We start from the raw sequence: 112812 nt of genomic DNA, 5'->3' as shown, positions 1-112812 counted from the left end.
ACGTACGAAGTTCCAAGACGCGACCGGATTCTCCGGTCGCGTTTTGCATGCCCCTAGGTACCGACGGAGAGTGGGCCGCCCTCGATCCGGCGCAGCGCTTCCTGGTACGGGAGTTGGGGCGGGACGTATTCGACGAACCAGTCCGTGCCGGCCGAGCGGAGCCCGTCGAGATAGCGCAGGTCGGCCGCCCGGTCATCGGCCCGCGGCCGGCCGCCGACCGCGATCGTGAACCCCGGCTTGCCCAGGGCCTCGGCGTCCGAGCGAAGCGCCTCGACGTCGGCCGGGGTCACGTCCTCCCAGCCCGAACCCGGCGGGATGCGGTAGAGGCAGGACCCGTCCCAGCGCAGTGCCCGGGCCCGCGGACCCGGCCGGGTGATCGCGCCGCCGACCCAGACCGGGATCCGGGGTCGCTGCACCGGCGGCGGGCGGAGCGCCGGGCCGTCGGCACCGGCCGACCAGAGCCGGTCGATCTGGTCCAGCCCACGGTCCAGCTGCTGCGCGCGTTCCTTCGCGGTCGGCGCGGGCTCGACCAGGGCGGCGTCCAGGTCGTCGTCGCTGCCGATCCCGACGCCCAGCACGGCCCGGCCGCCGGACAGGTGGTCGAGCGTCGCCGCCTGGCCGGCCACGGTCGCGGCCCGGCGCCAGGGGAGTGGCGTCACCATCGTGCCGAGCGTGACCCGCTCCGTGGCCTGCGCGACCAGGGCCAGGGTCAGCCAGACGTCGTGGCAGTCGAGCCCGTCGTAGAACACCAGGTAGTCCTCGCAGAAGACGCCGTCCCAGCCGCTCCGCTCGGCCAGCGCCGCCAGCTCGGCGATCCGGCCCGGCTGCCCCCACGGCCCGGCCGGTGAGATCGCGAGCCCGTACCTCATCGTGTCGGTCATGCCGACATCAGAACAGCCGGCACCGACAGCCGGTCTCGGAACGGCTCAGAGGACGACCTGGAGCAGGTTCCGTCCGGTGATCGTGTACAGGCTGTGGTTGGTCTCGTCGAAGGCGAGCATCGGGAAGCTGGTCGGGTCGGTGGCCAGCCCGTCGACCACGGTCTCGGCCTCGAGGGTGGTCCGGGAGACCCGCAGCAACCGCTGGTGACTGACGGCGTACAGCCGGTCCCGCGCCGCCACCAGATCGACCCGGCCGGTGCCCAGGGCGGCCTGCCGGAGCACCTTGCCGGTGGGCACGTCGAGGGCGAAGATCACGCCGGCGTTCGTGGTGCCGTACAGGACGTCGCCGAGCACCAGCAGGTGCGGGATCGCCGCGGCGCCCGGCACCGGCACCACCGTGCCGACCACCCGCCGGTCGGCCAGGTCGAAGATCGCCACCGTCGCCGAGTCGGCGGCCGTCGGACGCTCGCTGCCGGCGAAGGCGAGTCCCAGTCCGCCGTGCACGGCGGTGCCGACGATCGGGTGTCCCTCGACGACGTTGCGATGGACCTCCAGCCGGGCCGACCCGAGGTCGAAGATCGACAACGCGCCGCCGACCTTGCCGTAGTCCGGGCTGGAGCCGATCAGGATGAGCCCGCGGCGGGGCTCGACGGTGAGATCGTTGGGCCGGTTCTGTTCGTTGCCGATCTCCGCAACCGTCCGGAACGCACCGGTGCCCGGGTCCAGCCGGACCAGGGTCGCCGACGGATACATCGCCAGATAGAGGTGCCGGCCATGCGCCTGGATCGACTTGGCCTCGCCGCTGAGCTTGAGCCGGTGGGTGGTGCCGGGCTCGGCCAGGTCGTGCACCTCGACCCCGCCGTGGCCACCGACATAGACCCGGCTGCCGCCCCGTCCGCAGACCGACTGCGGCAGCTCCGGTGCCGGCGGCATCCCGGCCGCCCGGAAGTCGAACTCGGTCAGTTGCTCCGTGACGAGGTCGTACGTCGAGAGGGTGGCGGCGTTGCTGAACATCGCGACGGTGTCGCCGCGGACGTGCACCGAGGCGGCGAAGTTGCCGGCCATGTGCTGCGTGAGCTGCACCAGTGCGCCGCTGGACACCGTCAGCCGCCACAACCCCGTGCCGCCGGCGAAGTACACCTCGTCGGCGTTCCGGGCGGCGAGCTTGCCGATCGTGATCACGCCCTCCGGATGGACGACGCGACAGTCGGCCGGATCGCTCTTGGCGATGATCGCGAGCTTGCCGTTGCCGTGGGTGCCGGCGATCACGTGGGTCTCGGTCTGGGTCAGCTGATAGACGAAGGACTCGCCGGCGAACTCGGCCGGGGTCAGGTCGCGGCGTTCGCCGGTGGCCCGGTCGATCGCGATCAGCCCGGCGTGGTTGCCGATGCCGGCGTACACGGTGGTGTCGTCGGCGACGATGCTGCGGACGTACTTCTCACCGTCCTTGGCCACGCCGAGATCCCGCAGCGCCCCGGTCGCGGGGTCGTACTCCCAGACCTTGCCGTCCGGATAGGTGCCCAGGAAGAGCTTCCCGTCGGCGGTCCGGCTGATGTCCCAGATGTACGTCGCGCCGGGCACGGAGTGCAGCCGGGTCAGCGCGCCGGACGCCGTGTCCCAGCGGTACAGGTCGGCCACCGTGTGGGTGCCGATGTAGATCACGTCGCCGTCGGTGACGCTGGACCAGGCGCCGCCGCCGGTGGGCAGGTCGACCAGGGCGGCCAGCTGGGTGACCCCGGCATCGAACAGCCCGACCCGGGCCGGCTGCAGCAGATGGGACACCAGGTACGGCCGGTCGCCGACGAAGCCGCCGCTCAGTGTGTTGCAGGCCATCGACGCCGGGCCCAGGTCGACCGTCCTGGTCCTGGTCTCGGCAGCGGCCAGGACCGGGCCGCTCAGCCAACCGGCACCGAGGGCGGGCACGGTGATGGCGGCGGTTCGAAGCAGGGTACGGCGGTCCATGCAGGGCTCCTTTGCGGCACGTGCTCGATGCGAACGTGGGACTTTCGCCTGTCCGGAACCTAGGTACTGGCGTGTCCGTATGTCAACGCTGCTGTCCGGCTGGTGATCGGCCTGTCCGTTCGCCCATCCCGGGGCCGGGGCGTTACGCTGGGCCCTGCCGCAACAGCAGTGCGGGAGAGTCCGTCGGGATCAAGGCCGGCCCGGCGGCGCCGAAGGGGCAACCTCCCCGGAACCTCTCAGGCACCCAGAACCGCACTGTGCTGGCAACTCTGAAGCCGGAGGGGCGACAGAGGGGGAGTGCACCGGACGAGTCCGGGCACCACCCGACGGAAGAGAGCCCCATCCATGGCCGTCATGACCGATCACAGCACCGCCGCCGGCACCGCCGACCCGGACCGTCCGTTCCGGGACCGGCACATCGGACCCGACCAGGCGGAGAGCGACGTGATGCTCGCCGCGGTCGGGCAGCCCAGCCTGGACGCACTGGTCGCCGCCTCGCTGCCGGAATCGATCCGGGAGCCCGCGCCGCTGAACCTCCCGCCGGCGCTCAGCGAGTCCGAGGCAGCGGTACGACTGCGTGCCCTCGCCGAGCAGAACCGGCCGCTGACCGCGATGATCGGGCTCGGCTACCACGGCACCGTCACCCCGCCGGTGATCCGCCGCAATGTGCTCGAGGACCCGGCCTGGTACACCGCCTACACGCCGTACCAGCCGGAGATCAGCCAGGGCCGGCTGGAGGCCTTGATCAACTTCCAGACGGCCGTCGCCGACCTGACCGGGCTGGCGACCGCCGGGGCCAGCCTGCTGGACGAGGGCACCGCCGTCGCCGAGGCGATCACGCTGGCCCGCCGCACGAACAAGTCCGGCTCCGTGGTGATCTTGGACGCCGACACGCTGCCGCAGACCGTCGCCGTGGTACAGACCCGGGCCGAGGCTGCCGGGATCGCCGTGGTCGTGGCCGAAGATGATCTTGCCGCGGCGATCGCCGCGCACGACCCGTTCGCCGTGGTGGTGCAGACTCCGGGGGCCTCCGGTCGGCTCGCGGGCACCGACGAGCTGCGTGCCCTGGCCGAGACCGCGCACGCCGCGGGGGCTCAGGTGATCGCCGCCTGTGACCTGCTCGCGCTGACCTTGATCACACCGCCCGGCGAGTGGGGTGCGGACATCGCGGTCGGCTCCAGCCAGCGGTTCGGGGTCCCGCTGTTCTACGGCGGCCCGCACGCCGGTTTCATGGCGGTCCGGTCCGGGCTGGAGCGGCAGCTGCCCGGCCGGCTGGTCGGTCTGTCCAAGGACGCCGCCGGTACGTCGGCGTACCGCCTCGCGCTGCAGACCCGGGAGCAGCACATCCGCCGGGAGAAGGCCACCTCCAACATCTGCACCGCGCAGGTGCTGCTGGCCGTCGTGGCCGGCATGTACGCGGTCTATCACGGTCCGGACGGACTCCGGTCGATCGCCGGCACGGTGCACCGCAACGCCGCCGCGCTGGCCGACGACCTCGGCCGGGCCGGCTTCGAGGTGGTGCACGGAACCTTCTTCGACACCGTCCTGGTCCGGGTCCCCGGCCACGCCGCCCGCGTCGTCGAGGCGGCCCGCGAGCACGGCGTGCACCTGCGGCTGGTCGACTCCGATCAGGTCGGGATCTCGATCGGTGAGGACGCGGACAGCGGAGCGCTGGCGGCGGTGCGGAAGGCGTTCGACCTTGACACCGCGCCGGGCCAGACCGGCCCGGACCGGCTGGCCGGCAGCCGGCGGACCAGCGACTTCCTCACCCACCCGGTGTTCCACAACTCGCACAGCGAGACCGCGATGCTGCGCTACCTGCGGGCGCTCTCCGATCGTGACTTCGCACTGGACCGGGGCATGATCCCGCTCGGCTCCTGCACCATGAAGCTCAACGCGACGGCCGAGATGGAGCCGATCTCGCTGCCCGGCTTCGCCAACCTGCACCCGTTCGCGCCGGTCGCCGATGCCCAGGGCTACGCGACCATGATCAACGAGCTGGAGACGTGGTTGGCCGAGATCACCGGCTACGCGAAGGTCTCGGTGCAGCCGAACGCCGGCAGCCAGGGCGAGCTGGCCGGCCTGCTCACCATCCGGGCCTACCACGACGCCCGCGGTGATCATGATCGCCGGGTCTGCCTGATCCCGTCCTCCGCGCACGGCACCAACGCCGCCTCGGCCGCGATGGCCGGACTCAAGGTGGTCGTCGTCGGTGCCACCGAGGACGGGTCGGTGGATCTGGACGATCTGCGGACCAAGATCGACAAGCATCGTGATCAGCTCGCCGCGATCATGGTCACCTACCCGTCCACCCATGGGGTGTTCGAGGAGGGCATCGCCGAGCTGTGCGCGTTGGTGCACGACGCCGGCGGCCAGGTGTACGTCGACGGCGCCAACCTCAACGCGCTGCTCGGCCTGGCCCGGCCCGGCCGCTTCGGCGCCGACGTCAGCCATCTCAACCTGCACAAGACGTTCTGCATCCCGCACGGTGGCGGCGGCCCGGGGGTCGGCCCGATCGGCGTCGGCGCCCACCTGGTGCCCTACCTGCCGACCCATCCGCTGGGCGAGGTCGGCGGTGACCGGGGCATCGGCCCGATCTCCGCCGCCCCGTACGGCTCGGCGGGGATCCTGCCGATCAGCTACGCCTACATCGCCATGATGGGGGCCGACGGCCTGACCTCGGCCACCCAGCACGCACTGCTGGCGGCGAATTACGTTGCGGCCCGGCTCCATGATCATTACCCGGTGCTCTACACGGGGCGTGGCGGGCTGGTCGCGCACGAGTGCATCATCGACCTGCGGCCGCTGACCAAGGCGAGCAAGATCACCGTCGACGACGTGGCGAAGCGTCTGGTCGACTACGGCTTCCACGCGCCGACGATGAGCTTCCCGGTCGCCGGCACGCTGATGGTCGAGCCGTCCGAGTCCGAGGACCTGGCCGAACTGGACCGGTTCTGCCAGGCCATGATCGACATCCGGGCCGAGATCGCCCGGGTCGAGGCGGGGGAGTGGCCGGCGGAGGACAACCCGCTGGTGAACGCCCCGCACACGCAGGCCGCCGTGATCGACGACGCGTGGGAGCATCCGTACTCGCGGAAGGTGGCGGCGTTCCCGGCCGGCCTGCACGGCGGTCCGATCGGCGGCGGAGCCCGGGACAAGTACTGGCCGCCGGTCGCCCGGATCGACGGCGGCTACGGTGACCGGAACCTGGTCTGCTCCTGCCCGCCGCCGGAGGCGTACGAGGACTGAGGTCCGGTCAGAGGCCGGCGAGCTGGTGGGCCAGCTCGATGTCGGCCTGGGTGAGGCCGCCCTCGGAATGGGTGGACAGGGTCAGCGTGACCTTGTTCCAGCGGATGTCGATGTCAGGGTGGTGGTTCGCGGCCTCGGCCAGGTCGCCCACCCGGTTCACGTACGCCAGCGCCGCCACGAAGTCGGCCAGCTCGGTGGTGCTGCGGATCGCCGGCTCGCCCTCGACCCTGGACCAGCCGTCCAGGTCGGCGAGCTGGGTGTCCACTTCGTCGTCGGTGAGAAGTCGGGTCATGTCTGCCAGCCTTGACCGGCTGCCCTGACCTGTCAAGGATGCCGACCCGGCGGCAGGGCTGTCGGCGGCGAAGCTTACGGTCTGCGGGTGGACCTGATCGGATTGGCGGAGCGGGTCGTCCCGATCCTGGTCTTCCTGGTCGCGATGACGGTGCTCGCGGAGTTGTCGGACCGGACCGGTGTGTTCGCCCGGATCGCCCACGTCGCGGCCCGGCTCGGCCGCGGCTCGGTGGTGGCTCTGTGGCTGTTGATCACCGTCGCCGCGGTGCTAGTCACGGCGGTGCTGTCGCTGGACACGACGGCGGTCCTGGTCACGCCGGTGGCCCTTGCGCTGGCCCGGCGGCTCGGGGTGGACCGGCTGCTGTTCGCGTACACGACGGTGTGGATCGCCAACACCGCCTCGATGTTCCTGCCGTCGTCCAACCTGACCAACCTGCTGGCGCTGCAGCGGCTGGACGTGCCGGCGCGGGAGTTCGCCGGCTTCGTCTGGCCGGTCGCCCTCGGCTGTGTCCTGGTCACCGTCGTCCTGCTGATGATCATGTTCCGCGGCTCGCTGCGCGGCCATTACCGGAGACCGACGCTGGAGCCGGCACCGGACCGGCCGCTGCTGATCATCGCTTTCGTCGTCGCGGGGGCGCTCGGTCCGATGATCATCGCCGGCGTACCGGTGGAGGTGGCCGCGGTGGTCGCCGCGTGCGTCCTGCTGGTGGCGACGACGGTCCGGCGGCCGGATCTGCTGACGGCGGCGTGGCGGTCCGGGCACCTGGTGCCGTGGCGGCTGGTGGTCGGCGTGTCGATCCTGTTCCTGCTGGTCCAGCTCGCCCATGATCACGGCCTGCCCGCCCTGCTGGTCCGGATCAGTGGCGCCGGCGACGGCAGGCCGGAGCTGGCCCGGCTGGCCGTGCTCGGCGCCGGTGCGGCCAATCTGATCAACAACCTGCCGGCCTACCTGGCCCTGGAGCCGGTGGCCAACGGGCTGGCCCGGACCGTCGCGCTGCTGGTCGGCGTCAACGCCGGCCCGCTGATCACGCCGTGGGCGAGCCTGGCGACGCTGCTCTGGGCCGGCCGCTGCCGTGCGGCGGGTCTCACCGTGTCGTGGCCGGGCTTCGCCGCCCGCGGTGCGGTGCTGGTTGTGCTGCAGTTGCTGGTCGCCGTCGTGTTGCTCGCCGTCACCGGTGGGTCGCAGTCGCTACCCTGACCGGGTGAAGGAGCTGATCGAACGTATCAAGGCACGCCCGGGGATCGCCCATCTGATCCGGACCGGTGAGCGGTACACGACCCGGCTCGGCGACCAGTTCGGCGCGGCGATCACGTACTTCTCCGTGCTCGCGCTGGTGCCGATCCTCATGTTCGCTTTCTCGATCACCGGCTTCGTGCTGACGTACAGCCGCCCCGACCTGATGCAGACGGTCGTGGAGGCGGCGACCGGCGCGGTGGGCGGCTCCGGCAACAGCGGGCAGCAGATCGCCAAACTGATCGAGAACTTTCTGAAGGGCTGGGCGACGGTCGGCATCGTCGGTCTGGTCTCGGCCATGTATTCCGGCTCCGGCTGGATCGGCAACCTGAAGCAGGCCGTGCAGGGCCAGATGCGGGAGAACTTCGACTACGCGGAGAAGAAGGAGAACTTCCTGATCAAGATCGGCGTCAACCTGCTGATCCTGGTCGGACTGTTGATCTTGGTCGCGCTGACCTTCTCGCTGGCGGGACTGTCCACCGCACTGAGCGGCACCGTGATCGGCTGGCTCGGGCTGGACGACCTGCCGTGGCTCAGGCCGGTGCTGTCGCTGGTTCCGGTGATCATCTCCGTCGGCGCCGGCTGGGTCCTGTTCATGTACCTCTACACCGTGCTGCCCGAATACCGATTCCCCTGGCGGACCGTCCGGCGCGGCGCCCTGATCGGTTCGATCGGTCTCGGCGTTCTCCAATATCTGACCAGCTTCCTGGTCGGCATCTTCGCGGGTAACGCGGCCGCCGCCGTGTTCGGCCCGGTGATCGCCCTGATGCTCTTCTTCAACCTGTTCGCCCGCCTGATCCTCTTCGTCGCCGCCTGGATCGCGACCGCACACCAGCCGGCGGTCGCGCCGGTCCAGGTGGAGGAGCGGGTACGGTTCGCGCTGCACCCCGAGCCCGCCGAGCCGGAACCGGTCCTGGTCCCGCAGGAGGTCGCAGTCCGCTCGGTCCGGGTCGGCATGGGCGCCGGCTACGTCACCGGCGCCGCAACCGGCGTCGGCCTCGGCGCCGTGATCGCCGCCTTCGCCGCCCGCCTCGCCCGCCGCCGAGCCGACAAGAACTCGTAACCCCGCCCGACCCGTCGGCTCGGTTCATGACGCCGAGTGGACGGCTTGACCCCGATCCCGGCGGTTCTGCCGGTCAAAGCGTCCACTCGGCGTGCTGGGGTGCTGGTCGGGGGAGGGCGCGGGTGTGGCTGAGCAGGAGGACGGGCGGCGGGTCGGTCGAAGCTGATCGTGCCGGCCGACGGCTGATCCCTCGATTCAGCCGAACCGGGCCAGATCGAGGTCTGGCGTGCGGGCGGGCCGTGTGGCGACAGCGCCGAGACCTCTGTCAACGGCGAAGTGCAGGATTCCCCGTTCCGGGCGACTTCCCGAGTGGCGTGGCGCCGTTCGGTTCGGCGTGCAGCTGATCTTGGAACGGGGCGCCGGTGCGAGTGGCACAGATTTGTCGTTTGCGGCCGCGCCGACGTCGAAATCGGGCCTGGCGAGGCCCTTGAAGTGCAATCCAGTGACATTCGCGCGGCGCTGCCGAGGGTCAACGTTCTGATCGACCGAGGGCCGTGCGTGTTGGCCGGCAGATGATCATCGACTCAACGGAGCCAGGCCGGATCGGGGGCGGCCGTTCGGGCGGGACACGTCGTGGCAGTGTCCAGACCAGCGGCACCGCGACCGGCCGGTTCGTCGGCGCGGAGGGAGCTTCCCGAGCGGCATGGGATTGCGCGGATCGGCGCCCCTTACCGATCCGGAACGGAGTGGCACAGATTTGTCGTTTGCGGCTGCGCCGAAGCCGAAATCGGGCCCGGCGAGGTCCTTGAAGTGCAATCCGGTGACATTCGCGCCGCCGTACGGCCGAAGGCGCCGTTCTGGCAGTCGACCGAGGGCTGATCATGCTGATCATCGGACTTCATGGCGCCGAGTGGACGGGTTGACCTCGATTTCGGCGGATCTGCCGGTCAACGCGTCCACTCGACGACCGGTCGAGTAGAGGCTAGTGCGCTGCGGCGGGTTGCGGGGTGGCCTGGCCGATGCCGGCAAGCAGGTCGGCAAACCAGGGCTGGGTGATGTCGAACGGCTTGCCGCCCTTGATCCGCTCGAACTCGATCGCGCGGAGTTCGTCGCCGCGCTCCTCGTCCTGGCCGATCACGCCCGGCTCGCCGCGCAGGGCGGAGTCGACGGCGAGGTCGGTCATCGACTTGATCAGGTCGAGGTCGCGCTGGTTGGCGGCGGCGGAGCGGGAGAAGTAGCCGGACTTCTGCACCATCACCTTCTCGGCGCCGATCCGCTCGGCGAACTTCGAGGCGAACCAGGCGCCCGGGTTGATCGTGTCGATCTTGACGTGGCCGAAGGGGTCGCGCTCGACCTCTTCGCCGGAGCGTTCCAGTTCGGCGACGATCGTGTCCAGGCCGGCGCCCTCGGAGAGGAAGATCGTCACGTTGCCGACCTCGTCCATGATCGACTTCAGCCGGACCGACTCCGCGTCGAGGTCGATCACGGCCTCGGGGACGTACACGCCGTGAACGTCCCAGGCCGCCCGGCTGAGTCCGATCTCGGGCAGCCAGTCGCGGGTGTCCAGCCAGTCCCGGTACGCCTGCGCGGTGGCCGCGGTGAGCCAGCCGCAGTGCCGGCCCATGACCTCGTGCACGATCAGCATCCGGGAGGCGGAGTTGTGCTCGCCGACGATGTTCTCGGCGAACCGGGCGCCCTGCTCGGCGGCGGTCCACGCGCCCAGCGACTGCCGGATCGGCACCACGTCGTTGTCGATCGTCTTCGGCAGCCCGACGACGGTCAGCGGGTAGTCGTGCTCGGCCAGGTAGGCGGCCAGGTCGGCCGCGGTGGTGTTGGTGTCGTCGCCGCCGATGGTGTGCAGCACGTCGACGCCGTCGGTGGTCAGCCGCTCGGCCGCGGCCTGCAGCGGATCGACGCCCTCGGCCACCAGACCGCGCTTCACGAGGTCCTTCGCGTTGGTCAGCTTGACCCGCGAGTTGCCGATGGGGGAGCCGCCGTACTCGTGCAGCAGGCCGGCTTTCGCCCGTACCTCGGGCGTGACCACGAGGGAGTCGCCGGAGAGCAGGCCCTGGTAGCCGTGCCGGTAGGCGATGATCTCGACCTCGGGGGCGAGTTCGGTGTAGCGCTGGATCAGCCCGCCGATGGCGGAGGAGAGGCACGGGGCGAACCCGCCGGCGGTGAGCAGTGCGACCTTCTTGACCATGGCGGTCATCCTAGGGTCCCCGGTCGACGGGGCGATGCCGACCCCGGGGCGCAATTGGGTTCCCTCGGTGAGGCTGCCGTACTAGCGTGCTGGGCGCGACCGCATACGACCGAGGCGACGGGGGATGTCCGTGGCAGAGTTCGATTACGTCATCGTCGGGGCCGGACCGGCCGGCTGCGTTCTGGCGGACCGGTTGTCCGCCGATCCGGGCACCACGGTGCTCCTGGTCGAGGCCGGCGACCACGACAGCAATCCACTGATCGCGATGCCGGGCGGCGCCTTCACCCTGCTCGGCGATCCGAACACCGCCTGGTTCCATCCGACGCGCCCGTTCGGGCCGACCGGGCTGGTCGAGCACTGGGTCCGGGGCAAGACGCTGGGCGGCTCGAGCTCGGTCAACGGCATGGTCTACAACCGCGGCCAGGCCGCCGACTACGACGAGCTGGTCCGGCTCGGCAATCCGGGCTGGGGCTGGCCCGACCTGCTGGCCGCGTTCACCGCGATCGAAGATCACGAACTCGGCGCCGATCCGGTTCGGGGCGCCGGCGGGCCGCTCCAGGTGAGCAGTACGGAGGTGCGGGCCACCCCGCTGCTGGACGACGTGATCACCGCCGGGACCGAGCTGGGCTGGCGGTCGACCCGGGACGTCAACGAGGCCGACGGCGAACGGATCGGGTACGCGATCGCGACCATCCACGACGGCCGGCGGGTCAGCGCCTCGACGGCGTTCCTGCAGCCGGCGCTGGACCGGCCCAACCTCACCGTCGCTGTCCGTACCGTCGTCGATCGGTTGTTGTTCGACGGCGACCCGGCTGCGGAGGTACGTGCCGTCGGCGTCACCGGCCGGCACGACGGCCACAGCTTCGAGGCGACCGCGACCCGCGAGGTGATCCTGGCCGCCGGCGCCATCGGCAGCCCGAAGCTGCTCCAGCTCTCCGGTCTCGGGCCCGAGCCGGTGCTCCGGGCCGCCGGCGTCGACGTGCTCCGGGACGTACCGAAGCTCGGCCGGCGGATGCGGGAGCACCGGGCCTTCCAACTCCAGTTCCGACTGACCGAGGAGCTCGGCTACAACCCGGTGCTGAGCACGCCGGAGGGCCAGCAGGCTGCGCTGCAGGAGTATCAGGAGCACCGGCGCGGAGTCCTCGCGGCGCCTCCGTTCGAGATCGTCGGGTTCCTGAAGACGCGGCCCGGACTCGACCGGCCGGACGCCCAGCTGCAGATCGCGCCGCTGTCCATCGCGCCGCGGCGGCAGGGTGCGACGGTCGAGGTGGAGCGCGAGCCCGGCATGATGGCGATCGGGTTCGCGCTGCGGCCGGTCAGCGAGGGGAGTCTGCGGATCACGTCCGCGGATCCCGACGCACCGCTGGACATCGACGCCAACTACCTCGCCATGGAACCGGACCGGACCACCACGGTCGGCGCCTTCCGCGCGCTGCGCCGCCTGTTCGAGACCGCGCCGCTCGCCGATCGGATCGAGCGGGAGACCGAACCGGGACCGGCCGTCGGCACCGATCAGGAGATCCTCGACTACGTCCTGACCGTGGGTAGCGCCGGCTATCACGCGGTCGGCACCTGCGCCATGGGTCCGAGCGCGGAGGACGTGGTGGATTCGCGGCTGCGGGTCCGCGGGGTGGCCGGGCTGCGCGTGGTCGACGCCTCGGTGCTGCCGGTGATCGTCTCCGGCAACCTCAACGGGCCGGTCACCGCGCTGGCCTGGCGGGCGGCCGACCTCATCCGCGAGGAATGATCAGGCGGGCTCGCAGAGCCGGGACGTACCCGGCTCGAGGTAGACCGCACCCGGCCCGTCCGCGGCGACCGTGTCGTCCGGGTTCTGCAGCGAGCAACGCTTGAGGCTGAGGCAACCGCAGCCGATGCAGTTGTCCAGTTCGTCCCGGAGCTTGATCAACCGGGCGATCTGCGCGTCGATCCGGGGCCGCCAGTCCCGGGACAGCCGCGCCCAGTCGGCCCGGGTCGGCGTCCGGTTGTCCGGCAGGCTGTCCATCGCTTCGGTGATCTCCGTCAGCGACAGCCCGACCCGCTGCGCCGACCGGATGAACGCGATCCGGCGCAGCATCGCCCGTTCGTAGCGGCGTTGGTTGCCGGTGGTGCGGGTCGCGGCGATCAGACCCTGCGACTCGTAGTAGCGCAGCGCCGAGGGCGCGACACCGGACCGGGCGGCCAGATCTCCGATGGTCAGCTGATCGTTCTTGTGCAGCATGATCACCAGACTAGTTCAAGCTGAAGCAAGCTTTAAGAGTGGTACGGGATTCCGGTGGCGAGTGCGGCTTCGATCACGGCCGGGGCGGTTGCGGCCTGCACGGTGGGCAGGTCGTCGCCGGGCCAGCTGCGGCCGCGATCCACCCAGCCCGTCCGCAGGCCGACCCGCGCTGCTCCTCGTACGTCGGCGTCGGGGTGATCACCGATCATCCAGGGCTCACTCCGGTCGGGGGACCGGTCCATCGCGATCGCGAAGATCCGCGGGTCGGGCTTCTTGCAGCCGACGGCCTCGGAGATGATCACGTCGTCCACGAGGTCGGCCAGCCCGGTCAACTTGAGCTTGCGCCGCTGCTGCCACACGCTGCCGTTGCTGACGATCACCCGCCGGACGCCCTGCGAAGCCAATGACTCGAGCAGGCCCGCGACGCCGTCGACCGCCCTGATCTCCTCGACGTGCTCGCGCAGCAGCCGCGCGACCAACAGATCCGGGCTGTCCGTCAGCTCGAACCGGTCCCGCAGCGCCACCGCGACCCGGTCCCGCGGCGTATATCCGTCCGCGTCGAGCTCGAGCAACCAGTCGACATCACCAGGCCCACCGCCCACCTCGGCGACGAACCGACTCGCCCAGGCCGCGAACGCGGCCTCCCGGTCGACCAGCGTGTTGTCGAGATCCATCAGCAGCAGCACCCCCGAACCCTCCCCCCAAACCACCGACCGGGCACAACCGCAGCCGTTCTGTCGGCGTGTCGCTGCGGAGGTGCCGAGTCGGCGAGAAAGGCGGGGCGGGCGACAGGTCGCAACTGCGGGCTGGGCCGTGGCGTCCTGCTACCTGCCGAGTTGAGGGAAGACGGCCTCGGGCGTGCCCACCTCGGGGCCGGAACCGAGTTGGTGGCGGAGCCGGTCGGCGCCGTCGGGTACCAACGGGGTGAGTTCGTCGGCGAGGACGCGGCAGACCGAGAGGGCCGTGGCCAGGATGCGGTCCAGGTACGGGTCGTCGGCGGGCAGCCGCCAGGGCTCGGACTGCTGGAGATACCGATTGGCCGCGCGGGCCACGTCGATCACGGCAGCGGTTGCGGCACGCAGGTCGAAGCGGGCCAGCGCCGTGTCGACCCGGCCGGGCAGGGCGTCGGCGGCGGCCAGCAGGTCGGCTCCGGCCGGCTCCGGATCGGGGTCGAGCCGGTCGACGCGGCCCGAGCGTCGCCGGTTGATCAAGGTGACGGTGCGGTTCACCAGGTTGCCGACGCCGTTGGCCAGGTCGGAATCGTGGCGTTCGACCAGGGCGGGCTCGGTGAAGTCGGTGTCGCCGACCCGGGCCACGCCGGCGGCCAGCCACCAGCGGACCGCGTCCCGCCCGTAGCTGTCGACCACGGCCGCCGGATCGGCCGACCCGCCCGCGGACTTGGAGATCTTGGCGCCGTCGACGGTCAGGTAGTCGTGGACGAAGATCGAGGTCGGCAAGGGCAGGCCGGCGGAGAGCAGCTGGCCGAGCCAGGTCAATGCGTGGAAGCGGACGATGCCCTTGCCGATGACGTGGATCCGCTCGGCCGAGTCCTGCCACCAGGTCCGGTAGTCGGCACCGTCGTCGGCGTACCCGAGCGAGGTCAGGTAGTTGGCCAGCGCGTCCCACCAGACGTAGATCACCTGGCCGTCGTCGCCGGGCACGCCGATGCCCCAGCCGTCGGCCCGGGCGGCCGGGCGGGACACGCTGACGTCGGGCAGCCCGGCGTCGATCAGGCCGAGGATCTCGTTGCGCCGCGACTCCGGCTCGATCCGCACCTCACCGGAGTTGATCAGCTGCCGGATCGGCTCCGCGTACCGGCTCAGCGCGAAGAACCAGTTCTCCTCGGCGACCGGTTCCGGTTCGGTGCCGTGCTCGGGGCAGCGGCCGGCGACGAGTTCGTCGTCGGTGTAGAACTGCTCGCAGCCGGCGCAGTAGCGGCCGCGGTACGTCCGCCGGGTGAAGTCGCCGGCCTCGGCGCAGCGGCGCCAGATCCGCTGGACGCCCGGCGCATGGCGCGGGTCGCTGCCGGTCCGGATGAAGTCGTCCAGGCTCAGCCCGAGCGGACCGGTGAGCCGTTGGAAGGCGTCCGCGTTCTCGGCGACGAAGGTGGCCGGGTCGACGCCGGCGGCCCGGGCGGCGGTGACGTTCTTCAGGGCGTTGTCGTCGGTGCCGCTGAGCAGGCGTACCGAACGGCCGCGATGGCGGTGGTGCCGGGCCAGCACGTCGGCCTGGACGAACTCCAGGGCGTGGCCGAGATGCGGCCGTGCGTTGACGTACGGGATCGACGTGGTCAGGTAGACGGTCATGGCAGAACTCCTCGGGGAGGCGACACCTCGGAGTTCGGCCACCCCGCGATGCCGCGGGGTGGATGGGCGCAGGCCGGATTACCCCGTGGGCGGGGTCATCATGATCGGCGTGCGGAACATGCCCACCAGCCTAGCCAGGTCACACCCGAGGCCGCCCACCCTTTTCGCCAGGGCGGGAGGGCTCGCCCCGGGCCGAATCCCGGGCGAGTGCGACCATCGTCACACCGTCTTAACGCGCCGAGGCGGCGGCAGCCTCGATCCGCGCGGCCAGGCGGGTTAGTATGCCGCTCATGACGGAGGCGGACCGCTTGAGGTTCAGGTACGCCGCCCGAACCGACGTCGGTCTGGTCCGCCCGCATAACGAGGATTCCGGCTTTGCCGGCCCGTATCTGCTCCTGGTCGCCGACGGCGTGGGCGGCGCTGCAGCCGGGGAGATCGCATCGGCGAGCACGGCATTCGCTTTGAGTTCGGCTGCGATCGTTCATGATCACCCAGATCTGACCGGTTTCCTGGCCGAGGTGATCGAGGTCGCCCACCGGCAGCTGCGCGACGACGCGGAGTTGCATCCGGAGCGTCGGGGGATGTCCACGACGTTGACCGCGATCATGTCCGACGGTGACACCTGTGCGATGGCACACGTCGGGGACTCGAGGGCGTACCTGCTCCGGGACGGCTTCCTGACCCAGCTCAGTCATGATCACACGCTCGTGCAGCGGCTGATCGACACCGGCGAGCTGACCGAGGAGGAGGCGCTGAGTTATCCGTACCGCAGCGTCGTCCTGCAGGCCGTCGACGACCGGCAGCCGCCGGTGCCCGACTTGTGCCAACTCGAGCTGATGGTGGGGGACCGGCTGCTGATCTGCAGCGACGGCCTGAGCGACCTGGTCGACGACCAGCAGATCGCCGACCTGCTCTACATCCACGACCTGGACGATGCGGCCAAGGCGCTGATCGCGGCGGCCGTGGACCGGGGCGGCCGGGACAACATCACCTGTGTCATCGGGGAGGTCGAGACCGGTCCGTTGATCCGGCGGCACGGCCAGTTCGTCGGTGCGTGCGGGCCGGACAACCTGATCGACCCGACGCCGGTACGGCTCGAATCCGCTCCGGTCCGGATGGGTGCCTAGATCTCTCCACCCGGACGGCACTAGGGTCGGACGATGGCGAAGTACTTCGATGTGCACCCGGACAACCCACAGCCCCGCGCCATCGGGCAGGTCGTCGACCTGGTCCGTGACGGCGCGCTGATCGCCTATCCGACGGACTCCTGCTACGCCCTCGGCTGCCAGCTCGGCAACCGGGAGGGGCTGGAGCGGATCCGGCGGATCCGGCAGCTGGACGACAAGCACCACTTCACCCTGGTCTGCCGCGAGTTCGCCCAGTTGGGCCAGTTCGTCCACATCGACAACGCCGTGTTCCGCAGCATCAAGGCGGCCACCCCGGGCAGCTACACCTTCATCCTGCCGGCCACCAAGGAGGTGCCGCGCCAAATGCTGCACCCCAAGAAGAAGACCGTCGGGGTACGGATCCCGAACCACATCACCACCCAGGCGCTGCTCGCCGAACTCGGCGAACCGATGCTGTCCAGCACCCTGCTGCTGCCCGGCGAGGAGGACGCGCTGACCCAGGGCTGGGAGATCAAGGACCGGCTCGACTCGGATCTGGACGCGGTCCTCGACTCCGGCGACTGCGGCGCCGAGCCGACCACGGTGATCGACTTCTCCGACGGGGCGGCCGAGGTCGTCCGGGTCGGCGCGGGGGACCCGACCCCGTTCGAGTGAGGAGGCCGCGATGCGGTCCATCTGGAAGGGCGCGATCTCGTTCGGCCTGGTCAACGTCCCGGTCAAGCTGTACAGCGCGACCGAGGACCACGACCTGTCGCTGCACCAGGTGCACGACGCCGACGGTGGCCGGATCCGCTATCAGCGGCGCTGCGAGGTGTGCGGCAAGATCGTCGACTACGAGCACATCGACAAGGCCTACGACGACGGCAGCACCACCGTCGTCCTGACCGAGGACGACCTCGCCGCGCTGCCCGAGGAACGCAGCCGCAGTATCGACGGGCGTTCGTGCCGAACGACCAGCTCGACCCGATCCGGTTCGACCGCAGCTACTTCCTGGAACCGGACAAGGCGGCCGTGAAGCCGTACAAGCTGCTCCGGGACGCGCTGGCCGAGTCCGACCGGACCGCGATCGTCACCTTCGCGCTGCGGCAGAAGAGCCGGCTCGGCGCCCTCCGGGTGCGCGACAAGGTGATCATGCTGCAGACCCTGCTCTGGGACGACGAGGTACGGGAAGCGGACTTCGACGTGCTGTCGTCGACGGCCTCGGTGTCCAAGCAGGAGAAGAAGATGGCGTCGTCGTTGATCGACAGCCTGGCCGGCGACTTCCGGCCGGACGCGTTCACCGACGAGTACCAGGAGCAGTTGCGGACCCTGATCGAGGCGAAGAAGGCCGAGGGCGAGGCGCTCGACACGGCGGCGACGTTCGGCGTCGAGGAGGGCGAGGGCGAGTCCGGCGGCGAGGTGATCGATCTGGTCGAGGCCCTCCGGCGCAGCGTCGAGGAGGTCGGCGGTCGGCGTACCGGGAAGAAGGCGGCCAAGAAATCCACGGCTAAGAAGAAGGCCACCAAGAAGTCGGCGGCCAAGAAGACCACCAAGAAATCCTCCGCGAAGAAGGCCAGCTGACCACCGCGCCTTGAGCTTGTCGAAGGGCTAGGGCAGATGTGGCTTCGCCCTTCGACAGGCTCAGGGCGCGGTGATGGTTTGGCTCAGGGAGCGTCGTGGCCGCGGCGGACGAGTTCGAAGCAGGCGACGGCGGCTGCGCTGGCGACGTTGAGCGACTCGACCGCACCGGGCATCGGGATGGTGACCCAGTCGGTGATCAGTTCGCCGACCTCGGGGCCGATGCCGTCCGTCTCGCTGCCGAGGACGAGGGCGACGGCGGGCCCGAGTTCGACGGTGAAGATCGAGTGGTCGCCGGACGCGGCCAGCCCGACCAGCCGGAAGCCGGCGTCGCGGAGTTGCCGGGCCGCCTCGACGGAGGTGCCGGACCGCAGCACCGGAGCCCGGAAGGCGACGCCGGCGGAGGCCTTGATCACCAGCGGGTCGATGCTGGCCACGCCGCGGTGCGGGATGACGATGCCGTCCAGGCCGGCGGCAGTCGCGGTGCGCAGGATCATGCCGACGTTGCTCGGCGTACGGACGCCGTCCAGCAGCAACACCTGGCGCGGCCGGTCCGGTCCGTCCAGCGCGGCGGTCAGGGTCCGCATGCCGGGCGCGATCACGTCGGCCAGCACGCCGTTGTCGTGCTTGCCGTTGCCGGACAGCAGCTTGATCCGGTGTGCCGGGGCCCGCTGAACGTCGACGCCGCGGCCGCGGGCGGTGGACTCGATCTGGCGGGCGGCCGGGCCGCGCTCGCCGTCGGCGATCATCACCTTGTCGATCGCCAGGTCCGGGTCGTCCAGGGCGGCCTGAACCGGCCGGTGGCCGTACACGGTGATGAAGCGGTCCTTCGGTGAGTCGGCCCTGGGCATGGCGGAGAGCCTACGCCCGGGCTCAGGAGTACGCGGTCGGGATCCTCGCCTCGGCCCGGAAGCCCTCGAACAACGGCCCGCCGAACTGGTCCAGGATCTGCTCCGAGACTTTGGCGATCGGGCCCGGGTCGCCGGTCCAGGCGGACCGGGTCGCGCCGAGCAGGTCGTCCAGCCAGCGGCTCCCGGTCTCCTTGTCCATCCGCTCCAGCTCGGTTACCAGCGCCTTGCCGCCACCGACCCAGCGCTTCGAACCGGACAGCAGCAGGTCGGCCGACGACTCGAGCAGGCCGGAGCCGATCATCCCGATCCGGTCCTGGTCCTGGGCACCGCGCAGGTCGTCCAGCAGGTCGGTGATCCGGTAGCGGCGGGCGTCCACCTCGGCCTGGCTGAGCGGCTCGGGCCCGGTCCGCAGCCAGTCCAGGCAGCGCCGCTGCCAGGAGGCGCCGGTGCCGTCGTGGTCGGCGAGGATGATCGACTCACCGACCAGCCGGATCATCGTCGGACGCCTGGTCTCGAGGCCCTTGTCGCAGAAGTGTGACAACGACTGCTCGGTCTGGACGAACACCTCGACCGGGTACCCCTCGTACCGCAGTGATTCCCGGTACGGCGCCGGCGGACCGGGCAGCAGCACCGTGAGATCGAGGTCAGAGGTGGGGGTCGCCGTTTCGCTGACGAAGCTGCCGCCCAGCCAGGCGGCCCGGAGATGGGGGAAGCGGTCCCGGACAAGCCCGCGGGCGAGGTCGACGAGTTCGAAGTCGATCACCCGGTACATTCTGCGGCCTTTTCGCGAAATTGGTACCGGAAATCGTGATTCCGTCTCATTCGACCTCGGGCGACATGCCTGGCCGCCGGGCGGTCCGGTCGAAATTCAGGCTCGACAGGGGCACCGGGGGCGAGTGGCACAGATCTGCACTTTGCGGTGTCGCCAAGCCCGATTTCGGGGGTTCGGGGCTCGTTGAACGGCAATCCCGTGCCACTCGGCGCGCCGGCAGCGGACGGCTTCGAGCGGGGCGGATCGACCGTTTCCGGGAGCGGCGTCGTCCGGCCGCCGCCGGCTACCACTAACATCGGCGCAATGACGTCTTGGCCCGGTCTGCCGCTCAGCACGTTCCTCGCGACGGTCCAGGTGGTCGCCTCCGCATGATCGCTCTGCTCTCCGCCGGCGCCGTCGGCCTGCTGTTCAGCCTGTTGGTCACGCCGGTGGCGATCCGGCTGTATCGGCGGTGGGGTTGGGGTCAGCCGATCCGGGTCGACGGCCCGACCACCCACGAGGTGAAGCGCGGTACGCCCACCATGGGCGGGCTGGTGTTCATCACCGGATCCCTGGTCGGCTACTTCTTCGGCCACCTGGTCGGGCCGGGCGTGCCGATCTCGCCGAGCGCGCTGCTGGTGATCCTGATGCTGGTCGGGCACGGCGTCGTCGGCTTCCTGGACGACTTCACCAAGACCCGGCTGCAGCGCAGTCTCGGCCTCACCGGCTGGCAGAAGATCGCCGGTCAGGTGACGGTCAGCACCGTGTTCGCGATCCTGGCCCTGCAGTTCGCCGACCCGCGGACCGGCCTGACCCCGGCGTCGACGGCGATCTCGTTCACCCGCGACATCCCATGGCTCAACCTGGCTGCGCTCAGTGTGGTCGGCGTCGTGCTGGTGCTGATCTGGATCAACCTGCTGGCGGTCGCCACCTCGAACGGCGTGAACGTCACCGACGGCCAGGACGGCCTGGCCACCGGCTCGACGATCCTGGCCCTGTCGGCGTTCATCTTCATCGGCTTCTTCCAGTCCAGCCAGGCCTGTCAGAGCGCCACCCGGTCGCTGGAGCACCAGTGCTTCGAGGTCCGCGACCCGCTGGACCTGGCGATCGTCGCGACCGCGCTGTCCGGCAGCCTGATCGGGTTCCTCTGGTGGAACGCGCCGCCGGCCAAGATCATCATGGGCGACACCGGCGCCCTCGGCCTCGGCGGTGCGCTCGCCGCCCTGGCCGTGCTGAGCCGCACCGAGCTGCTGCTGATCATCATCGGCGGCCTGTTCTGCGTCATCACCGGCTCGGTGATCGTCCAGCGGGCGTACTTCAAGATCACCAAGGGCAAGCGGATCTTCCTGATGAGCCCGCTGCACCACCACTTCGAGCTCAAGGGCTGGGCCGAGGTGACGATCACGATCAGGTTCTGGATCATCGCCGGCGTCTTCATGATCATCGGCGTCGGCATCTTCTACGTCAGCTGGCTCGGCACCTGACGTTCGGCCCGGTCAGGCCAGCCGGAACGCCAGCGTGTGCTGCCACCGGCTCAGGTCGGGCTGCTCGGCCGGGTCGGTCTCGTAGATCTCCAGCCGGGCCGCCCAGCGGTCGTCGGTGACATCGAACCGGTGCCCCTCGGCGGCGGCCCAGTCCAGCAGCCGCCCGGTCACCGCCATCAACTCGTCCGGGTGTCCGGTGTGACCGATGGTGGCGTACCGGCCCGCGGGCAAGACACCGCTCTCGATCTCGCCGTCACCGGCCAGCTCCGTCGCGGTGGGGACGCCGACCTCCACCTCGAGCTCGGCGGGCATGTCGATCTCGTTGTACTTCCAGAACGGCGGGCCGGCCGGGGCCAGGCCCAGTTCGGCCAACCGGGCGAACACGCGTCCGTGCACGGCGGGCAGGTCGGCGAGGCCGCTCATCGGGGTGCGGCGGACGATGAAGAGGTACGGCTGCGCGGCGCGGTCGACGATCCGCGGGTCGGTCATCACAGGATCCATACGGGTAAGACTCGCCGAACCGCCGGAACTCAGCGGCCTGGCAGCACCCTGATCGCCCGAGGCGGAACCGGATCGGGCAAGCCGCGCAGCGGTCCGCGCCCCGGCGTGATCGAACCGAGCACCGACGCGTGCCGGGCCCCGGTGCCGGACGGCAGCGTGCCGGGCAGCCCGTGCACGGTGAGGAAGCCGAGCAGCGCGAACAGGATCGCCTCCTTGGCCGCCGACGGCAGCCCGAGCTCGTCGGCGGTCCGCAGCGGGACCGGGTCCAGCAAGGCGGCGAGCCGGCGGGCCAGCGTCGGGTTGCGCAGCCCGCCGCCGGACGCCACCACCTCGGTCGGGCCGTGCCGCAGGATCGCCTCCGCGACGGTACGGGCGGTCAGCTCGGTCAGGGTCGCCAGCGCGTCGTCCAGCGAGTCCTCGGCCAGGGGCAGGACGCCGTCGAGGTGGCCGAGGTGGAACAGCTCCTTGCCGGTCGACTTCGGTGGCAGCCGGCGGTAGTACGGCTCCGCGAGCAGCCGGTCGAGCGCGTCCGGCAGCACCCGGCCGCGGGCGGCCCGGGCCCCGTCCTGGTCGTACGGCTCGCCGGTCACCTCCCGTACCGCCGCGTCGAGGAGGGCGTTGGCCGGCCCGGTGTCGTACGCCAGCGGACGGTCGGTGCCGAGGTCGACGGTGATGTTCGCGATCCCGCCGAGGTTGAGCGCGACCGGGTTGCCCGGCCGGGACCGGAGCCACAGCACGTCGAGCAGCCCGACCAGCGGCGCCCCCTGGCCGCCGGCGGCGATGTCGCGGGCCCGGAAGTCGGCGACCACGGGCAGCCCGGTCCGCTCCGCGATCCAGGCCGGCTGGCCGAGCTGCAGGGTGCCGCGGGCGGCGCCGTCCTCGACCCAGTGGTAGACCGTCTGCCCGTGCGAGGCGACCAGGTCGGCCCGGCCGTCGCACAACTCCTCGACCGCCTGGGCGGCGACGTCGGCGAAGCTCTGGCCGATCTCGGTGTCCAGCCGGCAGATCAGGTCGGCGCCGATCGGCCGCGGCGGCAGGGCCTCGGCCAGCGCCGTCCGCAGTGCATCCGGATAGGGCCACGACACCAGGCCGAGCGGCCGCAGCGTGATCGCGTCGCCCTCGAACTCCAGTTCGACGGCCGCCGCGTCGACCGCGTCGAACGAGGTCCCCGACATCATCCCGATCACCCGAAGCGGCACAGCGTCACGGTAACCGATTCGTCCGAACCGGCCGGCGGCCCGGTGTCCTAACCTGGGCGGGTGCGCTCCCATGTCACGGCCCGCCAGCGGGAGCTGCTCGACCTGGTCCGCGACAGCGGCACGATCACCGTCAGCGAACTGGCCGAACGGCTCGACGTCCACGTGATGACGATCCGCCGCGATCTGCACCTGCTCACCGAGCACCACCGGGTGGAATGGCGGCACGGCCGGGTGCTGTGGCCCCGCACGCCGTGGCAGCCGGACCCGCCGGCCCCGGATCACGGCGTGACCGTCGGGATGGTCGTCCCGGTCCGCGACTACTACTACGCGGAGGTGATCCGGGGCGCCCAGGCGGTCGCCGCCGAGCAGGGCGTGCGGCTGGTGGTCAGCCTCACCGAGTACCTCGAGAGCAACGACGGCGCCGAACTGGACCGGCTGCTGGGCGAGGGCGTCCAGGGCGTGCTGTTCACGCCGGCCGGCGACTCGACCATGATCAGTTCCGATGTCCTGGACACGCTGGCCGACCGCCGCAGCCCGCTGGTGATCATGGAACGCAGCCTGCCGGCGGGCCATCCGCTGGCCGGCCACGACTCGGTGTTCGCCGATCATGCCCACGGTGTCGGGGTCGCTGTCCGCTATCTGGCGGACGTCGGCCGGCAACGCGTGATCATGATGAATCGCCATGCCAAGCCGGGCACCCGGTATCGGGACGGCTACCTGGCCGCGATGCGCAGCCTGGGCCTGCCGCTGCCGACGCCGCCGATGGAGTCGGTCGAGGAGTCCCGTCCGTTCGCCGAGGCGATCCGGTCGCTGGTCCGGCTGGTCCGGGCCGGCCGGGCGGACGGGATCATCATCCAGAACGACAGCAGCGCGATCGACGTGGTCCGGGCGCTGCTCCAGGAGGGGATCCGGATTCCGCGAGACCTCGCGGTGATCGCGTACGACGACGAGCTGGCCGAACTGTGCGAGATCCCGCTCACCGCGGTGTCGCCGCCCAAGCGGCTGGTCGGGGCGCGCGCCCTGGAACGGCTGCTGCACAAGATCGCGGCCGCCGGCGAGCCGGCCGGCGACCGGGTCCCGGAGCCGAGCTGGCACCTCGGGCTGGTGCCCGAGCTGGTGCTGCGGGATTCGACACCCGGCTAGCCGCTGCCGACCCGGATGTTCCTTTTGTGCCGTTCGGGCGGATCGTTGTGTCGCCTTCGGCGGGCTTGATAGGAAGTCGGGAACCGCTGACCACAGAGTCGAAGGACAGCCATGACAGAGACGTCAGAAGCACACTCGTCGCGACCTCGGACCGGCCGCGCCCTTCTTGCCGCGGTCCTGGTCGCCGTCGTGATCACCGTCGGGTTCGCCCGGCCCGCCGCCGCGGCGATCCTCTGGGACGGCAACGCCAGCAAGGGATTCGGGGTCTTCGCCGCCGTACTGTGCGACGGCGGCTCCGCCACGGTCACGGACTGGAACGACGGCCACGGCGCCATCTTCTCGCTGAACAAGCCGGTCGGCAGCGACCGGTGCGAGGTGCACAGCATCAACGACGAGTCACGCCTCGGGGACAACCGGACGCTGTGGTTCGGCTGGGACCTGAACACCAAGACCGGCAACGCGCAGACCGTGTTCCAGTGGAAGTCGAACGGCACCAATGATCAACATCAGCAGAACTACCCGGTGATCATGAAGGTGGAGGACGGCCGGCTCAGGGTCTGGTACGTCGCGCCGGGGGAGACCTGGATCGGGATCGGCAGCGCCGCCTGGACTCCCGGCACCTGGAACGCGATCCAGCTCGGCATCACGACCAGTTCCGGCAGCGCCGGGTCGATCGAGGTCTACCTGAACGGGACCCGGATCGCGGCCCGGTCCGGAGTCCGGACCTGGGACGACCTGGGCAACAAACCGCGCTGGGGGACCTACGGGGCCACCATCGCCAACACCGAATCGCACGTCTGGGTGGACGACCCCAGGCTCGGCACCGATAGGGGATCTGTTTCATGATCGACAACCTTCCCGGAGACCGCCCGGCCGGCCACTGGAGCAGGCGTCGGCTACTGGCCGTCGGCGGGACCGGCCTGGCCGGTGCCCTCTGGCTGGCCGGCGGCCCGCTGACCACGGCGAGCGCCGAGACCGGGTTCGACGCACTGCGGGAACGCAGCCGCACGCTCCATCTCGGGCCGCCGTTCGACGCCTCGGCGGAGCCGTACCGGACCGCGCTGGAGACCTTGATCAGCACCGCGACGCGCTATGCCGCCGACTTCGCCCCGCGCCCGGGCGCGCTCTGGCCCGACCTCGACTACGTCGATCCCGACCCGGACACCGACCAGGAGTCGTACGGCTACTCGGCCCGGGTCTCGAGCTCGTACACGCGGCTGCTCACGCTGGCCGAGGCCTACGTCCGGCCGGACACCGCGATGACCGGCGACGCCGCCGTCCTGGACCGGGTCCTGACCGGGCTGGATCAGCTGGAGGCGGAGGTGTACGGCGCCGACCGGCCGAGATTCGGCAACTGGTGGGACTTCCAGATCGGGTCCCCGCAACGGCTCGGCTCCACCGCGGCGCTGATCTTCGATCACCTCACCGATGATCAACGAACCCGCTACGCCGCGGCGATCGAGCGCTTCGTCCCGGACTCGGCGGTCGCCGACTACACCGGCACCAGCACCGGGGCGAACCGGGTCGACCTGTGCCGGGCGATCCTCGGCGGCGCCCTGCTCACCGGCAATGCGGCCCGGATGGCGGTCGCCCGCGACGCGCTGTCGCCGGTGTTCCCGTACGTGACGACGGGGGACGGCTACTACGCCGACGGGTCCTTCATCCAGCACACCACCGTCCCCTACATCGGCGGGTACGGGTCCGCCCTGATCGACGGGCTGGGCTGGGCGTTCTCGCTGCTGACCGGGTCGGAGTGGGAGGTCACCGATCCGAACCGGGAGTTGTTCCTCGACACGATCGACCTGGCCACGGCGCCGTTCATCATGAACGGGCTGATGATGGACCACGTGTCGGGCCGCGGGATCAGCCGCAGCGGCAGTGGCGAGTTCGGGCGCGGTACGCCGGTGCTCGGTGCGATCGCGGTGATCGCCAAGGGCGTCGACGCGGAGCGCGCTGCCAGGTGGCGGTCCATGATCAAGGGCTGGCTGGTCCGCAACGACGTGCGCCCGCCGCTGGCCGACCCGCGGCAGTCGCTGGTCCGGCTGAGCAACCTCAAGGCGATCATGGACGACGCCACGGTCAAGCCGGCCGCGGAGCCGGTCGAACACCGGGTCTTCGGCAGCATGGACCGGGTGACGCATCGCCGGCCTGGTTGGGCGGCGGGGATCTCGATGGCGTCGCGCCGGATCGCCTACTACGAAGTGGGCAACGGGGAGAACCTGCGTGGCTGGCACACCGGGTCGGGCTGGTTGCAGTGGTGGACCGACGCGACGATCGGCCAGTTCTCCGACGCCTTCTGGCCGACCGTCGACCCGTACCGGCTGGCCGGGACGACCACCTCGCTGAAGCCGCTGCCGAACGGCGCCGGCGGCGACTGGGGCGCTGCCCGGCCGGACAGTGTCTGGGTCGGCGGCTGCACCGACGGCGAGTTCGGCGCGGCGGGCCAGGACCTGCGCGGACTCCAGTCGACCCTGCGGGCCCGGAAGTCCTGGTTCAGCATCGACGAGGGCATCGTCTGCCTCGGTGCCGGGATCGGGTCGACCGACGGCCATGAGGTCGATTCCATGATCGAGAACCGCCAGGTCGCGGACGACGCGGCCGGCCTGGTCGTCGACGGCACACCGCTGGCGCTGACCGACGGCGCGCCGGCCCGGCTCCGCCGACCCCACTGGGCCCATCTGGAGGGGCACGCCGGCTACCTGTTCCCGGCCCCGGTCCGGGTCACGGCGCTCGACCAGCGGCGGACCGGCCGGTGGCGCGACATCAACAACGGCGGGCCGACCGACGCGATCACCCGGCGCTACGTCGCGCTCTATGTCGATCATGGTGTCGATCCGGACGCCGCCGGCTACGCGTACGTGATCTTGCCCGGGGCGACGGCGGAGCGGACCGAGGAGCTGGCGGCGCCGGAGCAGCGCGGCCGGCTGACGATCACCGCGAACACGGCCGCGGTGCAGGGCATCGAGGTCGATCACCTCGGCCTGACGGCGGCCAACTTCTGGGAGCCGGCCGGCGTCGGCGCCCTGGCCGCCTCCGGACCGGCCTCGGTGCTGGTCCGGCGCGACGACGACCGGACCGCGCTGATCTGCGTCTCGGACCCGACCCGCTCCGGGACCGGCCTGACGATCACCTGGGACCATCCGGTCGCCTCGGTGATTAGCAAGCCCGACACGGTCACCAAGATCACCACCGGGGACCGGCTGGTGATCGAGTTCGCGCCGCTGACCGACCAGGCCGGCGGCACCCAGCAGATCCAGGTCCGCTTGTCCTGACCCGACCGTGAGATCATGATGCGCGTGTCACCCGGACCGACCGAACTGGCCGCAAGGCTGCCGCGACTCTTCCAGCCGAGCCGGGTCGACTACGCGAACTGCGATCTCACCTTCACCGTCGACCCGGTGCCGGACGACGCGATCAACCGGCTGCACCTGCTGGCGATCACCGCGACCGGCGAGGTCGTCGTCTGCGAGAGCTCCGAGGGTTGGCGCTTCCTGCCCGGCGGCCGCCGGGAGCCGGGGGAGTCGGTCGACGAGCTGGCGCACCGGGAGGCGATGGAGGAGGCCGGGCTGCGGCTGGACGGCCCGCCGGTCGTGTTCGGCGCGCACGTCGCGGTGAGCGGCGACCCGGCTCCGCACCGGCCCCACTTCGCGCACCCGGTCGGCTACTGGGCGTACGCACACGTTCCCGCCACCGTCGTCGCCGAACCGACCAGCCCGCCGGACGCCGAGCAGATCACCGGCGTGCACACCCTGCCGCCGACGCAGGCCATCGCATACCTGGAAGTGCACGACCCGGACCACGCCGACGTGGTACGGCTTGCCATGTTGGCCGGGATTCTGCCAGCGGACCGAGGCTGAAGCTGGCAGACTGACCGGCCGTGAAGCGTCCTTGGCTGATCGGAGCGGTCGCGCTCGGCGTGGTGATCATCGTCGTCGCCGTGCTAGCCGTGGTCGGCGGACTCGGCCGGCAGCCGGCGGTGCAGCCGGACCGGCCGGAGCTGCCGGTCAAGGGCGAGTTGATCAAGCAGGCCCGGCCGGACCCCGGCTGTGCGCGTCAGCCGCGACCGGAGCCTTCCGGTGCCGGCGACGTCAAGCTCGGCGTGATCCGGCTCCGCGGTCATTGTCTGATTCCCGAGACCGTGCTCGCCGCCGAGTCCGAGGTGCTGCCGAAACTGGCCGAGCTGCGCGAGCAGCCGGACGTCGTCGCCGCCGACCGGGCCGAATCGCCGCGGCCGCCCGCGGCACCCCGCGACCCGTACCCGGCCACCGACGGCACCGAGGAGAGGCAGTGGGGCCTCGACGAACTCGGCGGCGCGGCCGCGCTGAGTGCGCTGTGGCCGGACGATGCGCCCGAGCTCAAGATCGGTGTCGTCGACACTGGCATCGATCCGAAGCAGGCCGAGTTCGGGGACCGGGTGGTCGCGGTCAAGGACACCGAACTCGGCGACGACGACTACGCGTCGCACGGCACCGAAGTGGCCGGCATCATCGCGGCCGCCGCTGACGGCACCGGGATCACCGGCCTGGCGCCGAAGGCGAAGTTGCTCGACGCGCAGTACTGGCGCGGCGGCGCGACGGTCGGGGAGGAGGGCATCCACGACGAGATCATCTGGGCCGTCGACCAGGGCGCCCGGGTGATCAACCTGTCCGCGGGAGCCTCCGACAGCTCTCTGTTACGGGCCGCGTACGAATACGCCGAACTGAGCCGGGTCGTGCTGGTCCCGGCCGTCGGCAACTGCGGCGGCACCGGCCGCCGGATCACCCTGCCCTGGGAACGCGAGTACGACCGGAAGGCCTGCGACCGGCCGGACGAGGTCGCGGGCCAGGCCGATCAGCCGACCGTTCTCGGCGTCGGTGCCCTGACCGATGACGGCAACCGGGCCGACTTCTCTTCGGCGAACCGCACCGTGATGATCATGGCGCCCGGACAGGACGTGCTGTCCACCTGCGTCACCCGGGTCTCCGGCCCACGCACGCTGTGCACGAACGACGGGACGTCGTTCGCGGCACCGTTCGTGACGGGCGCGGTGGCCATCCTGCTGGCCCGCCATCCGGAGGCCCGCCCGGCGGACCTCCGGCAGGCGTTGATCATGACGGCCGATCCGATCGAGGGCGAACGCGGCCTGCGCAACGACGAGTACGGCTACGGCAAGCTGAACGTGACCGCCGCCGCCCAGTATCTCGACGACCACCCACCGGAACCGCTGCCCGAGGATCCGGTGATCACCGCGGCCCAGCAGACCGGTCTGGAGTCGGCGACTCACCAGACCGAGTTGATCTTGGACTCCGGCAAGAAGATCGCCGTGCAGAAGCTGGATCCCGAAGGCGCGACACCGGAGCTTGCCTTCAGCGCGGACGGGGCCTGGTTCGCCGCCGTCGACGGGAAGACGGTGACCGTCGTCGATGCGTACACAGGTCGGCAGCAGTCGACCGCGTGCGAGTGCAGCGGAGTCGCGTTCAACACCAGGAACCAGGTACTCACCGCCCAGGTCGGCGCGTCGGTGAAGGTCGCCCAGTACGACCCGCTGACGACGGACTGGACCGGCACCACGTACGCGCCGGAGCTCTACCCGAGCGAGAGCGGAGCGGCGAAGGTCGTCGGCGCCGCGGGCGACGTGGTCCTGCTCACCGTCGGGCCGACCGAGGTCAACCTGGAGGAACTCGTCGGGGTCTGGCCGGACAGCACGGTCGTCCGGCTGCACAACACCGAGGACGGGATCGGCCGGGTCACGGCCTCACCGGACGGACGGTATGTCGTGGCGACCGGGACGAAGACCTGCTGGTCCGATCCACGCCAGTACCGACTCATCGACCTGGAGAAGTCCAAGGCCGGCGGCAAGGCCTACGCGAAGTGGCTGACGCCGTCGGCGGCGCTGTCCTGCTGGCCGACCTCGTTGCATTTCGAGGGCGACGAGCTCCACGCTGCCTGGATCGCCGCCGACGACGGGGTCCGGGATTCCTGCCCTGCAGGGGAACCCGAGGACCCCTCGGTGGTCGCAGTCGGCTCCCGGATCAAGATCGGCGCATTCAAGGCCGGCGACGGCTACACCGAGGACCCCTGGGCGAAGCTGACCTGCGGGACCGCCGGGGTCTGGCACCTGTCCAACGGCGAGTCGGTTCGCCTCGAGGTCGGTCGGCTGATGCCGTCCATCGATCGAAGCCCGTACCACTACCGGGTGATCCGCGCCCGGCCCGGCGGCAAGCCCGACGTCGAGTTGGCCGACCGCGCCGAGGTCATCGTGGTTCGGCCGCGGTGAGACTGGCAGACTGTGCCGTCGTGAAGCGTCCCTGGTTGGTCGGAGCGATCGCGCTCGGTGTCGTGATCGTCGTCGTGGCCGTGATCGCCGTGATGAACATCGTCGGTGATCAGCCGACCGCCCAACCGGACCGGGTGGAGCAGCCGGTCAACCACGAGTTGATCAAGCAGGCCCGCCCCGACCCGGCCTGCACCAAGCTGCCGCGTACCAAGCCGTCGGGATCCGGCGACGCACAGCTCAGTGTGATCCGGCTCCGCGGCCACTGCCTGGTCCCCGAGACGGTCCTGGTCGCCGACGCCGAGGTCGCGGCGAAGCTGGACGAGCTGCGGAAGCAGCCGGACGTCGTCGCGGCGGACCGGGCGCAGGCGGCCGTGCCGCCGTTCGACGATCTTGAGAGCGGCGAAGGCAAGCAGTTCGAGCAACCGGACCGGGACACCCTGGGCGGTGATCGCCTGCTGGAGCTGTGGCCCAAGGAACAGTCGGAGCTCCGGGTGGCCATGATCGACTCCGGCGTCGATGCGAACCATCCCGAACTGGCCGGCCGGGTGGTCGGGGCCAGGGACACGAAGCTCGGCACGGACGGCAGCCGGGACCACGGTACGTTCAGCGCCGGGATCGTGGCGGCCGCGGCGGACGGCCAGGGCGTCACCGGCATCGCGCCGAACGTGAAGCTGTTGGATGCCCAGTACTGGCGCGACGGCGATGACTGGGGTGTGACCGAGGGCATCAACCAGCCGGGGCTCGCCGACGAGATCATCTGGTCGGTCGACAGCGGCGCGCAGGTGCTCAGTGTGTCGGCGACCCAGGTCGAGGGATCGTCCACGCTCACCGCGGCCTACGAGTACGCGGAGCTGAACGGCGTGGTCGCCGTCGCCGCGGCCGGGAACTGTGGCCGGAAGTCGGGCCGGCCCGACTACTGCCGGCGGCGCGACGACGTGATGGCCCAGGCCGACCAGCCGACGGTGCTCGGGGTCGGTGCCACCTCGAAGGGGAAGAAGGCCGAGTATTCGCCGGCCAATCGGACCGTTCAACTGGTGGCGCCGGCCGGGGACATCCACGACGCCTTCATTCCGGACGACAAGACACTCTCCACGTGTGTCAACGATCCGGCCCGCCCGCGAACGCTCTGCAAGAGCATCGGCACCTCCTTCGCGGAGCCGTACGTCGCGGCCGCGGCGGCGATTCTGATGGCCCGGCATCCGGAGGCCGCCCCGGCGGACATCCGGAACGCGTTGATCATGAACACGAACCGGGACGATCTTGATCTTGAGCCCGGACAGCGCAACGACAAGTACGGCTACGGCCGGCTGGACATCCTCGCCGCCGCCAGGTATCTCGATGAGCGTCCGCCGCAACCGAAGCCCGAGCCGCCGGTGATCAGCGCGGCGGTGCGGACCGGCGGCAAGGTCGAGTTGATCATGGACGACGGCAAGAAGCTCGCCGTACAGAAGGTCGGGAAGGGCGATACGCCGGCGTTCGCGTTCAGCGCCGACGGCGCCTGGTTCGCCGCCGCCGACGGAAAGGCGTTGACCGTCGTCGACGCGTTCACGGGGCGGCAGCAGTCGATCGATTGCGCGTGCAACGGCGTCGCGTTCAACAAGAAGAACCAGGTGCTCACCGCTCAGGCCAGCGGTGGCTTCAAGATCGCCCAATACGACCCGATGTCGGCCGACTGGACCGGCAGCACGTTCGCGCCCAAGCTCCCAGTCACCGACCTGGACGCGCCCAGGCTGGTGGGCGCCGCGGGCGACGTGGCACTGGTGACCTTGAGCCAAGGCGAGTACGCGAACAGCCTGTACGGGGTCTGGCCGGACAGCACGGCGGTCGAGCTGGACGGCGGCGGGCTGGCCTACACCATGGTGGCGGCCTCGGCCTCGGGCCGGTTCGTGGTCGCGTCCAGTCCGCAGTCCTGTCCGCTCGTGATCGACGTGGCGAAGACCCGGTCGTCAGGCAAGCCGTGGGCGAAATCGCTCTGGTACGACGACACCTTCTGCGCCACCGCGACGCTGGCGCATTTCGACGGCGACAAGTCGCTGCAGCTCGGCTGGCTCGGCACCCAGTACAGCCAACGGAAGCCCGGCTGCCTGCAGGCCATCAAGGACCGGGCGCCGGTCACCGGCCGGCTGCCGATCGGCGAGTTCACCCCGAGCCAGGAACCGATCGACCTGCCCTGGAAGGATCTCGACTGCACGGCCTCGGGCCTCTGGTCGCTGAAGAACGGCGAGCAGCTCCGGGTCCGCGGCATCCTGGGTGCGACCGTGCCGTTCAAGTACACGATCGTCCTGGCGAAGCCGAACGGCGAGGGCGAACAGACCCTCGCCGAGAAGGTCGACGAGGTCGCCGTCCGGCATCGTTGATCAACCGAGCACCACCCGCCGGTCCCGGCGACCGACCGCTTCCTTGATCAACTCGGCCAGCCGGGCGAGCTTGAGCCGGTCCCGGACGCCGGACGCCGGATCGTCCACGGTGATCTCGTCGGCGCCGGCCTCGCTGGCGCCGATCACGCCGATCAGGGCGTCCCGCCGCGATCGTGAGTCCTGGATCCGGCGGCCCAGGCTGCCGTCCGGCTCCAGCCGCACCCGGACCCCGGCCGCTCGGAGCAGCCGTACCGCGTCGTCGGCGGCCTCGCGCTGGGCCGCCGCGACCGGCAGCAGGCAGAGCTGGACCGGGGCCAGCCAGACCGGCAGCCGACCGTCGTAGATCTCCAGCAGGAACGCCGCCATCCGCTGCATCGACCCGATGATGCCGCGATGGATCATCAACACCCGGTGCGCGGCACCGTCCTCGCCGATGTAGCTCAGGTCGAACCGCTCCGGCTGGTTGAAATCCAGCTGTACGGTCGCGATCGACTCCTCCTTGCCGGCCGCATCGAGCACCTGGACGTCGATCTTGGGTCCGTAGAACGCCGCCTCACCCGGAGCCTCCCGCCAGTCCAGCCCTCGCTCCGCCACGACGGCCCGCAACTCGGCCTCGGCCTGCCGCCACTGATCCGCCTCGCCCAGAAAGCCGGGGCCGTCGTCGCGACAGGACAACCGGAGGTACTCGACGTCGATGCCGAGCACCGCGAACGCGTCCAGCAGCGCGTCGAGCGCCAGCACCACCTCGTCCCGCAACTGGTCCGGCCGGCAGAACACGTGGGTGTCGTCGAGGTCGATCTGGCGGACCCGGCTCAGTCCGCTCAAGGAACCGGACGGCTCGGACCGGAACATCGGCGCCAGCTCGTTGTAGCGGACCGGCAGCTCCCGGTAACTGTGCTGCTCGGCGGCGTAGATCATCGCGTGGTGCGGACAGTTGGCCGGCCGCAGCACCAGTTGATCACCGCCGACCGGCATCGGCGGGAACATGTCCTCGCTGAACTTCTCCCAGTGCCCGGACCGTTCGAACAGCGCCCGCTTGCCGAGCACCGGCGAGTAGACCGGCTGGCAGCCCGACGCCAGCGCCACCTCCCGGGCGAACTGCTCCAACTCGTGCCGGATCACCGCGCCGGACGGCAGCCAGAGCGGCAGCCCGGCGCCGACGTCGGGGTGGCCGGCGAACACGCCCATCGCGCGGCCGATCTCGCGATGATCGCGAGCCGAGGGTCTGTCCTGGTCGATCATGATCATGCTCCTGGAGTGACGGGGAGCCGCCCGGGCACGAGAAAAGCCCCGGAGCAAGCTCCGGGGCTTCGAGGCTGAGAGGGGTCAGCGAGCGCGCCGGAGGTCGTCCGGCGTCGTGGTGTGCAGTGCGCGCTGATCCATGCCGCTCACCGTACCCGCGCCGAGAGGCCAGCGCAACAAGGAAATCTCAGCCCCGCGGCCGCGGCCGGCGGCGGCCGGTGGAGCCGCGGATGATCAACTCCGCCGGGAACACCTCGCGACGCGGCGGCAGTTCCGGGTCGGCCAGCCGGTCGCCGAGCAGCTCGACCGAGCGGGCCGCCATCGCGGCCAGCGGCTGGTCGACGGTGGTCAGGTCGATCGACTTCCAGCCCGACTGCAGGGTGTTGTCGAAGCCGACCACCGAGATGTCCTCCGGCACCCGCAGGCCGCGTTCCTTGATCGCGTTCAGCGCGGCGAAGGCGAGCAGGTCGTTGTGGCAGAAGATCGCCGACGGGGGATAGCGCCGGTCCAGCAGCTGCTCGGTGCCGGCGAACCCTTGCTCGTAACGGAAATCGGTCTGGATCCGGAACTCGTCCCGGAGCTCGATTCCATGATCGGAAAGCCGGCCCAGGAAGCCCGCGGTCCGTTGCGTGGCGGTGCTGGTCCCGGTGGTCCCCTCGATCATGGCGAGCCGCCGGTGGCCGAGCCGGTAAAGATGATCGACCACCGCCGCGGCCCCGGCCGGATTGTCGCCCTCGACCGAGTCGCAGGCCAGCTCGACGGTACGGTTCGCCAGCACCAGCGGGAAGCGCCGCCGGACCAGGTCGTGCAGGATCTCCAGCGTCGCCGTCGCGGCGGTCAGGATGATCCCGTCCACCCGCTGCTGCAGAAGCAGCTCGACCGCCTCCTGTTGATCACCGGCGTGCCCGTTCTGCAGCAGCATCTGCTGGCCGCGGTCGGCGAGCGTCCGCCCGATCTCCTCCAGGAACTCGGGATAGAAGGGATTCGTGATGTCGGAGACGACCACGCCGACCAGCCCGGTCCGGCTGGTGACCAGGCCGCGGGCGACCGCGTTCGGCGAATAGCCGAGCGACTTGCTGATCTCGAGGATCCGGGCCCGGGTCTCCTCGGAGACGACGCCGCCGTTCAGCGCCCGGGACACCGTGGCCTGGGAGATGCCGGCGGCCCGCGCGATGTCCACGCTGGTCGGCGCCTTGCGCCTCTCGCTCATCACTAGAGTCCCTTCCGTGCAGATACTCGACATCCGCCACCTCACCGTACCCATCGAATCGGAGATGGCGAACGCGTACATCAGCTTCGCCAGCATGGACGTCAGCGTGCTGGCGATCGTCACCGACCAGGTCCGCGACGGCGAACCGGTGATCGGGTACGGATTCAACTCCAACGGCCGCTACGCCCAGCCGGGAATCCTGGACCACCGGATCATCCCGCGCGTGCTCGGCGCCGAGCCGGACAGCCTGATCAACCCGGACACCGGCCAGCTGGACCCGGCCCTGATCTGGCGCGCGGCCATGATCAACGAGAAGCCTGGCGGGCACGGCGACCGCGCCGTCGCCGTCGGCATCCTCGACATGGCCGCCTGGGACCTCGCGGCGAAGCTGGCCGGCCGGCCGGTGCAGCAGTTGATGGCCGAGCGCGGCGCCGCCGGAACGGGCACACCGCTGGACCGGGTCTGGGTCTACGCGGCCGGCGGCTACTACTACCCGGACCGCGGCACGTCCGCGCTGCTGGACGAACTGCGCGGCTACCTCGACCTCGGCTACCGGACCGTGAAGCTCAAGATCGGCGGGGCCCCGCTGGCCGAGGACCTGGCCCGGATCGAGGCCGTGCTGGCGATGCTGCCGGACGGCGCCGACCTCGCCGTGGACGCGAACGGCCGGTTCGACGCGGCCACCGGGATCGCGTACGCGGAGGCGCTGCGGGAGTTTCCGCTGCGCTGGTACGAGGAGCCGGTCGACCCGCTCGACTACCAGGCGCTCAGCCGGGTCGCCGAGGTCTATCCGGGGCCGCTGGCGACGGGGGAGAACCTGCTGTCCCGGCAGGAGGCGGTGAACCTGGTCCGCTACGGCGGCCTGCGGCCGGACCGCGACGTGCTGCAGATGGATTCGGCGCTGAGCTACGGCTTCACCGAGTACGACCGGACCCTGGTCGCGCTGGCCGAGCACGGCTGGTCGGCCGGGCGCTGCGTGCCGCACGGCGGTCACCAGTTCAACCTGGCGATCGCGGCGGCCTGCGGGCTGGCCGGCGCGGAATCGTACCCGGGGATCTTCGAGCCGTTCGGCGGCTTCGCCGACGCGGACCCGGTCGTCGACGGCTACGTCACGCTGCCGCAGGTCCCCGGCATCGGCCTGGAACAGAAGGCCTCCCTGGTGCCGGTGCTGGACCGGCTGCGGGACCGCTGACCGGGGCGCGTTTCCCAGCAGTTGAGCGATAACGCCCGCACCCTTGCTCGCTATCCTCCGATTGTTGTAATAATCTTCGGTATATCGAAGTGATCGCAAGGTCTGCGGAAGGACGGGGCGGATGACCGAGCGGACAGACCCGGGCCGGCTCGGCGGGGTGATCAGCGTCGTGCAGACGCCGTTCGACGACGCCGACGAGATCGACCCGACGGCGCATCGGCGGCAGCTGGACTGGCTGTTCGCCGAGGGCACCGACGGTGTGGTGACCGGCATGGTCTCGGAGGTGCTGCGGCTGACCGCCGACGAACGGGACCGGCTGGCGAGCCTGACCTGCGAGGCGGCGGACGGGCGCGGGCCGGTGATCGTCAGCGTCGGCGCGGAGTCAACCCACACCGCGGTCCGGCACGCCCGGCACGCGGCCCGGGCCGGCGCGGCGGCGGTGATGGCCGTGCCGCCGGCGCTCACCGCGGTCGGGGACGACGACCTGTTCGGTTACTTCGCGACGATCGCGGAGTCGTCCGGGCTGCCGGTGGTGGTCCAGGATGCCTCCGGTTACGTCGGCCGCTCGCTGTCCATCGAGCTGCAGGCCCGGCTGTTCTGGGAGCTGGGCGACCTGGCCCTGTTCAAGCCGGAGTCGCCGCCGATCGGGCCGAAGGTGTCCGCGCTGCGCAAGGCGACCGACGGCGGCGCGCGGATCTTCGAGGGGACCGGCGGCCTGCACCTGATCGACAGCTTCCGCCGCGGCGCGATCGGCACCATGCCGGCCGGCGACCTGGTCTGGGCCATGGTGCCGCTCTGGCGGGCGCTGATCGCCGGCGACTACGACCGCGCGTACGAGATCGGCGGGCCGCTCGCCCTGGTGATCACCCACCAGTCCAGCCTTGACACGTTCGTGTCGGTGGAGAAGCACAACCTGGTCCGCCAGGGCGTGCTGCCGTCGGCCCGGATGCGCGGCCCGGTCGGCCCGATCGGCGACGAGGACACGCTGGCCGAGGTGGACCGGCTGGTCGACCGGCTCCGCGCGGTGGTCGAGGCGGCCGGGTGAGGATTCGCGACGTCACGCCGTTCCTGCTCCGCGGCACCGAGCGGTACGGGTCCGGCGCGACCGGCACCGAGGCGACCGATCAGGGCGACTGGCTGCTGCTGATCCGGGTCCGGACCACCGAGGGCGGCCAGGCCTGGGCCGACGTGGAGACGCTGGCGCCGGTCGCGGCCCGGGTGGTCCGCGGCGACGGGATGGGCGCCATGGGCTTCCGTACCCTCGAGGAACTGCTGGTCGGTCGCGAGTTCGAGGATCCGGCCGAACTCTGGGACGAGCTCTACATCGGCTCGGTCTACTACGGCCGGCGCGGGGTCGCGATGCAGGCGCTGTCGGCGATCGACAACTGCCTCTGGGCGCTGCGGGCGCAGCGGGACGGCGTGGAACTGGCCGACCTGCTCGGCGGCCGCCGCCGGGACCGGATCCCGGCCTACGCCTCGACCCTGTTCCGCGGTACGCCGGAGGGCAACGCCGAGGCGGCCCGGGCCTATCGCGAGCGCGGGTTCCGCGGCGTGAAGTTCGGCTGGGGCGGGTTCGGCGTGGACGCGGCCCGGGACGCCGAGATCCTGGCGGCGATCACCGAGGCGCTCGGTGACGTCGCGCTGATGGTCGACCCCGGCTGGTATCTCGACGAGGACGGTCGGCCCCGGCTGCGGACCCCGGCCGAGGAGGACGCCATGCTCGCCCTGCTCGCCGAGCACCGGCCGACCTGGGTCGAGGACATCGTCCATCCCGAGCAGTTCGAGCGGTACGCGGAGCTGCGCCGGGACCACCCGGCGCTGCGGTTCGCGGCCGGCGAGCAGCAGGCCACCCGGTGGGAGCTCGGCCGGCTGCTCGAGACCGGCGGCCTCCACTATCTGCAGCCCGACCTGTCCCGCTGTGGCGGGCTGACCGTGGCCCGCGGGCTGGTCGAGCCGGCGGTCGAGCGCGGCGTCCAAGTGGTCACCCACTCCTGGCTGACCGACCTGCTGCACGGTTACAGCCTGAGCCTGCTGGCGACCCTGCCGAGCGCACCCTGGGTCGAGTTCAACGTGGCGCAGAGCGAGCTGAGCCGAGGCGTGGTGGCGACCCGGCTCGCCCTGGAGTCCGACGGTACGGTCCTGGTCCCGCAGGCGATGCCCGAGGTGGACGAGACCTTCGTCCATCGGCACGCCGTCCAGCTCTGACCTACTTCTGCTCGACCTCGCCCGCGTCGGCGTGCTCGGTCCGGGCCGTCGCCCAGTCGTCCGTACCCGCGAGTCCGGTGCGCAGGTAGGCCGCCGTCAGCCGGCCGAGCGCCGCGACCAGAGCCGGGTTCTCGTCGGTGGTCTCGGCCGCGTCGTAGCCGCTGATGCCGCCGAACAGGTGCCCGGCGCCGAACACCGTGAGCAGGGTCTTCGGCCCCGGCGCCAGCCGGTACGGGTCCGCGTGCCAGTCCGGGCCGACGTCGGTGAAGTGCTGGGAGTCGTCCTTGTCTCCGGCCACCACCAGCGCCGCCGTGATCATGGTCGAGAAGTCGAGGCTGCGGGTGAACTCCACCAGCTCGGCCATCGGCCCGTTCAGCACGTCGCCACGGCCGGGCGCGCCGAACAGGACGCCGCACCGGATCCGCGGCTCGCGCAGGTCGACCTCGTCGATCCGGGCGCCCAGGGCGAGGCTCGCGGTGAGGCCGCCGAGCGAATGCCCGGCGACCGCGATCCGGTCCCGGTCGAGCCGGCCGGCCAGGCCGGGCACCGACTGTTCGATCAGGTCGAGCGCGTCGATCAGCCGGGTCAGGTCCCGGGCCCCGGACTGCCAGAAGTACGGCTCGCCGGGTTCGTCGGCGACCCGCGCGCGCAGGGTCGCGGAGCTGAGGTGGGTCGGCTGCAGGACCACGAAGCCGAGGCTGGCCCAGAGGTCGGCCAGCGGCGCGTAGCCGTACAGCGAGGAGAGGTGGTTGCTCATTCCGTGGCCGTGGGACAGGAGGATGATCGGCAGGTCGGTGCCGGCGGCGGGGGCGGTGACCCGGACCTCGAGGTCGACCGGGCGGCCGGGCGCGGGGATCACGATCGGGAAGTACGAGAGCACGGGTGAGTGCGGTTCGACGGGCATGACAGGGTCCTCTCGGAAGTGGTGGGCTATGCTCGGCCAAAGAAGCGGAACATCGCTCCACTTACTATACGGAACGTTGATCCGTTTTCAAGACGAGGAGGTACGGATGCCCGAAGCGGGTGGGGAACGGCGGGCCAGAGCCGACGTGGTGCGGAATCAGCAGAAGCTGCTGGCCGCGGCCGCGGAGGTGTTCGTGGAGTCGGGCGTGGACGCGCCGATCCGTGCCGTCGCCGCCCGGGCCGGCGTCGGCCTGGGCACCGTGTACCGGCATTTCCCGACCCGGGCCGACCTGGTCAGCGCCGTGTTCCAGCACCAACTGGAGGAGTGCGCCGAGGCCGGCCCGCGGCTGCTGGCAGAGTCGGCGTCACCCGTCGAGGCGTTGCGCCGCTGGATCGACCTCTTCGTCGACTTCCTGGTCACCAAGCACGGCCTCGCGGACGCGTTGCGGTCCGACAGCGGCCGGTTCGCCACCCTGCATCGGCAGTTCCTGGACCGGCTGCTGCCGGTCGCCGCGGAACTGTTGGAGGCCGCCGTCGCGGCCGGTGAGCTGCGGTCGGGCACGGAGCCGTACGAGCTGATGCGGGGGATCGGCAACCTCTGCATCGGCGGTGACGCCGACCCGGGCTACAACCCCCGGAACCTGATCAACCTCGTCCTCCGCGGACTCAGCTCAAACGCGCCCTGAGCCTGTCGAAGGGCCAGGTCACCGGTGGCCTTGCCCTTCGACAGGCTCAGGGAACGTTGTTGATCAAGAAGCGAGGGCGTCGATCCGGGCGACCTCGTCGTCGCTGAGTTCGATCTTGGCGCCGGCGGCGTTGGCGATGATCCGCTCCGGCTGGGTCGACTTGGGGATCACCACGAAGCCGTGCTTGACGTGCCAGGCGACGATCACCTGGGCCGCGTTCGCGTCATGATCAGCGGCGATGGCGAGCAGGGTCGGGTCCTCGAGATTCGAAGCACGGAAGGGGCTGTAGCCTTCCAGCAGCACGCCGCGCTCGGCCAGCCCGCCGGCGATCGCGGGATCGTACAGCGTCGGTCCCCACTTGATCTGGTTCACCGCCGGGGCGACGCCGGTGGCGGTGATCAACTCGTCGATCTGGTCCAGCGAGTAGTTGCTGACGCCGATCGAGGTGGCCAGCCCGTCGGCCTGTGCCGCGACGAACTGCTCCCAGGCGGCCGGCGTGGCCTGCTTGTTCGGCGGCCAGTGGACGAGCCACAGGTCGACCCGGTCCAGGCCGAGCTTGGTCAGGCTCTCCTCGAGCGTCTGCCGCTCCCGGCCGACGTGGTCGGGCGGCATCTTGGTGGTGACGAAGACCGAGTCGCGGGGCAGTCCGGCCTCGGCCAGGGCCCGCCCGATGCCGGCCTCGTTGCCGTACCCGGTGGCGGTGTCGATGTGCCGGTAGCCGGCCTCCAGCGCGGCGGCGGTCGCGGCGGGCGCCTCGGCGTCGGGGATCTGCCAGGTGCCGAACCCGAGCAGCGGCATGGTCGGTCCGTTGCTCAGCGTGGCGGCGGGCTGTGCGTAGTCGGCGGTCGTCATGGCCCCAGTCTGTCCCGCCGGTCCGGGATCCGGTGCCCCGGAGCCCAGTCAGTGGGACGTGCTTGTCTAAGGTTGGGGGACCTCGCCGTCCCGTCAACGGAGCTGATCATGACCCGCGCCTGGCAATTCGTGCTGACCGATTCCCTGGAGACCGTGCTTCCGTCCGCGCCGCCGCGCGCGCACGCGGAGACCGGCGGGCCGCGCGGCGGCGGCTCGGTGTTCCTCGGCGAGCCGTACTCGGTGCAGGTCGCGTTCCGGCCGCCGCCGGAGGGCCGGGTCGGCAGCCACGCGCTCGACTTCACGCTGTCCGGTACGGCAGCCCCGTACGCCTCGATCTTCGCGGTCGATCTGGTCCCGGCACCGATGCCGGCCTTTCCTGATCATGACGACAACTATGTGATCACCGAGCCATCTCTGGCTCCGGACGTGCTCCGGCCGGTGCCGGATGGCCGGGTTGAGCCGATCGTCGGCAGCTGGCGGAGCGTCTGGATCGACGTCCGGGTGGACCCGGCGCAGGCTCCGGCCGGGGTCGCCGAGCTGGACCTGGAGCTGACGATCACGGCGCGTCGGACCGGCACCGAGGAGGCGTTGTTCGCCGAGACCGTACCGGTGCGGGTGATCAACCAGCAGTTGCCGCCGCTGGACCTGGTCAACACCCAGTGGCTGCACGCCGACTGCCTGGTCGACTATTACGGCGGGACCGCGTTCGACGAGGGCCACTGGGCCGCCCTTGATCAATTCGTGGGCAGCGCGGCCCGGATGGGCATCACCGGTCTGCTGACGCCGCTCTGGACCCCGCCGCTGGACACGGCCGTCGGGCTCCGGCGGACGCCGGTGCAGCTGCTCGACATCACCCGGGACGGCGGCGTCTACCGGTTCGGGTTCGACAAGCTCGGCCGGTGGCTGGACCTCTTCCGCAGGCACGGGATCGCCTACCTGGAGCTGTCCCACCTGTTCACCCAGTGGGGCGCGAAGGCGACGCCGGCGATCGACGCGGTCGTGGACGGCCGGCCGACCCAGCTGTTCGGCTGGGACGTCGCCGCGACCGATCCGGAGTACCGGCGGTTCCTGGTGGCCCTGCTGCCGGAGCTGCGCGCGTACCTGGGTCAGCACTGGGATCCGTCCAAGATCATCTTCCACATCTCCGACGAGCCGCACCATGATCAACTGGAGTCGTACCAGGCGGCCCGGAAGGTGGTGGCCGACCTGCTCGACGGCTGCCTGGTCGTCGACGCGCTGAGCGACTACTCGTTCTACACCAGCGGAGTGGTGGCCAATCCGGTCGTGGCGACGAACCACGTCGAGCCGTTCCTGGAGGCGAAGGTCGAGCGGCTCTGGGTGTACTACTGCGTCAGCCAGAACAAGATCGTCGCGAACCGCTTCATCGGCATGCCCGCGGCCCGGCACCGGGTGCTCGGCCACCAGCTGTTCGCGGCCGACGCCGGCGGCTTCCTGCACTGGGGCTTCAACTTCTACAACGGTCAGCACTCCCGGACCCGGCTCAGCCCGTTCACCGACACGACCTCCGGCGGCGCCTTCCCGGCCGGCGATCCGTTCATCGTCTACCCGGGCCCGGACCGGACCGTGTGGGAATCCACCCGGCACCGGGTCGCCGCGCAGGCCATGAATGATCATCGGGCCATGCAGCTGCTCCGGGACAGGGCCGGCCGGGAGGCCGTACTGAAGATCATCGACCCGGACGGCACGGTCACCTTCTCGAACTATTCGCGCGACCCGGGACACTTCCTGCAGACCCGGGAACGGATCAACGCCGCCATCCTGGCGGGCTGACCGAACGCGCCCTGAGCCTGTCGAAGGGCCAAGCCCGATCGGGCCCAGCCCTTCGACAGGCTCAGGGAACGTCGTCGACGGTCAGGGTGCGGGTTCGAAGGCCTTCCGGTCCACGGTGACGACCTGGCCGGCGTCGGGCATGCCGAGGAAGGACGCGATGGCCCAGGCCGACGACCACAGCGTTCCGCGGTACGTGAGCAGTCCGCTCGGCATCGTCACCTGCGCGTACGTCCGCTGACCCCACCGGGGCACCCGGACGATCTGGCCGACCTCGCTCGGGTCGAACCCGGGCGGCGGCTCGGTGTCCGGCGGCGGCGCACCCTCGAGCAGCTCGGACACGTAGACGGTGCCCCAGCGGTCGACCGTGACGCCGGTGGGGGAGGTGAATCCCTTGATCACCTTGACGATCCTGCCCTTGTGGTTCACCACGTAGACCCGGCCCTCGCCCGGCATCTCGGCGGTCAGGGCCGAGACGTACAGCAGGCCGTCGGGGCCGTACGCGAGGCCGGTCGGCACCGCATCGCAGCCGACGCCGCTGGTGGTGTTGTTCGGCGCCGTCGCGCAGGCACCGGTGGTGACCGTCGGCGGGGTGAAGAAGTTCTTCACCGTGCCGCGCCGGTCGACCTTGAGCACCGTGTTGGCGCCGGCGTCGGCAACCAGCAGGAAGCCGTGCCGGCCCCGGCCCCGGTCCCGGAGCACGAAGTACGGGTTCGACAGCGCGTCCAGCGGTTTGCCGTCCGGGCCGAACTGGATCTGGCCGTCCGGGTTGTGGGCGAGTTCGTACGCGGTCAGGTCGGCGAACAGCCGGGCCTTCCCGCCCGGCTTGGCCACCATCAGTCCGGACGACGGCGCGCCGCTCGGCTCGGTGTCGGGCGCCGCCTCGCCGGTCGCGATGTAGAGGCGGCCGCCGACCTCGGCGACGCCCTGCGGGGCGAACAGGTCCCGGACCAGAACCTTCGTCTTTCCGGTCCGTGGGTCGACGGCCGTGATCAGGCCGGCGTCGGACTCGGCGACCACCAACCGGCCGAAGCCGGTGCTGAGCTGGCGCGGTCCGTTCAGGCCGTCGGCCACGACCTTGATCGGTTCCGAGGTGTGCGCGACGGCGGGGCCGGCCGCGCCTGCCGCGACGGTGAGGGTGGCGGTGAGCCCGGCGGCGAGGGCGATCAGACGTCGCCGGGCGCGCGGAGGTGGATGTTCAGGCATGGCGTTGACTCCCCGGATGGGGGCGGATCCCCGTTGGCCCGCCCGCTGTGATCCGTCCTACACCTGGTTCGTTGAGCCCGCAACGAGATCCGCCGAATCCGTACCCCGACCGCCGGATCAGCGGCTCGAGCAGCAGTTGCAACCGTCGTCGCAACCCTCGGCACCGTCCGGATCGACCGCGAGCGCGAGCCCGGTCGGGGTGCAGCAGCCGTCGCCGCGCCAGGCCCGGATCCCTTCCCGGACGGCGAGTCCGGCGATCACCAGGGCGACGACCGGGTCGGCCCAGCTCCAGCCGAGGGTGGCGTTGAGCACCAGGCCGAGCAGCAGCACCGCGGACAGGTAGGTGCAGATCAGGGTCTGCCGCGAGTCCGCCACGGCCGACGCCGACCCGAGTTCCCGGCCGGCCCGGCGCTGCGCGTACGAGAGGAAGGGCATGATCAACAACGACAGTGCGGCGAGCGCGATGCCGGGCCCGGAGGTCTCGGCCTCGCCGGTCCCGGTGAGCGCCAGCACCGAGTGCACGGTGACGTAGCCGGCCAGCGCGAAGAAGGACAGCGCGATCACCCGCAGCGCACGCCGTTCCCGGGCCTCCCGGACCGCATGATCGCGGGCACTGAACTGCCAGGCGACGGCCGCGGCCGACGACACCTCGATCACCGAGTCGAGGCCGAAGCCGATCAAGGCGCTCGACGATGCGATCGTGCCGGCGGTGATCGCGACGACCGCCTCGATCACGTTGTAGCCGATCGTCGCCGCGACCAGCAGCCGGATCCGGCCGGTCAGCACGGATCGCCGCTGCTCGGTCAGCATGGCCGGGACCGCCATCAGCAGCAGCCCTTGGTCGCGGCGTCCGGACAGCCCGGTTCGGCGGCGACGGCGAGGACGGCGGTCCGGACGTCGTCGATCGCGTGCCCGAGCCGGTGGTCGGCCAGTTCGTAGCGCTGCCGGCGGCCGTCCGGGATCGCGACCACCAGACCGCAGTCGCGCAGGCAGGCGAGGTGGTTGGACAGCCGGGAGCGGCTGATGCCGAGGGTGTCGGCCAGATCCGCCGGATGGGCCGGTCCGTCGCGGAGCAGCAGGAGCAGCCGGCACCGGATCGGGTCGGCGAGCGCCCGGCCGAACCTGGTCATCGCCTCGATGTCGGTCGCGATCGTCAGCACCCCAGCGACGATACAGGAAGTCCTGAACTCAGGAAATCCTGAACTCAGTTCTTGATCACGCGGTACCAGTGTTCCGTCGTGCCGGGCAGCCGCTCCAGCCCGACCTCGGCGTCGCCGTCGTACGCCCGGGTGCCGCCGCCGAGCAGGACCGGCACGACGAAGACCAGGACCTCGTCGAGCAACCCGGCTTCGAGGCAACTGCGTGCCGCACCGGCGCCAAGCACGTTGACGTAGCGGTCACCGGCCAGGTCCTTCGCCCGGGTCACCGCCGCCACGAGATCGCTGTGGAACTCCACGCCGGGCAGCGGCCGCTCCGGCGGCCGCCTGGTCAGCACCACGGTCGACCCGTCGTACTGCCCGGCGAACGCACCCTCCTCCTCGGTGCCGCGGTTCGGATCGTCGCCGCGGAACGTGGTGCCGCCGACGAGCACGCAGCCGATCCGGTCGACCAGGCTCGCGGCCGCCTCGCTCGGCTCGATCGGGTGCCGGTTCAGCCAGGACATGTCGCCGCCCGGTCCGGCGATGAAGCCGTCCAGTGACATCGCGGCCGAATACAGCAGTTTCGCCACGGTTGCTCCTCTCAGGGTGACCGGGTCGGTTCCATGATCACGGACACCACCGACCCTTCCGCCAGCTGCTCCGCGCGCCGGACCGCGTCCTTGACCGGCAGGGCGTAGCCGCCGTCCTTCGGGAACAGCGACGTCGTCCACTCGGTGTCACCGATCCGGGCCCGCACCGGGATCACGCCCCAGCCGTAGCTGAGCACGGTGGCCAGGTCGCGGATCTGGGCGCTGGCATCCTCCGGCACGGTGACGAAGTGGAACGGCGCCGGCCCGCGCCAGTGCCAGATGTCGCCGGTGAACTCGAACCTCAAGCCCTCCATGGCCCGACTCCCTCCATGAGCACCCCCAGGTGTCGGATCGACCCTAGCGGTCGGGGCCGACGGCGACTTGGAAGAATGCGCCCATGATCGACGGGGACGCCATCGACGGCGAACAACGGCTCTGGTACCACGCACCCGCCCAGGACTGGCTGGCGGCACTGCCACTCGGCGACGGCCGGCTCGCGGCGATGATGTTCGGCGGGGTACGGGAGCAGCGGATCCAGCTCAACCACGGCTCGGCCTGGTCCGGCTCCCCGCGCAGCGGCGATCAAGATCATCGCGGCAAGCCGGAGAACCTGGCCGAGCTCCGGGCCGCGCTGGCGGCCGATGATCATGCGGCGGCCGAGGCTGCCGCGGTCCGGCTGCAGGACGCGGACAGCCAGTCCTACCTGCCGTTCGTCGACCTGTTCCTGGAGCAGGACGGGATCCACGAACCGCTGACGTACCGGCGCGACCTCGAGCTGCCCACCGCCACGCACTCGGAGCTGATCAAGACGCCGACCGGCCAGGTTCGTCGGGCCGCCTTCGTCGCCGCCGATCCGTCGGTGTTGGTGATCATGGTCGAGTCCGAGCAGCCGACCGACCTCCGGTTCCGGGTGGAGACCCCGCTGCGCCTGCTCGGAACCCGGCGCGAGCCGACCATGATCACCGCCGACCTGCAGCTGCCGAGCGACGTGGATCTGCGGCGGGACACGATCGACTGGGACGACGACCCGGCCGCAGCCCTGCGCGCCGCCGTCGCCGTACGGTGGCAGCACGACGGCACCGAGGACGCAGCCGAGGACGCGCTCCGGGCGACCGGCGTGCGGCGCTGCGTGATCATGATCACCGCCGCCACCGGGCATCCCGGACTGGCCGCGCTGGCTGCCGGCCGGACCGCGCTGCGCGACCTCGACACGTGCCGGCGGGACGCCGTCGAACGCCTTGACCGGGCGGCCGGCCTTGGCGCGGAAGCCTTGCAGGCAAGCCATCGCGAGGACGTCGAGCGACTGTACGGAAGGGTCGGCCTGCGCCTCGGCGGGGCCGGGCAGGGGAGCGATCTGCCCACCGACCGCCGGCTGGACCGGGCCAATGCCGGACCGGGCGGGCCGCTGGCGGTGGATCCGGGCCTGGCCGAGTTGCTGTTCAACTACGGCCGGTACCTGTTGATCAGCTCGTCCCGGCCGGGCGGCCATCCGGCCAACCTGCAGGGCATCTGGAACGACCGGCTGCCGGCGCCGTGGCGGTCCAACTACACGATCAACATCAATCTGCAGATGAACTACTGGTCGGCCGAGGCGACCGGGCTGACGGAGTGTCTGGAGCCGCTCTACGACCTGATCGACGTGCTGCGGCAGCGCGGCGCCGGGACGGCCCGGGAAAAGTACGGCCTGCCCGGCTGGCTCGCCCACCACAACACCGACGGCTGGGGCTACACCGCGATGCCCGGCGCCGGGATCGGCCAGCCGCGCTGGTCGATGTGGCCGCTGGGCGGCCTGTGGCTGGTCCGGCACCTGGTCGAACGGCTGAACCATCGCTGGGACGAGGACTTCGCCCGGGACCGGGCCTGGCCGGTCCTCCGCGGAGCCGCCGAGTTCGGTCTGGCCTGGCTGGTCGATGCCGCCGACGGGACCCTCGGCACCGCGCCGTCCACCTCGCCCGAGAACGCCTTCCTGATCGACGGCTCGCCGTACGGCGTCGGCGTCTCGTCGACGATGGACCTGACCTTGATCAGCGACACCCTGCGCCAGCTGACCCGGCTGGCCGGGCGGCTCGGCCTGGCCGACGATCCGGTGGTCACCGCGGCCACTGCGGCGCTGCCGCGGATCCCGGCGCCGAGCCCCGGCCGGGACGGTCTGATCAAGGAATGGCTGAGCGATCCGGAGCAGGCCGAGCCGCACCACCGGCACGTGTCGCACCTGTACTTCTGCTACCCGGGTGATCATGACGACGAGCGGCTGGCCGACGGCGTCCGGGCCAGCCTGGAGGCCCGCGGCGACGAGTCGACCGGCTGGTCCCTGGCCTGGAAGCTCGCCCTGCGGGCCCGCCTCGGCCACGCCGACAAGGTCTCCGATCTGCTGAAGTTGATCTTCCGCGACATGTCGACCGACCGCGGCGGCCAGAGCGGCGGCCTCTACCCGAACCTGTTCGCCGCCCACCCGCCGTACCAGATCGACGGCAACTTCGGCTACGTCGCCGGCCTGCTGGAATCCCTGCTGCACAGCCACGACGGCACCCTCCGCCTGCTGCCCGCCTTGCCGGCCGAGCTCCCGGACGGAACGCTGACCGGCGTCCGCGCCCGCGGCGGCCTGACCGTGTCCCTGCGCTGGGCCGGGGGAGTCCTCACCGAGGCCGAGGTCAGCGCAGACACCGACCGCACGCTCGAGGTGAGCTGGCCCACCGGCCGGGCCACCCTGGACCTGAAGCGCAACACTCCGACCCGAATCCCCCTCTGAGGCTTGGACGTGCGCCGGGCTCAGCGCCAGGTTCCCTGCCAGTCGTAGAGCGGGGCCGTGGTCTGGTATTCGCGCAGTTCGACGATGAGACCGCCACTGACCCGTGCCACCGATGCGCCGTCGAATACGGCCCGTTCGCCGGCCCAGGTGCACTCGAAGGTCCACTCGGCGACCTCGCGATCCGCGGTGCCGAAGCGGTCGTTGACGTCCCATCGGTGCACGATCCCGCCGGCGCCGAACCAGGTCTCGGCCCAGCGCCGAACCCAGTCCCGACCGCGATAGACCGGCCCGTAGCACTCGGTGATCACGCAGTCCTCGGCGGCCACGGCGGCGATGCCGTCGACATCGGCGGCGATCCAGGCGTCCACGTACGCGTCGAGTGCACTCATCCGCTCACGATAGCGGCGGGTTCCGACGGAGCGACCGGGTGAAGAAGTCGGCGGCCAGCCGTCCGGCCCGGAACCAGCCGGCCTCGTCGTCACGAGCCTCCGGATCGAGGGCGAGGTTGTGGTGCCGGCCGTCGAACGGCACCAGCGTGCTGCCGGCACCCGCCCGCCGGAGTGCCTCGTGCAAGTTCACGGCCTGGTCGAACGGAACCGTCTCGTCGGCGGTGCCATGGATGATCAAGAACGGCGGCGCGTCGGCGGTCACGTGGCTGAGCGGACTCGCGGCCAGCAGCTGCTGCCGGTGCGTGGTGAGGTCGCCGCCGACCAGGGCGGTTACCGGCGACGGCCGGTCGTTCACCAGCTCGCCCCCGGTCATGATCAGGCTGGTCGGTCCGCTGATCGTCACGACGGCCTGGACATCGGTGTCAGAGGAGCTCGAGGTGAGGCCGGCCAGGGCCGCCAGATGCCCGCCGGCCGAGTGTCCCCAGAGACCGATCCGCTGCGGGTCGACCGGCAACCCGAGTGGATTGGCGCGGAGCCAGCTGATCGCGGCCAGCACGTCGTCCAACGGGGCAGGAAAGACGGCCTGGCTACTGTTCCGCGGCGTCATCGCCACGGTCAGGAAGCCGCGCTCGGCCAGCAGGGGATTGGCGAACGGAGCCACCATCGCCGCCGAGCGAGGCCCGGGTCCCCAGGCCGGACAGCCGTCGATGCGGACGATCACCGGGACGGGTACGGTCGGCAACGGCAAAGGCCCGAGGATCTCCAGGCAGAGCCGGATCCCGCCGACCCGGGCGTACTCGACGCCGACGAAGCACGTGAACGGGACGGGTTCCGGAGACCTTCGAGGCATCACAGCACCGTGCCACGACCCGGCGGCCCCGACCAGAGCGATGAGCCCGACTGCTTGCGGACCATGATCACAGGCATCATGATTGTTTCGTGACTCCGAACGATAGTTCGAGATACCGAAATGATCTTCCCGAGATCGAGCGGCTGATCGCCGGACTGCGACTGCCGGCGTCCGCCGTCCTTCAGCTGTACGAGCTCGCCCAGCACCCGCCGCTCGACGACGTACGGCTGCCCGACGACGCCGAGTCTGCGGAGCTGCTGGACCGGCTCGGCCTCGCGGCCGCGGACCGGGCCGAACTCGTCACCGCCAGACCCGATCCGCAGGCCACGCCGGAACTGTGGTGGCTCCTGGAACGGTGCGTCACCCTGCTCCGCGAGCGGCAGGGGAGCGTGGCGCCGCTGAGCCCGTGGCCGGACCTGCCGGACGAGCTCGGGGCGGTCGGCCGCTACCTCTATGTCTGGGTGATGCTCACCGCGGCCGCCGACGCCCGGGCCTTCCACCGGTCCCGCGGGATCCCGGATGATCATTCCTGGGCGGCGCTCGGCGTGCTCGCCGGCCAGCTCGGCAACCGGCGGGCGCTGCACGGCCAGGGCGGGCTGCACACGCAGAACTGGGTCACCCACCACTTCCGCGGCGCGATCTACGTGCTCGGCCGGCTGCACTTCGAGCGGACCATGATCACGTTCGATCCGGGATCGGCCGTCGCGGCGCCGGGGATCGGGGCGCCGGCGCTCGGCGTACACATTCCGGAGGGGCGGTTGACGCCGGAGTCCTGCGACGACGCGCTGGACCGGGCCGGCCGGTTCTTCGCCGAACACTTCCCCGACGAGCCGTATCGCTACGCGACCTGCTCGTCCTGGGTGCTGGATCCGCAGCTCAAGGAGTATCTGGACCCGGACAGCAACATCATCCGGTTCCAGGAGCGGTTCACCCTCAGCCCGGACACCGGGCCGGACTCCAATTCGACCGTGATCGAGTTCATCTTCAAGCGGCCGTTGGCCGAGCTTGATCAAATACCGCGCCAGACCTCGCTCGAGCGCGGCATCGTCGACCACATCAGGTCCGGCCGGGCCTGGCACTTCCGGACCGGGTGGTTCGAGTTCCCGCCCTGATCGGGTACGGCAGACTGTGATGATGAAAGCCGTCTCCAGCTGGTCCCTGCATCGCACCCTCGGCTCCTACCACTCGGGCTCCGTCGCCCCGGCGGACCCGGAGCAGCTCGATCCGCCGACCTCCGGTCTGTCACTGCTGGAGCTGCCGGCCGAGTTGCACCGGCGCGGCTACGACACGGTCCAGCTGTGCCACTTCCACCTGCCCAGCCGGGATCCCGGCTACCTCGCCGAGCTGCGGTCGGCCCTCGCCGACGCCTCGATCACCCTCGACGCGCTGCTGGTCGACGACGGTGACCTGGTCGATCCGGACGCGGCCGACGCGCACCAGGAGTGGATCTCCGGCTGGATCGACGACGCCGTCGCCCTCGGCGCGACCAGGGCCCGGGTGATCGCCGGCCGCCAGTCGCCGACCCCGGAACGGCTGGCCGAGAGCGGCCGCCGGCTGGCCGAACTGGCCGACCGGCACCCCGACATCCGGATCGTCACCGAGAACTGGCTGGACCTCACGCCCGGCCCGGAGCAAGTGGAAACGATCTTGGACGCCGCCGGAAGCGGGGTCGGGCTGCTGATCGATCTGGGCAACTGGGCCGCGCCGGACAAGTACGACTGGCTGGGCCGGATCGCGGCCCGGGCGGAGACCTGTCATGCGAAATGCCACTTCGCCGGCGACCGGCCGGACCGGGACGACTTCGCCGCCTCGGTCCGGGTGATCAACGACGCCGGGTACACCGGACCGCTGGCCCTGGTCTACGACGGTACGGAGCCGGAGGAGTGGGAGTCGCTGGAGACCGTCCACGCGATCGCGAGTACGGCTCGCTGACCCGGACCCTCCTGGTTCGCCGTCGACCACCCCACCACTGACAAACATGTGATGTTTCTGTAGGCTCGGCCCATGTTCGCTGAACGAAAGGGTCGCGTCGTGGCGATGTCATCCGATGAATGGAAGCTGGGGCGCCGGTCCGTGCTGCGGGCCGCCGGGCTCGGACTCGGCGCGGTCGCGCTGCCCGGGGCTCTGACCGCCTGCACCGGTGCGCCACCGGCCGCCGAGCAGTCGCCGGCCGGGTTGCCGGACGTGCCGCAGCGGCAGCTGGGCCCGGAGACCGACGGCGTCCCGTACCCGAAGGACTACGTCGGTCCGCGGGCCAGCCGGAAGGAGCCGATCCACGACGGGTCGCGGACGTTCCGGGTCGTCGTCCCGCAGGACGCGCAGAACGTCGGGGACTGGAACAAGAACGCGATGACCACGTGGTTCCAGGAGCGGACCGGGGTCAAGGTCGAGTTCGAGGCGGTGCTGATCACGGGCCCGAACGGCACCGACCTGACCAAGGTCAACGCGATGCTCGCCTCCGGCGAACTCCCGGACGCGTTCCTCGGCATCCCGTTCACCGACGACCAGATCTCGTTGTACGGGCAGCAGGGCACGTTCGTCGCGCTGGACGACCTGATCGAGACCTACGCCCCGGAGGCGCGGCGGATGTTCGCCGAGTACCCGGACTGGCGCGGTCTGACCACGGCGGCGGACGGGCGCCGCTACCAACTCCGCGGGATCAACGACTGCTACCACTGCCGGGTCGGCGAAGGCCGGGCCTTCGTGAACCGGCGCTATGTCGACGCGGTCGGTGGCGCGATGCCGAAGACCACCGCGGAGTTCCGCGAACTGCTGCAGCTGTTCAAGGCGAAGGACCCCAGCGGAACCGGAAAGATCATTCCTTTCACGGGCAGTGCGAGCAACTCGCTGGACCGGTTGGTCATGAACGCGTTCCTGGACAACCCCGGTGGGACCCAGTCCGGCGGCTGGATCCGGCTGGTCGACGGTCGGGTCGACTTCGTCGCCGACAAGCCCGAGTGGCGGGAGGGCTTGCGGTTCCTGCGCAGCCTGGCCGACGACGGAACGCTGACCCGGGAGGCCTTCACACTGACCGACCAGGAATTGCTCGAGGCCGGCAACCAGGGCCGGCTCGGCGCGGTCCGGGCGTACTACTGGGGCCAGTTCGTGGAGATCGACTACCAGGACGGCGCCCGCTGGCGCGACTATGCCGGGCTGCCGCCGCTCGAAGGTCCGGCCGGCGTGCGGTTCGCCGCCTGGGACCACTTCGGGTACGGCGGCGAACTGCTGGTGATCACCAGCGCCTGCTCCGATCCCGCGATCCTGGTCCAGTGGGCCGACGCCCAGATCGAGCTGGAGGCGGCCACCCGGGCCAGCTCGGGCGTCAAGGGCGAGAACTGGGACTGGGCCGAGCCGGGGGACAAGAGCCTGGTCGGCGACCAGGCGATCAACAAGATCTACAGCTACCCGGCGCCGGCGGGCACCGGCTGGAGCTACTTCCCGATCATCTACAACTCCTCCGACCTCCGGCTGGCGCAGTTCAGTGACCCGAAGAATCCGAACTTCGAAGCCGATCTGTACCAGGTCACGACGGAGTACGAGCCGTTCGCCGCACCGAAGGAGTCCCAGCTGCCGCCGTTGATCTTCGACGAGGCCACCGCGGCGCAGAAGGCGGACACCGCCGTCTCGATCGAGAGCCACGTCAAACAGCACCTGGCGAAGTTCGCGATCGGCGAGCTGGACATCAACGACGACGCGGCCTGGAACGGCTACACGGAAACGCTGCAGGCGATGGGACTGACCGGCTACCTTGACCTGCATCAGCAGGCCTACGACGCGAGACCGCGCTGATCATCGGCGGCCCGATCCCGTACGATTCTGATCATGGGACAACGTGTGGTCTTGGTCGGGGACTCGGTGACCGATTGCGGTCGGGACCGGGAGGATGACGGCTCACTCGGCCACGGCTGGGTGTCCGTCGTCGGGGCGGAACTGCCGGACGTGACGGTGATCAACCGCGGGATCTCCGGCAACCGGGTCCGCGATCTGGTGGCCCGCTGGGACGCGGACGTCCTCGCCGCCGGGCCGGACACGGTCGGAATCATGATCGGGATCAACGACACCTGGCGGCGGTACGACCGCGACGACGCGACGAGCACCGAGGCGTTCGCCGCCGACTACCAGACGCTGCTGGACCGCACCTCCGCCGCCGGCGTGGGCCGGGTGATCCTGCTCGAGCCGGTGCTGACTCCGGTCAGCGACCCGCAGTGGGACTGGCGGGAGGACCTCGATCCCAAGATCAGCGCGGTGCGCCGGCTGGCCCAGCGCCACGGGCTCGAGCTGGTGCCCACCGACGCAGTGATGAACGCGACCGCGGCCACCCGGCCGCTCGGCGAGCTGGCCGGCGACGGAGTCCATCCGTCCGAGGCCGGCCACCGGGTGATCGCGGACGCGTTCCTGCAGGCCTACCGCGGCCGCTCGTCGTAGGCGCGCTGGAACAGCTCCAGGTACTGGCCGAGGTTCATCTTCTCCAGCGTCGCCATGTAGTCGTTCCACACCGCGTCGTCGTGGACGTCCAGCCCGGCCGTGGCGAACTTCGCCATCGACTTGATCACGTGATCACCGATCGTGGTCTCCAGGTCCGAGATCTCGGCGATCGACGCCTCGCCGAAGATCAACGGCGGTAGCTGGCTGTCCACCGGCTGGCTGAACTTCTCGTACTGCTGGGAAACCCGGTAGAGCTCGCTCTCGAAGGTGGGCGCCTTGGGATCGGCGTACTGGGCGTTGCGGAAGTCGAGGCTGCGGTACATCAGCGAGTACTGGCTCCACCCGCGGCCGGGCGTGGTGTCGGTCCCGTACTCGGTGATTGCTTTCCACACCGCCTGCCGGCCGTCGATGCCCTTCTCGCCCTTCTTCGCGTAGTCCCACTGCGCACCGGGCTCGCCGCCGGTGTCGTAGGCCCGCAGGATCGGTTCCAGGTCCATCTGGTAGTCCGCCCACTGCACCAGCAGGTCCGGCCGGCGGCAGTTCTTGGTGATCAGCAGCGTGCGCCACGGGCTGAGGTAGTGGTTCGTGCTGGTCAGCCGGTTCCCGCCCGGTCCGACCAGCGGCAGCACCGGCTGGTAGCGGCGCCACAGCGCGTCGTCGTCGTAGCTGATCGAGAGGAAGCCGCCCCAGTAATAGGACCGGGCGCAGCCGATCAGTCCTTGATCACCGAGCTTGGCCATCTCGGGGGTGGCGATCGAGAACGACTGCTTGGTGAGGGTTCCGTCGTCGTACAGGCTGCGCATCAGGGCCATTCCCTGGCGCCAGCCGTCGGTGTTGGCGACGAACTCCATCCGGCCGTTGTTCAGCCGGATCCACGGCTTGCCGGGGTTGAAGGTGTACGGGTTCACGAACCAGACGTCCATCCCGTCCCAGCCGGCGTTGCCACCGAGGAACGGCAGGAAACCCTTCTTCCCGCTGGGATTGCGAGCCTTGAGCTCGCGCAGCACGTTGCGGAAGTCGTCGGTGGTCTCCGGCATCGCGGCACCGATCTTGGCCAGGTAGTCGGTGTTGATGAAGGTCTTGCTGGTCGTGGTCCGGCAGTGGTAGCAGTCGCTGATCGACGCGTACTGATAGATCTTGCCGTCGCGCGCCGTCATGGTCTGCTTGATCGTCTCGACCTCGGACATCAGCTGCCGCTCGACCGGGGCATAGGCGTTGATCAAAGGGCCCAGCTCGAGGAACAGTTCCTGCTCGCCGTACAGCGAGATCTGGCTCGGCGACAGGTTGATGCCGAGGAACGCGTCCGGCAGGTCCCCGGACGACAGCATGGCGTTGATCTTGCTCAGATCCTCGCTGCCGTCCGGGCCCTTCATGTTGACGGCCTGGTATTCGATCTTGACCCCGGTCCGCTGCTCGAGCCACCGGGAGAACTCGTTCACGTTCCAGTCGCCGACCAGGCTGTCCTGCGGCACCACGACCCGGAACGAGGTGCTCGGGTCGCCGAACGGCTTGCGGTCGTACGCTCTCGGGCCGGCGTACGGGTCCGGGTACGGCCGCTCGATCGGCTCCGGCAGCTCCAGGTGCACGTTCGGGTCGACGCTCGGGCCGGTGCCGGGATCGCTGCCCTCGGCGGGAGTGCAGGCGGCTGCGCCGCCGAGCGCCGCCAGGCCGAGGGTGCCGCCGGCGGCCTTGATCAAGGTCCGGCGATCGAGCCGGGTCCGGGCCGGCAGGGATGTCGTGGTCATCGAAGGGACTCCTCGTCGCTGAGTCACGCTGCTGCGTGGAAGTTGTTGATCAGAACAGGCTCTGCTTGGCGATCCGCCGGGCCAGGTAGTTGGCGCCGACCAGCATCACCAGGGCGATCACCGACTTGAACAAGCCGATGGCGGAGGCGTAGGAGAACTGCGGGATCGCGGAGTTCAGGCCGATCTCGTACACGTAGGTGTCGATCACCTGGGAGACCTCGAGGTTGAGCGGATTCTGCATCAGCAGGACCTTCTCGAAGCCGCTGGACAGCATCGACCCCATGTTCAGCACCAGCAGGGTGATCGCCACCGGCATGATCCCGGGCAGGTCGATGTGCCACATCCGGCGGAGGATGTTCGCGCCGTCCATCCGGGCCGCCTCATGCAGCTGCGGGTCGATCCCGGCCAGCGCGGCCAGGTAGATGATCGCGGACCAGCCGAGGGTCTGCCAGGCACCGGACCAGACGTACAGGTGCCGGAAGAAGCCGGGCTCGCTCATGAAGTCGATCGGCTCGCCGCCGAACAGCTGCACCGCCTGGTTGACCAGGCCGCTCTGCGGCGACAAGATCATGAACATGATCCCGACCACGACCACGGTCGAGATGAAGTGCGGTGCGTACGTGATCAACTGCACGGCCCGGCTGTAACCCCTGCTGCGCACGGCATTCAGGCACAGGCTCAACACGATCGGCAACGGGAACAGCGCGATCAGCTCGTACCCGTTCAAGATCAGCGTGTTCTTGATCACCGGCCAGAACTGGTAGCTGGTGACGAACTGCTCGAAGTACTTGAGGCCGACCCACGGACTGCCCAGGATGCCGCGGGCGACCGAGTAGTTCTTGAAGGCGATCTGCAGGCCGTACAGCGGCCCGTAGAGGAAGATCACGACGTAGACCAGGGTCGGCACCAGCATCAGGTACAGCTGCCAGCACCTGGCCATCCGGCGCGGCAGGCCGACGGCGGCCCGGGCGGTTCGGGGTTCGCTCATTTCAGGGATCCGATCAGGGCGCCCTTCACGAAATGGCGCTGGACGAAGGGATAGGCGATCAGCGGCGGGATCATCGCGACCACGATCACCGCGTAGCGGAGCTTGTCGAAGAGCTCCTTGTTGCGTTCCAGTTGGGCGGCGTCGGCGCTGCCGAGATCGGCCGGGTTGACGGCGCCGAGGGCGAGGATCTCGCGCAGGATCAACTGCAGCGGATACTTCGACGGATCGGTCAGGTAGAGCATCGAGGAGAACCAGCCGTTCCACTGGGCGATGCCGTAGAAGAGCAGATTGACCGCGATGATCGGCTTGCTCAGCGGCAGCGCGATCTGCAGGCAGAACCGGGCGTCCGAGGCGCCGTCCATCCGCGCCGCCTCGAGCAGTTCCTTCGGGATGGTGAGCTGGTAGAAGGCGCGCGTGATGATCACGTTGAACACGCTCATCGCCGCGGGCAGGACGATCGCCCACCGGGTGTTCATCAGTCCGAGCTTGTCGATCACCACGTAGCTGGGGATGATGCCCGCCGAGAACAGGGTCGGGATCAGGATGAAGAACAGCAGGCCGCGGCGGAACGGCAGGTCGGGCCGGGACAGCGGATAGCCGGCCAGCACCGTCAGCGCCGTCCCGAGCAGGGCACCGGCGACGGCGTAGAAGACCGAGTTCGCGAAGCCGGTCATGATCGACGCGGTGCCGAAGATCGTCCCGTACGCATCCAGGTTGAAGCCGACCGGCCACAGCTTCACGGCGCCGCTCGCGATCGCGCCGCCGGAACTGAACGAGCTGCTGAACACGTACACGAGGGGATAGAGGACGCTCAGCGCGAAGAGGGCGAGCAGGCAGGAGTTGATCACGTGGAAGGTCCGGTCGACCGCCGGCTCCTTGATCCGCCGGGACCGTGGCGGGCGCCGGACCTCGTGGTCGGGGGCACGCCGGGTGATCGTCAACGTCATCGGTGGCTCGCGCCCATGATCACAACGACAGCGGGGCTCATGGGCGCCAACCCTAAGCCTACAAACGTATGATGTCTAGCAGTTCATCGAACTGCTCCGAGGGTTCAGCCTTCCGAGCTCAGCAGGCTGTAGGTACGACGCCAGGAGTCAAGGATGTGCGCCCGCATGGCTGCCGCGGCGGCCTCGCCGTCGTTCGCACAGAGGGCGGCACAGATGGCCTCGTGCTCGGCGAGGGCGTCGTGGATGGTGGTGACCAGGCGCTCGTTGGTGAGCTGCGCGGGCTGGACGACCCAGGCGTGGGTGCTGCGGGACAGCGCAGAGGCGAACTCGTTGCCGGACAGATCGACGATGAACTCGTGCAAGGCCCGGTCGGCCTGCAGGAAGGCCGGCCCGTCATCCCCGATCCCGTCGAAGGCCGCCAGCATCCGGCCGAGCTGGACGGCGTTCCCGGCCGTGAACCGTTCGGCCGCCTGCCGGGTCATCTCACTCTCCACGGCAGCCCGGACGACGACGAGCTTGGCACTGGACTCGAAGTCGGCGTCGTACTCCTGGCAGGCCGAGATCACGATCGGGTCGAACAGGTTCCACCGGATCCGCGGTTGCACCGTGGTCCCGCGGCCCTGCTGGACCGAGACCAGCCCCTTCTCCTCGAGCACCTTGATCGACTCCCGGACCACGGTGCGGCTGACCCGGAACCGCTCGCTGAGATCGGTCTCGCGGGAGAGCAGGGCGCCGGGCGGGAACTCGCCGCGCACGATGCTGCGGACCAGTTCGGCGGTCACCGTGGGCACCAGCCGGTTCGGGGTGCGCCGGGCCGGTGCCGTCGCGGACAGGGTCTGCTCAGCCATGGTCGGATCCTAGCTTCAGCATCCCTTTACAGCCGGGAGATCGTCGGGCTAGGACTCGAATCCTCCGGTAAAGATCATATGTTTCGCCGTTGAGGCTCGGGATCAATGCCGCCGGCGGGACACCGACACCAAGGGTGGTGGAGTTCATGCGTAACCGGATCGCTGTCATGCTCGCTCTTGTCCTGCTGCTGGGCCTCCCGGTCGCCACGGCGCGGGCCGTCAGTCCACAGTTGCAGCTCTACGTCGCGCCGAACGGCGACGATCGCGCGGCGGGCGGGGTGGACCAGCCGCTGCGGACGCTGGAGGCGGCCCGCGACCGCATCCGTACCGTCAAGGAGGGAGGTGGCCTGCCGAAGGACGGCGCCACCGTGTTCCTGCGCGAGGGCAGCTATCCCCGTTCGGCGTCCTTCACGCTCACCGAGGCCGACTCCGGCACGGCGAGCGCGCCGGTCGTCTACCGCTCCTACCCGGGCGAGACCGCCCGGCTGTCCGGCGGCACGGACCTGGACCGGGCCGACTTCGCGCCGGAGACCGATCCTGCCGTGCTGGACCGGATCATCGACCCGGACGCCCGGGCCAAGGTGCTCAAGTTCGACCTGGCGGGCCACGGGCTGACCGACTACGGCGAGGTGAGCCGGCACGGCTACTGGAAGGCGAGCGAGCTGAGCAAGCTGCCGCCGATGGAGCTGTACGTCGACGACAAGGCGATGACCCTGGCCCGGTGGCCCAACGAGGGCACCGTCCAGATGGACAAGATCATCGACCCCGGCCCGACCGTCGACGATCCGGACCTGCACGACCGCGGCGGCACCTTCAGCTACACCTACGACCGGCCGGCGCTGTGGACCGAAGCCGAGGATGCGTGGCTGGACGGGATCTTCAGCTACAGCTGGGAGTGGTCGTACAACAAGATCAACTCGATCGACCCCGTGGCGAAGACGATCACGCTCCGCTACGGCGAGATGTCCGGCCTGCAGAAGTCCTGGTATCCGGACTTCCACTTCGCCGAGAACCTGCTGGAGGAGCTGGACCGCGCCGGCGAGTACTACATCGATCGCGAGCGCGGCGTGCTCTACCTGATGCCGAACCAGGCGTTCACCGACGGTTCCGGCGACGTCACCGTGACCACGCTGCGCGACCCGATGGTGATCACCCGCGGCACCTCGCACGTCCGCTTCGAAGGCCTGACGTTCGAGTTCGGCCGCGACGCCGGTCTGGTGATCACCGGGGGTGAGCAGGTGGTCGTCAAGGGCAGCGACATCGTGAACTTCAGCAACGGGGGAGTGCGGATCAACGCCCCGACCCAGTTCATGGCGCCGATCCCCGATGACGAACTCGACGGCGTCGGCCACCTGATCGACAGCAGCGAACTGCGCCATCTCGGCGCGCTCGCGGTGCAGGTCAACGGCGGCGACAAGACCACGCTGGCCCCGGGCCGGAACGAGGTGCGGAACTCGCACCTGCACGACTTCGCGTACTACAACAAGGCGTACAACCCGGGCATCTCGCTCAGCGGCGTCGGCAACCGAGCTGTCGGCAACGAGATCAACGACGCTCCGCACCCGGGCATCCTGATCTACGGCAATGATCATCTCGTCGAGTACAACGAGATCTACGACATCTGCACGATGTTCTCCGACCTCGGTGCGATCTACATGAACGCCGGCTCGACGCCACAGGAGCGCGGGACCGTCATCCGCCGCAACTACTTCCACGACATCGGAGAGGGCAATCCCGGCGTCGAAGGCGTCTATCCGGACAACTTCACCATGGGCCTCACGATCGAGGAGAACATCTTCCAGGACCTCGCCAACTCGGCGGTCAAGAACAACGCCGGCTCGTACATCAACACCCGGAACAACCTCTTCATCGACACCTACGTGCCGATGGACAACTACGAGTTGTTCCTCGGTGATCAACCGGGCAACAAGGTGGACGAGTCGTACATGGAGGGCTGGCGCAAGCTGTTCGCCGACACCAACAACTTCGAGGGCACGCCCTATCTGGAGGAGTATCCGGAACTGGCCACCTTCTTCGAGGAGAACCGCTACTACCCGGACACCAACACGTTCGCGAAGAACGTCGTCTACAACCCGAATCGGGAGCGGTCGGCCGATGTCGGGGAGCAGGGCACCCGCGACGTGCACAACCTCTTGCGGCTCGCCGACAACTGGGTCACCGACGACGACCCGGGCTTCGTCGACCTGGCGTCGGGCGACCTGCGGCTGCGCGAGGATGCGCCGGTGTTCGACCGGATCCCGGGCTTCGCCGACATCCCGTTCGAGCGCATCGGGACGCACGGTCCGATCGGCACCGGTGATTGACAGTCCGCACCCGGCGGCACCCTGCAGCAGTAGGGTGCCGCCATGCCGGAGATCAGGAAGGTCCGGTTCCTTGAACCGGGCAATCGGCCCTACCGGCCGGCCCTGCGCAATCACGTCACCTATGACCGCTACCTCCGCAACCCGTCGCTCGGCCTGACTCTGCTGGCGACGATCGTCGAACGGCGGGTGCCGGACACCCTGTTCTACTCCGAGTCGATCGCCCGGATCCGGTGGGACGACGTGCTCGATGCGGACGTCGTGTTCATCGGGATGTTCACCTTCGCCGCACCGCGCGGGTACGAACTGGCCCGCTACGTCAAGGAGCATTCCGCGGCGACCGTCGTCCTCGGCGGGCTGCACGCGTCGCTCAACTACGAGGAAGCGGCGCAGCACGGCGACTACGTCCTGCTCGGCGAGGCCGACGACAGCATCCTCGACTTCCTGGACGCGTACCAGCACGATCGCCCGATCGACTTTCCCGGCGTGGCTTTCCGGGCGGCGGACGGCCAGGTGATCAAGACCGCCGAGCGTGCCGCGCCGACCGAGATCGACACCATCCCGAACCACGATCTGGTGTACCGGTTCGCCGACATGGTCGGACACAACACCCTGTGGCCGCAGGTGATCGCGTCCCGCGGCTGCCCGTTCCGCTGCGACTACTGCGCCGTCGTACGGCACTGGGGCCAGAAGATGCGCGGCCGGGATCCGCAGAACATCGTCGAGGACATCCGGCAGACCATCGCCTTCTTCGATCAAGGTCGGCTGCCCCGGCTCAACCGCGCGATGTGGATCGTGGACGACAACTTCTTCGCACTGCGGCCGTGGTCGAAGCAGGTGCTGCAGGCGATCATCGACAGCGACATCGACTACCGGTTCACGGCCCAGGCCAGGTTCGAGGTCGGCTTCGACGACGAGATCCTCGTCCTGCTGAAACGGGCCGGCTTCTTCGAACTCGCGCTGGGCATCGAGTTCCTCGAGAACGAGTCCTTCGACGCCTACCACAAGACCTGCACCTCGGAGGAGGTGATCAAGTCGATCCGCAACATCCAGGCCCACGGGATCAACGTGCGCGGCCTGTTCATCCTCGGCGCCGACACCCACACCCCTGGCGTGGGCGAGCGGCTGGCCCAGTTCGTAATCGACAACGGCCTGCGCGGAATGCTCGTCCAGTCGATGTACTTCGTGCCCGGCACCCCGGTGTGGAACACACACCGTGATCGACTGATCCACACCGACTGGTCCAAGTACACCGGCCACGTCGTGCACCATCCGACCCTGATGACGCCGAGCGAGCTGAACCGGGAGCTGGTCCACGTGAGCCGGCGTGTGTACTCCTATCGGAGGCTGCTGAAGAGTTTGATCTTCGACCGCGGCCTGAACCGCCTGCTGTTCCTGGGCGAGTTCTTCTGGCAGCGCAGCGTCGCCGCCGACCGGGCCCGCGAGGGCCGCAAACTGGCCGGGCTTCCGGCGGGCGGGCCGAAGCCGCAGCAGCTGCCACTCACTCCGGTGGACGGTCGACCGAACTCCGCATGAACTCGGATCGGCAGGTTCGCGGGTCGATGGCCGATCGGTGGCCGGGAACGAAGGTCAAGGCGAACGGCGAGTGATCATCTTCCGGAGCGTCTTGTCGCCAGTCAGTGATCAACTTTACGTTGGCTGCACTTGATGAAGGCGAAAGGCACGACATGCAGCAGCGGGCAAGCGTTGTCGGAGGCAGGGTACGTGGCGAGAGCGGAAGCGTGCAGGGTCAGCTGCTGACCCCCATGATCACCGTCGCGACGGCAGGGACGCGGCGCATTTCCGGCGGATCGGTCCGGATGCCGCCCGGTGGGGCGAGCCGGACGCACCACCACCCCGATTCGGACATCATCGTTGCGGTGGTGTCCGGGCGGGCGGCGACCATCGTCTGGCATGACGGGGAGCCCGAGGTGCTGCCGCACACCGTCGACGAGATGTGCTACGTCCCCGCCGGTCTTCCTCACTGTGCCGTCAATCTGAGTCTTTCCGAACCCGTGCTGGCGCTGGAGTTCCGGACCGACCCCGAGTTCAATGCCGACGTCGCGCTGCTGCCGAACCTCGAAGACCAGGCCCGCGCGCTGGTCGAGGAGCTTCGCGCGTCACCGGTCTTCTGACCTGCCGGCGCCAGAGTGCCTACCGGAGCCCGGCGTCGGCGAGATCCTGAGCCAGCCTGACGATTGCGCTGCGAGGTGCTTCGATTCCTGTGGTCCCTGTCATGGAACTGAGCCAGGGCAGGGATTCGAAGGTGCGCACGATGCGGAGGGTCAGCATTCTGTCCCAGGCCAGCCGTCGTTCCGTCGTCTCGCCGGTTCGCTGATCGAGCTTGGTCAGGTACGTGCCGAACAGGTCCTGTTCGGATCGTCCGGTCTGGGTCGCCAGCGAGGGGAGGATGCCCGCGAGGTCGGTGTAGAGCGGTCGCAGCGACATGGTTTCAAGATCGAAAACGACGAGCTTCCGGTTCGCTCTGCGGTCCAGCCAGCCGACCTGTTGGTAGCTCAACTCGTTGTGGTTGAGGGCCAGAGGCAGGCTTCGGGCGGCGTCCAGCGCGTCCCGATAGGCGTCGAACCAGCGGCTCCCGTGATCGGCGGTCGGCAGGAGCTCCATCAACACGTCACGGATGCGGTCTTCGTACCCCGGCATTCCCTGTGGTGGTTGGAAGAGCTCGACCGGCGGTGCGCTGAGGCCGTTGAGTTCGGCGATCAGGTCGAGAAGATCATCGGCCTGTTCGGCCGAGGTGCCGATGATCGGCAGGAACTGCAGGACCATGATCTGGCCCGCTGCGGTGGTCGCCGTGCCGAGGAGTGGGGCGACCGGCGTGCCGCGTTCCAGCAGGTAGCGGTACTTGGGAATCTCGGGCCGGGCCGGGTTGCTCAGCTTGACGAAGATCGTCCGGTCCTGCCGGCGCCCGTCTCGATCGTCGTACCGGATCGTCAGGATCTGCGATCGACCCGACTGGTGCAGGCCCTGAATCTGGTGCGTACGGTACGCGCCGACGGGTCGGCGCAGCTCCGGGACGGCGGGGCGAAGATCGTCCCACTGCAGGCCCCAGGGCAGGTCCACCTGGGTCGCCTCGATCCGGATCGGTGAGTACACCGTCTCTTGATAACAGATCCCGTCCCGATGATCATCCGTAATTCGGTACGTATGGCACGATGCACCCGTGCAGACCTCGGTACGGCAAGCGCTGGCGGACAACGACTACCCGGGACGCGGCCTCCTGGTGACCAGAACCCCCGCGGACGGGCTCTGCATCGTCTACTTCATGACCGGGCGCAGCGCCGCGAGTCGTGAGCGCGTCCTGGTGCTGGACGGCGATTCCCTGTACGCGCGGCCGCGTGGCGTCACCGAGCACGATCCGTTGCGCCACTACCGTGCCGCGTCGGCCGGGCCCGATTGGTGCGTCGTCGGCAACGGCGACCAGGTCGACACCGTGATCACGAACCTCGCCACGATGGGACCGGCGCAGGCCGTCCAGGGCATCGAGTACGAGCCGGACCCGCCGCTGCGGACGCCGCGGATCACCGTGGTGGCGCCGCGCACGGCAGGCGGGCCTGTGCTCATCGCCGGCTCGCGCGCGAGCGTGCTGACCCCCGAGCAGACGTACGTCAGCACCGTGACCGTAAACGACGTGGCGGTCGGCAGCGGCGTGCTGACGACGACGTACCTGTCCGCCGATCGGCAGGTCCTGGCGACCCACCAGGCCCCGGCGGAGGTGACGGTGGCGGCGGCCGACGCGCAGGAACTGCTCGACCTCGTCTGGTCCTCGCTGGCCGACGATCTTCGCGTCGCCGCGGCAGTGATCAGGCCGACAGCAACGGAACCCCTCGCCGCAGACCTCCTACGATCGGCCTGATCCGTACCCGATCAAGATCAACAGTCCGTGTACCGCGCCATCAGCTCCACACAACGACGGAACTGTGCGGGCGTCGCGGGGTTCTTCCACGCGAGCAGCTCGAGCATCCAGTCGATGGCGAACGCGGGGATCAGGCCGGCCGCGGCTGCCTCCGGATCCGCCACCCGGGCGTAGCCCCGACGGACCAAGTCCAAGCGATCGTTGAAGCGGGCACCGGCCGACACCTCCCACCGGGCCAGGTCGGAGGCCGGCGCGGCGGGGCCCGCGAACTCCCAGTCGATGACGCCGGCCACGGATCCCTGGTGGACCAGGAGATTCTTGGGCAGGAAGTCGCCCTGGGCGAGCGAGAACGGGGGCGTCGGCCGGGTCGAGATCTCCCGGCGCAGGAACTCCGCAGCACGCTCGACGATCTCCGCTGCCGTCGGGTCGAGCGTCCGGCCGACGATGCCGGCGATCCTGGTGAGTTCGTCGGCTTCGGGCCGGCGCAGGTCGTGCCGGATACCGAGCCCGTCGTCCGCACCGACGCTGTGCACCTTCGCCATGATCTCGCCGGCGTCCACGATCAGCCGTTCAAGATCAACAGCGGTACGTTCGCGGACGAGCTCGGCGAGCGAACGGCCCGGCAGGAACTGCTGAACGGAGAAGGACAGCAGCTCCCCTTCATGATCACGATGGACCAGTCCGAGCACCTCGGCCGTCGGCACTCCGACCTCGCGCGCCCGCGTCATCAGCTGCGCCTCGTCGACGAACCACGGCGTCGGCTGGCGGGCGATCCGGACCACGACCGTGATCGCCCCGCCGAGCTCCGCGCGGTACGTCTCGTTCATCCCGCCGCCGGCCAGGAGGGCGAGCTGATCGACGCCGCGGCCGCAGACCGACCGCACCACCGAGTCGATGATCGGGCGGGGCGTTGTCACCATGACCCCGAAGTCTGGCCCAACCATCCCCGGCAGGTCATCCGAATTCCCACGACAGCGGCACCGGCCAGCCGGTAGCTTCGGCGGAATGTCGAACCAGCCAAGGATCAGCAGCCTCGTCGTCGTCGGCGCGGGCATCGTCGGCGCCTCGGTGGCCTACCACGCGGCCCGGGCAGGTGCCGCCGTGACCCTCGTCGATGCCGGGCAGCCGGGCGGTGGCGTGACGACAAACTCGTTCGCTTGGATCGGCTCGGCCGGCGTACGCACGGGCGCCGCCGCCGAGCTGCGGGTGGCGGCGACGGACGAGTATCGCCGTTTGCAGGGCGAGTTGCCCGGGCTGCCGGTGACCTGGGCCGGCTCGCTGTCGTGGCGCCGGGAAGGGAGCGCGCCGGAGGCCGGGCCGGGGGAGGAGATCATCGACGGTGCCGCCGTTGCGGCGCTCGAGCCCAACCTTCGGCAAGCCCCGGACTGGGCCGTCTGGGCGGCCGGCGACGGCGGGGTCGACCCGGTCGGCGCGATCGACCGGATGATCGCGGCCGCGCGGGACCTCGGCGCACGGGTCCAGCTGGACGCCCCGGTCACAGCGGTCCGTCGAGACGCCACGGGCCGGGTCGTCGGGGTCGAGACGGCAACGGACTCCATCTCCGGCGACGCCGTCGTGCTCGCCGCCGGAGTGGCGACGGCCGACCTGGCCGCGCCGCTGGGCGTCGAGGTGCCGGTTGCCCCGTCGCCGGCGACTCTCTTCCGGTTCCGGGCACCGGCCGGTCTGGTCGGCCGGATCGTCACCACCGAGGACTTCGATCTCCGCCAGATCGCCGACGATCGGCTCATCGCCGCCGCGGATTCGCCGGAACGCACGCTCGCCGCGATCCGGTCCACCTTCCGCGGAGCCGACGGCGTCGACCTGCTCAGTGCCCGGGTCGGGGCTCGCCCGATGCCGGCCGACGGCGAACCCATCATCGGCCCGGTTGCCGAGGCGCCGGGCCTGTATGTCGCCGTGATGCACGCCGCTGTCACCCTCGGCGCGGCCGTGGGCCGCCTGGTCGCGCAGGAGTTGATCGAGGGCACCGACGAGCCGCTACTGGCCGGTTGCCGACTCGACCGCTTCTAGGCCTGCGAATCGGCCGCCGGCAGCTGCACGGTGGCGCGGAGCCCGCCGCCCGGCCGCGGGGTCAGGGTCAAGGTCCCGTCGTGGGCCTGCGCGATGCTCTTGACGATGGCCAGGCCGAGGCCGACGCCCGAATGGTCCGTACGAACGCGCTGGGTGCCGCGCTGGAACGGTTCGGCCAGGGTGGCCACCAGCGACGGCGCCAGTTTCGCGCCGGTGTTCTCCACCGTGATCAACACGCTCTCGGGAAGGACCCGGGTGGTGACCCAGATGGAGCCCTGGTCGGGCAGGTTGTGCACGATCGCGTTGTGGACGAGGTTCGTCGTCAACTGCAGCAGCAACGCGTGCGAACCGAGCGTGGTGGCGACGTCGCCAGAGGTCTTGATCATCACCCCGCTCTGCTCTGCCAGCGGGAGCAGCGTCTCCGTGGCTTCCTCGGCGATCAGGGACAGGTCGACCGGTTCCTTGCTGAAGGACCGCTGGTCGGCGCGGCTGAGCAGGAGCAGGGCCTCGGTGAGGTCGATGGCCCGGGTGTTCACGTGGCGGAGGCGTTCGACGAGTTCGCGGTTGTCATGATCAGGATCGCTGTGCGCCACGTCCAGCAAGGTCTGCGTGATCGCGAGCGGGGTACGCAGCTCGTGGGAGGCGTTCGCGGCGAACCGCTGCTGTTCGACGGCATGGGTCTCGAGCCGGGAGAGCATGGTGTCGAAGGCGTCGGCGAGCTCACGCAGTTCGTCGGCGCGGCCCTCCAGCTGGATCCGGTGCGAGAGCGAGCCGTTCGTGGCCAGCCGCGTCGCATGGGTGATCCGGTTCAGCGGTGCGAGCATGCTGCCGGCGAGGATCCAGCCGCCGATCAGTCCGAAGATCAACAGGAAGATCACGGCGCCGATGGCCGGCGGGGTGAATGCGCGGATCAGGTCCGACTGATTCGGCATCGCCGGTTCCCGGCCTCCCGCGCCGGGAATGAGGATCCGCTCGGGTACGTACCGGAGCAGAAACACCCAGACGACCGCGAGCAGCACGCCGCCGGACGCCATGATGCAGGCGGCGTAGCTGAGGGTGAGTTTGAGGCGAACGCTCAGCCCCGGAGCTCTAGCCACGGACGATCCCGGCCGAACGCGGCCCGTCCTCGACGTACGACACACACATGGCGCCCAGTACACCGCATCGGGGCTGTCGCCCGCGTATCGACGCCGCCGACCGAGCCACGTGGTGTCCGCTACTCGCCGGCCCAGGGGACACCACGAGTGACCAGATACGTGCGGAGCTGAGCCGTGTGCATCTGGAGGTGGGCCAGGCCCACCACGAGCATCTCGCCGAGCGGCGTGCCGCTGTGACGGTGTGTATCGGCGACGGGCAGTTCCGCTCGCTCGTCGGTCAGGCCGGCGAAGAACTCGTCGGTCTTGCGCAGACAATGATCGGCATACGCCGAAAGATGCTCGCGAGTGTGGGTCGGCGGCACGACATCCTGGTCCTCGTCGTGCAGCGACATCGGTGCCGGCGGCGCCCAGTCCTTCTCCGTCGCGGAGAGTTCGGCGTCGGTGTAGAACAGGATGTGCGCGGCGGTCCGCCACACCGAACCCTGGGCCCGCCGCTTCTGCGCGGCAACCTTTTCGTCGTCGAACGGCCGCCCGTCCGGATCGAGGGGCGTCCAGGTCGGCGGTTGGTCGGGGTCATCCGGATACAAGCTCTCCTCCCAGAGCTCGTCCGGACAGGTACGAATCGCGATGGCCAGGTCTTCGAGGATCGCCCGGTACCGCTCTGCGATGGAGGTGAGCCAGATCGTTGCCATCTCCTGACCGTACGAAGGAGCACTGACACTCCGGAAGCCCGAAAGGCTGGTCGGTCCCGGTCCGGAGCGGGCATCCTGGTCCGATGGACCTGGGATTCGGCGGCGAGATCTCCGACCTGTATCACCGCTTCCGGCGTGGTTATCCGCCGGAACTGATCCGGGCCGTCGCCGAGGCGTTCTCGCTGGGCGGCGACGATCTGGTGATCGATCTCGGGTGCGGCACGGGACAGTTGGCCACGCCGATGGCGCGGCAGGTCCGGGCCGTGATCGGCGTCGACCCCGAACCGGACATGCTGGCTCGGGCACGCTCGGCAGCCTTGGAGCAGGGAGTCTCCAACGTGGGATGGATGGTCGGAAAGGACACCGACCTTCCGCTGCTGCAATCACTGCTGGGGGAGCGAGTCGGTGCCCTGACGATCGGGCAGGCTCTGCACTGGATGGATCACGAAACGCTGTTCGCCACGGCCGGCGCACTTCTCCGGCCCGGCGGCGGCATCGCCGTCGTGTCCAACGGAATTCCCCTGTGGCTTCAGGACTCGGACTGGTCGCGCGCGTTGCGGGCTTGGCTGCAGGACTGGTTGGGAGCGGGCCCGACGAACAGTTGCGGCACCGACGAAGACGCCCGGCAGCGCTATGCCGAGAGCATGATCGCGAACGGCTTCGAGGTCAGCCAGGTCAAGATCGATTCCACCGAGGAACTCGATTTCGATCATCTCGTCGGCGGGCTCTACAGTTCGCTGTCCGTCGATCGGCTCCCGCCGCCCGAGGAGCGGGCCGAGCTCGAGGCGAGTCTGCGGAGTGCGCTGGATCCTCATCGGCCGTACGTCGAGGACGTTCCGGTACGAGCGGTCCTCGGAACCAAGATCACCTGACGGACCCGAACCGGCCTAGAACGTGATACCAGCGCCGTTCCCGCGCGCCGGAGCCCTTCTCGATTCTCGTCCTCCGACCTGATGCCGGTACGAACCTCGTTCGCACAACGCCACGCGAAGTAGCCGGCCTGGACGCACAGCCGGAGCCGCAGATACAGCGCGAGCCCCCGACGGACCTCGTTGATCATGGAGGGCCTCGCCTTCAGGTACGCCGCGACGAGGGCCTCACCGCGGGACCGCGCCGCTTCGGTGTCCTGGCCCGAGTTGGACCAGCCGAGGTACATGGCCGCCGACGCGAGGTCGTACAACGCGGGCCCGTGCATGGTGGCACCCCAGTCGATCAGCCCCGTGTCGTCACCGCGGACGAGGAACGCGCTGGGGGACGGATCGCCGTGCAGCCCGGCCCAGGTCAGCGGGACCTTCGCATGATCAACTCTGACGGCTTCCAACGCGTTCTCGACCACGGGCCGGATCCACGGCTCGATATCGAGAAAGTCACCCCAGAACGGCAGCACCCGCAGCCAGTTGTCCAGGCTGCCGGTCTCCGTGGCTCCCGCCTCGTGGACCCGCGCCAGAGTCGTACCCATGCGGGGTGCGGACCGCGGATCGGCAACCGACAAGGCCTCGCCGTCGACCCAACGGAGCAGCGCCACCGACCGCTCGCCGACCTGCTCGAAGAGCTGACCCCCGACGGTCCTGACCGGTGCCCCGGTCGCGATGCCGTGCCGATCCAACGAAGCCGCCAGTTCAAGACCGTTGATGAAGCCACGATCGTCCGCGGGCACAGACTTCAGGACGAATCGGCCGGCAGCGGTGGCCACCGACCAGGTGTCGGAGTTCAGGCCGCCGGTCAGCGGTTCGACCTCGCGTACCAGATGCGCCCAGGAGGCCTCGACGAGTCGCGCGACGTCCACAACACGGCAGCCTGTCAGGTCGGGCGCGGTCGGCGCGACCCGATTTCGGATCGTTAGGGTGAACCATGGACTCGGTGGTTTTGGTCGGACTCCTGGACTCGCGCGGTTGGCTGCTTCTGCAGGAGCGGGACGAATTCGCCCCGGTCGACCCCGACCTGTGGAGCCTCGTGGGCGGCGGCGTCGAGGCCGGCGAGACACCCGCGGCGGCCGCCCGGCGCGAGCTGTCGGAGGAGACCGGCATCGTCTGTGACACCCTGGTTCCCTTGGGCTCGTACGAACTGCCCTGCACCGTCCACGGCCAAGATCACGTCGAGCTCTTCACCGCGCGGATGCCGCTCGCCCAGGCCGAAGTCGCCTGCCATGAAGGCCGACAGATGATCTTCGTCGACCCCGCCGCGATCGCCGACCTCGATCTCACCGACACGACCCGAGCACTGTTCGAGATCGTCCTGTCACACCACCAGCCTCGACCTGTGGCGCCTCCCGAGTCGTAGCGGTGGTTCCCGTGCGGGGGGGGCAAAGAGAGGGACCACGGCGAATCGGGACACGGAGGACCTCGTTGTACTGTACGCAAGATGATCAGCGCCGTGGTTTTCGATATCGGTGGCGTCCTGGAGATCGGGGACGTGATCGACAATGGCGTACGGCCAGGGTGGCTTGATCAACTGTGCACCGAACGGGGTTGGGATGCTGCGGAACTCAGCCGACGGTTCCGGGTGGCGAACCTTCCTGGAGATCCGCCGCACGCCGAGTTGCAGGCCTCCTATCGGGCCGCCTTCGATCTCGACGATGCAGAGTTCCCGATCTTCTGGCGCGGGTTCTGGGACTGGTACTGCGGCGAGCTCAACACCGAGCTGTGGGAGTTCATCACCAAAGAACTGGCCGGCCGGTTCCGGCTGGGCATCCTGAGCAACTCGGGTGCCGGCGCGCGCGCGTCGAGGAGGAGGCCCGTTACGGGTTCTCTCGGGTCTTCGACCCGATCGTGTACTCGCACGAGATCGGGATCGCGAAGCCCGATTCCCGCGCCTTCGCCGAACTGTCCCGCCTGCTCGGCCTGCCGTACCGCGAGGTCTGTTTGGTCGACAACGTATCCGGGAATGTGCAGGCGGCCGAGGACCTCGGCATCAGGGGAGTGCTCCACACCGAAGGCCAGACGGCCGACGCGATCGAACGCCTGCGGGCGGTCCTGCAACTCTGAGGTCGTCAGGACACCGACGCGATCAGGCGTACGAAGCCGAGAGTGCGACCCGCCTCGTGATGGAGCATCGGCTCGTCACCGACCTCGGCCGGCGGCTGGCCAGTCCAGGCGGCTGTGGCGAGGTGATGACGATGCCAGAGCTCCCAGCCGTCCTTGATCATGCTGCTGGACCGGATCGAGATGCCGGGCGTACGTCGCCAATGCCGCTCCCACCATTGTGCGCTGCGGAACGTGAACCAGTCCGCGCCGTGGCGGTCCGGCCACGGACCTTGGACGTCGTCGGGGCGGTCGTCGGGGTCGATGCTGTTGCCGGGCACGACGATGCCGATCCGGCCGTCAGCCCGGACGAGCTTCTTCAGCTGGGACAGGTAGCGCACGTCAGTGCCGAAGTAGTGGTACGCGTCGACGCTGACGATGGTGTCGAAGGATTCATGGGCGAACGGGAGCGCGTGCGCCTCCACCCGGAGCGGAGTGACGAGGTGGCCGACACCTGCTTCGTCGATGCGCGCCTGGTTCTCGGTCGGGTCGATCCACAGGTCGGCTGCGGTGACCCGGACCCCGTACTCCCGGGCCAGGAAGATCGACGTGATGGCGCTGCCGCAGCCGAGGTCGAGGACCCGGTCTCCTTCGTGCAGGTCGAGGCCCTCGGCCAGGTCCTCCATCAGCCAGAGGCTGTTGGGTCCCATCAGGTTGAGGCTCACCCAGACGGTGTCGTACGTGGACGATCGAGGGTAGCGATCGGGCCGCATCAGCCGGTCGAACTCGCCGCGATCGCTCGGCTCGGCGGGCTCGGGCGGGTTCAGAAAGGTCGTCCAGCCGGCTGACGGATGCTCGGTATTCAAGGGAATTCTCCTCATCGAAGACGTGCGAAGGAAGGCGGGGCAGCCACCATCGAGCTGACGCTACGGGGGCGGCCCGCCGGGCACGAGCGATTTACCGGGCGCCGGCATTCGATGGGGGAGCGAGCTGGTGCGGCTCGATGATGATCTTGGTCGGCAGAGGGTGATCAGGCCCCGCCGGTCGTTACGATCACTCGATGGCGTCGTTTGCGTACTTCAGTGATCTTGGACTGAACCTGCACCATGCCCTCTATGCGACTGCGTTCGCGAGCCCCGAGTCGGCCGGTTCCGCTCAGCCGCTGCCCGCGGAGCTGGCGGTGGCCGACCGTCCTGAGTTCGTCCGCGCGGTGGAGTTCTACCAGCAGCGGTTCCCGGGCCGCGACCTGCCGTTCGACCAGGAACTGGTGGAATTGAAGACCTTCCTGGTGTTCGGCCACGGGACGCCTCCGGCCGGGTGGCAGGACGTATTCGATCCGGTACGGCCGCTCTATGCCGAGACCGATTGGCCGGCCCAGGATGAGCTCAACCGCGCCTGGTCGGCACAGGTCGCGGATCGGCTGGACCGGCTGCCCGAAATTCTCGACGAGTTGCAACGCCGGTACCGATGCACGCTGCCCGCAGCGGAGGTGCTGCGGGTCGACACGGTCTGGGTCGGGCACCGCGTGCCCGCGTACACGACTCTCGAACCCACCCACCTGACGTGCTCGACGACCAACCCGGACAGTCAGGGCTGGACCGCGGTCGAGATCCTTCTGCACGAGGCCTCCCATGCCCTGGCGAACCCACTGCGGCTGGCGATCAGGGACCGCGTCGACACCTCGGATCGTGGCCTCGGCCAGTTGTGGCATGTGGTGCTGTTCCATCTGACCGGCGAGACCGTACGGCGTGCGCTCGCCGGCATCGGCGTCGACTATCGGACGTACGCGGACTCCACGGGGTTGTTCGACCGCGCGTGGCCGCAGTGGCGAGGGCCGATCACGCAGGCCTGGGCCGGCTACCTCGACGGTACGGAGGACTGGGTCGAGGCGTGTGATCGATTGGTGGCAGGGATTCCGGAGCGGTGATCATGATCGAGGCGCGATGTTGATCACGTGAAGCGTGGATCCGGCACCTTGCGGCCGTGAACCAGGCAGAACGGATGGCCCGCCGGGTCAGTCGAAGACGGTCTTCTCCAAGCGTCCGATCATGGCTTCATCCTGCGGCACCGCGCCCGCAAGGTCGAGAGGCTCGGCACCGCTGTGGGTAAAACGGCTTGGCAGCTGGAGCCTGGGCTGCTGGTATGGCCGACATGTCGTCGCGACTGGGTTCCTACGCGGAGTGGCAGCTCGCGCAGGTGAGTACGCCACGCTCGGTGCTGGCCGACGTGGTGCGGCGGGCGGTCGGAAGCGAACTGGTCCGGGCGGACCGGATTCTGGAGGGCTATTCGAACGAGGTCTACCGGGTCCGCTGCGCCGCGGGACAAGATCTGGTGGTACGGATTCTGCGCTTCGACGACGACATCACCCTCGCGGCGTCGGCGGGCGAGGCGCGGGCGATCGAACTGGCCAGGGCGGCCGGCGTACCCGCGCCGGAGATCCTCCTGCTCGACACGGTCGAGGTCGGCGGCCGCGAATTCCCTGTCATGGTGCAGCGAGCGGCGGTCGGGCGTCCGTTGGGTGAGGTGATCGATCGGCTCTCCGCGCAGCAGCTGCGGGACGTGCTGATCGAACTCGGCGAACTGATCGCCCGCCTGAACGAGGTTCCGGTTGATCATGAATCCGATGGGCCGACCGCGATGGCGGCCGCGTTGGCTCACCGGCAGGCAGAACGCGGTCAGGTGCTTGCCGCCGGGTTCTCGGCGTCGGAGTTCGATCAGCTCATTGAACTCCTGTCGGAGTACGTGCGCGACGTCCCGGCCGAGCCGTGGGTGTTGTGCCACGGCGATCTCAGCTGCAAACACATCTTCGTGACGGGTGAGGGCCGGGACGGTTCGATCGTCAGGGTCAGTGGGATCATCGACTTCGGCGATTGGAAGGCGGGCGCCCCGGTGCATGATCTGGCCGTCCTCCGGGTGCACGAACCCCAGCTTGATCTTGCTCCGCTGCTGGCCGGCTATGGTGCGCCGGCCGGTTATACCTACCGACGGCTGTTGGACCTGCACACCCTGATGATCTTGGTGGGTTCGCTGGCCTTCTGCGTGAACGAAGCTGATCATGACGGCATCGCGCGGTCTGCGCACCAACTTCGCATGCTCGTCCGTGATCTCGCGAACTGAGCGACGGGCCGAGGCCAAGATCAGCTAGGTCTGGGGGAGCTGGGCAGTCGTGTTCGGTCGACTTCGCGCAGGAGTTCCTCCGCGGGTCGGAGCACCTCGTGCGGGACGTCCATCCGGTAGGTCGGCGTGTGCGCGACGACGCTGGAGACGCGCAGATCGCCGATGGCGCCGAGCCAGGCGTTGGCTTCGCCGAACGAGACGCCTTGGGAGTAGGCCACGTGCAGCGCCGCGTCGAAGATGCACTGCCGGTACGACTCGCTCTCGACGAATCGGCTGCACAGATGGGACAGGCCGGCAGCGTGACTCACCATCGGTCGGTGCGGACGGGTTTCCTTGATCACCTTGACGCTGATCGTGACGTCGGCGGCGATCTCCACCCCCGCCCCACTGACCTCGCCGTCGCCCATCGCGGCATGGACATCACCGATCAGGAAACGGCCCGCTCCCGTCTCGTCGTGCAGATAGAGCGTCGACCCCACCCCGAGGGTACGGGTGTCGAGGTTGCCACCGTGATCCCACGGATCCGCTTCGTACGAAGGCAGGATGAGCCCGATCCAGCCGACCATCAACCGCGAGGGCAGCGACACCGACGGCGACAGCCGGATCAGATGATTGTCGGCTTCGACCGTCCGTTCGACACTGGTGACGGCCTGGTCCCGCAGGACTCCGCCCCACGGTTCCCAGGCCAGCCGGGTGCCGGCGAACCCGATCCAGCCGGGCCCCTGGACGTCGATGTCGTCGATCGTGACGGCGAGGCTGTCTCCAGCGTTGAGCCCGTCGACCTCGATCGGACCGGTGAGGAAAGGGGAGACCGTGGCCGCGATCGTCTCGGTGACGAGCTGTTCGCCGGAACGCACCGTGGCGGCTGCGGGAAGTCCAGAGCTGTCCAGCCCGATCAACTGATCACGAGTGATGCGCTGCACGTACCGGATCGTAGGTGATCCGCTGAGCACCCGCGATCCAATATCTCCGTCAGGTCTCAGCGAACGGCCTGCGTCCCGTCACCGCCCGAAGGACGGCTGCGACCATCTCCGTACGCGCCCGCCGGCCCTCGGGGATGGGCAGCAGTGGGTAGACATGGAGCTGCCCCGGCAGCTCGCGATAGCTGACGTCGACACCGGCGTCCGCGGCGCGGTCGGCGAACAGCCGGGCATCGGGGTTCAGGATGTCGCGCGTACCGCTGAAGATCATCAACGGGGACAGGCCGTGCAGGTCCCCGTGAATCGGATTCAGGATCGGATCATCGACATCCGCACCGGCCCAAAGCTCCGCGACCTCGAGCAGTCCTCGCTTGACCAGCCAAGGGTCCTGCGGCTGAACAAGATCAATCTCGGGATTGCTCATGCTCAGATCGAGGCTGGGTGCGATCAGGGCGGTCAACGCGACGGGAACCTCACGTTCGCGGAGGAGCAGGCTCGCCGAGGCCGCGATCGCCCCTCCTGCCGAGTCGCCCATCAGGACGACCGGGCCCGGGGCCTGCTCGCACAGCTTCGCGACGACCGGGACAACACGTGCGGCCGTGCCGCCTTGCTGAACCAGCGGATAGACCGGCATCAGCACCGTCGTGGAGGCCTCGTCGGCCAGTTGCTGAACCCAGCTCCAGTGTTCCTTGACGGCCTGATGGATCCAGCTGCCGCCGTGTAGGTAGACGACGGTGCCGCGCGGGGGAGTGGACGTCGGCGTGATCGCGTAGACCCGCCAGCCTCGTTCCGTCGTCGCCGTGATCGTGACGCCCCGACGCATCCGTCCCTGCGGTTCCACCGGCTGCGGCCGTTCCAGCAGGTCCTGCAGTTGTCGGCGGAGGTGGTCCCGGGTGAGGTAATGCCTGTTCGCCCGACGGAGCCGCATGATCGTCGGCATCAGCCGGCTCAGAAGACTCATCCGCCCGACCTCAGCCATTCAAACCCTCCTGGTCGTTCCGATGACTCCACCTTCGATGAGGCCGACATCGTCTCAGTACGGACCCATTCGGCGAATCTCTGATCGATCACTTGGTCATGTCGTCGACCTCGACGGGTTCGGGAGAGCAGCGGAGCAGAATCAGTGCGACTCGAACGCTGCTGATCTTGTGGAAGGCGTTGGCGCCGGCGGCGTTCATGATCGAGCGTTCGGTCTTGATTGTGACAGGAGCCAGTCGCCACCAAGTCGATCATGGAGTTGCTCCGTGACGGTGCTCTTTCCGACGCCGGACGGCCCGGCGACCACGATCAGATTTCCGTACGGTGCCTTCGTCCGCGCCACCGGAGGAGAACCTGGGTCAGGACGTCGCTGCATCGATGATCGCCTCCAGCATGATTCTCGTCGGGGTTGCGGCGATGAAGTGTTCGGCTTCGCGCTCGGCATGCTTGCGCAGGTCCTCGGGTAGGTCGTCGTCGAGCGCGGCGAGGACCTCGTCATGGATGTAGTTGAGATCGTTGGCGAGGCGCAAACTGAACGTGGCAAGGGAATCCACGGCACCGTACCCGCCGGCATCCCGGTAGGCGCGAACCGTCCGGCGGATCACGTCATGCTGCACCACGGCGTCATGGACGTGCCAGACGCAGAGCTGGGAGGCGAGCTCCCGGCTGGGGCTGACGGGACCGGCCTCGTCCCAGTCGATCAGGGTCAGCGCACCGGAGGCACCGTCCCGCAGCACGTTCGCGGGCTGGACGTCGCGATGGCTGAAGATCAGATCGGTTTGGGGTGCGGTGTCGACCAGGTGACCGAGGGCGACGAGTTCCGCGATGCGCTCATTGAGCAGCCGGGCCAGGTTCGGGATGCGCCGATCCTCTTGTCCGACCCGGACCAGGAGAGCGTTCCAGGAGTCGTCACTGGGCGGGGTGGTGAAGTACGGGTCGGGTTGCGACTCAGCGGGGTACCGCAGGGCATGCAGCGTTCCGAGGGTGCTGCCGAGGTACTCGGCTCGGCCCGGATCTTCCCGGCGGAGTTGGCATCCACCGGCCCAGGTGTTGAGCCGGAGAACGACCTCACCCGTATGGGTCGCCAGCCTCTGCACGTAGCCGCCGTCTGCAGCAGGGATACCGACGGTCAAGATCAGTCCGGACGCTGCGGCGGCCTGGCAGAACTCGGCTTCCGCCTGCGCCCGGTGTTCGGCGTCGCCGTCTGCGCCCCAGAAGAACTGCTTGATCATCAATCGATCGCCGGCGACGCCGGGGTCGCGAACCCTCGGTTCGGCGAGGTCGAGCCGCCAGACCTGACCCATCGACCCCCGCGCGACCGAGGTGAGGGAGCCCGTGGCGTAGGGGAGTGCGAAGCGTTCGATGAGGAACGGGACTGTGTCAGCGGTCGGGCTCCAGGCTTCCATGCCAGCTGATCCTTCACTCGGCGACGATCATCGCTGCCGAGGTTAGCGCCGCCCAGAGATTCCCGCTGTGATTCACTGAGGCGGCACGGGAATCAAGGGAGAGCGTAAGTGGCGACTGCTTCTGTCATACCGGAGACGTTTCGCGACAGTATTCGCGCCATCGCCCAAAGGTTCGGCGTCCCGGATCGGGAAGTGTCGGTTGCGCCGCGCCAGGGACAGGTGAATCTGACGATCTTCCTCGGGAACGATCTCGTGCTGCGGCTGCCAAGAAGGATGGCCTTCGCGCAGCGGCTCGCGAAGGAGGCCGAGATCATCCCAGTGGTCCTGGACCGAGGCGTACCGACGGCCAAGCTCGTGATCTTCGATTCGGGACACGAGATCGCCGACATCACCTACATGGTGCTGGAGCGATTGCACGGACGGGTGATCAACGACGTTCCTCCGCTCGCGGACGGCGGTGACCGCGTCTACGGCTCGCTGTTCGAGATCTTGTCCGTGCTGCACTCGCTGCGGCGAGACTCCGAGCCGCCGATCACCGGCGTTGAGACGGCCGAGTTCTCGTACGACCTGCTCGATGAACTGACGAACGACGGCGAGATCGGCGACAGCCAAGCGGTCTGGTTGCTGCGCTGGTTTCGTCAGCTGGAGGCCCACGGTGCGCGCGGTTCAGAACCGGTGCTCCTGCACGGGGACGTCATGCCGGCGAATCTCATTCTGGACAACTCCGGGGCCGTAACGGCGATCATCGACTGGGGATCCGCCTGCTGGGGCGAGCCGGCGCGCGACCTGGCCAGCTTCCGCACCACAGCGCTTCCGGGCGTCGTGGACGCGTACCGGCAGGTGGCCGGCGTGCCCAAGACCGCCGTCGGTGACGTCGACACCTCCCTTGAGGCGAGCGTACTCTGGTACCAGCTGTTCTTTGCCCTGGCCAAACTGCTCGGCAGGCAGTCAACCTCCGAGACGCGCAACTGGTCCGCGCCGAGAGGAGCACGTCTCCTGGAGATCATGCGGTTCTTCTCGACCAACATCCCCGATCGTTGGAGGACCCTTCTCCAGCAGGAGTGAGGCGTGACCGTGGCATGCTCGGATCAGGATTCTGATTCTCGGGTTTGGGAGGACGGCGAGTTTCGATGGTGAGGCTTGGATCGATCGTGATGCATGTTTCGGAGATTGAGCGGGCAGCGGAATTCTGGGGCAAGGCGCTCGAGGATCAGTACGAACTGGTCCATCGGGATCACAACTCGGCGACGTTCTTTCCCAAGGTTGGGCCGGGCGCTGCGCTGCAGTTGACCGAGCGCAATCAGATGCACCTCGACCTGAACACGGACAGCCTGGAAGAGAACGCTGCCGAGATCACACGGCTCGAATCACTCGGCGCGCGACGTGTCGACTGGCCCTACCGGCCGGAAGTCGCGGTGATGGCGGACCCCGACGGGAACCTGTTCTGCGTCTGCTGATCCGCCCCAGCGGTGGCACTGTTGATCTTTACTCGGAGGCTCCGCAGACGATCGGTTGGTAGAGTCGGCGCCGTGATCTGTTCTCCCGGTGTCGCTGGCACGCGCTGACCCTGCGCCAGCTGGCGTGCCTGCCCTGGTTTTCCCCGGCCGATAGCCGGGAAGTGGTCAGCGCGATCATCCGCGCCCTTCTGTCCGTCCTGCTTTGGAGACCACTTCACGATGTTTGTTGATCTTGCCTGCAATCTGCCTTCACTGCTTCGAGGAGGTAGCTAGCGATGGAATCGACCCAGACGCGGAAAGCAGTGGCTGCTGCGGTGTCGACCGCCTCAGCATTCGACCTGGCGGTCGACGACGTCGTCGTTCTGAACGACTCCAACCGTCTCGTCGTCCACCTGACCCCGTGCGACACCGTTCTACGCGTCACGCCCACAACGCATCACGAGGGTCATCAGGTGAGCCCGGAGCGAGAAGCCGATGTCGTACGACAACTTGGGCAGATCGACTGCCCGGTTGCCACACTCGACGCTCGGGTCGAGCCACGCGTCCACCTGCGTGACGGCTTCAAGATCACCTTCTGGACCCACTACGAACCCTTGGAGTCCCCACCCCTTCGACCGGCCGACTACACGGGGACACTGGAGCGCCTTCACGCCGGCCTGCGGCAGATCAAGGTCTTGACGCCCCACGCCGTGGATCGCGTCGCGGCCGTACAACTTGACGCAGCCACCCGCGAGATCACGCCAGACCTTGCGGAGCCGGACCGGACGTTTCTCGTCAGAACGCTGGGCGATCTGAGGAAGTCGATCTTCAACCGCCACGTACCAGAGCAGCTACTGCACGGTGAGCCGCATCCGGGAAACGTGCTCAGCACGAGGAACGGGGCGCTCTTGATCGACTTCGAGAACACCAGCCACGGTCCCGTCGAGTACGACCTCGGCTGGGTGCCGAGGGAGGTCGGCGACCGCTATGCAGGTGCCGACCAGGAACTGATCGGCGAGTGCCGCGGCTTGGTGCTGGCGATGATCGCCACGTACCGGTGGCGTCACGACGACCAGCACCCGAGCGGCAGAGAATCGGGAGTGGCCTTCCTCAACGCTCTGCGGAACGGCCCACCCTGGCCGGCGCACGACGAAGTCACCTGGTAACGATCACCAGCGTGACGGCGGTCCCCACTATGACTGCACGGCTGTCTCGAACTTCGTGAGAACAGGATCACGGTCCAAGACGTCGCGCAGCTGTGTCGCCCCTTCACCCTGTCGCCACGCGCGGTAGGCGAGATCGTGCTCGTTCGACTCCCAGACTTCATAGGCGACGTAATGGGCTGGGTCGTCAAGATCAGCGAGCAGGTCGACCCGCAGGCAACCCGCGAAGTTCCTTGTGTCCTTGAGAATCTCGGCGAACATGGCGGGCCCGTCAGCCAGGTGGTCGGCTGCGAAGTGCACGTCGAGCATGGCCGTGATCGGCATGAATTCTCCTGGCTTGGTTCGATGAAGGTGAGGACGACACGCTGTTAGCAGTGTCTCATCGAGGGACTGCGAGCACTTCGCCGATGCCTCCGTACATCGCCGATCACCGTCCGCAGGGGGAGTCCACGGAGACCATCGGAGGAGCAGGCCGGCGGGGTAGTGGAGTCGCCCCGCCGGCCCGATCATGAACGGTTGTGGCCTAGCGGCTCACTGCCCGCCGAAGGGATCCGGCGGCCCGGGGTCCTGTGGCGCCGGATACCGTACGGCTTCGGGAAGCAGCGCAGTAGCGCGGCGAACACCAGATCGTCCAATGTCGCCACCTCCGGCACGGTCAGCACGCATCGGGTTCGGCGTGCTCACCGTGGTCAGTACCGGGATGCTCATATGCTCGAGGCTGCAATTGAGTGAACCGAGCGCAGGCAGCGCTTGCGCTGGCTGCCGAGACGATTGAACTTTGTTGAGCAGCGCGGAGCGAGTCCGAGCAGATTGAGCGGAGGTGGGCGCATGTCGGCGACGAAGCTCCTGGTACTCGGTATCGTGCAGCTCTCCGGCGGCGCGCACGGCTACCAGGTGCGGTCCGAACTGCAGAGCTGGGGTGCGGAGATTTGGGCCAAGATCAAGCCCGGCTCGGTCTATCACGCGCTGAAGAAGGCGGCGGCTGATGGCCTCCTCACCGAACACGCCGAGCCGGGCAACTCCGGGCCGGAGCGCGTTTTGTACCGCGTGACAGCTCGGGGACGTGGCGAGCTGGTCGAACTGGTCCGCGACGGTCTGCGGCGCACCCATGACCCCACCATGCTCGACGCGGCCATCGCCATGTTGCCCATGCTGACCAGGACGGATGCCATCGCGCAGGTTAACGAGCGGGTCGCGCGCCTGGAAGCGGAGCTCGTAGGGCAGGCCAAGGGGTGGGAGAACCCGAACCGCGACATTCCCGAGCACGTCCGCGAGCAGGCCGAACTGTGGGCGGGACACGCACGCACCGAACTGGAGTGGGCGAAGAGCCTGAGCAAACGACTGTCTGAGGGCGCCTACACCATGGCCGATGATCCGGGTTCGTGGCGAACGGTCCCCGATCACCTCGAGATTCGCATCTAATCAAACTTGACTAGAGGTCCCGGTTCGTGCATTCTGGCCAAGTAGTCAAACTTGACTAGCTCAACCAATTCGTTCGCAACACCGAGGGAAGGAATCGAACCCATGGGTAAGTTCGCGATCGAGACGAGAGGGTTGAAGAAGAGCTTCGGCAAGACCCACGCGGTCGCCGGTGTGGACCTGGCCGTGAGCGCCGGGGGCGTCTACGGCGTGCTCGGTCCGAACGGGGCGGGCAAGACCACCACGATCCGCATACTGGCCACGCTCCTGCACCCCGACGCCGGAGAGGCGCAAGTGCTCGGCTACGACGTCGTGCGTGACGCCCAGGCGGTGCGAAGCAGGGTGGGCCTCACCGGGCAGTTCGCGTCGGTCGACGAGGACCTCACCGGGGTGGAGAACCTGTTGCTGATCGCCAGGCTGCTCGGCTTCTCACGCCGCGGAGGCAGGGAGCGGGCGACCGACCTGCTCGAGGCGTTCGGTCTTGTCGAGGCGGCCGACCGGCAGGTGAAGAAGTACTCCGGCGGGATGCGCAGGCGCATCGACATCGCGGCGAGCCTGGTCGTCACCCCCGAACTGATCTTCCTCGACGAGCCCACGAGCGGGCTCGACCCGCGCAGCAGGAATCAGGTCTGGGAGATCGTCAGGGGCATGGTCGCCGAGGGCGCCACCGTGTTGCTGACCACGCAGTACCTCGACGAGGCCGACCAGCTGGCCGACCGGATAGCGGTGATCGACCACGGGAAGGTGATCGCCGAGGGCTCGAGCGGCGAGCTCAAGGCATCGGTCGGAGCCGGGTCGCTGCACGTACGGCTACGTGCGCCCGAGCAGCGGGCCGAGGCCGAACGGGTCCTCGCCGGCGTCCTCGGAGTGCCGGCCGAGCTGTCCGCTGATCCGGCCGCGCTGTCCGCAAGGATCTCCGACCCCGAGCGGGTCGCCCGTTCCCTGGCCGAGCTGTCCCGCAGTGGCATCGACGTCACCGAGTTCGCGCTCGGTCAGCCGAGCCTGGACGAGGTGTTCCTCGCCCTGACCGGACACGCCGCCGAGGAGACACCCGAGGAGGATGTCGCATGAATGCCACGACCGCAGAACCGGCGTCGGCGCCGGTCACCGAGGACGCGCTGCGCAGTGTGCTGTTGGCCGGCGAGCGGCCGCCCCGCCCCGGCCCGGTGCTCACCTCGTTGACCTTCGGCTGGCGCGCTTTGCTGAAGATCAAACACGACCCGAACCAGCTCGTCGACGTGACCATGTTCCCGATCATGTTCACGCTGATGTTCACCTACCTGTTCGGTGGCGCGCTCGCCGGGTCGACTCAGGAGTACCTGCAGTTCCTGCTGCCGGGCATCCTGGTGCAGGCGAACGTCATCATCACCATGAACACCGGCATTACGCTGAACACCGGCGTGTTCGACAGGTTCAGGTCACTCCCGGTGTGGCGACCATCCCCGCTGGTCGGCGCACTGCTCGGCGATCTGGTGCGCTACTCGATCGGGTCGGTGATCGTGATCACGCTCGGCCTGATCCTCGGGTTCCGGCCAGAGGGTGGCGCCGTCGGCGTGGTGCTCTCGGTGGTGCTACTGCTGGTGTTCTCGTTCTGCCTGTCGTGGCTGTGGACGATGCTCAGCCTGATCCTGCGCACGCCGAGCTCGGTGGCGGGGGTCAGCATGATGGTGATGCTCCCGCTGACGTTCGTGAGCAACATCTTCGTGGACCCGAAGACGATGCCCGGGTGGTTGCAGGCGGTCGTCGAGGTCAACCCGATCACCCACTTGGCGACCGCAGTGCGTGGCCTGATGAACGGCTCGGTGCCCGCCGGGGAAGTCGGCTGGGTGCTCGTCTCGTCCGTACTTCTCGTCGCGGTCTTCGGTCCCATCACCATGGTCCTCTACCGCAACAAGAAGTAGATGCCGCTGCCGCGAGCACTTGGGCGAAATCAACTCCGGTGATCAACAACCGCTGGCCGACCGGTTCGGCCGGCCCCGACAACCCGACCACGCATCGAGAAATGGAGAGAAGCAGTGAACGAGATGACACTTCGTGTGACGTCCGCCGACGGTACGAGGATCGCCTACGACCGGAAAGGCACTGGCCCGGCGGTGATCCTCGTCGGCGGCACCCTAGACGACGGCGCTGAGAACGCGCCGCTGGCCCGGCTCCTTGACAACCATTTCACGGTCTACAACTACGCACGACGCGGCCGGGGCGCCAGCGGCAATACACCGCCGTACGCCGTGGCGCGGGAGGTGGAAGACCTCGACGCGCTGATTGCGACAGCCGGCGGCTCAGTTCACGTGTACGGCGCCTCGTCTGGCGGCGCACTCGCGCTGGAGGCAGCAGCGGCAGGTTCGGCAATCGACAAGATCGCGGTGTGGGATGTGCCGTACGTGATCGGGGACGACCAGTGGCCGAGGTTCAACCAGTACCTCGCGGACACCCACGACGCCTACAAAGCCGGCCGGGACGAGGAGCTCCTGGAACTGTTCATGAGGCTTACCGGCGGACCCGACGCGGACATCGCGGCTGACAAACAGCACCCGATGTGGGCATCGTCCGTCGCGCTCGCCCACACGCTCGTCAAGGACGCCGCGGTCCTCAATGGCTACAAGATCCCCACGAACCGACTTGCCCGCATCACTCAGTCGGTCCTGGTCACCACCGAGGGTCCGACCACCGAACCCCAGTTCGCAGGCCTCCCGGCCGACTTCTTCGACCGCGCCGCGAAAGCGATAGCCGCTGCCATCCCCCTGACCGAACGACACACGCTCGACGGGCAGGGACACGTCGTCGCCCCCGAACTCATGGCCCGTGTACTGAAGACGTTCTTCAACCAGTAACCCGTCGACTGGGCAGCCAGCGCACGAGCGCGGGACCCGGGCCCGCCTGCGGCGATGCCGAGCTGATCGGGCGAGCTGGCCGGCGGGGCAGTGGTTCGCCTCGCCGGCCCGATCGTGGAACGACTTAAGCCTGGCGGCTCACTGCCCGGAGAAGAGGATCAGGTTGCCGTCCAGGTCTCGAACGACGAACTGATTGGCACCCCAGGGCTGACGCTTCAGCGTCTGCTGGAATTCGACATCGGCTGCGGTGAATTCGCCGTACAGCGCTTTGACATCATCGACGGTGATCGCCGCCGACAGTAGTTGATCATCTTCTCGGATGCTGCCGTTGAAGACCGGATCACACACCATACGGAGATTGAGGCTGGCCTGGTCGCGGCGTACCTGACCGTAGTACGGCGGTTCACCGTAGGTGAAGACCACGGTGAAGCCCAGCTTCTGGACGAAGTACGCGCAGGCTGCATTCACGTCGGCTACGTACAATTGCGGTTCGGCCTGCGTGAGGACCGGCTTCGTCGGTGCGTCGGATTCGGGTGCTGCTGTTTCTTGGGACATTTGGGCTACTCCTGACTTGAACATGGCCCAGGTTTCGAAACCGGCCTCGCGAGCGAGCAGAAGTTGGGCGTCGGCAAGCACGAACCGCTGCGCGAGGATCTGATTGTCGGTCAGTTCCCGATAGCGCGGCAACGCGGCACGGATTCGTGACGCAACGGAATAGTTGCGCTGGCGGTGCCACCGAACCAGTTGCCTGGCCTGCTTCCGCAAGTTCTCAAGGTTGGTCATGGGCGCATTTCGATAGTTGCGAGGTGGGCATAGCCCCTTCGGCGAGTGCCGGTGCGCCCCCATAAGCAGCACCAGCATCCTGCCGCGCAAGCTCGCTGGCTGTCAAGAATCCGCTCGGAGAAGCGGAACTGCTCAGGCCGTTCCGTCATACGCGGCCACGACGGCTCGCAGCGCGCGAAGGTCCTGGGCCGCGTAGGGCTGGGAGAAGTGCGGGATCTGCAACATGTGTCGCCGGCTCCAGGCAGGTACGAGCTCGCAGAACGACGGGTAGTCGGACCGTGCGAGGCCGTACACCTCAGAGCCGGCCAGGCCGAACGGATCAACGAGCTTCAGCTGGCCCGTCGAGTCGAGCATGAAGTGCGCCGGTTTGACGTCCAAGGGGCCCCACCATCGGACGTTCTCGCGACAGTCGGCGTAGGTACGTTCCACGTCGGCGCGCACTTCGGCAAGATCAGGATCGTCGCTGAACCACACCGGATCAGGGTCGTCGACATCGGGAATCTGCCGCGGACTGAGAAGTTCCATGACCGCCAAATGCCCGCCGCCATCCAGATCCGTCGCGAACTCAATCGTGGGCAGCCAACGATTCTCCGGATGGCGGCGACAGAGATCCACGAAGTATTGGTAGGCGCGTTCGAACGGACCGATCCGGGCCGCATAGCGACGCGTCGCATCCGCGAGCACAACGGCCCAATCTCCGGCGGCGACGAATCGCCATCCGCTCCGCTCAAGGGCGTTCCTGGCTCCGCAATGATCCAGCAAGGACCAGTCGTCGACATCGGCTGGCAAAGTCAGATCATCCATAGCCACGGAGTTTGCCCCGAGCGGAGGTGGGAGCTCAATCCGTTTGTCGGTTCGTCATTGGCGCGAGTGATCATCAGGGTCAGGCGCCGAGTTCGGCGAGTGCCTGGCGGAGGAACGGCGTGATTCGGGCGGCGACCTGTCGAGGGGTGTCGGTGCATCCTTGCTGCTGGTACCCCGGTAGCCACAGCTTGCCGGCCCAACGTCGGGCGGCGACCCCACACATGAGATCGAAGACCGGCAGATTCGTCGGCGTCGCTCCCGAGCTTGCGACGTAGTGCGAGGTCAGTCGTCGCGCCGCGGGCAGGCCGAACAGGGCCGCGACATCGGCACGGCAGTAGGCAAGATCAAACCAACGCGACCCGAGTCTGGCGCCGTTCCAGTCGATGACTCCGGTGAGCATGCCGTCACGCCACAGCAGGTTTCCCGGGTGATAGTCACCGTGCATCAGGGTGGTGCCTGCGGTCGGATCGGGGCGATGCTGTCGGAGTGCCTCGAGGGCACGATGGACCAAGGCCGAGTTCGACGGCCCTTGGAGTCGGTCGAGTTCGCGGTTGCCCCAATGGTCCGGCGGCAGCAGGGGACCGCTGGCATCTGCGGTGTCGGTGGCGTGAACCGTGGCCAACGCGTGGGCGATCTGTTGCAGCCAATGATCAAGATCAGGAGGGTGTACGTTGCCGTGGCCGCTCAGCCGAGTCATCACGAGGGCCGGCGAACCGAACCACCGACCGTCCGCATCCAACCGGATCGGCTCCGGCACCGGAACGTCGACGCGCTGAGCGAAGTTCAAGCGCTCCCACTCCATCGGCGCCCGATCGTCGGTCGGCCTGAAGATCTTGACGACGAAGCTTCCGCTGGTCGTGTCAACCCCGAAGGTGGTCGTCGCCAACCCGCCATGGAGGCGCTCCACCTTCGTGACCTCGGCCTGGTTCGCGACCTCAGCCAGCATGTTGGTCAACCCAGCCGTCGAGAAAGGCATGGGCGGGATGCTACGGGTTGGCGCTGCCTCGGTCTGTCGGGTGCCCGCCGCCTTTGTTCAGGGGTTCGTGTGGTCGGGTCGCTGGTGAGCCGGGCGGGCTCCGATGCGGGCCAGCCGTAGATCCACGTCGGTGATCACGATCTCGAGCTCCTCACCAGGCTTGAGCAGCCTGTCCGGGCTCAGATCACTCGCGTGGATGAGGCACCGAAGTCCGTCGAACTCGACGAAGGCGCCGAATGGCAGAACCTTCCTCACGGTCCCCACCGCCTGTTGGCCGGGCATCAGACTCCGGAGGCGATCGCCAAGATCGCTGTGACCCTCTGCCTGGGGATCCGGCGCGTTCGTGATCAGAGGACGCCGGTCGTCGTACATGTCGATCACCGTGCATTCGACCACGGCAGCGGACGTGCCAGAGTCGGTGTCGGGCAGCTGGCCGCGGCGCCGGTAGACGGCCTCGATGCCGATGTCGGCCATGATCTTGTCCTTGTCGAGTCGGTCCAGCAGTTGCGCAGTGATGGTCTGGTCGGTGCCGATGAGCTGCTTGGCGTGGCTGAGGTCTGTCACCTTCATGATCGGGTTCTCCTTGGTGGGTTCGGTGGATGGCCGAGGCGCTTCGCTGGAAAGGCGTCGGCGGAGTTGTGCGAGGGCTCTGCTGGTGTGAGTGGCGACGGTGCCGGGTTCGACGCCGAGGACCTTGGCTGCAGCGGTCTGGCTCAGATCTTGGAGGTAGCGCAGTTCGACCGATCGGCGCTGTCCCGGGGAAAGATCGTCCAAGGCATTGAGTACGACGATCCACAGCAACCACTCCGAAGTGGAGTCCAGGACCTCGCTGTCGACGTCGGCCAACGGCCGATGACGTGCTTGCGCTCGGATCTCGTCGATCGCCAGATTGCGGGTGACCCGTAAAGCCCACGCCCGTCGATGGCCTGGGCTGTCGGTCAGGTCGTTCCAGTGCTCGTAGAGACGGAGAAGTGCTTCAGCGGCAACCTGATGGGCCAGGTCGTCGTCGCCGAGGATGCGTCTGGCCAGACGAGAGCAGACCGTCAGAAGTTCGGGATAGAGATCGGTGAATGTCATCGTTGAATACACGCTGGGAGACGTCATCTCGATGACATGATCCTTGATTTGGTACGTCAGCCGGGATCTTCGGCCGTTCTGTCACCTGGCTCGGGACTGGCCACGCCGTTGGTAGCCTCTGCCCATGGGTGGTCCTTCCATCAGCCGTCGCAGTCTGCTGGGCACTGCGGTTGTCGTAGCCTCGGGTTCCGCTCTGGCCACCGGTTGTACGCCCGACGCTGAGGACGTGGACTACCGGACCGATGGGGCGTCGTTCGCGCTGACCAATGTGATCGTCTTCGACGGGGAACAGCTCACCGACGCCGACACCGTGGTGGTGCGGGACGGGTTGATCGCCGGCGTTGGAGCGGCGCTGACCGTACCGGAGGATCTTCCCAAGCTGGATGGGCAAGGCCGGCTGTTGTTGCCCGGTCTCATCGACGCGCACGTCCACTCAGCGACCTGGTTCGCCAACGCGTCGCTTCGGTTCGGCTCGACCACCCTGTTGGAGATGAACGGTCTACCGTCCCCGGACGAAGCTGCGGCACGGGAGGATGTGGCGCGGGACGACGCGGCCGATGTGTGGACGGCCGGATTCATGATCACCGTGCCCGGGGGACACGGCACTCAGTGGGGCGGTGATCCTCCCGTTCTCGAGTCCGGCACCGACATCGACGGCTTCATTGATGAGCGCCTCGGGGAGGGATCTGACTTCATCAAGTTGGTCATCGAAGAGCTGGAGGAGACCTTCCCGACGCTGACCCCGCGACAGGTCAAGGCCGTGGTGCGCGCAGCCCACAACAAGAAGCGCCTGGCCATGGCCCACATCGGCACCTGGGACGACGCAGCGGTGGCCATCGACGCCGGCATCGATGCACTCGTACACGCACCCCGCAATGCACCGATCAACGACCGCGTGGTGTCGCGGCTGGCTGCTCAATCGGTCCCGGTGGTGCCCACCCTGACGCTCTACGCGGCCGCCAGCGGCCAACATGACAGCAGCACGTTCCTTGATCATCCCCAGACCGGGCCATACCTTGATCAGGATCAGAAGGCGGCCGCTCGGCGGACCAGCGCGGGCTCGCTCTGGCCGACGTGGTTCGATGACGCGGTAGCCGGCGTGACCGCACTCTACGAGGCTGGCGTGCCGATCCTGGCCGGAACAGACTTCGCCAATGCCGGGACCATCCCCGGCGTCAGCCTGTTGCACGAGATCAAGCTGCTGCAGCAAGCAGGGCTGTCCGACCACGACGCGCTCGCCGCCGCCACCTCACGCGGCGCCGACCTGCTCGGGCTCACCGACCGCGGCCGGATCGGTCCCGGCAAACGTGCGGATCTGATCTTGATGAACGTCACGTCGATCAAGGAAGTCATCGGCTCGTACGACATCGCCGCGATCTGGCGCAACGGACACTTCGTCGATCGCCAACCCGTCGACCGAGCCCCATCGTCACCCCACAGCTAGGACTCCGACGGCTGACCGATGGCCCGGGCCGGCTATTGGGTACGCGAGAGTTTGTCGAGTGTCTTGACCCGATCGGTGAGTGCGGCGATCCGGTTCGTCGCCGGTCGATGATCAGGGGCAGGGGAATTGTTGTGGATGAATCGAACCAGGTCCATGGCCACCAGGGCGAAACAGGCGCGCAGCGCAGCCGGCCCGGCGACCTCGATCGCCGCCTCGATCAGGAGTTCGAGCGCGTCGGGTTCGATGTCGGTGTGGTCGAGCAGCGTTGCGTAGTCGTTGACCCTTGTCCCGCTGCCAAGAGCCTCGATGTCGATCACTCCGCTGACGGTGCCGTGATCAAGGAGCACGTTGGAGTAGCGGAAGTCACCGTGCACCATGTCGGTGCGGGGGAAGCGGGCGTCGGGGTCGGTCGTGGCCAGCAGTTGGTTGCACGCCGCGATGAGGTCGTACCCGGGAGCTCCGGTGCGGGCCACGTCAGCCCGCAGCGCGTCCAGTCCGGTCGTGAGCTGGCCGGCCAGGTAGTCGCTCCAGCAGCGACCGGGATCAGGGTCGAGGCCTGCCTGAAGCTCGAGCACCTTGATCAACTCGCCGGCCTCGGCGACGTTGATCACGCCGACTTCCTTTCCCTGAACGAACTCCTGGATCTGGTAGCCGGTCCCGTTGATCTTGCCGGTCGCGAGCCAGGCCGGCGTCGGATAGCCGGCTGCGCGGACCTTCGCCACGGCCTGTTCGGCGCGAAGTATCTGCTGCACCCAGTTCGGTGCCGCGAGTTTGAGCACCGCGACCTGCCGGTCGGATTCCAGCCGCCACGCTCCCGACTGGTGGCCGCCGCGAAGTTGATCACCCAGCCGCCAGACCTGTGAGCCGTTGCTGTTCGCGTCCGTCACGGCCAGTGCGGCCAACTCCTCGGGAGGCATGCCGCAACGCTCGGGTACGGATTCGTTGGTGACCATCAGACATGCCCCGTCTCGCCCGAAGCCAAGTCCTTACGCATCAGCGTGTACATCATGGTGACTGTGGCACTCGAGCCATCGTCGGCCACCTGGTCCCAGGTGCTGCTGTCGCGGCCGTAGGCGACATAGCCGAGCCGTTCATACAGGGCGCGGGCACGTACGTTCGGCTCGTCGACACCAAGTTCCGCGCGTCTCAGCCCGCGCGCGCGGATCCGCTGTTCCAAGGCGCCGATGAGGATCGTCCCGATCCCGCAGGACCGTAAGGCTGGGTGGACCGAGAGTTGCCAGAGGGTACCGGCGCCCGGGATCTCGTTGTAGATCGCGCCGCCCAACGCGACCGGCACCCCGGATGGCGGACAGACAGCGAGGTAGTCGACTTCGCCGCGCTCCATCCGCTCGGGTGCCTCGCGCGGGCCGACTCCTGCCCAAGATGTCACCACAGGCAGATCGTCGGTCGTCAGATCGCGTACGGTCAGCGGCAGTGCAACCTCGGGCATGCATCGACCCTGCCAGTCTGACGTCGGCCGAGGCGAACCCTTTTAACCCGGAGACCGTTCGTTGACCGGGCGGGGGAGCAGGGCAGGTTGATCATGGTCGTTGGGAGACGGCATCGATGGCCTTGGCGACTTCCGGGACGAGCTCCTCATAGGCGGCGCGCGTCAGGTGCACGCCGTCCGTGTCGTACGCCTCGGGCCCGAGACTTTCCGTGATCGCGCCGGTATCGAGCGCGATGCCTCCGGACGCGTTGATCAGCTCTTCCAAGATCGCACGGTAGACCCGGATCAGGGCGTTGACTTCTTCGACGGACTGGGCGGGATCGAGGGTGCCGGCAAGGCTGCGGGGGAGCAGCGCGATCCAGCGACCACCGCGCTCCAACTCCCGGGACAGGTTCTCGCGGAAGATCGTCGGCGAGCTGCCCTTGGACGGGTGGCTGTCGCTGCTTCCGATGGACACCACAATCGCGTCGTAGTCGGACGGCTTTCGGTCGCCGAGCTGTTGCCTCAGGGACCCGGACCAGGCGCCGCCCGCCGCGCGACACTCGGCATCGGCGCCGAACGCCGGCGTTACGAGGTCAGGCAGGCCGTCGTTCAGCTGGGCGAGATTGCTGTCACCGAGAAGGAGAACCGTCATGGTGATCATCGTGCCCGAGCCCGCTGACATCGATCGGTGACCTTGAAGGCACAGGCTTCGCGGCAGGGAATCGCGATCCGCAGGTAGGCGCAACGGACAAGTCGTTTCGCCAGGTCAGTCCACGGTGGAGGATCCCGCTCAGGACGTTCGTCGTGGTCAGGGCACGCGGAGCCAGACCGACGGTTGGCCGTACGGCTTGCCGTTGCTGCGGCGTCGTCGGCGCGGCGTCCGGCCATCGACCTGGTAGCCCTGGGCCGTCACGAGCGCTTCAGCGCCCCGGTCCACCAAGATCGCGTAGCTACTCACCAGCAGACGACCGCCGGGGGTGACGAGGGCACGACAGTTCTCCAGCAGCGAGCCGTGCAGGTCGTCGGGGATCACGTCCAACAGCACATGAACCAGATCGAACCGTTGATCCTCCGGGGCGCGCCAGGTCAGGGCGTCGCCGACCCGGAACCGATCCGCCCACTGCGGGTAGACCTGACGAGCCCGGTCGATCAGTTCAGGGGCAAGGTCCACCCCGTACGGCTCGACCGTGACGCCTCGTTCGGCTCCCCACTCGACGAAGCTGGCAGGCAGGTGGCCGTTGGCACAGCCAAGATCGCAGAAGCTGACCGGCTGACCTGGGCGCCCGAGGCTCTCGGCCAGACCGTCCAGCGCGAAGGTGAGGCCTTGCCGGGCGTCGCGCCAGTCTTCCTCGGAGCCGCCGAAGCCGGATCCGCCAGGCAGGGTCGTGCTGCGGAGGTAGGTGCCGGTGAGCGTGCGCTGCAGATCGCGCTGGTGGCGTGCATAGGTCATTGCGGCTCGATCAGCCTCGGCCCACTCGACCAGCCGGGCGAGCGCGGAGTCACCCTGGCTCCGCAGACGGCCGGCGGCCTCGGCGACCGTCCCGGTCCAGATCGTCACGTTCTCGGGCTGCGGGCGGTTTCCGGTGTACGGCCCGCCGTCGACCCAGAACACGGCGTGGTGGCGGCGCTCGTCGGTGGCGAACAGATGGGTGCCTTGACGCCGGAAACCCATCCGGGACAGCGGAATCCGTAACACGGCGTCGCCCCAGGCGTCCTCGCCGGCCAGGAGTTGATCATGAGGGCATCGCAGCCGGTCGTGATCAACTTGATCATGGAACAGTGTGACGGCACCAGGACGGGGGAGGCACACGACAGTGACCTCCTTGATCATCGTCAGATCCATATCGTCGAGGTCGGCCGGCGCGAACTCCTCGCGCTCGCGGACCAGTGCAGGCCAGTCGGCGAACCCGAGCTCGCGAGCGACCGCGTACTGGGCGTCGGACAGCCGGGCGGGCGTGTGCGGACGCTGCAGCCGGGCGATGGCCGAGACGTCTCCGGCAAGGACCTGCGCGAGCAGTTCCTTGGCGCGGCGACGCGCCTGCGGCAGATTGATCCGGGACGGATCGGTGGGGATGGCAGCGGACATGACGGGCTCCTTATCGCCGGGAGTCCGCTGTACCGACAGAAGCGCCGTGAACACGGTGCGCATCATGATCAAGATCGGGTGGGCTCGGCCCTTTCCGCGGACGGGTGGCGCCCCGGGCGCTCGCCGATCACGTTACCACCGGAATTCCTGACTGGGACGGGCAAGCGCCGTGAGCCCCGCGCGGCCTATTTGGCTGCCGGCGGCGTGGGTCCGCCCAAGACGCGGTACGTGGTCTGGACCATCCCACCGCCGAGAACCGCGGTGCTGACGTGCTCGAGGTGTACGTCTCCGCCGAGCGGCCCGAACAGTGAGGGCCCGTCGCCGATAAGCACCGGGACCTGGGAGAGCGTGAGTTCGTCAACAAGTTCGGAGGCAAGGAACCAACGGATGGTCTCGCCACCGTCGACGTACACGCGCCGGTGGCCGTCCCGCTGTAGCACTTCGACGGCCTCCTCGGGGGAGCGATGCACGGTGATCCGGGGATCTGCATCTGCTGCGAGGGCCGTGCTGATCACATGCATCGGCCGATCAAGATAGGGCCAGTGTTCCGCGGAAGCGATGGTCTCGTAGGTCTTCCGGCCCATCACCACCGCGTCGACTGATTCCATGAAGGGCGTGAAGCCTGCGTCCCCGGCGGCGGCGCCGCGGGTGGTCAGCCACTCGAGGTCGCCATCGGGCCGCGCAATGCGGCCGTCGACGCTCAGCCCGAGAAAGACTGCGGCTCGAAGAGACTGCTGCGATCCGGCCATAGGGCAGATCCTGTCAGCATCGACCGACGCCGCTCAATTCGACGTCGCCGCGGTCGACCGCGATCACGATGTCGACCTCACGTTATCGTGAGCACGACCGCGCGGTAGTTGCTTCCCTTGGGGAGAGGTCCACCTGTGCCCACGACATTCGTACCCACGCAAGAGCTTGTGAGTCACATCAATCAAGCACACGGCCTTCGCTTCGTTCTTCGCGAACGCTGCCCGGAGGGACTTGCTGGAGCCTGGCTGCTGTCTGATGATGATGGTCGGCGCGCAATTCTGAAGATCAACACCGACATGGCGCACCGCATGGAGCAGCTACCCCAACTGGTCGACAGGATTCGGGCCGCCGGGTACGTGACGCCGCGGTGGCTCGCGGCCGGCAAAACCGCAGACGGCACTACTTACCACGTCGTGGACTTTGTGCCAGGCGAGTCGATGGTGCGCTCCCGGCTGACCCTGCGCACGGTAGAGCACCTGATCGAGGTGATCGAACGCCAAGCCGGCCTCGGTCCCGATCCGACGCTGGACTGGTCCGAGTACGTCCGGGAATGCGCGTTCGGTGAAGGCGAGAACGATCCCCGGCCGGTGACGCGTCGGCTCGGCCAGCCGGGTATCGAGCTGATCGCGCGCTTCGACGCTCTGTTGGCGCCGTACGCCGATCTCGAGTTGCCTCGCCATGACTTGGTGCACGGTGACCTCAACAACAGCAACGTGATGTGCCAGAACGATGAGATCACCGGAATTATCGACGCCGAATCACTCGGCAGCGGCACCCGGGCACTGGATTACGCAACGCTGCTACCGAGGCTGCTGGAGCAGGGAGCCAGCCCTGAGATCGTCTCTGCCGTTCGGCGGGCGGGACGAGAGGTGGCCGGCCCTGGCGTCTTTGCCGCCTGTGGGGCTGCCGTGGCCTTCGATTCGGTGCGCTCGATCTACTACCAGGGCCGAGACCAGGAGCCTGGAGTATTCGCAGTTCTTCTTGCGGACCTGCACCATTTCGCCACCGTACTGACGGATGCCTAGAGGGCCGGCGATGGGGTTACCGGCGCCTGCACCGAGACCGCCTGCATTGTCCGAGACGCTTTAGGAGCCGCACTCTCGTGGAATCAGCTGAAGTCCTGCGGGCGAGTGAAGCCGCCCGAAATACGGCCGCTGCCCTAGGACTGCAGGTCAGCGATGCGATCGTCGTACACAATTCTGACCGCATCGCCTTGCGCTTGCAGCCCTGCGATGTATTGGTCCGGATAGCACCGGCATCGTGGCGCCAAGGTATGGAGTTCGAGGCACTAGTGGCTCGGCGTCTCGCCGAAATCGGCAGTCCCGTGGGCGAGCTTGATCCTCGTGTGGAACTCGATGTGTATGAATGCGACGGCTTCGCCATGACCTTCTGGACCTATTACGAGTCCGTCAGTGACCGGCGAGCGCAGCAGCATCTGGGCATGACCACGAGCCTCGGACCGGCAGACTATGCCAAGGCACTCGCTCAGCTCCACGCCGACTTGCGCCAGATGGATCTGACAGCACCACATGTCATGGACCGAGTTGCCGGCTGGCAGCTGCAAGTCGAGGATCCAGAGAGGACTCCAGAACTTCGCGACCGGGACCGCGAGTTGCTCCGAGAGACACTCAAGAGCATGAGCGCGGCGATCCGCAGCGAGGATTCTGTCGAACAGCTCTTGCATGGAGAGCCGCATCCAGGAAACGTCCTCGACACCAGGAAAGGGCCACTGTGGATCGACGTGGGGACGCTGCAACGCGGGCCGGTGGAATACGACCTCGCCTACGCGCCGGAAGAAGTCACCGAGTTCTATCCAGAACCCAACCAACGGCTCGTTCAGAATTTCCGCATCCTCATGTGGGCGGGGATCGCGACAATGCGCTGGAATCAGCACGACCAGTATCCTCGCCGTGACTATTGGAGAGTCGAGTCGCTCAACCAGTTCCGAACTGCACTCGAATCATCGGCAGGTTGATGACTGCCCGGTGATCGATCCCAGCCGGGCAGTCGGGGAGTGGTCAGGACCGCAGCTCGTGCCGGGATCACGTCTCCAGGTGCAGATATTCTGCGACGATGTCCACGATAGAGCCGCCGGCTGGTCATTGGAGTCTCACGCTGCCACGCAAGCGCGAGGCATCCGGTGCATTGTTCTTCGACGAGCACGACAGGGTGCTGATTGTCGACCCCACCTATGTCGAGGGATGGGACTATCCGGGCGGCGTCGTCGAGCCCGATGAGGCGCCCTATGCCGCGGCCTGTCGCGAGATCCGCGAGGAGCTTGGCCTGACCAAGCAACTCGGTCAGTTGATCGCGATTGACTGGGAGCCGCGTACCACGAGCATCCCGATTGAAGGGCTCACCACCGTCTTCGACGGCGGAGTCCTCACGCCCGAGGAGATCGCGTCGATCCGTCTGCCGCCGAACGAGTTGAAGGCGTACGACTGGTGCCCGGTCGACCAACTCGACGAGCGACTTCCTGCTCTGTACGCACGCCGAATTCGTGCCGCCATCGCCGCCCGCACTGGCGGAAGAGTCGCGTACCTTGAGAACGGTCTTCCCGTCCCTGGAGCCGGGTAGCGCGGCCCGGCCGGCTGACACTCTGCGTATGAAGGCCGTGCGTATTCCGCACCCGCAAGTCACCCGTTGACCGGCAGGGGAGTTATGGACCAACGGCTGTGCCGGGTCATTGGGTTCTAGCGCAAAGCATTAGTCGAGATGACTAAACTTGCCGGGACCCGTGTCGGCGAAGATGAGGTCGAACCGACTTTTGATCGCGTCCTGGGACTCGAGCCACCTACCGCCGTTTGCGATAACGAATTCCACCCGATGATCGTCGATCTCCTCCTGCGCAATGCGGGAGAGTGCAGGATCCAGTTCGACGGTGACGAGGCGGGTTGCCGCTGACATTCCGTCGAGCAGGTGGAGCGTGCCCAGGCCGGCTTGGGACGTGCGCTGTCGGATGGTCATGCTCTGATGGGCGAATGCACAGAGTCGTTGTGGGCGCGCTGATCCGGCGGGGTCGAGTCCTGCTGGTCCATCGGAGGCCGAATAAGCGTGCAAACCCTGACATCTGGGACTTGCCCGGCGGAATGATCGAAGCCGGCGAATCAGAACTGGAAGCGCTCGCGCGGGAGCTGTACGAGGAACTCGGCGTGCAGATCGCGACAGGCGCGGCGACCCACCTGTGCTATCTGACCGCTGGGCCTGTCGACGAGCGGGCCCTCCTCAGCGCCTGGCTCGTCCCCGACTGGCAAGGGACGCCGGCGAACGTCGCTCCTGATGAACACGACGACGTCGGCTGGTTCAGCGCTCATGACTTGCCTCCGCCCCCTCACGTGGTCGTGCGCTCGGCGTTGCTGGGGGCGTTGCAGGGGTAGGGCGAGTGCTGCTGGCATCGGCGCCCGGCCCGTGGTGGAACCGAGCCGGGGACTGTGACTAGTGGGGTGGGGTTTGCTGGTGGCGGATCCAGGCTGCCAGGGCGTCGATGTCCATCTCGTGTGCCAGTCCGGCGCTGATGATCAGTTCCGGCTCCGGGCCGCCGGCGGCGGCATAGATCGATTGGAGCTCGGCGAAGGCGTCGATGGCAGTCTCGTTGTAGGAGGCGGAGTCGTTTCCTGGCCTTGGAGTGTCGTTTTCGCCGTAGTGGATGGCGATCGGCGTGGGGGCGTTCAGACCGGCGATGTCGGAGCGATCCAGCCAGGGCAGGATCCCGGGAATGCAATGAGCGGGCGCATTCCCGGAGACTCGGAAGGTATGGGTGAAGCTACCGAGGGTGCCGCTGGCGAAGATTGATCGGACGCGCCGGCTGTAGAGGGGATAGCTGCAGGCGAGGTCGCCGCCCCAGGAGATTCCGGCGACGTCGATGGCGTCGATCTCGAAGTGGTGCCCAAGCCAGTCTTCCCAGGCCAGTAGGTCATGGATGGTGTCACCCATGAGCGTGCGGCCGTGGATGAAGGCGTCGGTTTGCAGGGTGTAGGCCATGGGCTGCCCCCAATGCCAGTAGCGCAACCGTGCCTGCGGTTCGTGAGCAGCGAGGTCGTACAGGGCCCCGAACCCGCGAAGCTCTGGCGTGAAGACGGTTTGGCCGCGCTCGGCGAGTCGATGGGAGAACTGATGGTGGTAGTCCTCGGTGACGCCATCGATGTTCAGGCATGCCTCGACCTGTCCATGTCCGTGGAGCGCGAGCACGACTCGGTGTGACGGCGCTTCCTGCTCGTTGGGCCACGACAGATACCCGGGCAGGCTCAGGTTGTCGTCGATGGTCAGCCTGATGACCGCTGTCGCGACATCACCGGTGGAGATCGTTCTGATGATCTCGCCCGACGGATCGGCGGTCCGCGCGGGTACTCCGATGAGATCGAAGGCACGTTGCCGGGCCTGGTCGGCCCACTGACGATAGGTGCCGGTGGAGTTGATGTGGCTGAGTCGTCTGGCAGGTGCCGGCGACGATGCCTTCAGCGTGAGGTCGTCGGCGCTGAGTAGCTGATCAAATCTCACGATGGTCCCGGGTTGTAGGTGATCTTGTGGGCACGCTAACCATTGAGCGCGACATCGTCACCGGATTTTGAACACAGGACGTGGAACCGCGTGCGGGCGGTGGCTCGAGGTCGGCGTGGTCGGCAGAGGGCAAGGAGCCGGCAGTTGAGCGCGTCGTCGCAGAGTAGGCTGCCGGTGTCCCGGTTTCCGGCGAGAGGAGCGGCTATGCATCCCGCCAACGAACGGCGGCCGGACCACTCCTAGGTCCGGTCCCGCGCAGTCCCTGCGTGAGCTCCGCCGGCGTTGAGGTCGTCGTTTCACCCAACCTCATCTTTGTGGCCATCGAGCGCCCTCTCCTTCTTCGCCCGTGCCGTCCAGCTGTGGACTGCACAGTTGCGCGCGTGTTCGGTGGCCCCGGCCAACCGGAGCCCGATGCCTGTGCTGCCCTCGTTCGACCCACTCGTTCCCGACCCCGACCTACTTGATCAACATCTGCTTGACCCATTCGTCGCCCGTGCTCTGGTGGCACAGGCCGACGTCGGCCATGACGACCTGGTGCTCGACCTCGGTGCAGGTACCGGGTCGCTGACCGACGCGATCTTGAGTCGTCGACCGCGCCGAGTGATCGCCGTCGAGCCGGACCGACGTTGCCATCGGTGGCTTGCCAACCGTTCAGCAGTCGATCTCCGCCCGGCCCGGGTCCAGGACCTCGATCCACAAGCCCTCGCCGAGGTCACCATGATCATCGCCAACCCGCCGTTTTCGGTGTTGCAGCACGTAGTCGCGCTGGCCCGGGGCTTGCCCCGGCTGCGATGCGCCTATCTCTGCACCGGTCGCCACTGGGCCACCGCCGCGACCGCCACGCCGGACGATGATCACTTCTCGATCATCAGCCTCGAAGTCACCACCTTCTTCGAGCCGACTGTGCTGACCGCCATTCCCGGCACGGCCTTCACACCGCCGATCCCCGGCCCGGCGGCGTGGCTCCGGTTGGTGCCACGTGCCGACCAGGATCCGATGATCATGCTTCTAGTCGACGCGATCCGCCATCGCGGTGGGCTCCGTCTCAAAGACTTCCTCCGCTCACCACAACCGCCGCTCGCCGCACGCCTTCGGCCCTTGCGTAGCGATCCAGTGCTGCGACGTCTCCAGCAGCGTCGCCTCGCCGCCATGACACGCGCCGACCTCGCTCAGTTGGCTCGACGCCTGCAGCGATGACGCCCGAGAATGATCATGTGGAGGTGAAGGTTGACCCGGGCGGCCGGTCAAGGAACGGCTTACCGGCGTCCGATATCGGTTGCGGTTGATTGCGGTCGACTTGTAGCGTCGTTCCCGACAAGTACACATGCGCCTTCAGAAGGTCATGCACTGAGCGACTGTTGTTCGGTGCAGGAGCTCGGGCAGCTTCGGCTTAAGAGCGTCTGAAGTCATATCAACCGGGATCCCGTGAGAGGGGTCGTCGGTGGTGTGATTTCGGGTGCTCTTTTCGTTTGCCGGGGCGGCCCGCCGTCAGCCCCGGCTGGAGAGGGGATTGGCAATGGCCAACGACAGTCAGTACAAGATCGCATCGAGGATCGTCGCGACGCGTGGGGTGCGGGAGTACCGTGCGACGATCGAGGCGCTTGTCACCGCCCAGGACACCGTGTTGGAGATCGGCTGCGAGTGGGGGACAACCACCAAGCTATTGACGGAGCGGGCGGGGCAGGTTCTCGGGACCGATATCAGTGCGGTCTGCATCGAACGAGGCCTGGCCGAACATCCCAACCTCGACCTGCGGGTCCTGGACGCCTTCGACCTGAACGCTGTCCTTCGGCTCGACCTGCGGATCACCAAGGTGTACATGGACCTGTCGGGACTATCGGGTTACCGCGGGCTACTGGATCTGATCGCCTTGATCAACAACTACTCGACGTTGCTGCAGCCGGACACGATCGTTGTGAAGAGCGGTGCGCTCAAACACTTTGCACAACTGTGCCAGCCATGGCCGGAACAGCGGTGAATCTCAAGGCCGACAGCCGACACCCCTTTCCGGGGGCGAGGATGAGCGGCCAACACTCCGCCGCTCCCCGTCGGCCAAGGTCGAAGGCCCTCCGGTGATGGAACCTTCAGTGGGCTCGGTTCTGGTCGGCCGGATGGCTCGGTATGGGCTGGGTTGGAAAGTGCTGGATCGGAGGATTGTGGCCTGCTAGGTTCGCCGGTCATGGAGTGATCTTGAAGTACCCCAGTCGTCCTGAGCCTGCCGTCGTTGATGACGGCAGGCCCGTCGTACTGCGCTTCGAGGTTCCCTGTGGCTTCGCTTCTTCGGCGGTTGGCCCGCCATCTTCTTGATGCTTTCGATTTAGGTCGCTCGATGTTTCGCGCGAGCCCATTGTGGTCGGTAGTGGTCGCCTTGTTGTTGGCCGCTTCGGCGATGATGCCATCGGTGGTCGTCTTGGCCAGCGGGCGATTGGTCGCCAGGTTGCCGGCATTGGCCAGTGCCGGGATGGGGTCTCCAGCTGCACACCATGCGCTGGCTGCATTGTTGGCGTTTGTGGCCGCGGGTTTTGCGCTGGCGGTGTTGAACGGTGGATACGGGATTGCAGTTTCCCGGCTAGGGGCTGCGTTCAGAGCGTCGGCGTTAGAGCAGCTGGCGCGGGCTGGGTTGGTACCGGACTCAGTGACTGAGCTGGAGGATCCAGCGCATTCGGCGAGCCTGGTCGCCGCTGCTCAGCACCACCGCGAAGGCGTGTTCGATCACGCCGTGGGATCGGCCGCGGGGCTGCTGCTGACCCGGCTGACCGGTGTCACAGCCGGGATTGTTCTGGTCGGCTTTCACTGGTGGGCGCCGTTGATCTTGCTGGTGGCGCTGGGTGTGTTGCACGCCCAGGTTCGTCGCTGGTTCGAGGTCGTGTTCGAGATGGCGACACGACAGATGGGCACTGAACGGCGGCAGGCGGAGTATCTGCGGGGCCTGTTGGTGTCGCGGACCGCGGCGAAAGAGGTCCGGATCTTCGACTGGTTGCCGTGGATGGATGAGCGAATCGGTCGGGTGTGGTCGACGGCGATGGCGGTGGTTTGGAGGGCGCGGTCGAAGTCGATGCGGCCGTTGTTGTCCACCGGGGTTGCTGCAGTGGCGTACGGCTTGGTGCTGACCGTGTTAGCGGTTGACGTCATGTCTGATCGCCTCGGAGTGGCTGAGGTGACGGTGTTCCTGCAGGCCATCTTGATGATGGCGATGTTTGGTGAGTTCGGGTTGCAGGGTTACGACGTCGCCCGCGCGACTACGGCCGTGCGACATCTCGACCGACTCCCCGCAGACGGTCCCGTGATCGACCGGGCACCAACGACCGGGGTTGGACCGCAGGGGGTCGTCTTTGATCATGTCTCCTTCACCTATCCGGGCCAGGGTTCGCCGGCGTTACGTGACGTGTCCTTCACGGTGTCTCCGGGCCAATCGGTCGCGATCGTCGGGGAGAACGGTGCCGGCAAGAGCACCTTGGTGCGGCTGTTGTGTGGGCTCGCCACACCGACCAAGGGCCGCGTGAGCATCGACACCGACGGTCATCGGTTTGACCCGGCCGATTGTCGATTCGCGGCGGTCTTCCAACGGTTCGGCCGGTACGAATTGCCGTTGGCCGACAACGTGCGCTTCGGCAACCCCGACAGCGAAGCTGACAAGCACCACATCATCGAGGCGCTGGGCGACGCGGGCGGTTTGCCAGGGCGAGACGATGTGGGTCCAGCGACGGTGCTGTCCGCCCAGTACGACGGAGGCACCGATCTATCGGGCGGACAGTGGCAACGGATCGCCTTGGCCAGAGCCCTGTTTGCTGTGCGGACCCGGGCAGCCGGGTTGTTGATCTTGGATGAGCCGACAGCCGCATTAGATGTGTCCGCCGAGGTCGAACTCTTCGCCCGACTACTCGATGTCGCCGGCGGGGCAACGACCGTGTTGGTGACACATCGTCTCTCCGCTGTACGAGGCGTGGATCGAATCCTTGTTCTGAAGGACGGTCGACTGATCGAGGACGGTAACCACGATGACCTGCTGACTCTTGGCGGTCACTACGCCGACCTGTTCCTCACCCAGGCCCGACGCTTCCGTGACGACAAGATGGGGAAGCGTTCATGATCGGCAATCTCGCCGCACTGCGGCTCTTGATCGGCACTGCGTGGCGTGTCGCCCGTCGCGATCTGCTGCGTTCGCTCCTGGAGACCACGGCATCGTTGAGTAGGGGAGTGACGCCGTGGCTGGTCGCCGGCGTGGTGGCTGGGATCGACCAGCACCGTCAGGACTGGCTGATCATGGCCCTCATCGGCATGTTGCTGTGCGTGTTCGCTGACTGGGTGTTGCGCGCACTCGGTGCTACCGCGCACGTCGCGATGGCCGAGAAGGTCTCCTTTGCGTTCGAACGTGACATCGCACGAGCCGTCGCGACCCGACCGACCTTGGATCACTTCGACGATCCGGAATTCGCCGACACCCTGCAAATGCTGACTCAGAACCAAGGACGGATCGGCGGCGGCATGTCCGGTTTGGTCCACGCCGCCGACGTCGCAGCCAAGGCGGCAATCGTGATCATCATCGCCACGCTCGTCGAACCCCGACTGCTGCTACTCGCCGTTGCCGTCGTTCCAGCGCTGGCCGCTGCCAGACTGCGATTGAGATGGACTCAGCGGGGCGAGGACGAGTCAGCAGCAGCTGGTCGGTTGGTTGCGCACTGCCGGCAGGTCGTCACCGATCCCGCACTTGGAATGGAGCTCCGCGTCTTCGGACTCCGCCGAACGATCGCCGGCCGACTCCAGACCGCGGTCGATCGCTGGCAACGCCCCCGGTTGCGGGCGACACAACGCAACGCCTTCCTCGGAGTCGGCGAAGAAGCCTTATCGACGCTGATCGTCGGAGCGACTCTGCTCTGGCTGCTCTTCGCTCTCGCCGACGGCGACGCGACCCCTGCTGTCATGGTGGCAGCGGTTGTCGCTGCCCGACAGATCCAGCAAAGCCTGCTAGCCCTGATCGGCGAAGGGAGCGGCATCGCCGAAACCCTCCAATACGTACAGCGCGCCGACGCGCTGAACCGAACCGCCAGGACGACCAACGAGCCTGGCGCCAGCACTTTCACACAGACCGGGATTCGGCTGGTCGACGTCTCGTTCCGCTACCGGGGCGCAACGCAGTCGGCGCTCCAACACATCAACCTGAACCTGGTGCCCGGACAGGTCGTCGCCATAGTCGGAGAGAACGGAGCAGGTAAGACCACCCTGGTCGAGCTACTTCTCGGCCTCTATCGGCCGACCGCCGGCACGATCGAAGGGACGACCCGCAACGACCACAGCACGGCGACATTCCAAGACTTCACGCGCCCCGAACTCACAGCCAGAGAGGCCATCGGTCTGGGCGACCCGAGAATGATCAACAACACTGCACACATCGAGGGCGCTGCCCACGCAGGTGGAGCAGGATTCGTCACGGACTTGGCTGAAGGGCTTTCGACGCAACTCGGCGCCTCCTGGCCCGGTGGCACTGACCTGTCCGGTGGTCAATGGCAGCGCGTCGCCCTGGCCCGCGGGAGTATGCGGCGCAACCCGTATCTCACCGTGTTGGACGAACCAACTGCTGCGCTGGACGCCCACGCAGAGCACGAGATCTTCACCCGTTACGCCGCGGCTGCTGCCACCACCCGACAGGACGGCGGAATCACCATCCTGGTCACACACCGGTTCTCCACCGTCAAGGACGCCGACACGATTCTCGTACTCCACCAAGGAAGACTCATCGAGCAAGGCAGCCACTCCGACCTGATCAACAGAGCCGGCCACTACGCACGCCTCTACAGAATGCAGCAAGACGGATATCTATCCGACCCGCGTCGCCACAGGTGAACGATCCCGAGCGAAGCGATCCTCCCTACGGGCTTGAGAATCGGGGTCCGGAGGGGCGCGCCCAAGGTTCGACGGCTTTGCCTGCATGGAGGAACGCGACCTGCGACCTGTCGTCGAGTGCTTCTGCGACTAGGGGAGGGGACACTCCAGGACAACCTCGCCGATGGCACGGGTCAGACTCGCGGTTCGGCCTGCCGGGGTGGCGGGGTGGACTGGGCCGGACTAAACGTCTGGACAGCGACGACGCTGTTGGGCGAGAGTGCCTCGGTGGCATTTCCCATCGCGCTATGGGCGTCGTTCTTGCGTGATCGCGGTGTTGATGTTTCCGAGATCAGGGTGAGTCGATTCGACCGTGGCGAAGTCAATGACAACTGGCGGATCGACAGCGGGAGCGATGTCTGGGTGCTTCGGCACTACAGGCTGACAGCGGACGCAGCGGAGCTCAATTGTGAGCTGGCGGCGGTGGACCGGCTGGCACAGGCGGGATTCCCTACGCCGGCCCCGGTTCCAGCTGTTCGGGTTGCAGGCGAGCACCGGCTGTGGGAACTGGTCGATGGGCGTCCAGCTGCCCTGTTCGTGTTCGTGCCAGGGCAGCATCCGCCGGAGCGTGACGGTGGCTACGGGTCGATGGACCTGGAGCTTGGTCAGGATGCGGCCCGATTGGCTGCGCGGATGCATCAGATTCTCCACGGCCAGCAGTTGCCCGGCAGCAGGCATCCAACGCGGGATCCGTGGCGGCAGGTCGGGGCCTTCCTGACTAGCCCGTTGGCGAACAACGATCTGTTTTCCCCGCTAATCCCGCCGCTCCGGGAGCTGCATTCTCGGCTAGCTGAGATCTACAGCGTCCCAGCCCCTGCTCCGCAAGCAGGACTGATTCACAATGACATCACGCCAGCCAATCTGCTCCTCGACACTCATGGCCAGATCGTCGCGGTCCTGGACTTCGACGACAGTGCCCAGACATTCCTGGCCTATGACCTCGGGTCGATTGTGAGCACCTTCGGTAAAGATCAACACCGACGGATCGACCTCGACCGGATCGTCGCGCTGGTCGAAGCGTATACATCGGTGCGTGACCTAACTCCCGGCGAGCGAACGCTATTGCCAGACCTGCTTGCCGCCCATGCGGCCGCACAGGGAATTCACGTCCTTGGCAACTGGCTGTCGGCAGGCCGCGACATTGGGGGGCCGATGGAAAGTCACAGTGCACAGGAATTCCTCGATCTAGTCGAGACCAGGAGCACACTGCGGCGCCTTACCTGAAACTCGTGCGCTGGCTCTGACAAACTAGGACGGCAATCGTCCATCGACATCGGAGTATCCGTACTCCCGTGCCAAGTTGCGAGTGCTGAGGGTCTGGCCGGATCTCGTGAGGAGGTCGTGGTCTGTCGCGAGGGCAGCAACGCCTCGGCCAGCCAGTTCAGTTGATTCGGTGCCTTGAAGTATCGACTTCGTTTGCCAGTGCAGCGCGTCCGTACCGACCTCCGCCATGATCGCCTCAGTGCGCATAAAGCCGGGGGAGAGCGCGATCATGGCCACCCGGTGCCCGTTCCAGGCGAGGTCTTTGGCCATGTACAGCGTCATTTGATTGATCGCCAGTTTCGCCGTTCGGTAGAAGAGCGCGCATCCTGCATGCGACTCGGACGGCGGCTTCTCCAAATCGGCGGGACCTTCACCGACGAGCGCACCGATGTCGCGAGCCAGGTCGCTGAACATCAAAGTCGTGTTGACGACCAGTCCACGGTCAGTCGCCTGCAGCAGCGGAAGACCCAGGCGGGTCGCCACAACGTTGGACCGTACGCCCACCGTCCACATCCGATCGAACCGGAGCATCGGCTGCAGCCAGAACGGCTCGTCCAACGTGCCATCATCGACGCTGTACCCGCCCCAAGCGTTATTGACCAAGATGTCGAGTTTGCCCTGTTCGTGCTGAATCCTCGTGAAGAGCACCTCGACCTCGGCGTCGACGGCGTGATCAACTTCGACCGCGATCCCGGTGCCACCCAGAGCGGAGACCATCCGGGCTGTTTCTGCCAAACTCACGTCCTCGCCAGCCCTCGTCGAAATGCGACCAGCCCTGCTACGGCCGGTGACATACACCGTTGCGCCACACCTCCCGAGCACTCGCGCGATACCTCGGCCGGCACCTCGATTCGCGCCGGTCACCACGGCCACAGAGCCACTGAGATCCGGCGGTGACCATCGATCCGCGCCGCTGACCGCACCCGACGAGATTGAAGCCTCATCCATGTCAACCACCTATCCACATCGACAACAGGATCTGCCCGCAGGATAGGTGGCAGCACAGACAACGTCGGGCAGCGAACGGAAGCCGCACTCGCAGTCGGGCAGCAATTCGAGGGGGCGGCAGGCAAATACAATTCCACATCGGGACGGCCTCAGGCAGACTGGCCACCGTGAGCGAAGTGAAGCAGCGCGGTCAGGCCATTCTGCTCACCGGCCCGCCGTTGGCAGGCAAGACCAGCACAGCCATGAAGTGGGCTGAACAGCGTCCCCGTACAACCGCGCCGATTGACTGGGACGAACTTCGCAGTGTTCTGTTCCGAGGACAAGGGGTTCAATCCGCGACCGACGTCAGCCTTCAGTACCGGTTCGCTGCCAAGATCGCGTCCGCAACCGCTGCTCATATCACCGCCAGCGGAATCGACTGTGTGATCGCGGGCCCACGAGTCCCAGCCAGTCCGACGGATCCGCCAGAGTGGGTGTCGGTGTGGGACGACCTTGATCAACTTGACCCGATCACCATCGTTCTACTGCCCAGTCTTGAGGCGCGACTTGAGCGTCGACGCATGGACACCAATCGACTCCACGGTCGCGGCGCCATCACCGAAGAACAGGTACGGGAAAGCCACCGCTGGGCTTGGCAGGCTTGGGCCGAAAACCCTCGCGCGGCCGTGCTCGACACCACCGACATGACACGGGAGGACGTCCTCAGCGCGGTCGAGCGCGCCGTCCTAGACATATTGACAAGATCTCGGGTTCGCCAATCAGGTCAATGACCGGACCGCTGACTTGCGTCCAGATAGGGGGTTTCTCAATTGACCATCAGTAAGCGCGATCAGGTGCAGCTCCAGGCGGCGGAAGCGATGGACGAGCCCTACGAACTTGGCACCGACTCGCTGCCTCAGCCGGGAACCCCTCGGGGCAGCGTCACCGAGTACCGACTCGACAACAGTGAGAGGTTCCCCGGAACGAAGCGCCGATACTGGGTGTACGTCCCCGCCCAGTACACGCCGGATCACCCGGCGAACCTCATGGTGTTCCAAGACGGCGACTGGTACCTGCGGCCGAATGTCAACGCCCACGTGGTCTTCGACAATCTCATCCATCGAGGCGAGATGCCGGTCTGCATCGGTGTGTTCGTCGAGCCTGGCGACAGCGGTCCCGGCAACCCGCTGTGGGGTGGCGACACGAACCGCAACGTCGAGTACGACACGCTCAGTGACGCCTATGCGCAATTCCTGCTTGATGAGCTGATCCCACGCCTTCCGGTTGCCGTGACCGACTCTGCCACGCGTCGCGCAATCTGCGGCCACAGCTCGGGAGGGATCTGCGCGTTTACCGCCGCCTGGGAACGTCCCGACGCCTTTGGCAACGTCGTAAGCCATTGCGGCAGCTTCGTCAACATACGCGGAGGTCACGAGTACCCGAGCCTGATCCGCCGGACCGAACGCAAGCCGCTACGCGTGTTCCTGCAGACCGGTGATCGAGACCTTGATGTCGTCTTCGGGAACTGGCCAATCGCCAACCGAGATATGGCGTCCGCGCTTGCCTACCGCGGCTACGAATATGAGTTGGTCATCGGCGAAGGCGGGCACACGCTCCAGCACGGCGGAGCCATCTTCCCGGACACGATGCGATGGTTGTGGGGGCGTACGTAAGACCGCCGTGATCGTCCCGGGCCTGGCCTATGGACGGACGCCGAGGCCGATCCGGTCCAGGTATCCGAGGACGGCGTCGGCGAGTTCCGTGGGCCAGGGGACGTCGGCCGCCGCCGCGACGGTCGGGGCCTCCGCGAGGAAGAGCCGAAGCGCAGCCTCGCGCGCGTCGAGGACTGACTGCCGGTCCGGCTGAGGCACGGGTAGCTGCTCGAGCAGGGTCCGGTGCCGTGGGGAGAGCTTGAAGCTGTGCTGCTTCGCGCCGGTCGCCGGCTGGGGCTTGTTGGCTTCGGCGAACAGCTGGAAGAGGAGGGAGTGGATGGTCAGGACGGCGGCGACGCCGAGGAGCCAGTCCTCGCGAACGAACACGGTTTGGATGTTCGCCGCCGTCCGCAGCGTCTCCCTGACAGCCGCAGCGATGGTGTCCGGGTCCGGTGGCGGATCGTCCGGGGTTGGAACGGAGGCGGTGAGGTCGTCCCGATCGAAGACGGTCACCCGACGCCGCAGGTTTGTGCGGGGGAGTTCGGAGACCCGCTCGCTGAAGACGTCGAAGCGCTCGCATCCGGGGGTCAGGGCGTGGAAGCAGCCGGGCGCGATCGGTCCAGCGTTGACTGTCGGGGTGATCTCGGCCAGCCACTCCTTCCACGTGGCCGCGAAGGCGTCGAAGTCCTCATCGCGCACTGCGAGGCTGATATCCAGGTCGCTCGCCGCGTCAGCGGCCCCGCGCCCGAACGCACCGTGCAACCACATGGCGCGGACCCGCTCGTCCCGCGCGAAGACCTCCGCGGCTCGGTCGAACAGCGGACCATAGCCGTCGGGGTAGACCTCAAAGCCTTGGGGGCGTTCCCACCGCGCGGACGCATCGGTCGCCATGAGGCACGATTCTGGCACCAGGAGGCCGTGCCGGGTAGACGATCCCCTGTGTAGCACCCAATACGTCGGGTCTAGCGCGGGCGTTGGAACATCGGCAGCGTCGCGTTCTGCCCGACGGTGGAGGCCGGGTCGTGGTGCGTGCCGCCGGTCCGAACGAGGTCAAGCAGTACCGGGATGCGGCGACGTTGGCCGTGATGCAACGGCTCGGGTAGTGCGTCGACTGGAAAGTATTGCGCAGCGCTCATCTCCTCGCCGGGCACTGGGGTCTCGGCGCCGGAAACGTTCACCTCGAAGGTGATGGCTATCTGATGAACCGAGCTGCGCGAGCCCCAGGTCGGGCCATCGAATACGCCCAGCAAACGGGTGACCTCACCGGTCACGCCGGCTTCTTCCCACAGCTCGCGCAAGGCACCTACCGTCGGTGGCTCTCCGATCTCGAGCAGCCCGCCGGGTAGACACCAGCTCGCGTCGTCCGTGCGACGGCAGAGCAGAACCTTCCCGGCTTCATCGCGTGCCAGTGTCGAGACTCCGACCATGGGCGATGTCCGCTTCCAGGCCTCGTCGGTAAACGTGGCCACGAGGTCGTCGGCGTCGGCGATGCCTGTCAACGCGGCCAGGCGCCCGGCTATGCCCGACAGATGGTCGGCACGCTCACGGTCGTACATGTTGGCTGCGAAGGTGCGCGCCGCGGTCGCTGCACCACGCAACTCATCGGCCAGCAGTAGGAGTTGTTCGGCTGGACTCAGGTCACTTGCCACGGCTCAGATTCTGCCGCAGGTCCCGACACGACGATCGTGACGCGGCAGGAGAGGTGCCATGCGAAGAAACGCTACCTGACATAATGTCGCTTATCGGACAAGCATCAGTAGGGGTGACTGAGCCTCATCAGAGCTGCTTGCTCATGGTGTACTGCGCCACGACGCCCGGTGCCACGTCTTCGATGCGTCGCTTCAGGTCCCAGTCGATCGTGCGCTCCTGAAGCCACAGCTGTGGGTGTCCCTGCCAGTCCCGCCGGACGACGTCGCGACCGGCCAGCACATCCGCCAGCAGCTCGTCGATGATCAACTCCGGATGATCAACTTCGGGTGCGAACTGGATGAGCAGCTTCGCCTGGTAGCCACAGGACAGATAGAACTCGACGGCGCCGTCCAGGCTGCCGAGACCTGCGGCGGTGACGCCGCGGTCACGCAGGATTCCTTCCGCACGTTCGAGCAGTCGTCGTCCCAGGCCCTGCCCGCGGTACTCGTCCCGCACAGCGACCGCCTCGATGCCGTTGGCCCCGTCGCAGCCGACACAGCCGATGATCCGGCCGTTGTCGATCGCGATCGACAACAGCTCGGGTGCGTTCCGGTACAGCTCGAGCTGTCGTGCGCGATTGAGTTGCCAGCCTCGGGTGGCGCCGAGGACGGCGTCCAGGACGGCGACGGCTTCGTCGGCCTCGGCTTCGGTGCCCGCGCCCCGGATCTCGATCCCCCTGCCCCTCATGATCATCTTCTGAGGGCTCCCTTCACCTCGACGGCCAGGCGCATCGCGGCTTCGATCTCCACCCGGCGGGTCGAGACGCTCTCGACGTTCAGGCCGACCGGGACTCCGAGCCGGCGGCAGTACGTCAGCATGTCGAACGCCGCCGCGCGGACGTGCTCGTACGAGGCCGCGAGGGTGTCCTCGCTGCGGGTGAGGTCGCGCTGGATCCAGTTCGGCACCTTGACGCCGAGCCAGGTCAGGAATTCCAGGGTCTTGAGCGAACCGCAGACCGACAGCGTGAACGCGATCGGTCGTGGCTGGATCCCCTGGTCCTCACACGCGTCGCGGTAGTCGGAGACGAGGTTCTTCGCGGCGTTCACGTCGTAGAGAACCTGGCTGACGAAGAACGAAACACCTGCCGCCTGCTTCTCCAGCATCCGCAGCTGCTCGTCTCCCCTGGTCTCGTGACGTTCCGGAATCACCACGCCGCCGATGATCAACTCCGGCTGCACCGTCTGGCGCATCGTGTACGCGGAGCGCAGGGACGTCAGGCCGACGTTGCCACTCGACGACGACCCCACCAGCACCGAGAGCACCCGGTCGGTCGGCTGCGATCCGAGCCAGGACTGCAGGCTGGACTCCGAGTACTTCCCGACGGAGCGATAGACGACCGCCGGCTTCTGCCAGGCCTTCAGCTGATCCGCGAGGTAGTCGGCCGGATCGATCGTCGGCAGGAACGGGAACGGTCGCTCGTCGGGGTTGCGGTCGTTCTCCTCGGCGATGTCGTACAGCACCACGCCGTCGGGATCGACCGCCTGCAGCCGGCGCAGCGTCGCGTCCGCGATGGCCTGCCTGCGCTCGGGACTGGTCGACGCCCGCGGTGGCGTGATCGCGAACAGCAGGAACTCGCGCTCGCCCGTGCTGATCATCCGCCGCAATTCCACAGTGTGACGGTACCCGAGATGATCATCGATCGCCACGGCATTGACCAACCAACGGTACCGCCGCTCCCCCAGGTCCATGATCAACTTTCCATGATCAGGTTGGCCGGCCGGACGCGTACCGGCAGCCGGGCGTGACAGACTTGGCGAGGTGAGGATCAGTGAGGCGGATTCCGGAGATGTTGCCGGACTGGCCAGGCTTCTCTGGGTCAACGCCCACGGCGAGGAGCCGACCCGCCCGCCGGACACGTTCGCCGGCGAGCTTGCGCGCTGGTGGGCGGACCGGCCGGGTTCCCACCTCGCGTACGTCGCTCGACTCGACCCGCCGGAGCTCGTGGGCATGGCCTGGGTCGCGCTGGTTCCCCGGGTCCCGCGACCCGGAAACCTGGGCCGGATGTCGGCGGACATCCAGACCGTCTTCGTCCTGCCGGAACACCGAGGCCGCGGCATCGGTTCGGCCCTGGTCGACGCCGCCGCCGAGCACGCCATCCGGCTCGGGGCTCTGCACGTCACGGTGCATTCCGGTCACCGGGCCGTTCCGGTGTACGAGCGGCTCGGCTTCGCGTCGTCCCCGCAGCTGCTCCAGCGATCACCGGACTAGCCGATGGCACGAAGATCATTTCACGGCGCACCCGGTCGGTTCGAGGCCGTCGCGGCGTTCGTCGCCGATCGCTTCCCGACGGTACGGTTCGCGGCCGACGTCGCCGGCGGACAGGGGATGCTGGCGCGGATCCTGACCAAGCGGCACAACATCGACTGCGAAGTGATCGATCCGCGGGGCTGGGTCCTGAAGGGCGTCGCCAACCGCGCACTCCCCTACACGTCCGACCTCGCCGACTACTACGACCTGATCATCGGCCTGCATCCCGACCAGGCCCTCCGGCCGGTCGTCGAGTCGGCGGCTGCCGTCCCGGTGCTGGTCCTGCCCTGCTGCAACTTCTGGAGCCCCGGCGTCAAGCTCGGCCGGGATGCGCTGCTGGCCGCGATCCAGGATCACCAGACCGGGATCGGCGGCTCCGCAGAACCGGTCACGCTCGCGTTCGACGGCCCGATGAACCGCGGCCTGATCCTGCGCCCACCCAGCTGATCATGGTCGAGCTTCATGATCAACGGTGCCGGACGAACTTCACCTGATGACCGTCCGGGTCTCGTACCCAGCCGAAGCGCAACCGGCCG

At 68.3% G+C, this 112812-nt stretch carries 109 protein-coding genes and 1 riboswitch (1 of these 110 cut by a window edge); of the genes, 56 read left to right on the top strand and 53 right to left on the bottom strand.

The genetic code is table 11. From position 1 onward, the window contains the following. Window positions 1-53 precede the first annotated feature (53 nt). Window positions 54-881 carry an LLM class flavin-dependent oxidoreductase gene (locus ACFQU4_RS17640; protein ID WP_377494193.1) on the bottom strand — a complete coding sequence of 276 codons (828 nt, stop codon included), beginning with the start codon at window positions 879-881 and terminating at the stop codon, window positions 54-56. Window positions 882-926: 45 nt separating this feature from the next. After that, window positions 927-2843: a hypothetical protein gene (locus ACFQU4_RS17635; protein ID WP_377494191.1), complete on the bottom strand. Its 1917-nt coding sequence runs from the start codon at window positions 2841-2843 to the stop codon at window positions 927-929. A gap of 161 nt (window positions 2844-3004) precedes the next feature. Further along, window positions 3005-3106: riboswitch (glycine riboswitch) on the top strand. Between the two features lie 91 nt (window positions 3107-3197). Here ACFQU4_RS17635 and gcvP point away from each other — a divergent pair. Continuing rightward, window positions 3198-6092: an aminomethyl-transferring glycine dehydrogenase gene (gene gcvP, locus ACFQU4_RS17630; protein WP_377494189.1), complete on the top strand. Its 2895-nt coding sequence runs from the start codon at window positions 3198-3200 to the stop codon at window positions 6090-6092. Window positions 6093-6099: 7 nt separating this feature from the next. On the opposite strand, the gene ACFQU4_RS17625 is transcribed toward gcvP, so the two are convergent. Beyond that, a complete protein-coding gene (locus tag ACFQU4_RS17625) occupies window positions 6100-6384 on the bottom strand; it encodes a 4a-hydroxytetrahydrobiopterin dehydratase (protein WP_377494187.1) in 285 nt (94 codons plus the stop codon). Window positions 6385-6471: 87 nt separating this feature from the next. Here ACFQU4_RS17625 and ACFQU4_RS17620 point away from each other — a divergent pair, with 87 nt between their 5' ends. Further along, entirely contained in the window at window positions 6472-7581 is a 1110-nt protein-coding gene (locus ACFQU4_RS17620) for an SLC13 family permease (protein ID WP_377494185.1), read from the top strand. A gap of 4 nt (window positions 7582-7585) precedes the next feature. Continuing rightward, window positions 7586-8680 (top strand): YhjD/YihY/BrkB family envelope integrity protein, encoded by a 1095-nt coding sequence (locus ACFQU4_RS17615; RefSeq protein ID WP_377494183.1) that lies wholly within the window; start codon window positions 7586-7588, stop codon window positions 8678-8680. Window positions 8681-9602: 922 nt separating this feature from the next. Here the strand turns inward: ACFQU4_RS17615 and ACFQU4_RS17610 are convergent. Next, a complete protein-coding gene (locus tag ACFQU4_RS17610) occupies window positions 9603-10823 on the bottom strand; it encodes a pyrophosphate--fructose-6-phosphate 1-phosphotransferase (RefSeq protein WP_377494181.1) in 1221 nt (406 codons plus the stop codon). A 130-nt stretch (window positions 10824-10953) separates the two neighbouring features. On the opposite strand from ACFQU4_RS17610, the gene ACFQU4_RS17605 reads away from it, so the two are divergent. Next, window positions 10954-12570, top strand: coding sequence for a GMC family oxidoreductase (locus tag ACFQU4_RS17605; RefSeq protein ID WP_377494179.1), 1617 nt, complete (start codon window positions 10954-10956; stop codon window positions 12568-12570). Here ACFQU4_RS17605 and soxR read toward each other — a convergent pair whose 3' ends face one another. The 3 genes from soxR to metG all read right to left on the bottom strand — a co-directional run bounded on the left by soxR (window position 12571) and on the right by metG (window position 15347). Beyond that, window positions 12571-13041, bottom strand: a complete 471-nt coding sequence (soxR, locus tag ACFQU4_RS17600) for a redox-sensitive transcriptional activator SoxR (protein ID WP_377494177.1) — start codon at window positions 13039-13041, stop codon at window positions 12571-12573. A 32-nt stretch (window positions 13042-13073) separates the two neighbouring features. Then, on the bottom strand, window positions 13074-13727 hold the full coding sequence (locus tag ACFQU4_RS17595; protein ID WP_377494175.1) for an HAD family hydrolase: 654 nt from the start codon (window positions 13725-13727) through the stop codon (window positions 13074-13076). Window positions 13728-13865: 138 nt separating this feature from the next. Next, window positions 13866-15347 (bottom strand): methionine--tRNA ligase, encoded by a 1482-nt coding sequence (metG, locus tag ACFQU4_RS17590; RefSeq protein ID WP_377494173.1) that lies wholly within the window; start codon window positions 15345-15347, stop codon window positions 13866-13868. A gap of 290 nt (window positions 15348-15637) precedes the next feature. Here metG and ACFQU4_RS17585 point away from each other — a divergent pair, with 290 nt between their 5' ends. The 4 genes from ACFQU4_RS17585 to ACFQU4_RS17570 are packed head-to-tail and all read left to right on the top strand — an operon-like array spanning window position 15638 to window position 18034. Beyond that, on the top strand, window positions 15638-16474 hold the full coding sequence (locus tag ACFQU4_RS17585; RefSeq protein ID WP_377494171.1) for a PP2C family protein-serine/threonine phosphatase: 837 nt from the start codon (window positions 15638-15640) through the stop codon (window positions 16472-16474). Window positions 16475-16507: 33 nt separating this feature from the next. Next, a complete protein-coding gene (locus ACFQU4_RS17580) occupies window positions 16508-17128 on the top strand; it encodes an L-threonylcarbamoyladenylate synthase (RefSeq protein WP_377494169.1) in 621 nt (206 codons plus the stop codon). Between the two features lie 10 nt (window positions 17129-17138). Next, the gene (locus tag ACFQU4_RS17575) at window positions 17139-17489 is read left to right on the top strand and encodes a Ku protein (RefSeq protein WP_377494168.1); all 351 of its coding nucleotides are present in this window, start codon (window positions 17139-17141) and stop codon (window positions 17487-17489) included. Next, on the top strand, window positions 17417-18034 hold the full coding sequence (locus tag ACFQU4_RS17570) for a Ku protein (protein ID WP_377494166.1): 618 nt from the start codon (window positions 17417-17419) through the stop codon (window positions 18032-18034). Before ACFQU4_RS17575 ends, ACFQU4_RS17570 begins: the two co-directional genes overlap by 73 nt. 83 nt (window positions 18035-18117) lie before the next feature. Here ACFQU4_RS17570 and ACFQU4_RS17565 read toward each other — a convergent pair whose 3' ends face one another. Together ACFQU4_RS17565 and ACFQU4_RS17560 are read right to left on the bottom strand one after the other, a co-directional pair. Then, on the bottom strand, window positions 18118-18882 hold the full coding sequence (locus tag ACFQU4_RS17565; RefSeq protein ID WP_377494163.1) for a TrmH family RNA methyltransferase: 765 nt from the start codon (window positions 18880-18882) through the stop codon (window positions 18118-18120). 22 nt (window positions 18883-18904) lie between these two features. After that, a complete protein-coding gene (locus ACFQU4_RS17560; protein WP_377494161.1) occupies window positions 18905-19645 on the bottom strand; it encodes a nucleotidyltransferase domain-containing protein in 741 nt (246 codons plus the stop codon). Window positions 19646-20022: 377 nt separating this feature from the next. On the opposite strand from ACFQU4_RS17560, the gene mraY reads away from it, so the two are divergent. Continuing rightward, window positions 20023-21117: a phospho-N-acetylmuramoyl-pentapeptide-transferase gene (gene mraY, locus ACFQU4_RS17555; RefSeq protein WP_377494159.1), complete on the top strand. Its 1095-nt coding sequence runs from the start codon at window positions 20023-20025 to the stop codon at window positions 21115-21117. Between the two features lie 12 nt (window positions 21118-21129). On the opposite strand, the gene ACFQU4_RS17550 is transcribed toward mraY, so the two are convergent. Both ACFQU4_RS17550 and ACFQU4_RS17545 read right to left on the bottom strand, forming a co-directional pair. Then, the gene (locus ACFQU4_RS17550; protein ID WP_377494157.1) at window positions 21130-21606 is read right to left on the bottom strand and encodes a GyrI-like domain-containing protein; all 477 of its coding nucleotides are present in this window, start codon (window positions 21604-21606) and stop codon (window positions 21130-21132) included. Between the two features lie 41 nt (window positions 21607-21647). Then, window positions 21648-22817: an anhydro-N-acetylmuramic acid kinase gene (locus tag ACFQU4_RS17545; RefSeq protein ID WP_377494155.1), complete on the bottom strand. Its 1170-nt coding sequence runs from the start codon at window positions 22815-22817 to the stop codon at window positions 21648-21650. 60 nt (window positions 22818-22877) lie between these two features. Here ACFQU4_RS17545 and ACFQU4_RS17540 point away from each other — a divergent pair, with 60 nt between their 5' ends. The 6 genes from ACFQU4_RS17540 to ACFQU4_RS17515 all read left to right on the top strand — a co-directional run bounded on the left by ACFQU4_RS17540 (window position 22878) and on the right by ACFQU4_RS17515 (window position 32573). After that, window positions 22878-23960 (top strand): substrate-binding domain-containing protein, encoded by a 1083-nt coding sequence (locus ACFQU4_RS17540; RefSeq protein ID WP_377494153.1) that lies wholly within the window; start codon window positions 22878-22880, stop codon window positions 23958-23960. 111 nt (window positions 23961-24071) lie between these two features. Continuing rightward, window positions 24072-24806 carry a heparin lyase I family protein gene (locus tag ACFQU4_RS17535; RefSeq protein WP_377494151.1) on the top strand — a complete coding sequence of 245 codons (735 nt, stop codon included), beginning with the start codon at window positions 24072-24074 and terminating at the stop codon, window positions 24804-24806. Further along, on the top strand, window positions 24803-27232 hold the full coding sequence (locus tag ACFQU4_RS17530; protein ID WP_377494149.1) for a polysaccharide lyase 8 family protein: 2430 nt from the start codon (window positions 24803-24805) through the stop codon (window positions 27230-27232). The genes ACFQU4_RS17535 and ACFQU4_RS17530 overlap by 4 nt, the downstream gene beginning before the upstream one ends. A 15-nt stretch (window positions 27233-27247) precedes the next feature. Then, window positions 27248-27817 carry an NUDIX hydrolase gene (locus ACFQU4_RS17525; RefSeq protein WP_377494147.1) on the top strand — a complete coding sequence of 190 codons (570 nt, stop codon included), beginning with the start codon at window positions 27248-27250 and terminating at the stop codon, window positions 27815-27817. Between the two features lie 20 nt (window positions 27818-27837). Beyond that, window positions 27838-30216: a S8 family serine peptidase gene (locus tag ACFQU4_RS17520; RefSeq protein WP_377494145.1), complete on the top strand. Its 2379-nt coding sequence runs from the start codon at window positions 27838-27840 to the stop codon at window positions 30214-30216. Window positions 30217-30236: 20 nt separating this feature from the next. Further along, the gene (locus tag ACFQU4_RS17515) at window positions 30237-32573 is read left to right on the top strand and encodes a S8 family serine peptidase (protein ID WP_377494143.1); all 2337 of its coding nucleotides are present in this window, start codon (window positions 30237-30239) and stop codon (window positions 32571-32573) included. Here ACFQU4_RS17515 and thrS read toward each other — a convergent pair whose 3' ends face one another. Both thrS and ACFQU4_RS17505 read right to left on the bottom strand, forming a co-directional pair. Beyond that, a complete protein-coding gene (thrS, locus tag ACFQU4_RS17510; protein WP_377494141.1) occupies window positions 32574-33821 on the bottom strand; it encodes a threonine--tRNA ligase in 1248 nt (415 codons plus the stop codon). Window positions 33822-34002: 181 nt separating this feature from the next. Next, a complete protein-coding gene (locus ACFQU4_RS17505) occupies window positions 34003-35025 on the bottom strand; it encodes a LacI family DNA-binding transcriptional regulator (RefSeq protein WP_377494139.1) in 1023 nt (340 codons plus the stop codon). Between the two features lie 16 nt (window positions 35026-35041). On the opposite strand from ACFQU4_RS17505, the gene ACFQU4_RS17500 reads away from it, so the two are divergent. The 3 genes from ACFQU4_RS17500 to ACFQU4_RS17490 all read left to right on the top strand — a co-directional run bounded on the left by ACFQU4_RS17500 (window position 35042) and on the right by ACFQU4_RS17490 (window position 38422). After that, window positions 35042-36217 (top strand): enolase C-terminal domain-like protein, encoded by a 1176-nt coding sequence (locus ACFQU4_RS17500; protein ID WP_377494137.1) that lies wholly within the window; start codon window positions 35042-35044, stop codon window positions 36215-36217. Between the two features lie 121 nt (window positions 36218-36338). After that, window positions 36339-37262 (top strand): dihydrodipicolinate synthase family protein, encoded by a 924-nt coding sequence (locus tag ACFQU4_RS17495; protein ID WP_377494135.1) that lies wholly within the window; start codon window positions 36339-36341, stop codon window positions 37260-37262. Then, entirely contained in the window at window positions 37259-38422 is a 1164-nt protein-coding gene (locus ACFQU4_RS17490) for a mandelate racemase/muconate lactonizing enzyme family protein (protein WP_377494133.1), read from the top strand. Before ACFQU4_RS17495 ends, ACFQU4_RS17490 begins: the two co-directional genes overlap by 4 nt. A gap of 1 nt (window position 38423) precedes the next feature. On the opposite strand, the gene ACFQU4_RS17485 is transcribed toward ACFQU4_RS17490, so the two are convergent. Next, window positions 38424-39326, bottom strand: coding sequence for an alpha/beta hydrolase family protein (locus tag ACFQU4_RS17485; protein ID WP_377494131.1), 903 nt, complete (start codon window positions 39324-39326; stop codon window positions 38424-38426). Between the two features lie 106 nt (window positions 39327-39432). Between ACFQU4_RS17485 and ACFQU4_RS17480 the strand changes: the two genes are divergently transcribed. Beyond that, window positions 39433-40011: a TetR/AcrR family transcriptional regulator gene (locus ACFQU4_RS17480; RefSeq protein WP_377494129.1), complete on the top strand. Its 579-nt coding sequence runs from the start codon at window positions 39433-39435 to the stop codon at window positions 40009-40011. A 63-nt stretch (window positions 40012-40074) separates the two neighbouring features. Here the strand turns inward: ACFQU4_RS17480 and ACFQU4_RS17475 are convergent, their stop codons facing one another. After that, the gene (locus ACFQU4_RS17475; RefSeq protein WP_377494127.1) at window positions 40075-40863 is read right to left on the bottom strand and encodes an aldo/keto reductase; all 789 of its coding nucleotides are present in this window, start codon (window positions 40861-40863) and stop codon (window positions 40075-40077) included. A gap of 108 nt (window positions 40864-40971) precedes the next feature. On the opposite strand from ACFQU4_RS17475, the gene ACFQU4_RS17470 reads away from it, so the two are divergent. Next, the gene (locus ACFQU4_RS17470; protein WP_377494125.1) at window positions 40972-42654 is read left to right on the top strand and encodes a DUF4091 domain-containing protein; all 1683 of its coding nucleotides are present in this window, start codon (window positions 40972-40974) and stop codon (window positions 42652-42654) included. Between the two features lie 81 nt (window positions 42655-42735). Here the strand turns inward: ACFQU4_RS17470 and ACFQU4_RS17465 are convergent, their stop codons facing one another. The 5 genes from ACFQU4_RS17465 to ACFQU4_RS17445 all read right to left on the bottom strand — a co-directional run bounded on the left by ACFQU4_RS17465 (window position 42736) and on the right by ACFQU4_RS17445 (window position 45900). After that, window positions 42736-43857 (bottom strand): ScyD/ScyE family protein, encoded by a 1122-nt coding sequence (locus ACFQU4_RS17465; protein ID WP_377494123.1) that lies wholly within the window; start codon window positions 43855-43857, stop codon window positions 42736-42738. Window positions 43858-43974: 117 nt separating this feature from the next. Continuing rightward, window positions 43975-44682: a cation transporter gene (locus ACFQU4_RS17460; RefSeq protein WP_377494121.1), complete on the bottom strand. Its 708-nt coding sequence runs from the start codon at window positions 44680-44682 to the stop codon at window positions 43975-43977. Further along, a complete protein-coding gene (locus tag ACFQU4_RS17455) occupies window positions 44682-45017 on the bottom strand; it encodes an ArsR/SmtB family transcription factor (RefSeq protein WP_377494119.1) in 336 nt (111 codons plus the stop codon). The genes ACFQU4_RS17460 and ACFQU4_RS17455 overlap by 1 nt, the downstream gene beginning before the upstream one ends. A gap of 44 nt (window positions 45018-45061) precedes the next feature. Then, window positions 45062-45586 carry a dihydrofolate reductase family protein gene (locus tag ACFQU4_RS17450; RefSeq protein WP_377494117.1) on the bottom strand — a complete coding sequence of 175 codons (525 nt, stop codon included), beginning with the start codon at window positions 45584-45586 and terminating at the stop codon, window positions 45062-45064. 11 nt (window positions 45587-45597) lie between these two features. Further along, window positions 45598-45900 (bottom strand): DUF1905 domain-containing protein, encoded by a 303-nt coding sequence (locus ACFQU4_RS17445; protein ID WP_377494115.1) that lies wholly within the window; start codon window positions 45898-45900, stop codon window positions 45598-45600. 83 nt (window positions 45901-45983) lie between these two features. Here ACFQU4_RS17445 and ACFQU4_RS17440 point away from each other — a divergent pair, with 83 nt between their 5' ends. After that, window positions 45984-48335 (top strand): glycoside hydrolase N-terminal domain-containing protein, encoded by a 2352-nt coding sequence (locus ACFQU4_RS17440; protein ID WP_377494113.1) that lies wholly within the window; start codon window positions 45984-45986, stop codon window positions 48333-48335. A 20-nt stretch (window positions 48336-48355) separates the two neighbouring features. On the opposite strand, the gene ACFQU4_RS17435 is transcribed toward ACFQU4_RS17440, so the two are convergent. Next, the gene (locus ACFQU4_RS17435; RefSeq protein ID WP_377494111.1) at window positions 48356-48724 is read right to left on the bottom strand and encodes a nuclear transport factor 2 family protein; all 369 of its coding nucleotides are present in this window, start codon (window positions 48722-48724) and stop codon (window positions 48356-48358) included. Window positions 48725-48728: 4 nt separating this feature from the next. Continuing rightward, on the bottom strand, window positions 48729-49574 hold the full coding sequence (locus tag ACFQU4_RS17430; RefSeq protein ID WP_377494109.1) for a prolyl oligopeptidase family serine peptidase: 846 nt from the start codon (window positions 49572-49574) through the stop codon (window positions 48729-48731). Window positions 49575-49663: 89 nt separating this feature from the next. Here ACFQU4_RS17430 and ACFQU4_RS17425 point away from each other — a divergent pair, with 89 nt between their 5' ends. The 4 genes from ACFQU4_RS17425 (at window position 49664) to ACFQU4_RS17410 (ending at window position 53999) form a co-directional block, all read left to right on the top strand. Then, entirely contained in the window at window positions 49664-50686 is a 1023-nt protein-coding gene (locus ACFQU4_RS17425; RefSeq protein WP_377494107.1) for an acyltransferase domain-containing protein, read from the top strand. Between the two features lie 22 nt (window positions 50687-50708). Continuing rightward, on the top strand, window positions 50709-51506 hold the full coding sequence (locus tag ACFQU4_RS17420; protein WP_377494105.1) for a sugar phosphate isomerase/epimerase family protein: 798 nt from the start codon (window positions 50709-50711) through the stop codon (window positions 51504-51506). Window positions 51507-51611: 105 nt separating this feature from the next. Further along, window positions 51612-53363 (top strand): hypothetical protein, encoded by a 1752-nt coding sequence (locus tag ACFQU4_RS17415; RefSeq protein WP_377494103.1) that lies wholly within the window; start codon window positions 51612-51614, stop codon window positions 53361-53363. A gap of 33 nt (window positions 53364-53396) precedes the next feature. Continuing rightward, window positions 53397-53999, top strand: a complete 603-nt coding sequence (locus tag ACFQU4_RS17410) for an SGNH/GDSL hydrolase family protein (protein ID WP_377494101.1) — start codon at window positions 53397-53399, stop codon at window positions 53997-53999. Here the strand turns inward: ACFQU4_RS17410 and ACFQU4_RS17405 are convergent. The 4 genes from ACFQU4_RS17405 to ACFQU4_RS17390 all read right to left on the bottom strand — a co-directional run bounded on the left by ACFQU4_RS17405 (window position 53978) and on the right by ACFQU4_RS17390 (window position 58527). Continuing rightward, the gene (locus tag ACFQU4_RS17405; RefSeq protein WP_377494099.1) at window positions 53978-55744 is read right to left on the bottom strand and encodes an extracellular solute-binding protein; all 1767 of its coding nucleotides are present in this window, start codon (window positions 55742-55744) and stop codon (window positions 53978-53980) included. The two genes, ACFQU4_RS17410 and ACFQU4_RS17405, sit on opposite strands and share 22 nt — an antisense overlap. Before the next feature lie 49 nt (window positions 55745-55793). After that, window positions 55794-56732 carry an ABC transporter permease gene (locus tag ACFQU4_RS17400; protein WP_377494097.1) on the bottom strand — a complete coding sequence of 313 codons (939 nt, stop codon included), beginning with the start codon at window positions 56730-56732 and terminating at the stop codon, window positions 55794-55796. Beyond that, window positions 56729-57679, bottom strand: coding sequence for a carbohydrate ABC transporter permease (locus ACFQU4_RS17395; RefSeq protein WP_377494095.1), 951 nt, complete (start codon window positions 57677-57679; stop codon window positions 56729-56731). Before ACFQU4_RS17395 ends, ACFQU4_RS17400 begins: the two co-directional genes overlap by 4 nt. A gap of 104 nt (window positions 57680-57783) precedes the next feature. After that, on the bottom strand, window positions 57784-58527 hold the full coding sequence (locus ACFQU4_RS17390; protein ID WP_377494093.1) for a FadR/GntR family transcriptional regulator: 744 nt from the start codon (window positions 58525-58527) through the stop codon (window positions 57784-57786). A 146-nt stretch (window positions 58528-58673) separates the two neighbouring features. On the opposite strand from ACFQU4_RS17390, the gene ACFQU4_RS17385 reads away from it, so the two are divergent. The 3 genes from ACFQU4_RS17385 (at window position 58674) to ACFQU4_RS17375 (ending at window position 62983) form a co-directional block, all read left to right on the top strand. After that, window positions 58674-60851, top strand: a complete 2178-nt coding sequence (locus tag ACFQU4_RS17385) for a right-handed parallel beta-helix repeat-containing protein (protein WP_377494091.1) — start codon at window positions 58674-58676, stop codon at window positions 60849-60851. Between the two features lie 42 nt (window positions 60852-60893). Beyond that, window positions 60894-62384, top strand: a complete 1491-nt coding sequence (locus ACFQU4_RS17380; RefSeq protein ID WP_377494089.1) for a B12-binding domain-containing radical SAM protein — start codon at window positions 60894-60896, stop codon at window positions 62382-62384. 230 nt (window positions 62385-62614) lie between these two features. Further along, a complete protein-coding gene (locus ACFQU4_RS17375; protein WP_377494087.1) occupies window positions 62615-62983 on the top strand; it encodes a cupin domain-containing protein in 369 nt (122 codons plus the stop codon). 19 nt (window positions 62984-63002) lie between these two features. On the opposite strand, the gene ACFQU4_RS17370 is transcribed toward ACFQU4_RS17375, so the two are convergent. Continuing rightward, window positions 63003-63962 carry a hypothetical protein gene (locus ACFQU4_RS17370; RefSeq protein ID WP_377494085.1) on the bottom strand — a complete coding sequence of 320 codons (960 nt, stop codon included), beginning with the start codon at window positions 63960-63962 and terminating at the stop codon, window positions 63003-63005. 67 nt (window positions 63963-64029) lie between these two features. On the opposite strand from ACFQU4_RS17370, the gene ACFQU4_RS17365 reads away from it, so the two are divergent. Further along, window positions 64030-64722: an IMP cyclohydrolase gene (locus tag ACFQU4_RS17365; RefSeq protein WP_377494083.1), complete on the top strand. Its 693-nt coding sequence runs from the start codon at window positions 64030-64032 to the stop codon at window positions 64720-64722. A gap of 17 nt (window positions 64723-64739) precedes the next feature. Here the strand turns inward: ACFQU4_RS17365 and ACFQU4_RS17360 are convergent, their stop codons facing one another. Next, entirely contained in the window at window positions 64740-65642 is a 903-nt protein-coding gene (locus tag ACFQU4_RS17360) for a phosphotransferase enzyme family protein (RefSeq protein WP_377494081.1), read from the bottom strand. Window positions 65643-65727: 85 nt separating this feature from the next. Here ACFQU4_RS17360 and ACFQU4_RS17355 point away from each other — a divergent pair, with 85 nt between their 5' ends. Next, window positions 65728-66750, top strand: a complete 1023-nt coding sequence (locus ACFQU4_RS17355) for an NAD(P)/FAD-dependent oxidoreductase (RefSeq protein ID WP_377494079.1) — start codon at window positions 65728-65730, stop codon at window positions 66748-66750. On the opposite strand, the gene ACFQU4_RS17350 is transcribed toward ACFQU4_RS17355, so the two are convergent. Together ACFQU4_RS17350 and ACFQU4_RS17345 are read right to left on the bottom strand one after the other, a co-directional pair. Continuing rightward, window positions 66747-67847 (bottom strand): sensor histidine kinase, encoded by a 1101-nt coding sequence (locus ACFQU4_RS17350; protein WP_377494077.1) that lies wholly within the window; start codon window positions 67845-67847, stop codon window positions 66747-66749. The two genes, ACFQU4_RS17355 and ACFQU4_RS17350, sit on opposite strands and share 4 nt — an antisense overlap. Before the next feature lie 119 nt (window positions 67848-67966). Beyond that, window positions 67967-68539, bottom strand: a complete 573-nt coding sequence (locus tag ACFQU4_RS17345) for a hypothetical protein (RefSeq protein ID WP_377494075.1) — start codon at window positions 68537-68539, stop codon at window positions 67967-67969. 83 nt (window positions 68540-68622) lie between these two features. Between ACFQU4_RS17345 and ACFQU4_RS17340 the strand changes: the two genes are divergently transcribed. Beyond that, complete coding sequence (locus ACFQU4_RS17340) at window positions 68623-69411, top strand: class I SAM-dependent methyltransferase (protein ID WP_377494073.1); 789 nt, start codon at window positions 68623-68625, stop codon at window positions 69409-69411. Here ACFQU4_RS17340 and ACFQU4_RS17335 read toward each other — a convergent pair. After that, on the bottom strand, window positions 69351-70325 hold the full coding sequence (locus ACFQU4_RS17335) for a phosphotransferase enzyme family protein (RefSeq protein WP_377494071.1): 975 nt from the start codon (window positions 70323-70325) through the stop codon (window positions 69351-69353). The two genes, ACFQU4_RS17340 and ACFQU4_RS17335, sit on opposite strands and share 61 nt — an antisense overlap. Window positions 70326-70390: 65 nt before the next feature. Here ACFQU4_RS17335 and ACFQU4_RS17330 point away from each other — a divergent pair, with 65 nt between their 5' ends. Together ACFQU4_RS17330 and ACFQU4_RS17325 are read left to right on the top strand one after the other, a co-directional pair. Then, entirely contained in the window at window positions 70391-70819 is a 429-nt protein-coding gene (locus ACFQU4_RS17330; protein WP_377494069.1) for an NUDIX domain-containing protein, read from the top strand. Window positions 70820-71307: 488 nt separating this feature from the next. After that, window positions 71308-71523, top strand: coding sequence for a hypothetical protein (locus ACFQU4_RS17325; RefSeq protein WP_377494067.1), 216 nt, complete (start codon window positions 71308-71310; stop codon window positions 71521-71523). 5 nt (window positions 71524-71528) lie between these two features. Here the strand turns inward: ACFQU4_RS17325 and ACFQU4_RS17320 are convergent, their stop codons facing one another. Next, window positions 71529-72365 carry an SAM-dependent methyltransferase gene (locus tag ACFQU4_RS17320; RefSeq protein WP_377494065.1) on the bottom strand — a complete coding sequence of 279 codons (837 nt, stop codon included), beginning with the start codon at window positions 72363-72365 and terminating at the stop codon, window positions 71529-71531. Window positions 72366-72559: 194 nt separating this feature from the next. Between ACFQU4_RS17320 and ACFQU4_RS17315 the strand changes: the two genes are divergently transcribed. Together ACFQU4_RS17315 and ACFQU4_RS17310 are read left to right on the top strand one after the other, a co-directional pair. After that, entirely contained in the window at window positions 72560-73426 is an 867-nt protein-coding gene (locus ACFQU4_RS17315) for a hypothetical protein (protein WP_377494063.1), read from the top strand. A gap of 224 nt (window positions 73427-73650) precedes the next feature. After that, the gene (locus ACFQU4_RS17310) at window positions 73651-74616 is read left to right on the top strand and encodes a phosphotransferase family protein (protein ID WP_377494061.1); all 966 of its coding nucleotides are present in this window, start codon (window positions 73651-73653) and stop codon (window positions 74614-74616) included. Between the two features lie 20 nt (window positions 74617-74636). On the opposite strand, the gene ACFQU4_RS17305 is transcribed toward ACFQU4_RS17310, so the two are convergent. The 3 genes from ACFQU4_RS17305 to ACFQU4_RS17295 all read right to left on the bottom strand — a co-directional run bounded on the left by ACFQU4_RS17305 (window position 74637) and on the right by ACFQU4_RS17295 (window position 77920). Beyond that, window positions 74637-75539: an acetamidase/formamidase family protein gene (locus tag ACFQU4_RS17305; protein WP_377494059.1), complete on the bottom strand. Its 903-nt coding sequence runs from the start codon at window positions 75537-75539 to the stop codon at window positions 74637-74639. Window positions 75540-75588: 49 nt separating this feature from the next. Further along, complete coding sequence (locus ACFQU4_RS17300) at window positions 75589-76359, bottom strand: alpha/beta hydrolase fold domain-containing protein (protein WP_377494057.1); 771 nt, start codon at window positions 76357-76359, stop codon at window positions 75589-75591. Between the two features lie 514 nt (window positions 76360-76873). Further along, window positions 76874-77920, bottom strand: a complete 1047-nt coding sequence (locus ACFQU4_RS17295; RefSeq protein WP_377494055.1) for a phosphotransferase — start codon at window positions 77918-77920, stop codon at window positions 76874-76876. Between the two features lie 108 nt (window positions 77921-78028). Here ACFQU4_RS17295 and ACFQU4_RS17290 point away from each other — a divergent pair, with 108 nt between their 5' ends. The 3 genes from ACFQU4_RS17290 (at window position 78029) to ACFQU4_RS17280 (ending at window position 80522) form a co-directional block, all read left to right on the top strand. Next, window positions 78029-78985 (top strand): phosphotransferase family protein, encoded by a 957-nt coding sequence (locus ACFQU4_RS17290; protein WP_377494053.1) that lies wholly within the window; start codon window positions 78029-78031, stop codon window positions 78983-78985. Window positions 78986-79050: 65 nt separating this feature from the next. Beyond that, on the top strand, window positions 79051-79377 hold the full coding sequence (locus ACFQU4_RS17285; RefSeq protein ID WP_377494051.1) for a VOC family protein: 327 nt from the start codon (window positions 79051-79053) through the stop codon (window positions 79375-79377). 275 nt (window positions 79378-79652) lie between these two features. After that, complete coding sequence (locus ACFQU4_RS17280; RefSeq protein ID WP_377494049.1) at window positions 79653-80522, top strand: phosphotransferase family protein; 870 nt, start codon at window positions 79653-79655, stop codon at window positions 80520-80522. 27 nt (window positions 80523-80549) lie between these two features. Here ACFQU4_RS17280 and ACFQU4_RS17275 read toward each other — a convergent pair whose 3' ends face one another. Next, window positions 80550-80843 carry a putative quinol monooxygenase gene (locus tag ACFQU4_RS17275; protein WP_377494047.1) on the bottom strand — a complete coding sequence of 98 codons (294 nt, stop codon included), beginning with the start codon at window positions 80841-80843 and terminating at the stop codon, window positions 80550-80552. Window positions 80844-81347: 504 nt separating this feature from the next. On the opposite strand from ACFQU4_RS17275, the gene ACFQU4_RS17270 reads away from it, so the two are divergent. The 4 genes from ACFQU4_RS17270 (at window position 81348) to ACFQU4_RS17255 (ending at window position 84769) form a co-directional block, all read left to right on the top strand. Further along, window positions 81348-81941, top strand: coding sequence for a PadR family transcriptional regulator (locus ACFQU4_RS17270; RefSeq protein WP_377494045.1), 594 nt, complete (start codon window positions 81348-81350; stop codon window positions 81939-81941). A gap of 102 nt (window positions 81942-82043) precedes the next feature. Next, the gene (locus ACFQU4_RS17265; protein WP_377494043.1) at window positions 82044-83009 is read left to right on the top strand and encodes an ATP-binding cassette domain-containing protein; all 966 of its coding nucleotides are present in this window, start codon (window positions 82044-82046) and stop codon (window positions 83007-83009) included. Further along, complete coding sequence (locus ACFQU4_RS17260) at window positions 83006-83839, top strand: ABC transporter permease (protein ID WP_377494042.1); 834 nt, start codon at window positions 83006-83008, stop codon at window positions 83837-83839. The genes ACFQU4_RS17265 and ACFQU4_RS17260 overlap by 4 nt, the downstream gene beginning before the upstream one ends. 123 nt (window positions 83840-83962) lie before the next feature. Then, window positions 83963-84769, top strand: a complete 807-nt coding sequence (locus tag ACFQU4_RS17255) for an alpha/beta fold hydrolase (protein WP_377494258.1) — start codon at window positions 83963-83965, stop codon at window positions 84767-84769. Window positions 84770-84907: 138 nt separating this feature from the next. On the opposite strand, the gene ACFQU4_RS17250 is transcribed toward ACFQU4_RS17255, so the two are convergent. The 4 genes from ACFQU4_RS17250 to ACFQU4_RS17235 form a co-directional block, all read right to left on the bottom strand. Further along, on the bottom strand, window positions 84908-85552 hold the full coding sequence (locus ACFQU4_RS17250; protein ID WP_377494040.1) for a VOC family protein: 645 nt from the start codon (window positions 85550-85552) through the stop codon (window positions 84908-84910). Between the two features lie 132 nt (window positions 85553-85684). Continuing rightward, window positions 85685-86356 (bottom strand): hypothetical protein, encoded by a 672-nt coding sequence (locus ACFQU4_RS17245; protein WP_377494038.1) that lies wholly within the window; start codon window positions 86354-86356, stop codon window positions 85685-85687. A gap of 79 nt (window positions 86357-86435) precedes the next feature. Beyond that, window positions 86436-87332, bottom strand: coding sequence for a phosphotransferase family protein (locus ACFQU4_RS17240; RefSeq protein ID WP_377494036.1), 897 nt, complete (start codon window positions 87330-87332; stop codon window positions 86436-86438). Between the two features lie 57 nt (window positions 87333-87389). Further along, entirely contained in the window at window positions 87390-88409 is a 1020-nt protein-coding gene (locus tag ACFQU4_RS17235) for a sigma-70 family RNA polymerase sigma factor (RefSeq protein ID WP_377494034.1), read from the bottom strand. Window positions 88410-88635: 226 nt separating this feature from the next. Here ACFQU4_RS17235 and ACFQU4_RS17230 point away from each other — a divergent pair, with 226 nt between their 5' ends. Further along, window positions 88636-89853, top strand: coding sequence for an amidohydrolase family protein (locus ACFQU4_RS17230; RefSeq protein WP_377494032.1), 1218 nt, complete (start codon window positions 88636-88638; stop codon window positions 89851-89853). A gap of 32 nt (window positions 89854-89885) precedes the next feature. Here the strand turns inward: ACFQU4_RS17230 and ACFQU4_RS17225 are convergent, their stop codons facing one another. From ACFQU4_RS17225 to ACFQU4_RS17205, 5 genes are all read right to left on the bottom strand, one after another. Beyond that, window positions 89886-90806 (bottom strand): aminoglycoside phosphotransferase family protein, encoded by a 921-nt coding sequence (locus ACFQU4_RS17225; protein WP_377494030.1) that lies wholly within the window; start codon window positions 90804-90806, stop codon window positions 89886-89888. After that, on the bottom strand, window positions 90806-91303 hold the full coding sequence (locus ACFQU4_RS17220) for a GNAT family N-acetyltransferase (protein ID WP_377494028.1): 498 nt from the start codon (window positions 91301-91303) through the stop codon (window positions 90806-90808). The genes ACFQU4_RS17225 and ACFQU4_RS17220 overlap by 1 nt, the downstream gene beginning before the upstream one ends. A gap of 91 nt (window positions 91304-91394) precedes the next feature. Continuing rightward, complete coding sequence (locus tag ACFQU4_RS17215; RefSeq protein WP_377494026.1) at window positions 91395-91946, bottom strand: SGNH/GDSL hydrolase family protein; 552 nt, start codon at window positions 91944-91946, stop codon at window positions 91395-91397. A 147-nt stretch (window positions 91947-92093) separates the two neighbouring features. Next, window positions 92094-93371 (bottom strand): class I SAM-dependent methyltransferase, encoded by a 1278-nt coding sequence (locus ACFQU4_RS17210; RefSeq protein ID WP_377494024.1) that lies wholly within the window; start codon window positions 93369-93371, stop codon window positions 92094-92096. A gap of 185 nt (window positions 93372-93556) precedes the next feature. Continuing rightward, entirely contained in the window at window positions 93557-94120 is a 564-nt protein-coding gene (locus ACFQU4_RS17205; protein WP_377494023.1) for a dihydrofolate reductase family protein, read from the bottom strand. A 135-nt stretch (window positions 94121-94255) separates the two neighbouring features. Here ACFQU4_RS17205 and ACFQU4_RS17200 point away from each other — a divergent pair, with 135 nt between their 5' ends. The 3 genes from ACFQU4_RS17200 (at window position 94256) to ACFQU4_RS17190 (ending at window position 96698) form a co-directional block, all read left to right on the top strand. After that, entirely contained in the window at window positions 94256-95146 is an 891-nt protein-coding gene (locus tag ACFQU4_RS17200; protein WP_377494021.1) for a phosphotransferase, read from the top strand. Window positions 95147-95223: 77 nt separating this feature from the next. Beyond that, window positions 95224-96096 carry a phosphotransferase gene (locus tag ACFQU4_RS17195; protein WP_377494019.1) on the top strand — a complete coding sequence of 291 codons (873 nt, stop codon included), beginning with the start codon at window positions 95224-95226 and terminating at the stop codon, window positions 96094-96096. A gap of 98 nt (window positions 96097-96194) precedes the next feature. After that, window positions 96195-96698 (top strand): NUDIX domain-containing protein, encoded by a 504-nt coding sequence (locus tag ACFQU4_RS17190; RefSeq protein ID WP_377494017.1) that lies wholly within the window; start codon window positions 96195-96197, stop codon window positions 96696-96698. A 129-nt stretch (window positions 96699-96827) separates the two neighbouring features. On the opposite strand, the gene ACFQU4_RS17185 is transcribed toward ACFQU4_RS17190, so the two are convergent. Next, a complete protein-coding gene (locus ACFQU4_RS17185; protein WP_377494015.1) occupies window positions 96828-97088 on the bottom strand; it encodes a hypothetical protein in 261 nt (86 codons plus the stop codon). Between the two features lie 14 nt (window positions 97089-97102). Between ACFQU4_RS17185 and ACFQU4_RS17180 the strand changes: the two genes are divergently transcribed. Continuing rightward, window positions 97103-97498: an NUDIX hydrolase gene (locus tag ACFQU4_RS17180; protein WP_377494013.1), complete on the top strand. Its 396-nt coding sequence runs from the start codon at window positions 97103-97105 to the stop codon at window positions 97496-97498. 58 nt (window positions 97499-97556) lie between these two features. Here ACFQU4_RS17180 and ACFQU4_RS17175 read toward each other — a convergent pair whose 3' ends face one another. Further along, window positions 97557-98618 carry an alpha/beta hydrolase family protein gene (locus tag ACFQU4_RS17175; protein WP_377494011.1) on the bottom strand — a complete coding sequence of 354 codons (1062 nt, stop codon included), beginning with the start codon at window positions 98616-98618 and terminating at the stop codon, window positions 97557-97559. A gap of 411 nt (window positions 98619-99029) precedes the next feature. Between ACFQU4_RS17175 and ACFQU4_RS17170 the strand changes: the two genes are divergently transcribed. The 5 genes from ACFQU4_RS17170 (at window position 99030) to ACFQU4_RS17150 (ending at window position 105722) form a co-directional block, all read left to right on the top strand. Then, window positions 99030-99815, top strand: coding sequence for an rRNA adenine N-6-methyltransferase family protein (locus tag ACFQU4_RS17170; RefSeq protein ID WP_377494009.1), 786 nt, complete (start codon window positions 99030-99032; stop codon window positions 99813-99815). Window positions 99816-100134: 319 nt separating this feature from the next. Further along, window positions 100135-100596 (top strand): class I SAM-dependent methyltransferase, encoded by a 462-nt coding sequence (locus tag ACFQU4_RS17165; RefSeq protein ID WP_377494007.1) that lies wholly within the window; start codon window positions 100135-100137, stop codon window positions 100594-100596. Between the two features lie 288 nt (window positions 100597-100884). Then, the gene (locus ACFQU4_RS17160; protein ID WP_377494005.1) at window positions 100885-102708 is read left to right on the top strand and encodes an ABC transporter ATP-binding protein; all 1824 of its coding nucleotides are present in this window, start codon (window positions 100885-100887) and stop codon (window positions 102706-102708) included. After that, entirely contained in the window at window positions 102705-104459 is a 1755-nt protein-coding gene (locus ACFQU4_RS17155) for an ATP-binding cassette domain-containing protein (RefSeq protein ID WP_377494003.1), read from the top strand. The genes ACFQU4_RS17160 and ACFQU4_RS17155 overlap by 4 nt, the downstream gene beginning before the upstream one ends. A 267-nt stretch (window positions 104460-104726) precedes the next feature. Next, window positions 104727-105722 carry a phosphotransferase gene (locus ACFQU4_RS17150; RefSeq protein ID WP_377494001.1) on the top strand — a complete coding sequence of 332 codons (996 nt, stop codon included), beginning with the start codon at window positions 104727-104729 and terminating at the stop codon, window positions 105720-105722. Window positions 105723-105746: 24 nt separating this feature from the next. Here ACFQU4_RS17150 and ACFQU4_RS17145 read toward each other — a convergent pair whose 3' ends face one another. Further along, window positions 105747-106709 (bottom strand): SDR family NAD(P)-dependent oxidoreductase, encoded by a 963-nt coding sequence (locus tag ACFQU4_RS17145; protein WP_377493999.1) that lies wholly within the window; start codon window positions 106707-106709, stop codon window positions 105747-105749. Between the two features lie 167 nt (window positions 106710-106876). Here ACFQU4_RS17145 and ACFQU4_RS17140 point away from each other — a divergent pair, with 167 nt between their 5' ends. After that, complete coding sequence (locus tag ACFQU4_RS17140; RefSeq protein WP_377493997.1) at window positions 106877-107479, top strand: hypothetical protein; 603 nt, start codon at window positions 106877-106879, stop codon at window positions 107477-107479. 39 nt (window positions 107480-107518) lie between these two features. Continuing rightward, the gene (locus ACFQU4_RS17135) at window positions 107519-108361 is read left to right on the top strand and encodes an alpha/beta hydrolase (RefSeq protein ID WP_377493995.1); all 843 of its coding nucleotides are present in this window, start codon (window positions 107519-107521) and stop codon (window positions 108359-108361) included. Window positions 108362-108388: 27 nt separating this feature from the next. On the opposite strand, the gene ACFQU4_RS17130 is transcribed toward ACFQU4_RS17135, so the two are convergent. The 4 genes from ACFQU4_RS17130 to ACFQU4_RS17115 form a co-directional block, all read right to left on the bottom strand. Further along, entirely contained in the window at window positions 108389-109231 is an 843-nt protein-coding gene (locus ACFQU4_RS17130) for a hypothetical protein (protein ID WP_377493993.1), read from the bottom strand. A 71-nt stretch (window positions 109232-109302) separates the two neighbouring features. Next, window positions 109303-109989 carry an NUDIX domain-containing protein gene (locus ACFQU4_RS17125; RefSeq protein ID WP_377493991.1) on the bottom strand — a complete coding sequence of 229 codons (687 nt, stop codon included), beginning with the start codon at window positions 109987-109989 and terminating at the stop codon, window positions 109303-109305. A gap of 127 nt (window positions 109990-110116) precedes the next feature. Beyond that, on the bottom strand, window positions 110117-110722 hold the full coding sequence (locus tag ACFQU4_RS17120; RefSeq protein ID WP_377493989.1) for a GNAT family N-acetyltransferase: 606 nt from the start codon (window positions 110720-110722) through the stop codon (window positions 110117-110119). Continuing rightward, complete coding sequence (locus tag ACFQU4_RS17115; RefSeq protein WP_377493987.1) at window positions 110719-111624, bottom strand: methylenetetrahydrofolate reductase; 906 nt, start codon at window positions 111622-111624, stop codon at window positions 110719-110721. Before ACFQU4_RS17115 ends, ACFQU4_RS17120 begins: the two co-directional genes overlap by 4 nt. A gap of 163 nt (window positions 111625-111787) precedes the next feature. Here ACFQU4_RS17115 and ACFQU4_RS17110 point away from each other — a divergent pair, with 163 nt between their 5' ends. After that, window positions 111788-112237: a GNAT family N-acetyltransferase gene (locus tag ACFQU4_RS17110; protein ID WP_377493985.1), complete on the top strand. Its 450-nt coding sequence runs from the start codon at window positions 111788-111790 to the stop codon at window positions 112235-112237. Window positions 112238-112240: 3 nt separating this feature from the next. Next, on the top strand, window positions 112241-112723 hold the full coding sequence (locus ACFQU4_RS17105) for a hypothetical protein (protein ID WP_377493983.1): 483 nt from the start codon (window positions 112241-112243) through the stop codon (window positions 112721-112723). Between the two features lie 19 nt (window positions 112724-112742). On the opposite strand, the gene ACFQU4_RS17100 is transcribed toward ACFQU4_RS17105, so the two are convergent. Continuing rightward, a protein-coding gene (locus ACFQU4_RS17100) for a VOC family protein (RefSeq protein ID WP_377493981.1) crosses the window boundary here: on the bottom strand, window positions 112743-112812 show its final stretch. 323 nt of this gene lie beyond the right edge of the window; 70 of the gene's 393 nt are visible here — the last part of the coding sequence; its start codon lies beyond the right edge, outside the window — the gene reads right to left on this strand; its stop codon occupies window positions 112743-112745.

The sequence above is a fragment of the Microlunatus sp. GCM10028923 genome (genome assembly GCF_042666975.1).
Classification (GTDB): Bacteria; Actinomycetota; Actinomycetes; order Propionibacteriales; family Propionibacteriaceae; genus Microlunatus.
The sequence above is the reverse complement of the archived record's forward strand: the minus strand, read 5'-3'. Positions and strand labels throughout refer to the sequence as shown.

Bases quoted from the DNA above. Each gene is read 5' to 3' on its own strand.
- ACFQU4_RS17640 (WP_377494193.1), bottom strand. From the start codon at position 881: ATGACCGACACGATGAGGTACGGGCTCGCGATCTCACCGGCCGGGCCG.
- ACFQU4_RS17635 (WP_377494191.1), bottom strand. From the start codon at position 2,843: ATGGACCGCCGTACCCTGCTTCGAACCGCCGCCATCACCGTGCCCGCC.
- gcvP (WP_377494189.1), top strand. From the start codon at position 3,198: ATGACCGATCACAGCACCGCCGCCGGCACCGCCGACCCGGACCGTCCG.
- ACFQU4_RS17625 (WP_377494187.1), bottom strand. From the start codon at position 6,384: ATGACCCGACTTCTCACCGACGACGAAGTGGACACCCAGCTCGCCGAC.
- ACFQU4_RS17610 (WP_377494181.1), bottom strand. From the start codon at position 10,823: ATGGTCAAGAAGGTCGCACTGCTCACCGCCGGCGGGTTCGCCCCGTGC.
- soxR (WP_377494177.1), bottom strand. From the start codon at position 13,041: ATGCTGCACAAGAACGATCAGCTGACCATCGGAGATCTGGCCGCCCGG.
- metG (WP_377494173.1), bottom strand. From the start codon at position 15,347: ATGACCGTCTACCTGACCACGTCGATCCCGTACGTCAACGCACGGCCG.
- ACFQU4_RS17585 (WP_377494171.1), top strand. From the start codon at position 15,638: ATGACGGAGGCGGACCGCTTGAGGTTCAGGTACGCCGCCCGAACCGAC.
- ACFQU4_RS17580 (WP_377494169.1), top strand. From the start codon at position 16,508: ATGGCGAAGTACTTCGATGTGCACCCGGACAACCCACAGCCCCGCGCC.
- ACFQU4_RS17575 (WP_377494168.1), top strand. From the start codon at position 17,139: ATGCGGTCCATCTGGAAGGGCGCGATCTCGTTCGGCCTGGTCAACGTC.
- ACFQU4_RS17565 (WP_377494163.1), bottom strand. From the start codon at position 18,882: ATGCCCAGGGCCGACTCACCGAAGGACCGCTTCATCACCGTGTACGGC.
- mraY (WP_377494159.1), top strand. From the start codon at position 20,023: ATGATCGCTCTGCTCTCCGCCGGCGCCGTCGGCCTGCTGTTCAGCCTG.
- ACFQU4_RS17550 (WP_377494157.1), bottom strand. From the start codon at position 21,606: ATGACCGACCCGCGGATCGTCGACCGCGCCGCGCAGCCGTACCTCTTC.
- ACFQU4_RS17535 (WP_377494151.1), top strand. From the start codon at position 24,072: ATGACAGAGACGTCAGAAGCACACTCGTCGCGACCTCGGACCGGCCGC.
- ACFQU4_RS17530 (WP_377494149.1), top strand. From the start codon at position 24,803: ATGATCGACAACCTTCCCGGAGACCGCCCGGCCGGCCACTGGAGCAGG.
- ACFQU4_RS17525 (WP_377494147.1), top strand. From the start codon at position 27,248: ATGATGCGCGTGTCACCCGGACCGACCGAACTGGCCGCAAGGCTGCCG.
- thrS (WP_377494141.1), bottom strand. From the start codon at position 33,821: ATGATCATGATCGACCAGGACAGACCCTCGGCTCGCGATCATCGCGAG.
- ACFQU4_RS17505 (WP_377494139.1), bottom strand. From the start codon at position 35,025: ATGAGCGAGAGGCGCAAGGCGCCGACCAGCGTGGACATCGCGCGGGCC.
- ACFQU4_RS17495 (WP_377494135.1), top strand. From the start codon at position 36,339: ATGACCGAGCGGACAGACCCGGGCCGGCTCGGCGGGGTGATCAGCGTC.
- ACFQU4_RS17485 (WP_377494131.1), bottom strand. From the start codon at position 39,326: ATGCCCGTCGAACCGCACTCACCCGTGCTCTCGTACTTCCCGATCGTG.
- ACFQU4_RS17480 (WP_377494129.1), top strand. From the start codon at position 39,433: ATGCCCGAAGCGGGTGGGGAACGGCGGGCCAGAGCCGACGTGGTGCGG.
- ACFQU4_RS17475 (WP_377494127.1), bottom strand. From the start codon at position 40,863: ATGACGACCGCCGACTACGCACAGCCCGCCGCCACGCTGAGCAACGGA.
- ACFQU4_RS17470 (WP_377494125.1), top strand. From the start codon at position 40,972: ATGACCCGCGCCTGGCAATTCGTGCTGACCGATTCCCTGGAGACCGTG.
- ACFQU4_RS17465 (WP_377494123.1), bottom strand. From the start codon at position 43,857: ATGCCTGAACATCCACCTCCGCGCGCCCGGCGACGTCTGATCGCCCTC.
- ACFQU4_RS17460 (WP_377494121.1), bottom strand. From the start codon at position 44,682: ATGGCGGTCCCGGCCATGCTGACCGAGCAGCGGCGATCCGTGCTGACC.
- ACFQU4_RS17445 (WP_377494115.1), bottom strand. From the start codon at position 45,900: ATGGAGGGCTTGAGGTTCGAGTTCACCGGCGACATCTGGCACTGGCGC.
- ACFQU4_RS17440 (WP_377494113.1), top strand. From the start codon at position 45,984: ATGATCGACGGGGACGCCATCGACGGCGAACAACGGCTCTGGTACCAC.
- ACFQU4_RS17435 (WP_377494111.1), bottom strand. From the start codon at position 48,724: ATGAGTGCACTCGACGCGTACGTGGACGCCTGGATCGCCGCCGATGTC.
- ACFQU4_RS17430 (WP_377494109.1), bottom strand. From the start codon at position 49,574: ATGCCTCGAAGGTCTCCGGAACCCGTCCCGTTCACGTGCTTCGTCGGC.
- ACFQU4_RS17420 (WP_377494105.1), top strand. From the start codon at position 50,709: ATGAAAGCCGTCTCCAGCTGGTCCCTGCATCGCACCCTCGGCTCCTAC.
- ACFQU4_RS17415 (WP_377494103.1), top strand. From the start codon at position 51,612: ATGTCATCCGATGAATGGAAGCTGGGGCGCCGGTCCGTGCTGCGGGCC.
- ACFQU4_RS17410 (WP_377494101.1), top strand. From the start codon at position 53,397: ATGGGACAACGTGTGGTCTTGGTCGGGGACTCGGTGACCGATTGCGGT.
- ACFQU4_RS17405 (WP_377494099.1), bottom strand. From the start codon at position 55,744: ATGACCACGACATCCCTGCCGGCCCGGACCCGGCTCGATCGCCGGACC.
- ACFQU4_RS17400 (WP_377494097.1), bottom strand. From the start codon at position 56,732: ATGAGCGAACCCCGAACCGCCCGGGCCGCCGTCGGCCTGCCGCGCCGG.
- ACFQU4_RS17395 (WP_377494095.1), bottom strand. From the start codon at position 57,679: ATGACGTTGACGATCACCCGGCGTGCCCCCGACCACGAGGTCCGGCGC.
- ACFQU4_RS17390 (WP_377494093.1), bottom strand. From the start codon at position 58,527: ATGGCTGAGCAGACCCTGTCCGCGACGGCACCGGCCCGGCGCACCCCG.
- ACFQU4_RS17385 (WP_377494091.1), top strand. From the start codon at position 58,674: ATGCGTAACCGGATCGCTGTCATGCTCGCTCTTGTCCTGCTGCTGGGC.
- ACFQU4_RS17380 (WP_377494089.1), top strand. From the start codon at position 60,894: ATGCCGGAGATCAGGAAGGTCCGGTTCCTTGAACCGGGCAATCGGCCC.
- ACFQU4_RS17375 (WP_377494087.1), top strand. From the start codon at position 62,615: ATGATCACCGTCGCGACGGCAGGGACGCGGCGCATTTCCGGCGGATCG.
- ACFQU4_RS17360 (WP_377494081.1), bottom strand. From the start codon at position 65,642: ATGGTGACAACGCCCCGCCCGATCATCGACTCGGTGGTGCGGTCGGTC.
- ACFQU4_RS17355 (WP_377494079.1), top strand. From the start codon at position 65,728: ATGTCGAACCAGCCAAGGATCAGCAGCCTCGTCGTCGTCGGCGCGGGC.
- ACFQU4_RS17345 (WP_377494075.1), bottom strand. From the start codon at position 68,539: ATGGCAACGATCTGGCTCACCTCCATCGCAGAGCGGTACCGGGCGATC.
- ACFQU4_RS17340 (WP_377494073.1), top strand. From the start codon at position 68,623: ATGGACCTGGGATTCGGCGGCGAGATCTCCGACCTGTATCACCGCTTC.
- ACFQU4_RS17330 (WP_377494069.1), top strand. From the start codon at position 70,391: ATGGACTCGGTGGTTTTGGTCGGACTCCTGGACTCGCGCGGTTGGCTG.
- ACFQU4_RS17315 (WP_377494063.1), top strand. From the start codon at position 72,560: ATGGCGTCGTTTGCGTACTTCAGTGATCTTGGACTGAACCTGCACCAT.
- ACFQU4_RS17310 (WP_377494061.1), top strand. From the start codon at position 73,651: ATGTCGTCGCGACTGGGTTCCTACGCGGAGTGGCAGCTCGCGCAGGTG.
- ACFQU4_RS17300 (WP_377494057.1), bottom strand. From the start codon at position 76,359: ATGCGTCGGGGCGTCACGATCACGGCGACGACGGAACGAGGCTGGCGG.
- ACFQU4_RS17295 (WP_377494055.1), bottom strand. From the start codon at position 77,920: ATGGAAGCCTGGAGCCCGACCGCTGACACAGTCCCGTTCCTCATCGAA.
- ACFQU4_RS17285 (WP_377494051.1), top strand. From the start codon at position 79,051: ATGGTGAGGCTTGGATCGATCGTGATGCATGTTTCGGAGATTGAGCGG.
- ACFQU4_RS17280 (WP_377494049.1), top strand. From the start codon at position 79,653: ATGGAATCGACCCAGACGCGGAAAGCAGTGGCTGCTGCGGTGTCGACC.
- ACFQU4_RS17275 (WP_377494047.1), bottom strand. From the start codon at position 80,843: ATGCCGATCACGGCCATGCTCGACGTGCACTTCGCAGCCGACCACCTG.
- ACFQU4_RS17270 (WP_377494045.1), top strand. From the start codon at position 81,348: ATGTCGGCGACGAAGCTCCTGGTACTCGGTATCGTGCAGCTCTCCGGC.
- ACFQU4_RS17265 (WP_377494043.1), top strand. From the start codon at position 82,044: ATGGGTAAGTTCGCGATCGAGACGAGAGGGTTGAAGAAGAGCTTCGGC.
- ACFQU4_RS17260 (WP_377494042.1), top strand. From the start codon at position 83,006: ATGAATGCCACGACCGCAGAACCGGCGTCGGCGCCGGTCACCGAGGAC.
- ACFQU4_RS17255 (WP_377494258.1), top strand. From the start codon at position 83,963: ATGACACTTCGTGTGACGTCCGCCGACGGTACGAGGATCGCCTACGAC.
- ACFQU4_RS17250 (WP_377494040.1), bottom strand. From the start codon at position 85,552: ATGACCAACCTTGAGAACTTGCGGAAGCAGGCCAGGCAACTGGTTCGG.
- ACFQU4_RS17245 (WP_377494038.1), bottom strand. From the start codon at position 86,356: ATGGATGATCTGACTTTGCCAGCCGATGTCGACGACTGGTCCTTGCTG.
- ACFQU4_RS17240 (WP_377494036.1), bottom strand. From the start codon at position 87,332: ATGCCTTTCTCGACGGCTGGGTTGACCAACATGCTGGCTGAGGTCGCG.
- ACFQU4_RS17235 (WP_377494034.1), bottom strand. From the start codon at position 88,409: ATGACATTCACCGATCTCTATCCCGAACTTCTGACGGTCTGCTCTCGT.
- ACFQU4_RS17225 (WP_377494030.1), bottom strand. From the start codon at position 90,806: ATGGTCACCAACGAATCCGTACCCGAGCGTTGCGGCATGCCTCCCGAG.
- ACFQU4_RS17220 (WP_377494028.1), bottom strand. From the start codon at position 91,303: ATGCCCGAGGTTGCACTGCCGCTGACCGTACGCGATCTGACGACCGAC.
- ACFQU4_RS17215 (WP_377494026.1), bottom strand. From the start codon at position 91,946: ATGATCACCATGACGGTTCTCCTTCTCGGTGACAGCAATCTCGCCCAG.
- ACFQU4_RS17210 (WP_377494024.1), bottom strand. From the start codon at position 93,371: ATGTCCGCTGCCATCCCCACCGATCCGTCCCGGATCAATCTGCCGCAG.
- ACFQU4_RS17205 (WP_377494023.1), bottom strand. From the start codon at position 94,120: ATGGCCGGATCGCAGCAGTCTCTTCGAGCCGCAGTCTTTCTCGGGCTG.
- ACFQU4_RS17190 (WP_377494017.1), top strand. From the start codon at position 96,195: ATGTCCACGATAGAGCCGCCGGCTGGTCATTGGAGTCTCACGCTGCCA.
- ACFQU4_RS17185 (WP_377494015.1), bottom strand. From the start codon at position 97,088: ATGACCATCCGACAGCGCACGTCCCAAGCCGGCCTGGGCACGCTCCAC.
- ACFQU4_RS17180 (WP_377494013.1), top strand. From the start codon at position 97,103: ATGCACAGAGTCGTTGTGGGCGCGCTGATCCGGCGGGGTCGAGTCCTG.
- ACFQU4_RS17170 (WP_377494009.1), top strand. From the start codon at position 99,030: ATGCCTGTGCTGCCCTCGTTCGACCCACTCGTTCCCGACCCCGACCTA.
- ACFQU4_RS17165 (WP_377494007.1), top strand. From the start codon at position 100,135: ATGGCCAACGACAGTCAGTACAAGATCGCATCGAGGATCGTCGCGACG.
- ACFQU4_RS17155 (WP_377494003.1), top strand. From the start codon at position 102,705: ATGATCGGCAATCTCGCCGCACTGCGGCTCTTGATCGGCACTGCGTGG.
- ACFQU4_RS17145 (WP_377493999.1), bottom strand. From the start codon at position 106,709: ATGGATGAGGCTTCAATCTCGTCGGGTGCGGTCAGCGGCGCGGATCGA.
- ACFQU4_RS17130 (WP_377493993.1), bottom strand. From the start codon at position 109,231: ATGGCGACCGATGCGTCCGCGCGGTGGGAACGCCCCCAAGGCTTTGAG.
- ACFQU4_RS17120 (WP_377493989.1), bottom strand. From the start codon at position 110,722: ATGATCATGAGGGGCAGGGGGATCGAGATCCGGGGCGCGGGCACCGAA.
- ACFQU4_RS17115 (WP_377493987.1), bottom strand. From the start codon at position 111,624: ATGATCAGCACGGGCGAGCGCGAGTTCCTGCTGTTCGCGATCACGCCA.
- ACFQU4_RS17105 (WP_377493983.1), top strand. From the start codon at position 112,241: ATGGCACGAAGATCATTTCACGGCGCACCCGGTCGGTTCGAGGCCGTC.